The organism is Lysinibacillus sp. NPDC093712 (assembly GCF_050280025.1).
Lineage (GTDB): Bacteria > Bacillota > Bacilli > Bacillales_A > Planococcaceae > Lysinibacillus.
On sequence record NZ_JBNNUU010000005.1, the window covers coordinates 114,540 to 223,007 of the forward strand.

General features: G+C 36.3%; 99 protein-coding genes and 1 pseudogene (1 of these 100 cut by a window edge). 43 read left to right on the forward strand and 57 right to left on the reverse strand.

Annotated features, from left to right (window positions below):
- Positions 1 to 651, forward strand: the 3' portion of a protein-coding gene (locus ACQKNX_RS18515) for an HAAS signaling domain-containing protein (protein WP_427430114.1). Its footprint begins 384 nt before the window's first position; only the last 651 of its 1,035 coding nucleotides appear in the window; its start codon lies off the left edge, out of view; the stop codon is at positions 649 to 651.
- 255 nt (positions 652 to 906) lie between these two features.
- Positions 907 to 2,049: a SpoIIE family protein phosphatase gene (locus tag ACQKNX_RS18520; RefSeq protein ID WP_427430115.1), complete on the forward strand. Its 1,143-nt coding sequence runs from the start codon at positions 907 to 909 to the stop codon at positions 2,047 to 2,049.
- Between the two features lie 108 nt (positions 2,050 to 2,157).
- On the opposite strand, the gene ACQKNX_RS18525 is transcribed toward ACQKNX_RS18520, so the two are convergent.
- Both ACQKNX_RS18525 and ACQKNX_RS18530 read right to left on the reverse strand, forming a co-directional pair.
- The gene (locus tag ACQKNX_RS18525) at positions 2,158 to 3,015 is read right to left on the reverse strand and encodes a CheR family methyltransferase (protein ID WP_427430116.1); all 858 of its coding nucleotides are present in this window, start codon (positions 3,013 to 3,015) and stop codon (positions 2,158 to 2,160) included.
- A 7-nt stretch (positions 3,016 to 3,022) separates the two neighbouring features.
- Positions 3,023 to 5,773 carry an ATP-binding protein gene (locus tag ACQKNX_RS18530; protein WP_427430117.1) on the reverse strand — a complete coding sequence of 917 codons (2,751 nt, stop codon included), beginning with the start codon at positions 5,771 to 5,773 and terminating at the stop codon, positions 3,023 to 3,025.
- Between the two features lie 274 nt (positions 5,774 to 6,047).
- Here ACQKNX_RS18530 and ACQKNX_RS18535 point away from each other — a divergent pair, with 274 nt between their 5' ends.
- From ACQKNX_RS18535 to ACQKNX_RS18565, 7 genes are all read left to right on the forward strand, one after another.
- Positions 6,048 to 7,238, forward strand: coding sequence for a M14 family metallopeptidase (locus ACQKNX_RS18535; protein ID WP_427430118.1), 1,191 nt, complete (start codon positions 6,048 to 6,050; stop codon positions 7,236 to 7,238).
- Between the two features lie 177 nt (positions 7,239 to 7,415).
- Complete coding sequence (locus ACQKNX_RS18540; protein ID WP_427430119.1) at positions 7,416 to 7,745, forward strand: PadR family transcriptional regulator; 330 nt, start codon at positions 7,416 to 7,418, stop codon at positions 7,743 to 7,745.
- The gene (locus ACQKNX_RS18545) at positions 7,742 to 8,152 is read left to right on the forward strand and encodes a permease prefix domain 1-containing protein (RefSeq protein ID WP_427430120.1); all 411 of its coding nucleotides are present in this window, start codon (positions 7,742 to 7,744) and stop codon (positions 8,150 to 8,152) included. The genes ACQKNX_RS18540 and ACQKNX_RS18545 overlap by 4 nt, the downstream gene beginning before the upstream one ends.
- Before the next feature lie 723 nt (positions 8,153 to 8,875).
- Complete coding sequence (locus ACQKNX_RS18550; protein ID WP_427430121.1) at positions 8,876 to 10,360, forward strand: serine hydrolase domain-containing protein; 1,485 nt, start codon at positions 8,876 to 8,878, stop codon at positions 10,358 to 10,360.
- A gap of 81 nt (positions 10,361 to 10,441) precedes the next feature.
- Positions 10,442 to 10,855, forward strand: a complete 414-nt coding sequence (locus tag ACQKNX_RS18555; protein ID WP_427430122.1) for a MarR family winged helix-turn-helix transcriptional regulator — start codon at positions 10,442 to 10,444, stop codon at positions 10,853 to 10,855.
- Between the two features lie 157 nt (positions 10,856 to 11,012).
- Positions 11,013 to 11,681: a hypothetical protein gene (locus tag ACQKNX_RS18560; protein ID WP_427430123.1), complete on the forward strand. Its 669-nt coding sequence runs from the start codon at positions 11,013 to 11,015 to the stop codon at positions 11,679 to 11,681.
- Positions 11,678 to 11,950: a hypothetical protein gene (locus ACQKNX_RS18565; RefSeq protein ID WP_427430124.1), complete on the forward strand. Its 273-nt coding sequence runs from the start codon at positions 11,678 to 11,680 to the stop codon at positions 11,948 to 11,950. The genes ACQKNX_RS18560 and ACQKNX_RS18565 overlap by 4 nt, the downstream gene beginning before the upstream one ends.
- Positions 11,951 to 12,030: 80 nt before the next feature.
- Here ACQKNX_RS18565 and ACQKNX_RS18570 read toward each other — a convergent pair whose 3' ends face one another.
- Positions 12,031 to 13,242, reverse strand: a complete 1,212-nt coding sequence (locus ACQKNX_RS18570) for an MFS transporter (RefSeq protein WP_427430125.1) — start codon at positions 13,240 to 13,242, stop codon at positions 12,031 to 12,033.
- Positions 13,243 to 13,452: 210 nt separating this feature from the next.
- On the opposite strand from ACQKNX_RS18570, the gene ACQKNX_RS18575 reads away from it, so the two are divergent.
- The 5 genes from ACQKNX_RS18575 to ACQKNX_RS18595 all read left to right on the forward strand — a co-directional run bounded on the left by ACQKNX_RS18575 (position 13,453) and on the right by ACQKNX_RS18595 (position 18,593).
- Positions 13,453 to 14,169 carry a cytochrome c biogenesis CcdA family protein gene (locus ACQKNX_RS18575; protein WP_427430126.1) on the forward strand — a complete coding sequence of 239 codons (717 nt, stop codon included), beginning with the start codon at positions 13,453 to 13,455 and terminating at the stop codon, positions 14,167 to 14,169.
- Positions 14,170 to 14,184: 15 nt separating this feature from the next.
- Positions 14,185 to 14,712, forward strand: coding sequence for a redoxin family protein (locus ACQKNX_RS18580; protein ID WP_427430127.1), 528 nt, complete (start codon positions 14,185 to 14,187; stop codon positions 14,710 to 14,712).
- 18 nt (positions 14,713 to 14,730) lie between these two features.
- Positions 14,731 to 15,843 carry a peptide-methionine (R)-S-oxide reductase MsrB gene (gene msrB / locus ACQKNX_RS18585; protein ID WP_427430128.1) on the forward strand — a complete coding sequence of 371 codons (1,113 nt, stop codon included), beginning with the start codon at positions 14,731 to 14,733 and terminating at the stop codon, positions 15,841 to 15,843.
- A gap of 249 nt (positions 15,844 to 16,092) precedes the next feature.
- Positions 16,093 to 16,860 carry a response regulator transcription factor gene (locus ACQKNX_RS18590; protein ID WP_427430129.1) on the forward strand — a complete coding sequence of 256 codons (768 nt, stop codon included), beginning with the start codon at positions 16,093 to 16,095 and terminating at the stop codon, positions 16,858 to 16,860.
- A 2-nt stretch (positions 16,861 to 16,862) separates the two neighbouring features.
- Complete coding sequence (locus ACQKNX_RS18595; RefSeq protein WP_427430130.1) at positions 16,863 to 18,593, forward strand: cache domain-containing sensor histidine kinase; 1,731 nt, start codon at positions 16,863 to 16,865, stop codon at positions 18,591 to 18,593.
- A gap of 208 nt (positions 18,594 to 18,801) precedes the next feature.
- Here ACQKNX_RS18595 and ACQKNX_RS18600 read toward each other — a convergent pair whose 3' ends face one another.
- Complete coding sequence (locus ACQKNX_RS18600; RefSeq protein WP_427430131.1) at positions 18,802 to 19,020, reverse strand: hypothetical protein; 219 nt, start codon at positions 19,018 to 19,020, stop codon at positions 18,802 to 18,804.
- Between the two features lie 129 nt (positions 19,021 to 19,149).
- Positions 19,150 to 19,299: a hypothetical protein gene (locus tag ACQKNX_RS18605; RefSeq protein ID WP_427430132.1), complete on the reverse strand. Its 150-nt coding sequence runs from the start codon at positions 19,297 to 19,299 to the stop codon at positions 19,150 to 19,152.
- Positions 19,300 to 19,524: 225 nt separating this feature from the next.
- On the opposite strand from ACQKNX_RS18605, the gene ACQKNX_RS18610 reads away from it, so the two are divergent.
- Positions 19,525 to 20,016, forward strand: coding sequence for a hypothetical protein (locus tag ACQKNX_RS18610; RefSeq protein WP_427430133.1), 492 nt, complete (start codon positions 19,525 to 19,527; stop codon positions 20,014 to 20,016).
- A 264-nt stretch (positions 20,017 to 20,280) separates the two neighbouring features.
- On the opposite strand, the gene ACQKNX_RS18615 is transcribed toward ACQKNX_RS18610, so the two are convergent.
- Positions 20,281 to 21,693 carry a M20 family metallopeptidase gene (locus ACQKNX_RS18615; RefSeq protein ID WP_427430134.1) on the reverse strand — a complete coding sequence of 471 codons (1,413 nt, stop codon included), beginning with the start codon at positions 21,691 to 21,693 and terminating at the stop codon, positions 20,281 to 20,283.
- Between the two features lie 157 nt (positions 21,694 to 21,850).
- Positions 21,851 to 23,278: a YfcC family protein gene (locus ACQKNX_RS18620; RefSeq protein WP_427430135.1), complete on the reverse strand. Its 1,428-nt coding sequence runs from the start codon at positions 23,276 to 23,278 to the stop codon at positions 21,851 to 21,853.
- A 319-nt stretch (positions 23,279 to 23,597) separates the two neighbouring features.
- Here ACQKNX_RS18620 and ACQKNX_RS18625 point away from each other — a divergent pair, with 319 nt between their 5' ends.
- Positions 23,598 to 24,473, forward strand: a complete 876-nt coding sequence (locus ACQKNX_RS18625) for a LysR family transcriptional regulator (RefSeq protein ID WP_427430136.1) — start codon at positions 23,598 to 23,600, stop codon at positions 24,471 to 24,473.
- Positions 24,474 to 24,535: 62 nt separating this feature from the next.
- On the opposite strand, the gene ACQKNX_RS18630 is transcribed toward ACQKNX_RS18625, so the two are convergent.
- Complete coding sequence (locus tag ACQKNX_RS18630; RefSeq protein WP_427430137.1) at positions 24,536 to 25,420, reverse strand: LysR family transcriptional regulator; 885 nt, start codon at positions 25,418 to 25,420, stop codon at positions 24,536 to 24,538.
- A 122-nt stretch (positions 25,421 to 25,542) separates the two neighbouring features.
- Between ACQKNX_RS18630 and ACQKNX_RS18635 the strand changes: the two genes are divergently transcribed.
- From ACQKNX_RS18635 to ACQKNX_RS18645, 3 genes are all read left to right on the forward strand, one after another.
- Positions 25,543 to 27,546, forward strand: a complete 2,004-nt coding sequence (locus tag ACQKNX_RS18635; RefSeq protein WP_427430138.1) for a YhgE/Pip family protein — start codon at positions 25,543 to 25,545, stop codon at positions 27,544 to 27,546.
- Positions 27,547 to 27,749: 203 nt separating this feature from the next.
- A complete protein-coding gene (locus ACQKNX_RS18640) occupies positions 27,750 to 28,256 on the forward strand; it encodes a sigma-70 family RNA polymerase sigma factor (RefSeq protein ID WP_427430139.1) in 507 nt (168 codons plus the stop codon).
- Positions 28,253 to 29,569 (forward strand): DUF4179 domain-containing protein, encoded by a 1,317-nt coding sequence (locus ACQKNX_RS18645; protein WP_427430140.1) that lies wholly within the window; start codon positions 28,253 to 28,255, stop codon positions 29,567 to 29,569. The genes ACQKNX_RS18640 and ACQKNX_RS18645 overlap by 4 nt, the downstream gene beginning before the upstream one ends.
- A 79-nt stretch (positions 29,570 to 29,648) precedes the next feature.
- Here the strand turns inward: ACQKNX_RS18645 and helD are convergent, their stop codons facing one another.
- Together helD and ACQKNX_RS18655 are read right to left on the reverse strand one after the other, a co-directional pair.
- Positions 29,649 to 31,985 carry an RNA polymerase recycling motor HelD gene (helD, locus tag ACQKNX_RS18650; RefSeq protein ID WP_427430141.1) on the reverse strand — a complete coding sequence of 779 codons (2,337 nt, stop codon included), beginning with the start codon at positions 31,983 to 31,985 and terminating at the stop codon, positions 29,649 to 29,651.
- Positions 31,986 to 32,292: 307 nt separating this feature from the next.
- The gene (locus ACQKNX_RS18655; protein WP_427430142.1) at positions 32,293 to 33,687 is read right to left on the reverse strand and encodes a DHA2 family efflux MFS transporter permease subunit; all 1,395 of its coding nucleotides are present in this window, start codon (positions 33,685 to 33,687) and stop codon (positions 32,293 to 32,295) included.
- A 168-nt stretch (positions 33,688 to 33,855) separates the two neighbouring features.
- Between ACQKNX_RS18655 and ACQKNX_RS18660 the strand changes: the two genes are divergently transcribed.
- The 7 genes and pseudogenes from ACQKNX_RS18660 (at position 33,856) to ACQKNX_RS18690 (ending at position 39,933) form a co-directional block, all read left to right on the forward strand.
- Positions 33,856 to 34,395, forward strand: a complete 540-nt coding sequence (locus ACQKNX_RS18660) for a TetR-like C-terminal domain-containing protein (RefSeq protein WP_427430143.1) — start codon at positions 33,856 to 33,858, stop codon at positions 34,393 to 34,395.
- Positions 34,396 to 34,487: 92 nt separating this feature from the next.
- Positions 34,488 to 35,120 carry a TetR/AcrR family transcriptional regulator gene (locus ACQKNX_RS18665; RefSeq protein WP_427430144.1) on the forward strand — a complete coding sequence of 211 codons (633 nt, stop codon included), beginning with the start codon at positions 34,488 to 34,490 and terminating at the stop codon, positions 35,118 to 35,120.
- A gap of 103 nt (positions 35,121 to 35,223) precedes the next feature.
- Positions 35,224 to 35,958: a glucose 1-dehydrogenase gene (locus tag ACQKNX_RS18670; protein ID WP_427430145.1), complete on the forward strand. Its 735-nt coding sequence runs from the start codon at positions 35,224 to 35,226 to the stop codon at positions 35,956 to 35,958.
- A 260-nt stretch (positions 35,959 to 36,218) separates the two neighbouring features.
- A pseudogene (locus tag ACQKNX_RS18675) lies at positions 36,219 to 38,132 on the forward strand (catalase).
- An 80-nt stretch (positions 38,133 to 38,212) separates the two neighbouring features.
- A complete protein-coding gene (locus tag ACQKNX_RS18680) occupies positions 38,213 to 38,653 on the forward strand; it encodes an amidohydrolase family protein (RefSeq protein WP_427430202.1) in 441 nt (146 codons plus the stop codon).
- Positions 38,654 to 38,693: 40 nt separating this feature from the next.
- Positions 38,694 to 39,461, forward strand: coding sequence for a sulfite exporter TauE/SafE family protein (locus ACQKNX_RS18685; protein WP_427430146.1), 768 nt, complete (start codon positions 38,694 to 38,696; stop codon positions 39,459 to 39,461).
- A gap of 154 nt (positions 39,462 to 39,615) precedes the next feature.
- Positions 39,616 to 39,933, forward strand: a complete 318-nt coding sequence (locus ACQKNX_RS18690; protein WP_427430147.1) for an MGMT family protein — start codon at positions 39,616 to 39,618, stop codon at positions 39,931 to 39,933.
- 24 nt (positions 39,934 to 39,957) lie between these two features.
- On the opposite strand, the gene ACQKNX_RS18695 is transcribed toward ACQKNX_RS18690, so the two are convergent.
- From ACQKNX_RS18695 to ACQKNX_RS18725, 7 genes are all read right to left on the reverse strand, one after another.
- Complete coding sequence (locus tag ACQKNX_RS18695) at positions 39,958 to 41,223, reverse strand: MFS transporter (protein ID WP_427430148.1); 1,266 nt, start codon at positions 41,221 to 41,223, stop codon at positions 39,958 to 39,960.
- 611 nt (positions 41,224 to 41,834) lie between these two features.
- Positions 41,835 to 42,431, reverse strand: coding sequence for an ankyrin repeat domain-containing protein (locus ACQKNX_RS18700; protein ID WP_427430149.1), 597 nt, complete (start codon positions 42,429 to 42,431; stop codon positions 41,835 to 41,837).
- A 106-nt stretch (positions 42,432 to 42,537) separates the two neighbouring features.
- Complete coding sequence (locus ACQKNX_RS18705; protein WP_427430150.1) at positions 42,538 to 43,230, reverse strand: response regulator transcription factor; 693 nt, start codon at positions 43,228 to 43,230, stop codon at positions 42,538 to 42,540.
- An 18-nt stretch (positions 43,231 to 43,248) separates the two neighbouring features.
- The gene (locus tag ACQKNX_RS18710) at positions 43,249 to 44,700 is read right to left on the reverse strand and encodes a sensor histidine kinase (protein WP_427430151.1); all 1,452 of its coding nucleotides are present in this window, start codon (positions 44,698 to 44,700) and stop codon (positions 43,249 to 43,251) included.
- 69 nt (positions 44,701 to 44,769) lie between these two features.
- Positions 44,770 to 45,732, reverse strand: a complete 963-nt coding sequence (locus ACQKNX_RS18715) for a DUF4822 domain-containing protein (protein WP_427430152.1) — start codon at positions 45,730 to 45,732, stop codon at positions 44,770 to 44,772.
- Between the two features lie 167 nt (positions 45,733 to 45,899).
- The gene (locus ACQKNX_RS18720) at positions 45,900 to 46,433 is read right to left on the reverse strand and encodes a dihydrofolate reductase family protein (RefSeq protein WP_427430153.1); all 534 of its coding nucleotides are present in this window, start codon (positions 46,431 to 46,433) and stop codon (positions 45,900 to 45,902) included.
- A 61-nt stretch (positions 46,434 to 46,494) separates the two neighbouring features.
- On the reverse strand, positions 46,495 to 47,055 hold the full coding sequence (locus tag ACQKNX_RS18725) for a TIGR00730 family Rossman fold protein (protein WP_427430154.1): 561 nt from the start codon (positions 47,053 to 47,055) through the stop codon (positions 46,495 to 46,497).
- A gap of 52 nt (positions 47,056 to 47,107) precedes the next feature.
- On the opposite strand from ACQKNX_RS18725, the gene ACQKNX_RS18730 reads away from it, so the two are divergent.
- From ACQKNX_RS18730 to ACQKNX_RS18745, 4 genes are all read left to right on the forward strand, one after another.
- A complete protein-coding gene (locus ACQKNX_RS18730; protein ID WP_427430155.1) occupies positions 47,108 to 47,422 on the forward strand; it encodes a MazG nucleotide pyrophosphohydrolase domain-containing protein in 315 nt (104 codons plus the stop codon).
- A gap of 277 nt (positions 47,423 to 47,699) precedes the next feature.
- Entirely contained in the window at positions 47,700 to 48,062 is a 363-nt protein-coding gene (locus tag ACQKNX_RS18735; RefSeq protein ID WP_427430156.1) for a DUF2085 domain-containing protein, read from the forward strand.
- Positions 48,063 to 48,083: 21 nt separating this feature from the next.
- On the forward strand, positions 48,084 to 48,365 hold the full coding sequence (locus ACQKNX_RS18740; RefSeq protein WP_427430157.1) for a zinc ribbon domain-containing protein: 282 nt from the start codon (positions 48,084 to 48,086) through the stop codon (positions 48,363 to 48,365).
- A gap of 237 nt (positions 48,366 to 48,602) precedes the next feature.
- Positions 48,603 to 48,926 carry a zinc-ribbon domain-containing protein gene (locus ACQKNX_RS18745; RefSeq protein ID WP_427430158.1) on the forward strand — a complete coding sequence of 108 codons (324 nt, stop codon included), beginning with the start codon at positions 48,603 to 48,605 and terminating at the stop codon, positions 48,924 to 48,926.
- A gap of 180 nt (positions 48,927 to 49,106) precedes the next feature.
- Here ACQKNX_RS18745 and ACQKNX_RS18750 read toward each other — a convergent pair whose 3' ends face one another.
- A complete protein-coding gene (locus tag ACQKNX_RS18750; protein ID WP_427430159.1) occupies positions 49,107 to 49,313 on the reverse strand; it encodes an NINE protein in 207 nt (68 codons plus the stop codon).
- A gap of 373 nt (positions 49,314 to 49,686) precedes the next feature.
- On the opposite strand from ACQKNX_RS18750, the gene ACQKNX_RS18755 reads away from it, so the two are divergent.
- The 3 genes from ACQKNX_RS18755 to ACQKNX_RS18765 all read left to right on the forward strand — a co-directional run bounded on the left by ACQKNX_RS18755 (position 49,687) and on the right by ACQKNX_RS18765 (position 56,413).
- Positions 49,687 to 50,607: a multicopper oxidase family protein gene (locus ACQKNX_RS18755; RefSeq protein ID WP_427430160.1), complete on the forward strand. Its 921-nt coding sequence runs from the start codon at positions 49,687 to 49,689 to the stop codon at positions 50,605 to 50,607.
- Positions 50,608 to 50,980: 373 nt separating this feature from the next.
- Entirely contained in the window at positions 50,981 to 55,051 is a 4,071-nt protein-coding gene (locus ACQKNX_RS18760; protein WP_427430161.1) for a S8 family serine peptidase, read from the forward strand.
- 360 nt (positions 55,052 to 55,411) lie between these two features.
- Complete coding sequence (locus ACQKNX_RS18765; RefSeq protein ID WP_427430162.1) at positions 55,412 to 56,413, forward strand: LysM peptidoglycan-binding domain-containing protein; 1,002 nt, start codon at positions 55,412 to 55,414, stop codon at positions 56,411 to 56,413.
- 158 nt (positions 56,414 to 56,571) lie between these two features.
- Here the strand turns inward: ACQKNX_RS18765 and ACQKNX_RS18770 are convergent, their stop codons facing one another.
- The 12 genes from ACQKNX_RS18770 to ACQKNX_RS18825 form a co-directional block, all read right to left on the reverse strand.
- On the reverse strand, positions 56,572 to 57,300 hold the full coding sequence (locus ACQKNX_RS18770) for an amino acid ABC transporter ATP-binding protein (RefSeq protein ID WP_427430203.1): 729 nt from the start codon (positions 57,298 to 57,300) through the stop codon (positions 56,572 to 56,574).
- Positions 57,301 to 57,327: 27 nt separating this feature from the next.
- Positions 57,328 to 57,993 (reverse strand): amino acid ABC transporter permease, encoded by a 666-nt coding sequence (locus tag ACQKNX_RS18775; RefSeq protein ID WP_427430163.1) that lies wholly within the window; start codon positions 57,991 to 57,993, stop codon positions 57,328 to 57,330.
- A 32-nt stretch (positions 57,994 to 58,025) separates the two neighbouring features.
- Positions 58,026 to 58,808 (reverse strand): transporter substrate-binding domain-containing protein, encoded by a 783-nt coding sequence (locus tag ACQKNX_RS18780; RefSeq protein WP_427430164.1) that lies wholly within the window; start codon positions 58,806 to 58,808, stop codon positions 58,026 to 58,028.
- Positions 58,809 to 59,038: 230 nt separating this feature from the next.
- A complete protein-coding gene (gene rlmH / locus ACQKNX_RS18785; RefSeq protein WP_427430165.1) occupies positions 59,039 to 59,518 on the reverse strand; it encodes a 23S rRNA (pseudouridine(1915)-N(3))-methyltransferase RlmH in 480 nt (159 codons plus the stop codon).
- Between the two features lie 90 nt (positions 59,519 to 59,608).
- Positions 59,609 to 59,773: a CxxH/CxxC protein gene (locus tag ACQKNX_RS18790; RefSeq protein WP_427430166.1), complete on the reverse strand. Its 165-nt coding sequence runs from the start codon at positions 59,771 to 59,773 to the stop codon at positions 59,609 to 59,611.
- A 272-nt stretch (positions 59,774 to 60,045) separates the two neighbouring features.
- Entirely contained in the window at positions 60,046 to 61,356 is a 1,311-nt protein-coding gene (locus ACQKNX_RS18795; protein ID WP_427430167.1) for a S1C family serine protease, read from the reverse strand.
- A gap of 245 nt (positions 61,357 to 61,601) precedes the next feature.
- Positions 61,602 to 62,390, reverse strand: a complete 789-nt coding sequence (locus ACQKNX_RS18800; RefSeq protein WP_427430168.1) for an MBL fold metallo-hydrolase — start codon at positions 62,388 to 62,390, stop codon at positions 61,602 to 61,604.
- Positions 62,391 to 62,392: 2 nt separating this feature from the next.
- Entirely contained in the window at positions 62,393 to 63,214 is an 822-nt protein-coding gene (locus ACQKNX_RS18805) for a two-component system regulatory protein YycI (protein WP_427430169.1), read from the reverse strand.
- Entirely contained in the window at positions 63,201 to 64,517 is a 1,317-nt protein-coding gene (locus ACQKNX_RS18810) for a YycH family regulatory protein (RefSeq protein ID WP_427430170.1), read from the reverse strand. The genes ACQKNX_RS18805 and ACQKNX_RS18810 overlap by 14 nt, the downstream gene beginning before the upstream one ends.
- Positions 64,514 to 66,379: a cell wall metabolism sensor histidine kinase WalK gene (gene walK, locus ACQKNX_RS18815; protein WP_427430171.1), complete on the reverse strand. Its 1,866-nt coding sequence runs from the start codon at positions 66,377 to 66,379 to the stop codon at positions 64,514 to 64,516. The genes ACQKNX_RS18810 and walK overlap by 4 nt, the downstream gene beginning before the upstream one ends.
- Positions 66,380 to 66,384: 5 nt before the next feature.
- Positions 66,385 to 67,098, reverse strand: a complete 714-nt coding sequence (gene yycF, locus ACQKNX_RS18820; RefSeq protein ID WP_173479152.1) for a response regulator YycF — start codon at positions 67,096 to 67,098, stop codon at positions 66,385 to 66,387.
- A 388-nt stretch (positions 67,099 to 67,486) separates the two neighbouring features.
- The gene (locus tag ACQKNX_RS18825) at positions 67,487 to 68,950 is read right to left on the reverse strand and encodes a peptidoglycan DD-metalloendopeptidase family protein (protein WP_427430172.1); all 1,464 of its coding nucleotides are present in this window, start codon (positions 68,948 to 68,950) and stop codon (positions 67,487 to 67,489) included.
- A 403-nt stretch (positions 68,951 to 69,353) separates the two neighbouring features.
- Between ACQKNX_RS18825 and ACQKNX_RS18830 the strand changes: the two genes are divergently transcribed.
- Entirely contained in the window at positions 69,354 to 70,166 is an 813-nt protein-coding gene (locus ACQKNX_RS18830; protein WP_340826390.1) for a YitT family protein, read from the forward strand.
- 327 nt (positions 70,167 to 70,493) lie between these two features.
- On the opposite strand, the gene ACQKNX_RS18835 is transcribed toward ACQKNX_RS18830, so the two are convergent.
- The 12 genes from ACQKNX_RS18835 to rpsF all read right to left on the reverse strand — a co-directional run bounded on the left by ACQKNX_RS18835 (position 70,494) and on the right by rpsF (position 81,734).
- Positions 70,494 to 71,783: an adenylosuccinate synthase gene (locus tag ACQKNX_RS18835; protein WP_427430173.1), complete on the reverse strand. Its 1,290-nt coding sequence runs from the start codon at positions 71,781 to 71,783 to the stop codon at positions 70,494 to 70,496.
- A gap of 188 nt (positions 71,784 to 71,971) precedes the next feature.
- Complete coding sequence (dnaB, locus tag ACQKNX_RS18840) at positions 71,972 to 73,333, reverse strand: replicative DNA helicase (RefSeq protein WP_427430174.1); 1,362 nt, start codon at positions 73,331 to 73,333, stop codon at positions 71,972 to 71,974.
- Positions 73,334 to 73,346: 13 nt separating this feature from the next.
- Positions 73,347 to 73,793 (reverse strand): 50S ribosomal protein L9, encoded by a 447-nt coding sequence (rplI, locus tag ACQKNX_RS18845; RefSeq protein ID WP_340821548.1) that lies wholly within the window; start codon positions 73,791 to 73,793, stop codon positions 73,347 to 73,349.
- Positions 73,790 to 75,763, reverse strand: coding sequence for a DHH family phosphoesterase (locus ACQKNX_RS18850; protein WP_427430175.1), 1,974 nt, complete (start codon positions 75,761 to 75,763; stop codon positions 73,790 to 73,792). The genes rplI and ACQKNX_RS18850 overlap by 4 nt, the downstream gene beginning before the upstream one ends.
- Positions 75,764 to 75,775: 12 nt before the next feature.
- Positions 75,776 to 76,717: a YybS family protein gene (locus ACQKNX_RS18855; protein WP_427430176.1), complete on the reverse strand. Its 942-nt coding sequence runs from the start codon at positions 76,715 to 76,717 to the stop codon at positions 75,776 to 75,778.
- A 231-nt stretch (positions 76,718 to 76,948) separates the two neighbouring features.
- On the reverse strand, positions 76,949 to 77,641 hold the full coding sequence (locus tag ACQKNX_RS18860; protein ID WP_427430177.1) for an ABC transporter ATP-binding protein: 693 nt from the start codon (positions 77,639 to 77,641) through the stop codon (positions 76,949 to 76,951).
- Entirely contained in the window at positions 77,634 to 78,917 is a 1,284-nt protein-coding gene (locus ACQKNX_RS18865) for a hypothetical protein (RefSeq protein WP_427430178.1), read from the reverse strand. The genes ACQKNX_RS18860 and ACQKNX_RS18865 overlap by 8 nt, the downstream gene beginning before the upstream one ends.
- A complete protein-coding gene (locus ACQKNX_RS18870; RefSeq protein ID WP_427430179.1) occupies positions 78,914 to 79,846 on the reverse strand; it encodes a hypothetical protein in 933 nt (310 codons plus the stop codon). Before ACQKNX_RS18870 ends, ACQKNX_RS18865 begins: the two co-directional genes overlap by 4 nt.
- A gap of 57 nt (positions 79,847 to 79,903) precedes the next feature.
- Complete coding sequence (locus ACQKNX_RS18875; protein WP_427430180.1) at positions 79,904 to 80,323, reverse strand: hypothetical protein; 420 nt, start codon at positions 80,321 to 80,323, stop codon at positions 79,904 to 79,906.
- A 229-nt stretch (positions 80,324 to 80,552) separates the two neighbouring features.
- On the reverse strand, positions 80,553 to 80,789 hold the full coding sequence (gene rpsR, locus ACQKNX_RS18880) for a 30S ribosomal protein S18 (RefSeq protein WP_024364646.1): 237 nt from the start codon (positions 80,787 to 80,789) through the stop codon (positions 80,553 to 80,555).
- A 46-nt stretch (positions 80,790 to 80,835) separates the two neighbouring features.
- Positions 80,836 to 81,408 (reverse strand): single-stranded DNA-binding protein, encoded by a 573-nt coding sequence (gene ssb / locus ACQKNX_RS18885; RefSeq protein ID WP_173479143.1) that lies wholly within the window; start codon positions 81,406 to 81,408, stop codon positions 80,836 to 80,838.
- 35 nt (positions 81,409 to 81,443) lie between these two features.
- Positions 81,444 to 81,734: a 30S ribosomal protein S6 gene (rpsF, locus tag ACQKNX_RS18890; protein WP_024364644.1), complete on the reverse strand. Its 291-nt coding sequence runs from the start codon at positions 81,732 to 81,734 to the stop codon at positions 81,444 to 81,446.
- 179 nt (positions 81,735 to 81,913) lie between these two features.
- On the opposite strand from rpsF, the gene ACQKNX_RS18895 reads away from it, so the two are divergent.
- Complete coding sequence (locus ACQKNX_RS18895) at positions 81,914 to 82,486, forward strand: DUF3267 domain-containing protein (protein WP_427430181.1); 573 nt, start codon at positions 81,914 to 81,916, stop codon at positions 82,484 to 82,486.
- 15 nt (positions 82,487 to 82,501) lie between these two features.
- Here the strand turns inward: ACQKNX_RS18895 and ACQKNX_RS18900 are convergent, their stop codons facing one another.
- The 4 genes from ACQKNX_RS18900 to ACQKNX_RS18915 form a co-directional block, all read right to left on the reverse strand.
- Positions 82,502 to 83,542, reverse strand: coding sequence for an acyl-CoA dehydrogenase (locus tag ACQKNX_RS18900; protein ID WP_427430182.1), 1,041 nt, complete (start codon positions 83,540 to 83,542; stop codon positions 82,502 to 82,504).
- A 220-nt stretch (positions 83,543 to 83,762) separates the two neighbouring features.
- Positions 83,763 to 84,863: a redox-regulated ATPase YchF gene (gene ychF / locus ACQKNX_RS18905; RefSeq protein WP_427430183.1), complete on the reverse strand. Its 1,101-nt coding sequence runs from the start codon at positions 84,861 to 84,863 to the stop codon at positions 83,763 to 83,765.
- A 458-nt stretch (positions 84,864 to 85,321) separates the two neighbouring features.
- Positions 85,322 to 85,522, reverse strand: a complete 201-nt coding sequence (locus ACQKNX_RS18910; RefSeq protein WP_340821535.1) for a DUF951 domain-containing protein — start codon at positions 85,520 to 85,522, stop codon at positions 85,322 to 85,324.
- A gap of 1 nt (position 85,523) precedes the next feature.
- The gene (locus ACQKNX_RS18915) at positions 85,524 to 86,405 is read right to left on the reverse strand and encodes a mechanosensitive ion channel family protein (protein ID WP_427430184.1); all 882 of its coding nucleotides are present in this window, start codon (positions 86,403 to 86,405) and stop codon (positions 85,524 to 85,526) included.
- 93 nt (positions 86,406 to 86,498) lie between these two features.
- Here ACQKNX_RS18915 and yyaC point away from each other — a divergent pair, with 93 nt between their 5' ends.
- A complete protein-coding gene (gene yyaC, locus ACQKNX_RS18920; RefSeq protein WP_427430185.1) occupies positions 86,499 to 87,131 on the forward strand; it encodes a spore protease YyaC in 633 nt (210 codons plus the stop codon).
- Here yyaC and ACQKNX_RS18925 read toward each other — a convergent pair.
- The 11 genes from ACQKNX_RS18925 to rpmH form a co-directional block, all read right to left on the reverse strand.
- Positions 87,048 to 87,764, reverse strand: a complete 717-nt coding sequence (locus tag ACQKNX_RS18925; RefSeq protein ID WP_427430186.1) for a DUF554 domain-containing protein — start codon at positions 87,762 to 87,764, stop codon at positions 87,048 to 87,050. The two genes, yyaC and ACQKNX_RS18925, sit on opposite strands and share 84 nt — an antisense overlap.
- Before the next feature lie 74 nt (positions 87,765 to 87,838).
- Positions 87,839 to 88,690, reverse strand: coding sequence for a ParB/RepB/Spo0J family partition protein (locus ACQKNX_RS18930; RefSeq protein WP_427430187.1), 852 nt, complete (start codon positions 88,688 to 88,690; stop codon positions 87,839 to 87,841).
- A complete protein-coding gene (locus ACQKNX_RS18935; RefSeq protein ID WP_173479136.1) occupies positions 88,683 to 89,444 on the reverse strand; it encodes a ParA family protein in 762 nt (253 codons plus the stop codon). Before ACQKNX_RS18935 ends, ACQKNX_RS18930 begins: the two co-directional genes overlap by 8 nt.
- Positions 89,445 to 89,677: 233 nt before the next feature.
- Complete coding sequence (gene noc / locus ACQKNX_RS18940) at positions 89,678 to 90,577, reverse strand: nucleoid occlusion protein (protein WP_427430188.1); 900 nt, start codon at positions 90,575 to 90,577, stop codon at positions 89,678 to 89,680.
- 180 nt (positions 90,578 to 90,757) lie between these two features.
- Positions 90,758 to 91,474 carry a 16S rRNA (guanine(527)-N(7))-methyltransferase RsmG gene (rsmG, locus tag ACQKNX_RS18945; RefSeq protein ID WP_427430189.1) on the reverse strand — a complete coding sequence of 239 codons (717 nt, stop codon included), beginning with the start codon at positions 91,472 to 91,474 and terminating at the stop codon, positions 90,758 to 90,760.
- 152 nt (positions 91,475 to 91,626) lie between these two features.
- A complete protein-coding gene (gene mnmG, locus ACQKNX_RS18950; RefSeq protein ID WP_427430190.1) occupies positions 91,627 to 93,522 on the reverse strand; it encodes a tRNA uridine-5-carboxymethylaminomethyl(34) synthesis enzyme MnmG in 1,896 nt (631 codons plus the stop codon).
- A 27-nt stretch (positions 93,523 to 93,549) separates the two neighbouring features.
- Positions 93,550 to 94,935 (reverse strand): tRNA uridine-5-carboxymethylaminomethyl(34) synthesis GTPase MnmE, encoded by a 1,386-nt coding sequence (gene mnmE / locus ACQKNX_RS18955; RefSeq protein WP_427430191.1) that lies wholly within the window; start codon positions 94,933 to 94,935, stop codon positions 93,550 to 93,552.
- A 304-nt stretch (positions 94,936 to 95,239) separates the two neighbouring features.
- Positions 95,240 to 96,061, reverse strand: a complete 822-nt coding sequence (jag, locus tag ACQKNX_RS18960) for an RNA-binding cell elongation regulator Jag/EloR (protein ID WP_427430192.1) — start codon at positions 96,059 to 96,061, stop codon at positions 95,240 to 95,242.
- The gene (gene yidC / locus ACQKNX_RS18965) at positions 96,058 to 96,828 is read right to left on the reverse strand and encodes a membrane protein insertase YidC (protein WP_427430193.1); all 771 of its coding nucleotides are present in this window, start codon (positions 96,826 to 96,828) and stop codon (positions 96,058 to 96,060) included. The genes jag and yidC overlap by 4 nt, the downstream gene beginning before the upstream one ends.
- 238 nt (positions 96,829 to 97,066) lie before the next feature.
- On the reverse strand, positions 97,067 to 97,411 hold the full coding sequence (gene rnpA / locus ACQKNX_RS18970; RefSeq protein ID WP_340821516.1) for a ribonuclease P protein component: 345 nt from the start codon (positions 97,409 to 97,411) through the stop codon (positions 97,067 to 97,069).
- Between the two features lie 94 nt (positions 97,412 to 97,505).
- Positions 97,506 to 97,640, reverse strand: a complete 135-nt coding sequence (gene rpmH / locus ACQKNX_RS18975) for a 50S ribosomal protein L34 (protein ID WP_004233310.1) — start codon at positions 97,638 to 97,640, stop codon at positions 97,506 to 97,508.
- 555 nt (positions 97,641 to 98,195) lie between these two features.
- Between rpmH and dnaA the strand changes: the two genes are divergently transcribed.
- The 7 genes from dnaA to ACQKNX_RS19010 all read left to right on the forward strand — a co-directional run bounded on the left by dnaA (position 98,196) and on the right by ACQKNX_RS19010 (position 108,129).
- Entirely contained in the window at positions 98,196 to 99,545 is a 1,350-nt protein-coding gene (gene dnaA, locus ACQKNX_RS18980; protein ID WP_340821514.1) for a chromosomal replication initiator protein DnaA, read from the forward strand.
- 169 nt (positions 99,546 to 99,714) lie between these two features.
- A complete protein-coding gene (dnaN, locus tag ACQKNX_RS18985) occupies positions 99,715 to 100,851 on the forward strand; it encodes a DNA polymerase III subunit beta (protein ID WP_427430194.1) in 1,137 nt (378 codons plus the stop codon).
- A gap of 172 nt (positions 100,852 to 101,023) precedes the next feature.
- Positions 101,024 to 101,248, forward strand: a complete 225-nt coding sequence (gene yaaA / locus ACQKNX_RS18990; RefSeq protein ID WP_427430195.1) for a S4 domain-containing protein YaaA — start codon at positions 101,024 to 101,026, stop codon at positions 101,246 to 101,248.
- 3 nt (positions 101,249 to 101,251) lie between these two features.
- Entirely contained in the window at positions 101,252 to 102,367 is a 1,116-nt protein-coding gene (gene recF / locus ACQKNX_RS18995) for a DNA replication/repair protein RecF (protein ID WP_427430196.1), read from the forward strand.
- Between the two features lie 91 nt (positions 102,368 to 102,458).
- Positions 102,459 to 104,393, forward strand: a complete 1,935-nt coding sequence (gene gyrB / locus ACQKNX_RS19000; protein WP_427430197.1) for a DNA topoisomerase (ATP-hydrolyzing) subunit B — start codon at positions 102,459 to 102,461, stop codon at positions 104,391 to 104,393.
- Between the two features lie 25 nt (positions 104,394 to 104,418).
- Entirely contained in the window at positions 104,419 to 106,893 is a 2,475-nt protein-coding gene (gyrA, locus tag ACQKNX_RS19005) for a DNA gyrase subunit A (protein WP_427430198.1), read from the forward strand.
- Positions 106,894 to 107,040: 147 nt separating this feature from the next.
- Complete coding sequence (locus ACQKNX_RS19010; protein ID WP_427430199.1) at positions 107,041 to 108,129, forward strand: HD-GYP domain-containing protein; 1,089 nt, start codon at positions 107,041 to 107,043, stop codon at positions 108,127 to 108,129.
- Positions 108,130 to 108,468 lie beyond the last annotated feature (339 nt).

Genomic DNA, 108,468 nt, shown 5'->3' on the forward strand with positions numbered 1-108,468 from the left:
GTTTTACAAGTACTTTTTTGGGTTACCATTGCCTTTATTATAGCAGAGCGCTATAGTACCACTAATATTCAAATTCCTTTTATTACGGGGAGCAATGAATGGACACCTGAAGATTTAAACAAAATTATAGTAAACTCCAAAAGCAATAGCATACCACTAAGTGATATTATATTTAGCTTTTTAGGTATAGCCTTTTTTTCTTTCATTTATTTTAACGCTTCTCGTCTTATCGGAATTTACTCATCTGATGACAGAATCGGCTTAAAATTTGTCATGCCCATTTTTAATCAAGATACCCTTTTGTCCTTTAAACCCATTATTATATGTTGGATTGTATTAAGTTTTGCCTTAACTCTATATAGATGGAAGGTTCGGCAATGGACCATGCCAATTGCCATCACAAGTGCCCTCCTTCAATGCTTCGGCACCATTGTTTTTATAGTCATGGCAAAACAGCCTGATCTTATTCATAGTGCTGCTATTCCATATATGGCAGCTATTATGGAAACCACATCTACAAAGATTATGGTAACATTAGACCGTATACTGTTCGTTTGTATTGTTATTACCATTCTAGCAAGTGCGTTTGATATTTATAGTGGTTTTAAGAAGGCTAAATTAAATAAAGATGAAATTTCTTTTAAAAAATAGGTTAGAGAATCGATTATATAGGGTATTAATTTAGTTGTTATTATTTCTCTTTCATTGACGACTTTCACCTGTAAAAAACATAGTCCCCTCTATAATATAATAACGCAAACTTAATACCTAGTAATATATACCTTAATTTCATTAAAATACCGTTATTCTCTAATGTTTTGTATAATAATGATATTAAGAGTATTTTTAATACAATTTATAATCTGCACTTCATCAACGTTCAAGCAGAATAAGGGGAAATAAACTATGACAATTCTTCTTGTAGATGACAATCAAGTCAATCTATTTGTAATTGAAAAAATTTTAAAAAATGCAGGTTATGATAACTGTGTATCTCTTTCATCAGCTTATGAGCTTTTTGACTATCTTCAGTTAGATGCTAAAAATCCGGCGGGTAGTTCAGTAGAGTTAATACTATTAGATATTATGATGCCTGAGGTGGATGGTATTGAAGCTTGTAAACGAATTAAACAAAATGAAAAATTCAACGACATTCAAATTATTTTCGTTACAGCATTAGAAGATAAAAACAAACTCGCAGAAGCACTCGATATTGGAGGGGCCGATTATATTACAAAACCCATTAATAAGACGGAACTTCTTGCAAGAATTCGTGTTGCCCTACGATTAAAGGCGGAATTAGATTGGCATACAAAACAAGAAGCAAAAATCAAATATGAATTAGATTTGGCTACACATGTACAACGCAGTTTATTAAGTGCACCTTTACATGAAGATAATATTCAAATCGAGGTTTCCTACCTCCCATCCTTTAATTTAGCAGGCGATATGTATTATTGGTATAAAATAAACGATAATCGCTACGCAGTCATCTTGCTTGATATGATGGGTCACGGTATTTCAGCTGCACTTGTTTGTATGTTTATCTCGTCCGTCCTAAGAGAAGCTGTTAAACAGCTCGTGGAACCCGAGTTGGTCATAAAGGAATTGAATCGTTATATGACGCTTTTACAGAATGCTAAGGAAGAAAATATTCATTACTTTACAGCTATTTACATAGTGATTGATACTGAACAAAAAACGATTGAATACGTAAACGCCGGTCACCCTTCTGGATACGCCCTTGTTGACGAAGAAACATTAGTTCCTTTAAATCAAGGAAGTTGTGCTGTCGGTTTCTTTGAAGAAATAAAGGTAGAAAAACAACTTATCAAATATGAAAAAGATGTCCAAATTGTTTTATATACAGATGGTGTGTTAGAGGCGATGGGCCCATGTGAAATAGAGTCTGAAAAACATTTGCAAACGCTAACATCTAGTAAATGGAATTATACTCAATGTCTGATCGATAACTTGCTTCCTAAAGAAAAGCAAACAAACCAACCTGATGATATGTGTGTATTGATGATTCAAGCACAGGCAAATTAAATTAGACAGCGACAAAAACAAAAATCCGCATACACTTCTGCTAATGGCATGCATGAAAGCAATGTCTAAGCAGAACGTATAGCGGATTTTTATAATTGCTATCGCTTATTAATCTAATTTTTGATAAATTTTCTCAACGCCCACGGTTTCTTTATATTTCGAAATAATTGCTTCACAGCGAAGCGTTTCCTTATCTCCTAAGCATAAAAAGCCATTTGGACTTAGGCTTTCGTAAAATAAATGATGTACTTGACTTTGTAATACTGGTGAAAAGTAAATTAATACATTTCGGCATATAATTACATGGAATTCATTAAACGATTGATCTGTCACTAAATTATGCTGTGCAAAAATAATATTTTTCAATAGTTCAGGATGGAAATAGGCATATTGATAGTCAGTTTTATAGTATTCTGAAAAAGCATGGCTTCCGCCTGCAAGCATATAATTCGTTGTATATGCTTGCATTTTTTTGATTGAGAAAGCGCCCTTTTTTGCCTTCTCTAGCACATGCTCATTCATATCCGTTGCGTAAATCACCGCTCTATCTATTAGTCCCTCTTCCTGTAGTAAAATCGCCATTGAATATACTTCTTCACCTGTTGCACAACCTGCATGCCATATTCGAATCTCGGGGTACTGTTTTAAATAAGGAATGACTTCTTTACGGAAAGCTTTAAAAAAGCTAGGGTTTCGAAACATTTCCGTGACATTAATTGAAAAATCATTTAAAAGCTGCTCTAAAAAATCTTCTTCATGTATAACTTTTTCCAATACACGAGAAATCGTTGGAATATTATTAACCCTCATTCGATTGTATATTCTACGAGAAATAGAAGATTGATTATATTGTCGAAAATCAAAACCTGATAAACGATAGACTGCTTCGAGTAGTAACTCAATTTCCATATTCGAATGCTTATTCAATTGTTGCTTTAGCTCAAAATTCTGGAATTGATTATCCATACTTATTTTAACTCCCTTTAGAAACTAGCCATACGCGTAACACCGATACTAATTGATCTAAATTTAATGGCTTACTAATATAATCTGAAGCACCAGCCTCTAAAGATTTATCACGATCTGTTTTCATCGCTTTAGCAGTCAAGGCGATAATTGGCAAATCTGTAAGCTTCATTTTTGATCGAATAATAGACATCGTCTCGTATCCATCCATATTCGGCATCATGATATCCATAAGAATAAGATCTATTTTGTTATTCGTCTCCATAATCTTTAAACATTCTAATCCATCTTTTGCAACGAGAATATTCATGCCTCTATTTTCAAGGGCTGCTTTCAATGCATAAATATTTCGATAATCATCATCTACGATTAATATGTTTTTCCCTTGGAACACTTCTACTTCCTGTATAGAGACAATGTCGCTTTCATTACCTTGCTCCTGCACCTCTTCAATTATCTCAGGAGCTTTAAGAGTAGCCACTACTTCAACAACAGCAGAATCGATGGTCGTCCCCTCATTTAAGCCATTAGGTAAACTTGGAATAGTAAGAGCGAAGCTACTGCCCTTTCCTTCTTCACTTTGTAACGAAACCCAGCCACCAAGTAATTTTGCAAATTCTCTACAAATGGATAAACCTAACCCTGTTCCACCATATTTTCTTACAGTAGCACCATCTGCTTGCTGGAATGATTCAAAGATTAGCTGGTGTTTGTCCTTTGGAATACCTATTCCTGTGTCAGTCACTGTAATTTCAAGCCATTCTGAGCTTATATCGTGCATATTGTTTGTTAACTGTTCAAGGTCAAGCTGTTTGATATCTACACGCACATAGCCTTGTTCCGTAAATTTTAATGCATTTGATAATAAATTTTTTAAAACTTGCTGGAATCTCTTCTCATCTGTATAGAAAATATCAGCAACATTTTCTGCCTTCGATATTTGCAATTCTAGATTTTTTTTCTTTGCTACTGGAGCAAAGATTTGCTCTATTTGTATCGGCATTTCACTCATGTTCACTTCATCGAAAATTATTTCAATTTTCCCAGCCTCAACCTTTGATATATCTAGAATATCATTAATTAATACGAGTAAGTCTTCACCAGATGAATGAATGACTCTTGCAAATTCCATCTCTTCTTCAGTTAAATTATTGTTGCCATTCTCCGATAACATTTCAGATAAAATTAAAATGCTATTTAACGGTGTTCGTAATTCATGAGACATATTAGCTAAAAATTGAGATTTATAATTGGAATGTAATACGAGTTGCTCAGCACTGTCTTCCAATTCTTTTTTAGCTTTTTCTAATTCTTGTGTTTTAATTTCAGCATCTTTTGTTCTTTCCTCTAGCTGTTCATTAATCATTGTTAGTTCTTCTGTTTGCATTTGCAATTCTTCAGATTGCGTTTGCAGCTCTTCAGATTGAACTTGTAATTCCTCTGTCATAGCTCTAGATTCGTTTAGTAAACGTACAATTTCCATTCGACCTAAAATACTATTAACCGTTAACCCAAATGTTTCAATTATTTGATTCACTAATTCTTTCTGTAGCGCAGTGTAGCTAGTCATTGTTGCTAATTCAACGACAGCTATCACATCATCCTCGAATATGATTGGGAAGATGAAAATGCTTTTCGGTGGCGCCCCACCTAAGCCTGTTCCTATTAAACGATAATCTTGCGAAATATCATCGTTAATGAAAACTCGTTTCTCCTGCGCACATTGGCCAATTATACCTTGTCCAATTTTAAATTTTTCAATCCCAACATTATCTCCAGCATCTGCAAATGCAGCTTTCTTTACAAAATAGACATCGCTATTATGCATTTCCCGAACATAAAAAGCTCCGAATGAAGACCCTGTCTTATGCGACATTTCTGAAAGGAAAGTTTCAGCCAATTTCGTAATAGCTGAAATCCCTTGATATTTAGTGACAATTTCAGCGATATTAGCTTGCAACCATTCTCTTCGCTCAAATGCATCTAACAAATCATTTGTAGCAACTGCAAGATCATTTATTTCGTCGTTTGTTTTGACATGAATTCTTGTTCGATAGTTACCCTTTGAAGCCGCCATTTCTTTAATTGTTTGTGTGACTTCTTTCATTGTTTTAACAATTGACCGCGAAATCCCACTAGCAATGGCGATTGAGATGAGAGATACGAGCACTAGAATGCCGAACAAGCCTGATGTTAAATTACTATTTTTTCTATCCAATTGCTTTGCCTTATTTTGTGTGAACACATTCTCATCTGAACGGAAAGCATCAAACTGATTTCGCATCGTTTCCATATCTTTACGGCCAATGTCTACTTTGAAAAATTCATTTAATGCTTCCGTATTATTTTCTTTTTTAAATCTTATTGTCGGTTCACCAGAAGTTGCAATCCAATGCTCAATCGTTACTTTAATAGCATCTAACTTCTCTTGTTGGTTCCCCCTATTTTCTAATAGCTGATACAATTCATTAAAATCCAGCTTCCAATTTTCTTCGGCATTATTATAAGGTTCTAAGTAGCTCGAATCACCGGTAATTATATAGCCTCGTTGGCTCGATTCCATATCTAATATATATTTTTCAATACGATTGGTAAGTGTTTGCACTTGAGCATCATATTTAATAATGTAATTTCTCTCCTGTTGTAGGGAAGTAATTTGATTGTTTAATATAATCACTGATGCAAGTAAACAAAGAATTATAACTACATAGCCGAGGATAATCTTTGTACGTATACCCATTTTTATCTTTTTATACATTTAATCCCCCTACTTTTTACTGTCCTATAGTTATTTTAACAGTATACCAGTTGAATTGATATTAACAGGTTAACTTTACTATGTTCTACTCTAGTTAATTTCCCTAGTTCAACCATAGATAAAACCCCACAGTGAAGGGAATTCATTAAATCTCCTTTATTTAAAATTTTTCTACAGCGTTCAAATTCAGAATTGTTTCAGTGCCTGGCACTTATATTATATAATCTCATATACTTCTTATAGCGAATGATTTTGAAATAAGGGGAGAAAAACTGTGGACATATTTGTAAGACCCGGTGATTCACTGTGGTATTTCAGCGAGTTATATAAGATACCTCTTCAACTAATTATAGACTCCAACCAAAACATCAACCCTCAACGACTTCAAGTTGGACAACGCGTTCAAATTCCTGGATTTGTTACAACTAATTATTCAATCAAACAAGGAGACTCTTTGTGGCAAATTGCTCAAAGTCAAAATGTGCAGCTCAATGCCATTTTGCTTGCCAATCCCGATGTTCATCCAAATCGACTGTACATTGGCCAAACAATTCAAGTCCCCCAAAGGCTCACTTGGCGCCTCGTAAACGGTAAACAAAATTACGACTACAACATGATGATAAATGATATTAAAAAGCTACAAGCTGCCTATCCATTTCTTCAAAACACCTCCATTGGCAACTCCGTTTTACAGCGCCAAATACCCGAGATTCTTATTGGTAAAGGCTCAAAGCGCATTCATTATAACGGTTCATTTCATGCCAATGAATGGATTACTACGCCGATCATCATGACATTTCTAAACGACTACCTACTCTCACTAACAAATCAAACGACTATTCGAGGTCTCTCCACATTGCCTCTTTACGAGCAAACAACACTTTCTATCGTACCGATGGTTAACCCTGATGGTGTTAATTTAGTTCTCCATGGTCCACCAGATAATGAAGCATTAAAAAATAAGCTAATTACTTGGAACAATGATAGTATCGATTTTTCTGGATGGAAGGCGAATATCAACGGTGTCGATTTAAACGACCAATTCCCTGCAAAATGGGACTTAGAAAGTGCTCGCAACCCTCAATCACCAGGACCGCGAGATTATGGAGGAGAAGCACCGTTGACTCAACCTGAAGCTATCGCCATGGCCGATTTAACAAGGAGAAGCAATTTTGCTTGGGTTCTAGCGTTCCATACACAAGGCAAAGTAATCTATTGGGGATTTGAAAATCTTGAGCCACCTGAATCACAAACGATGGTGGAGGAATTTAGCCGTGTAAGTGGTTATGAGCCTGTTAAATCAGCAAATAGCTATGCTGGCTATAAAGATTGGTTCATACAAGACTGGCGCAGACCAGGGTTCACCGTGGAGCTAGGTAGCGGTACGAACCCGCTCCCAATCAGTCAGTTTGATGACATTTACCAAGAAGCTTTAGGGATTTTCTTAGCAGGATTATATTTGTAACAATCCATACTTCTAAAAAACCGATAATGCAGGCAACTCGTCCTGCATTATCGGTTTTTATAGTTAAATTACGAAATAATTTTTTCTATAAAGTTCCAAATATTACTTTGACAGATAGAGTAATCTTTGTTAATATTACTCCATCAGATAGAGCAATAAAGGTTAAGTAGGTGACTTATGGTTCGAAGTGACATTATCCGCGGACATTTGGATTCAATTATTTTACGGCTAATTTTAGAGAAGGATCGTTATGGGTATGAAATTTCCCAAGAAATAAGCGTCCGTACAAATAATCGTTTTCAAATTAAAGAAGCAACATTATACGCAGTATTTCAACGTTTAGAAAAAAAGGAAGTAATTGAAGCCTATTATGGTGATGTATCACATGGGGGCAAAAGGAAGTATTACCGCATTACCCCATTAGGCAAAGCTTATTTAAGCGAGCTTGTTAAAGAGTGGGCCGAAGTGAAGGAAATTATCGACTTATTTATGGAGGGCTTAGAATGAAAAAAATCAAACAGCATATTGATGAGCTATTTAAAGACATGCCACGCAATAATGAAACAGAGATGGTGAAACAGGAAATCATCGAAAATCTTGAAGAAAAGGTATTTTATTTGATGGGGCAAGGAAAAGAAGAAGAGGATGCAATCAATAAAGCAATCGTTGAATTTGGAGATATTGACGATCTAAAAAAAGAATTAGGCGTAAAAGCGCCGCCAGAAAAGAAAAGTATGGCGAAGTTAAATTTAGAATTTTCCTTATGGGGAAGTGGCTTAATAACAGCCTTCTTTATTTTTATCAATCTATACTACACACCAAATACAATTTGGGCTATCTATCCGATTTTCGCCATACTATGGTGGCCGCTTTCAATGTATTTCGTATGGTCACGTAAGAAATGGAGTGAGTAAAATGAAGCATTACATTAGTTTTTCTGTTGTCGGCAGTTTGATGACTATGCTGTTTTTAGGAATTGTCAATTATTCAACAACGCCAAACACGATATGGTTTATTTATCCTTGCTTATTGTTGTTGCTATGGCCTATCACTTTATATTTCATGTCAAAAAAACTATATAAACAGTACGCTGTTATTTGCAGTGCAATGGTCATTGCTTTCCTTATCATTGAAAATCTCTTGTATTCACCGCAGCATTTATGGTTCATATACGCCATATATCCGATTATCTGGTGGCCTTTTCTTATGTTTTTAGAGGAAAAAGCTAAATCCATGAACATAGCACTTATTGGCTGTGCAAGTACAATCATTTATTATTCAATAACAAATTTCATTATGTCACCCCAATATCTTTGGGCAATCTACCCTGCATTTTTAGTTATATGGTGGCCCTTATCTTTATATCATGCTCAGAAAAAATCATTTGTTGCCTTCTCGGTGTATGCTAGCATACACATCAGTATCTTTTTTATTATCGTCAACATCGTTTCCTCACCAAGCATAATTTGGGCTATCTATCCAATATTCTTAGTTCTTTGGTGGCCACTAAGTATGTATTTTTATGTTTATAAAAGAAGACTGTATAAAAGCTCTACTATGTAAGGCATCGTGCAAGTGCTCACATAAGCCAGCCCCCATTCAAGGAAGGCAAAATACGTTTAAAGGGAATATACGTTATGTATAAAAAACAATTAGCCATTCTAAAAATTTCCGCCATGACCTTGCTCATGCTATTCACGACTGTTAACGGTGTTGTCTTTGCAAACGGTAGTGTTACAGATAAAACTCTAGATATTGCTGCTATTAATGCGTTTATGGCAAAAGAAATCGATAGGCTGAACATTCCAGGTGCTTCACTTGCTATCGTTAAAGAAAATAATATTGAATATTTGCAAGGGTATGGTGTCTCTAGCCCAGATGGCACAAAAATGACACCACAAACACCTATTGTTATTGGATCAGTTAGTAAATCATTTACAGCTCTTGCCATTATGCAGCTTGTAGAACAAGGGAAAATTCATTTAGATGATTTAGTATACAATGTGCTACCAGGATTCCAACTTGCAGATAAAGAGCAATCTAAAAAAATAACCATTCAACACTTACTAAACCAAACGAGCGGTCTTTCTACATATGATGGTCAAGTAGCGATATCGCAAGGAGATAAAACATTAAAAGAACATGTACAAAGCTTAGCAAATATAAATTTGTCATCACCAGTTGGTAAACACTACGAATATTCGAATTTAAATTATAGCATTTTAGGTGCAGTCATAGAGGAAGTTACAAATACCCCCTACAAAGAGTATATAGATGAATTTATATTTAAACCGCTTGAAATGAACAATAGCTATGCTGATCCAAAAGATGATATCAACAATACTATCGCACACGGCTATCAAACTGTATTCGGCATGAAGGTGCCAACGGAGCAATTAATCCATGATGGCACCGTTCCTTCTGGTTATATTATTTCTAGCGCAGAGGATATGGCTAATTACATGATGGCACATTTGAATGAAGGCCACTTTAATGGAAAAAGCATCTTGTCAGCAAATGCAATGAATACTTTGCACCAACCATCCTCGTTCATTTCGCATGATACTTATTATGCCATGGGCTGGGAAGTAAATAATGACGTCATCTCCCATAATGGATGGACGGAAAACACTTATTCAAAAGTGTTGTTAGATGGGAATTACGGTATTAGTCTTCAAATCAATGCTATGGATTATTTTAATTTAAATGAATATGATGCCATAGTTAGTGGCCTTAACAAACTTGTCCATCACGAACAACCTACTATATCTAATACTAACCCTTTTATGAAATATATAATATTCGATTTGATATTCGTAATAATCATTATGCTAATTGCTCGCTCAGTCTATAGAAAATTCAAACGTAACAAACAGAAAATATCAACCTTCCGTACAGTTCTTAATTGGTTCTCTCTAATTATATTTAATATTCTAATCCCTTTATTTATTTTAATTGGATTCCCCAAATTATTCGGGCCACTTTCTACGGTAACAATATTTGCTCCAGGCATTGGACATTTGTTATTCCTAATACCTATACTGCTTTTAATGGTAGGTGTCCTTATATTAGGAAAACTACTGTTAAAGAAACCTAATGTAAGTGCAAAAACATCACTTTGAAATTGAGAGTTATTCACTTAACATAAATCCTATACTTGCTATATAATTTAATTAGTAAATATTTTAATAGGCTGTGATCCAATGTTAAATAATAACCCAATGCAAAACGTAGAAGTAATAATGCGAGAAATGCTTGAAATACAACAAAAATCGATGATGTTTGTTAACCTGCTATCAGAAGGTGAATCATTATCACAAAACCAGCTAATTCTACTTCTTCAGCTAAAAATTAATGGCGGTATGAAAGCAACTGAGATTGCCGATTTCTTTAGCGTAACCCCTGGTGCTGTTACGTCCATGTGCGATAAACTAGAAAAATTAAATTTATTACAACGAGTAAGAGAAAATGGGGATCGACGCGTCGTAAACATGATATTAACAAATGATGGAGAGACAAAAGTACATGAAATATTTTTGAAGTTTCCACAAGAAAAACTAGCCGATATGGCAAAAGTGTTAATTGAAGTGAATAAATTAATGCAAAAGATTTTTTAGGATTTCAATAAATTTGAAATCCTTTTTTTATTGCCCTCGTTATTTACATGCACAATAGGCAATTTTTATTCTTGACAAAGTAAAGTAAAATATACTTTAATTGATATATGTTTTAATAATTAAAATATATATTAATTAAATAAAAGAGGTGATTACTATGTCAAATGAAGGGATAAGGAGGCAACGTAGTATTACGCTTACGAGTGGCACTATTAATGATTTAGCACCTGACTGTGAACAATTAAAGATTCGCGGTGCTGTTGCTTTTCATCAAGACGTTCGCTTAAAAACAATCTCCACCCATGGTCATAGCTCGTTCCATTCATGTGTAATGGCGCATGTTTTAAAAAATACAGGGTCTTGTGTTATAAAGGATTATTGTGAAATTACGGAAGTGACGAATGCGGGTAATTTAAAGATACGCAATGGACAAATAGGCACTGTTAATAGCTCAGGGAAATTAACAATTGAGCAAAATTTACAAGCACAACAGTTTCATGCGATTGGCTTTGTTAAGGCACAACAAATACATGCAGCACATTTTCACTTAAAATTATCAGGAGCAAGTGAGATTGACCGGCTAATTGCCGAAGATATAACAATAGAGAAAGATAAATTATCAATTTCAATTGTTAGAAAAAAACTTCATTGTAAGTCGATAACAGGAAAACATTTGCATCTCTCCAATACAAATGCGGAGGTCGTTGAAGGAGATGTTGTTGTAGTGGGCAGTCATTGTACAATACAAACGCTTTATTACACAAAAAGCTATACTATTTCTCCCAATGCGAAAGTGCAACAAATTATACGGAGGGAGCAACTATGAAAATGATACGTGGATTTTTTTGCTCGTTAGCACTAGTTGTCCTAACTGTCCTATATGTGGGGCTTGTTGTAAGTGCCTTAATAGCAATACTTGCTGGTATTTTACGAACTGTAGGCATTGACCAAATAAAAATGAGTATTTGGCAAGGCGTAGATCTCCCGGTCGTTTTCAGTATACCTTTAGCACTTGTTGTTTCTGGCATATTGTTCTATTGTTCACTTTATGTAAAACGTTCCATTACATTTTGTTTTTCGAAGCTAAAAATCTAGAGCAATGCATGTTAAAGAGGTTCAAATCTTCCATACTTTTGCTCGAACCTCTTCTTCCGCTATACTCACACTTTTAAATACTAATTATTATTTTCTTTAATTTGCAGTGCTTGTTTATTTGTTGCTATATAGATAGACATAAAGAGTGCAAATATAAGGCCGACTGCACCAAAAATGACTGCTACGAACTGTAGTGAAAACCAGTCTGCCAATATACCTAAACTAAACGTAAGTATAATTTGTATAACACTTTGAACAAGGCTAACAGAACTACCGAATCGTCCCATTAAATTTGGCGGGATATTTTTTTGATAGATAGTATCGTATCCAGTATTGCTGAATGCCATAAAAATTCCTAACGTGATAAAACAACACGTAGCAAACCAAATATTGCTTGATGCATAGAAGGCGGTATAGGAAACCATCGTACACGTAAGTCCTACCCCTACATAGGTAGCAATTGAAAATTTATGTACTAAAATCATTGCCAACAAACCACCAACAATAGCCCCAACGCCAGCAATACTTACTAGCACACCGTAAAGACTGTCCGAAGCAGATAAAACTTTCTTTATAAAAGTCATTTCTTGTGAATCTAATGCAAAAGCAACCATTAGCGCAATTTGATAGGACATAAAAAATTTCAAGAAATTCCGTTGCTGCTGTATAAAAGTCCAAACCACTTTAAAATCACTTATTATTACGCTCATTGTAAGTACTACACGCTTCTCTTCTACTTTCTCTTCTATATTCGGTAAACGCGAAATGACCCACGCACAAACAAAAAATGTCACGCTATTAATCCATATGGCGATACTTATATTAAAAACAGCAATAAGGACACCTGCGATGGCAGGACCTAACATAAAAGAACCTGAATTTAATGTGCCTAATAATGCGTTAAAACGTTGCTTATCTTCATCGCGTACGTATTTCGCAATATAATATGTACTACTTGGACCGAAAAAACTACTCGCTATATTCGCTAAAAATAACAAGCTATAGATGAGCCAGATAGACGTTATAAATGGCATAAGGAAAACAATGATGCCACGTATAACATCCATTGCGATCATTATCTTTCTTTTGTTCGACCGATCAATAATTGAGCCTGCCACAAAATTGGTTAGTATACGTGCAATCGGACCAACGATAAAGATACCTGCAACTGCTGTCGCAGAATAAGTTAAATGCCAAACCATTAAATTTAAAGCGACAAGATAAATCCAATTGCCAAGATATGAAAAGCCAAATCCCCCTAATAACACCCCATATTTTCGAATCATCGCCATAGCAATCCCTCCTTTTAAACATTTTACCATTTAATACTAGCTTAGTATGAAGTAGATTAAATTGCATTTTTTTATCTTTGCAAAATTGCTCTCTTACGCACGTGAAATTCATTACAAGATCATATCTAAGAGTTTCATAAAATCATTCTATGTTGCTTTTCATTCACTTCTCTTACTATAAAACTATACAAGAAAGGTGGTGCTTCAATCGTGGGCGAACAGCTTTTATTCAGTACGGTTTTTATTGCAGGGATACTATCCTTCCTTTCCCCCTGTATAGTTCCTTTACTACCTGTTTACTTTTCAGTACTTTCAACCAATGAGAGTGGTGTCGCTATACAACACAGCTGGACTTTAGGTAAATGGCAAGTCAACCCACATTTAATTTTCAAGACCCTTCTTTTTGTTTTTGGTCTCTCTACAAGCTTTGTCATCTTAGGATTTGGCGCCGGTTTTCTTGGTGCGTTTATTAATAAAGACTGGTTTATCGCCGTATGTGGTGTAGTAGTCGTGTTTCTCGGCCTACATCAAATAGGTATTTTGAAGTTAGCAGTGCTCCATAAAGAAACAAAAGTACAACTGAAAAGAAGCGATAAACGGGATTTACTTGGTACCTATTTATTGGGCCTTACGTTTAGTATGGGCTGGACGCCTTGTATCGGACCTATTTTAGGGGCGGTATTAGGAATATCAGCTAGCGAGGGACAGGCCACTTACGGGGCACTTATGATGTTTTTCTATGCGCTCGGGCTATTAATCCCCTTTTTACTTCTTGCTATTTTCTCTGATTTACTATTACGACATGTTAAAAAAATGAATAAGCATATGGGGAAAATCAAAATTGCCGGTGGGATTATCATTATTTTTATGGGAATTGTCTTAATGACAAATAATTTAAATCTGTTACTTACGTTCATTCCACAATAAGAAAGGAGACTTAACATGTACAATTTTAAACTGCTCCTTGTCATATTAGCAGCAGTGTTTCTTTTAGGGGCATGCACGGGGGATTCCACAACCTCAACGAAAGCAGCAGCTAAAAATGAAGGGACTATCGCTCCAACCTTTGAATTAGTTGATACCAAGGGCGATACCTACAACCTTGCTGACTATAAAGGCAAAAAAGTGTATGTGAAATTTTGGGCCTCTTGGTGCTCAATTTGCTTAGCAGGCTTAGAAGAATTAAATACACTAGCTGGGGAAGAGCAGGATTTTGTTGTCTTAAGCATCGTATCACCCAATTTCAATAATGAAAAAAAGAGTGATGCATTTATTAAATGGTTTAACGGTGTAGAAGGTACATCCAATATTAAAGTGCTATTAGATGAAGACGGTGCAATTGCGAAACAATACAATATACGAGCCTATCCAACATCGTCCTATATTGGCTCAGATGGTCAACTCATTCAAACGCTACCTGGCCATGTAAGTAATCCACAAATTATTGAGAAATTTAAAAGTATCCAATAATAAAGGGAGGTATATCTAATGAATATAAAACTATTTGGTGTATTATTTAGTGTTTTATTATTTTTATCAGCATGCTCAGTCGATACTTCTTTGTTAACTAGTAGTGCAAGTACAGCCCAAGCAGAATCTAAATATCCACCCAACCCAAACGTCAACTTAAATTTTGATACAAATAATTTAAAAGATATTTGGCTTGCAGGTGGTTGTTTCTGGGGTGTAGAAGCATATATGGCACGTGTTTATGGTGTTTATGATGCAGAGTCAGGTTACGCCAATGGCAATACAGAAAATCCAACTTATGAAGATGTTATTTGGAGAAATACAGGGCATGCGGAAACTGTTCATGTTCGCTATGATCCCGAACGAGTTAATTTAGAAAAGCTATTAACACATTTCTTCCAAATTATTGATCCTACCTTATTAAATCAGCAAGGTAATGACCGTGGCACACAATATCGTACGGGTATTTACTATACAGATGAAGCAGATAAACGAATCATTGATCAGGTAGTGGCGAAAGAACAAGAACGCTATGATGACCCAATTGTTACTGAAGTGGAACCACTTAAAAACTTTACACTTGCAGAAGAATACCACCAAGATTATCTTGAAAAAAATCCAAATGGCTATTGTCATGTAGAGTTTGATTCATTGAAAAATCAAGAAATGCCATCCCTTATTGACCCAGCGCTATATCCAAAGCCAAGTGATGAGGAAATTAAAAAAATGCTAACAAAAGAGCAATATCGAGTAACACAAGGGAATGGCACAGAAATGGCTTATTCAAATGAATACTGGGACAACTATGATCCTGGTATTTACGTTGATATTGTAACAGGTGAGCCACTATTTTCATCAGCCGACAAATATGATTCTAGATGTGGTTGGCCAAGCTTTACTAAACCAATTGATCCAGCCGTAGTGCGTGAGTTCGTAGATACTAGCTTTAATATGATCAGAATCGAAGTGAGAAGCCGTACTGGTGATAGTCACTTAGGACATGTGTTTAACGATGGACCTATCGATCGTGGCGGTTTGCGTTACTGTATAAATAGTGCTGCGATTAATTTTATTCCACAAGCTGAAATGGAATCAGCTGGTTATGGTTACTTAGTACCGCTAACTAAATAATAGTACGACCCTGAATTCAGTGCCAGTCACCAAAACAATTTGGAATCCTCCTAGCACTGCAAGTAGTCATATTTATTACTAGCTGAGTAAAAATCCATGTAGACTCCTGCGGGAACGCACAAAAAGTAAGCCGCAACAGGCGGCGCGACAGCGACGGTTGCGGCTTACCTTGTGCCCGCCGGAAAGCGCAGTGGATTTTTACGTGATAGGATAACCCCTTTATATATTTGTTCTCAAAGAGGTGATGTGATGTACAAATTATTAGTGGTCGATGACGAAGCAATCATCATAAAAGGAATTCGCTCATTTGTTAACTTTGAGGAACTTTCCATTTCTGAAGTATTTGAAGCATCAAATGGAGAGACCGCACTTGAAATCTTTAAAAACAATAGTCCTGACCTCGTTTTAGCTGACATCAATATGCCGAAAATGAACGGCCTCGATTTTGCCATTACAGCAAAAACAATTAAACCTAATGTAAAAATCGCTATTATTACAGGCTATGACTATTTTGATTATGCCGTAACTGCATTAAAGGCAGGCATTGATGATTACGTCTTAAAACCCGTTTCTAAAAATGATATTCAAGAGACGTTAAAAAGTCTGATAGCAAAAATTCAAGCAACACAAAGTCAACATGAGATATCTCGGCTTGTGGAAGGCATTTTGAGTGAAACAAAGATAAATAATGACACAGGCTATAAAGCGAGAATACAAAAAGAAATAGACCGTAACATTGCAAATGTCGATTTTTCTTTAAGCTATTTAGCAAAACAAATGGCACTCAGTAATTCCTATTTAAGTAGCTTGTTTAAGAGCCTATATGGTAAAAACTTTCAAGATTATATGCTATCAATCCGCTTAGATAGAGCGAAAATTTTTTTGCTCAGCACAGATATGAAAGTGTACGAAATTGCAGCTGCTGTAGGCTTTGATGATCCCAATTATTTCAGCGCTACATTCAAACGAAAATTTGATATTTCTCCAAATCAATTTAGAGAAAAAATGAGAGAATAGCAATGAAAAAATCAACTATATTGAAAACTTTACGCATGCAAATTGCCCTTCATTATTTAAAAGCGAGTGGTCTTATTTTATTATTAATGTGCGTTATTTTGTATTACAGTATTGCTTCTGTGGTGTTAAGTGAAGCAACATCTAGCACGAAAACGGCAGTTGAAAAAAGCGGTATGTATATTGATCTCTATATCGATCGTCTCAAAGCAGTATCAGGTTTACTCGCTGAAAACTCCCAGCTCGTAACCTATTTTTCGAGTCCAGAGCGAGACCCTACTATAAAGCATAGTTTACTGTCTATGATTGAAACAACGATGGCAACGGATCGATTTATTCAATCGGTTGTAATTGTTAGTAAAGACGGACAAGTACTGTCCAATGAAAAGGGACTAGTTATGAGTATGTCGAGCAATATGATGAAGGAACAATGGTATGTGGCAGCTGTTAATAATGGTAGCAAGCCTGTACTGACATCTGCTCGCATGCAGCACTTTTCAATGGATAAAGATAACTGGGTAATCTCAATTAGCCGCGAAATAAAAAATGCCGAAGGTCAAAATATCGGTGTATTGCTTATCGATATCCAATATAAAGTTATCGAAGACTTTTTGGCTAACTTGGATTTAGGAAAGGATGGCTTTTCTTTCATTATAAATGACAACGGAGAAGTCGTTTATCATAAGGATACCGCGTATTTCGAAAATTACCTAAAACAACAACAATTACAGCAAATTATCGCCAATCAAGCGGGCTATGATAAAGAAAAAAATACGCTAACGCATACCTATAAGCTAAATAATGCCGATTGGACATTTGTTGGAGTCTCCTCACAAGACGGACTTTTAATGATTAAAAGGCAACTGCTCGAAATCTTCTTATTAGTAGGCATGATTCTTTTTATTATAGCTGCGGTTAGTGTTGCTTTATTTGCTGGACGAATCACGATACCATTCCAACGTTTAGAAAAAGCGATGCAAAATATCGAACATGGCTTAAAAGAAATACCTATTGATGAAAAAGGATGCTTTGAGGCACAAAGTTTAGCAAAATATTTCAATCGTATGATTGTGCAAATTAAAAAACTAATGCAGGAAATTACTGAAAAGGAAAAACACTTACGAGCAACCGAAATTAGTGCGCTCCACAGTCAAATTAATCCTCATTTCTTATACAATACATTAGATACAATTGTGTGGATGGCGGAGTTTAATGACAGTGAGAAAGTAATTGAAATAACAAAAGCACTTGCTCAATTTTTCCGCTTATCGCTTAGTGGTGGGAATGAAATGACAACCGTAGAAAATGAATTGGATCATGTTCGTCAATATTTGTTTATTCAAAAAGAACGTTACGGTGATAAATTAAATTACAAGATTGTCTGCAATCAATCGATACGAAATGTACGAATGCCAAAAATCCTTCTACAACCAATTGTTGAAAATGCTCTATATCACGGTATTCGAAGTGTCCCCCGCAATGGTCATATTCATATTAGTGCAATACCTAGTGGAGATGATGTGGAGCTTATTGTTCGAGACAACGGACAGGGCTTTGACGTCAAACAACTAAATAGAGAATCTACAGAGAAGCGAACGAAGCTTGGTGGCGTTGGCATTAAAAATGTAGATCAACGCATTAAATTATACTACGGCCCTAACTATGGAATTACAATCAATTCAAGCTTATCAATTGGGACGACTGTCACAATTAAAATTCCACAAGAAATGAATTAAAGAAAAACATTATAAATGAATCGTGTAATTCTACAACAAAGACCGAATTGTTATTAATAGGCATCAACAAGCTTGATGCCTATTATCAGTCGACCACTCCTGCAGGAAATCTCAAGCAGCAGTTATCTTTATTCATATTAAATAAAAAAGAACTAAGGCTTACACCTTAGTCCTTAACTCAATGAATTGAATAGTTGTCAAATAAAAACTAGTGCCATGCAGTCCGCTCACTTACCGGTTGCTGGGTATTTTTTTGCCCTTGTGCTTCAGTAAAGTTACTTGCTTGAGCTGAAGCTGCATCAAAATCGAAATCAGAGCCAAACTCCTCTTTATAGAGCTTTTTGCCATTTTGATTTACTTCTCGTTTTTTCGCACTATGCTTGTCCCTAACTTTTGCATCGTTACAATTTGTGTTTATATTTGACATAGCCATCCCCCATTGATTTTATTGAAAAGTAATAAAACAGATAATCTGTTCAACTGCTTTTCATTTTAAAGTTTGGCCAAGCTAATGAGTTTTTATTTATAAAAAGATTTCATATAAGCTGAAACGTTTTTAAAACATGTTAGCTAAATAAGATTGCAAAGATTTAGGTAACATGTGAAAGAATAGTCCCTCATATTTAATATCGAGCAGACCCGCAATAATTATGATAATAACGATGAATGCTAAAAAGGGTTTCTTATTTTTAGAAATCCAATTCAAAAGGCTCCCCTCCTTAGAAAAATTACGTTTTAGTCCAAGTTAAGTATATAGTGATTTGTGAAAAAAATATATTATTCCTTTTTAATAAAAATTAAGCGAAACAATCCCTTGTCACCCATAAATGGCTTGTGACATAGATTAAAATGACATGTATTAAAAGATGGTGAATTTCGTACTTGTAGACAGGAAATAGTTGATTAAACTTTTTTTAAGAGAGGAATGACTATGGTCAATTTTAATTTTTTTCAAGGTACCGTTACACAGATAAATGATTTTGCAGTCGGGCAAAATGGCGAAAGTGAAGGATGTTATACGTTAATGACGGTAGAAAATGGGGCAGGCGGCATTGTTAATTTTGTTATTTCTCCTTCTACTTATTTTGTAAATCACGAAGTTGTAAGCCGTGGTGATCGCATTGTTGGCTATTATGATGGGAATGCACCTGTACCTTTAATCTACCCTCCTCAATATCAAGCACTTATTATGGTTAAAGAAAACAGCTATCAAAATGTAAAAGTAGACTTTTTTAATTCTCAATTGTTGAGTAGTGATGGTCAATTACAATTAAATCTTGCACCATACACGCCGATTTTGCTTAGAAATGGGCAGCCTTTTTCAAAAAGTCCTGCAAATCGCACTCTCATTGTTGTGTATGGACCTACGACAAGAAGCATTCCCGCACAAACTACGCCTCATGAAGTCATTGTGTGGTGTTAAGCACCTAAAGGGGTGTTCCTTCCTAATCGCTCCTCAACAGTAAAAATCCACTTCGCTTTCCGCGGGCACATTGTAAGCCGCAACCCTCACTTGCGCGCGGTTTGTTTTGTGCGTTTCCACAGGAGTCTTTGTGGACTTTTACTTGGTAAACCTTACTGGCAATGGCGTATGACTTCTAAATTGTTTGAGTGCCTGACACTTAAATCAACACCTAAATCACAAAATCCACTGCGCTGTATAGAAGCACAGTGGATTTTAGCTATTTTAAACAGTTTGAAGTTTATACTTTTTCACTTCAGGAGGAATCGGACATACATATTCCTCACCATTTCGTTGTTCAACTAATTCTAGCTTCGCTTTTTCAAGAACTTCAGGGTTTTGTAGCACTTCAATAGCAGTTGCCGCCATCACTTTACCAGCATGTAGCATACCTTTATGTGCAATTGAAGTTTTTCCTGTTGAAACGACTTGCCAAGTATGAAGAGGTGTTCCAATTGGTTCACATGCTACCATGCATTGTACGGTTGGGACGACCCAGCTCACATCGCCAACATCGCTCGTACCTGGCAATATTCCGTTTGATGGGATAAATGGATCGATAATATGCGCTAAATCTTTGCCTTCTAGTTCTTTATTAGCCTTAATATCTTCTTTTTTATCAGCCTCAGATAAAGTTGCACGAATGTCCTTCGCGAATTGTTGTTCCTTTTCATCATACTGTGGAACACCTAAAGCAACAAAGTTATCATGCATTACTTTCTCTAATGTGTTATTCGGCAATATATCGGAAGCAGCGGAAGCAAAATCAATTTCCACTTGTGTACCAGTCATAAGAGCCGCTCCTCTTGCAACGTCACAGATGCGTTGATAAATTTCTTCTGCTTGAGCTACGCGTGGTGCGCGAATAAAATACAATACATCTGCCTTTTCTTGTACAACATTTGGTGAAACACCACCAGTATTTGTTACAGCGTAATGAACCCTTGCTTCAGGAATAATATGTTCTCGTAAATAGTTAACGCCGACATTCATTAGTTCAACTGCATCGAGTGCACTTCTACCAAGATGAGGCGTGCTAGCAGCATGCGAGCTTTTTCCTTTGAATCTAAATGAAACTTCATAACAAGCAAGAGATGACATGGACCAAACAGAATTGCGAGACCAAGGATGCCAGCATACTGCAAAGTCTACATCATCAAATAGCCCATCTCTTACCATAAAGGTTTTACCACTACCGATTTCCTCTCCAGGGCATCCATAGTAACGAACAGTGCCTTCAAGATTGTTTTCTTTTAAATATGAACGAATTGCGATGGCAGCAGCTAATGCTCCTGTACCAAGTAAATTATGGCCACAGCCATGTCCGTTGCCATTCGTTACTTCAGGATTATACTGAATATCTCCACCAACTTGACTTAAGCCAGTTAGTGCATCAAATTCACCTAAAACAGCAATAATCGGCTTTCCTGTCCCATAACTACCAATAAAGGCAGTATCAATATTGCCTACTCCCTTTTCTACAGTAAAGCCTTCTTCTTCTAAAGTGTTGCATAATAATTCTGCTGATTGGAACTCTTCAAATCCTGTTTCTGCATAACCCCAAATTTGATCACTTACAGAAATTAATTTTTGTCGTTTTTCTTCAATAACCTTTGATAATGTATTACGATAATCCATTTCATTCACCCCGTTAGAATAATATTTTTGCTAAAAAAATTATTTATGCCAAAATCCTAGCAAATGCAATAAACTTCCCTATTAATTCGCCATCTCACCTCAGTAAAATGGCGAATATAGAAAAGAGTCAATGCTACACACCGATCTATCTTTGCTATTAAAACGGTCCATAATTAATTGCCTGGGCAATAATTAAAAAGATCACAACAATAACAATTTGAATAGCAACATAAGGGAATACCCATTTAGCCCATTTTGAATAAGGAATGCCCATCATACCTAGAGCTGCTAACAATAGTCCACCAGTCGGAATGATTAAACTAGAGACACCGCCACCCATTACAGTAGCAAACGCAGCTGTTTGTCTTGTTACTCCCACTAGGTCTGCTAACGGTGCCATAATTGGCATTACTAATGATGCATGTCCACTTCCAGACGGCACTAAGAAATGAATAAAGAAATTGACAACTGCCATCCCTACCGCTGTTACGCTTGGTGATAAGCCATCAAGCAAACCAGAAGTAACATGTAATATCGTATCTAATAAGTTTCCTGAAGTAAGTACGACAAGGATTGTATTAGCAATCCCAATAATCATCGCACCTGAAATCATTTCAGAACATCCTTTTAAAAATGCATCCGTCATTTCATTGCCAGAAAGTCTTCCGATAAGACCCATAATAATTGCACCTAATAAGAAAATCCCTACAATTTCACTGATATACCAGCCAAGACTAATAACGCCATAAATCAGCGCGATAAAGCAGCCTAAAAACACTAAAAGAGAAATTGCATGTCTTTTACTTAACTTGAAATCGTCATCAAACGTAATTCTTTCATTCGGGTTAAACTTCCCGTATTCAGCTAGTTCAGGATTTTTCTCGATTTTATTTACGTGTCGTAAAATAAAAGCAACCGATAAAATGTAGAAGATTACGTAAATAGCGATACGTAAGCCCATACCCGAGTACATTGGAAGTTCAGCAACTGTTTGAGCAACACCAATTGTAAAAGGATTCGTAATACCAGCAGTAAATCCAGCACCTATCATGCCGAGAAATACTATCGCGACACCTGTTAATGCATCAAAGCCTAAGGCAATCGTCATTGGAGCAACGATTGTAATATAGACTAACGAATCTTCAGCTGCGCCAATAAGGGTACCTAGTAACGAGAACAGAAGTACCATCACTGGAATAATTAATTTTTTTCGTTTACCAAACTTTTGTGCAGTAAATCGAATTAACGCATCAATAGATCCTGTAGCTTGCATAATTCCAAGAGCACCACCAATTAGTAGTACAAATAATATAATTGGTGCACCTTTGACCATCCCTTGGTGAAATGCATTAAACATGTCTAGCAAGCCTACAGGCGTATTTGTGATGTATTCAAATTTTGTAGGGTCAATAATCGTTCTACCATTTTCCTCATATCTAGCGTATTGACCAGCAGGTATAACATAGGTTAAGAGCGTAAGAACAACAATGATTAAAAACATTAGAACATAAGCATTCAAGCCGCCCTTTTTCTTCTTCCTCTTTTCAGTACCTTCTTCTATCTTTATTGGTTTGGCAGTACTCAAACATAACACCCCTTTGTGATTTGTGTAAAAAGCAATCTGTCATACTATGAATTAACTCAAAAAACAGTCGAGTTTTAATCATCCTCTCGGCTAAAAAATAAGATTAGAAAAATTTAGAAAATACCCAATATTGCTAACGCTTTCATAGGTTTCATTTTATAATGCATTACAGGTCATTGATATTCTAATAGTGAATATTCAATATTACTATTTTAAATATTTAGCGTTATAATTATATTTCAAAAATTAAATCAGCATTATATAATCATTTTTATTTACTTTATAGCTTCAGAAATTAACAGGAAAGGTTGTTATGTAATTGGAAATTAGACACCTTCAGACTTTTCAAATCGTAGCAGAAGAAAAAAGACTAATTCAAGCAGCAATGCGCCTTAATTATTCACAACCTACTGTTACAAAGCATTTACAGCACTTAGAAGATGAGATTGGCTTACCTCTCTTTGAAAAAGTGGACAATAAAAGGAAGCTCACTAAAGCTGGAGAAATTCTTTATGAGCATGCAAAAAATATCTTAAATGAGATGTTTACGATGCAAAGGAGAATCGAAGAATTTCAAGGAGAAAAGCAAGTTATTCGTGTTTGTGCATTAGATGAACATTGTGACCGTTTTTTTCTACCACATATAGTAAATTTCCAGAAAAGGAACCAAGATATTTTAATAGAAGTTTATTCTGTAGATAGTAGCGATGAGGCTTTAAAAAAGATAATACAAAATGAGATGGACTTTGCTATTGTAAATGGTAGAACTTTAAACTCTGACATTTCCAATCAATGCATTGACTATGAAAGTTTAGTGCTGTTCGCTTCAAGTAAAGTTGCTAATGACACTTCTCAAATGGAGAGCAAATTAGCAAAATACCCTGTATTGGTTGACCTTAGAGCTCCCTTTATAAAATTTGAAATTTTAAACAGAGGAATTCACTTTCCAAATACGATTCACTGCAATAGTGATGAGAGCATAAAAAATGCCGTCCTCAATCACCCGTATCTCGGAGTAATTGGGACAAGCAGAATAAGAAAGGAAATCGAGGATGGGTCGGCTACTATTTTAGAAACTTATACTTCAAACATTCCGGTCAAACTCATTGCCTTAACAAAAAATTTAAGTAATCCGATTTTACAAGACTTTTATAGCTCAATGAGTAAAATGTATCGTCCGCTAAGTAATAACTAGGAATCCTAATATTAGATGACCCTATAGCTGGGTCATCTTTTATACAAATGCGTAAATTAACTCTATTTAGCAATAGTTAAAAAGTATTCGAAAACAAATTGACGAAATTGGTTAGCCATAGGCGTGAAATAGCGTTTTTCTGACCACGCTAGCCCAATTGTGCGTTGACAAGATGGTTCAACAATTCGCAGTTTATGAGGAAACTCCTCTGATTTCGGAACCCAAGATAATTCAGAAACGAAGGCGACACCTAGTCCTTGTCTAACTAAATCAGAAATAACGGAAGGCTCATCCCCCTCAAAGGCAATATTTTGGACAAACCCAGCCTCCCGGCAAAATTGATCTGTTAAGCTTCGGAAGCCAAATCCTGTATTCATACTAATAAACGCTTCATCCTTCACCTCTGCAAGTTGAATACTCTCCCTGTCGACTAACCAATGATTAGGTGGCACGATTAAAAATATTTCTTCAGTAATAAGTGGTTCCCATCTAATACCCTCGCCTTCAATAGGAACTGAGGAAATACAATAATCCAACTCCCCTTCCATCAACAATTTTTTCATAGATGTAACAGACTTTAGAAATTGTTGAAAACGGGCATCTGGATATTTCGATAAAAATGAACCTAATAAAGCAGGCAATACTCTTGGAATCGTTACTGCCAATGTAATACTCTTTTGATCTTGCTCAGTAAATTGAGCTAGCTCCCTTTGTCCCTCATTCAATTCCGCAAAAGCCCTTTCCACACGATTTAAAAAAATTCTGCCAGCTTCATTTAAGCTAATTTTCCGATGTTCTCGGTCAAACAACACCACGCCCAAATCTTCCTCCAAGCGGGAAATCGTTTTACTAAGCGATGGCTGTGCAATTTGGAGCTGCTCTGCTGCCTTCGTCATATGTTCGAGACGGGCAACTGTTTGAAAATACTTTAACTGCAAAAGTTCCATATTGGTCCCCCTCTTATATAGATTTAAATCTATTATGTAATAACGATTTATGTATTATACAACATTAATATAATAGATTATTATGAAATAATCTTTTGAAAATAGGAAGGTAGGATTATTTCATGAAAGGATTTCAATTAATATTGCAAGACTTAGTAGCTATTTGGAAACATAAGCATGGGCGAACGGCCTTTATATTTCTTATTCTTGTTCCTTTAATTTACGTTGGGTTCTTTTTAGCAGGATATTGGGATCCATACGGACAATTGGATAAACTTCCCGTAGCTGTCGTTAATCTCGACGAGGGAGCTAATATAGATAATGAACCTTTGCATGTTGGCGATGACTTTATTACCGAACTAAAAGAAGGCAAAGAATTAAACTTCCATTTCGTCTCTGACAAGACCGCACAAAAAGGGCTTAAAGCAGGCGACTATTATATGGTCATCACAATTCCAAAGGATTTCTCTAAAAACGTAACGACTTTAATGGAAGAAACTCCAAAAACAGCTAAACTTTCGTACGAGATTAATCCAGGGAAAAACTTTGTAGCTTCACAAATTACTACAACAGCCGTGGAAAAAATGAAAACAAAAATTAACGCCAGCATAACGAAGTTTTACTCTGAATCTATTCTCACTAAATTCCAGGATGCTTCGACTGGTTTTGCAACAGCGGGCGCTGGGGCGAAAAAGCTTTCTAAGGGAGCGACTGATATACAGAGCGGAACCGACAAGCTAGCGGATGGCATTCAAAGTTTAGATGAAGGAGCTCGCAAGCTTCAAACAGGAAGTTCAAGCCTCTCAGCAGGGCAGGAAAGCTTATCAAATGGCGCTCAAGGACTCATAAACGGTTCTGACTCTCTATATAGTGGACTACAGCAACTAACTGGAGCTGAACAAGCCCTTCAATCTGGAATGGGGCAAATGAGCGAAAGTATGACAGACTGGTCCTCTAAAAATACAGAGCTAGTTCAAGGTCAACAACAAGCGGCTAAAGCAGCAAGTGATTTGAGCGGGCAATTAGCTCAATATATAAAAGATCATCCCGAAGCGAAGCAAGATTCGGAATTTCAACAACTGATTGCTTTAGCAGAGACATTATCTGCAACTGAAACTACTTTAACAAATGGTCAACAACAAGTAGGCGCAGCTGCTAAAAAAATAGCGGCAGGTCAAGCTACACTTGAAACTAGCATGATAACGTTTGGAACAAAGATGACTCAGGCTACTGCGGGAGCAAAACAACTTCAACAAGGAGTGACTGAATTTGCAAGTGGTTTTGCTAAATGGACAACAGGCTTTACTACGCTTAATACTGGGATTACAGCGCTATCTAGTGGAATTAATGAAGTATCAGGCGGATTTCCAAAACTGCAAAATGGGCTTTCCTCTTTAGTAGTGGGATCAAATGAATTAGCATCAAAACTAAATAGCGCGGCAGCAAAAACATCTAATCTTCAATTTGACGATGCAACGACATCGATGTTTGCCCAACCAATCGAATTGGTAGAATCCGATTTATCTGACGTTCCGAACTATGGTGTCGGTATCGCACCTTATTTCTTGTCACTCGCTTTATTTGTAGGAGGCATTATGGCATCTAATATTCTGCCACTAGGACGCAGAGAACTTCTAAAAGTGACTGGCACCGTTCATTTTATTAATAAATTAGGTTTAGTTTATGTAGTTGGTTTAATTCAATCAATTATTGTAGATATCGTTATATTGTTAGGATTTAAATTAGAAGTAGCAAGTGTACCTCTCTTTTTCCTTTCAAGCATGATCGTGTCACTTACTTTTATGACCCTCATCCTAATGCTCATCATTCTATTAGGCAATGTCGGTAAATTTATAGCTGTTACGTTATTAGTATTTCAATTAGCAACCTGTGGCGGAACATTCCCTGGTGAGCTTGGAAACCCTATACTAGCTAAAATTGGCGGATTTTTGCCGATGGCGCATTCACTAAAAGGTTTCCAAGAAGTGATTACCCTTGGTGGCTGGTCAAACTTAGTTACACAAGGATCACTTTTACTCATCTATCTTTTACTCGCTTTCATCATCGCTTGGATTTCAAGCCACATACAGCATAAAGAACAACCTACTGTTGAAATCGCCAACTAAAGCTGTACTTTACTTTAGAAAATAAAAGGAGCCTCTCCATTGAGAAAGGCTCCTTTATTTATTTGGCATACTTATGATACGGTTTTCCATATAACCAAACAAAGTTAAGCATCCCCTACATGCAAAATTGCTTTTAAAATTTTATCAAATAAAATGAACGAATGTTTTATTTGGTGCATCTAATCATTAAAGGAGGCATGGAGATGGACGAAATCGAACTTGCCAAACAAGCGATTAATGGAGATGAAGCGGCACAGCTACTGCTTTTACAAATATATAAAGAAGCTATGTATCGTGTTGCCTATAGCTATATGCAAAATGAACATGATGCAAATGATGCACTACAAGAAATGACGTATCAATGCTTAAAAAATATTCATAAAGTGCAGACGCCTCAGTATTTTAAAACGTGGCTCGTACGCATTGTTATCAATACATGTTTAATGATGAAACGACAGCAAAAACGTATTGTCGTCACAGATGATATAGTGGATCAGCCCGAGCAAATGGCGGAACTATTTGAACTCAATGATGTCATAACAAAGTTACCAATTGAGCAACAGGAGCTCATTCATTTGAAGTACTTTAAAGATTTAAAAAACAGCGAAATTGCCACGTTACAAAAAATACCTGAAGGCACAGTTAAATCAAGATTACATAAAACATTAAAGAAGCTTCGTCATTTATTAGGAGAGGGGGGCATTTCATGAGTCAATTGGACAATGACCAACAACAAAGATATATAGAATTACTTAAATTAGTGCCTATGGAAACATTGCAGTCAAATAAACAGTTCATGGCATACAAGCAATTAAAAAAGAGAACTCGCCATAAACGCCTTTTACAATTAGCGGTTACTGCTGCTATTATCATGATTGCCCTTATTAGTTCCATTAGGGTATCGCCTGCTCTAGCTTATACGATGGCACAATTTCCAATATTAAAACCACTTGTTGAAATGATTGCGTTAGATAAAGGCATTAAAGATATTATTAACAATGAATACTACGAGCCTATTAATGTGAGTCAAACGATTGATGGGAAAACCCTTACGATTACAAGTGTTGTGGCAGATGAATCAGGAATGATCATTTCTTATAAGTTTCAATCAGACGAAGACTTAGCGAATATCACTGGCGTCTCTACAGAAGTCAAACAGCAAGGTGAACAAATCTATGCATCTGTAGGGAGTAGTTGGTCAGCACTGCCAGAAGGAACATTTGAAGTTGAAAATACAATTGAAGTGGCCGCAAGCCAAGGTATGAACTATTCATCGAAAGATTTTGAAATTACATTATCGCTTACAGATCATCCAGAAACAGTCTTTGAAATGCCATTTACATTAAAAAATGACATTAAAGCATCGAAAAAATACGCTATTAATAAACAAATAACTGTCGATGGGCAAGACTTTACCATTCATGAGCTTATTATTTCTCCGATTAGATCTGAATTGAAAATGTCGATTGATTCATCGAATTCAAAGAAAATATTAAGCTTTGGAGATATTCGCATCTACGATGAACATCAAGAGGAATGGGGCAAAATTCGGAACGGTATAGTTGGATTTGGTAATTACGAAGATAAGCAATTTAGTATTATGCTAGAGAGCAATTACTTCCGTATCCCAAAAAGTATTACGATTGAATTTCGAGACACTGAGGCTATTGATAAAGCTGATGAATCGGTAGTAATTGATTTTGAAAAAAGGGAAATTATTACTCAGCCTAAGAATATTAATACCGAGCTTGAAATAAAAGATTACTTTGAAATTCAATATAAAATATTATCCTCCAATAAAAATGAACTTAGAAGCATGTTTAATCATTTAATTGACGCTAATGGTGAAACTTACTATTCAAATAGTGCAACGTTTTCTGAGCACGACAACTATCTATTAATTACACAAAAATTTGATATGGAGAATGTTAAAAACCTCCCAGTTAATCCTGTGAAGCTTGAAATTGCACGTTATGACCAATATTTAAACGGTGTTGGACGTATCCAAGTGGAACTTAAATAAATTGTCATCCTAAAGAAAAGCCGATTCTAATAATGCCTAGAATCGGCTCTTCACATTATTCTCGTTCATTACTCGTCATTTAAACTTTAATTTCATTTTCCTGTAAGGCAATGCGCAGAAGTGGACTTGGTTCACCTACGCTGTAAAGCTGTAAATTATGCATTGCTCTCGTACAGGCAGTGTAGAAAACTCGGCGTAAACTCTCATCGCCATATATTTGCTCCGAAGCATCATAGATAATGACAGCTTCAAATTCAATTCCTTTAGATAAATAAGAAGGTATGATGACAACCCCTTGCTCGTACTCGGGGGAGCCATTTTTTATAAGCTTAATACCCTCAATAGTAGACAAAGCTTCATATGCACGCTTGCTCTCCTCTGCGGATTTACATATGATGGCGATACTGTTATAGCCATCACTTCGCAACGCTTCGACTTTAGTCGTAATACAGTGATGCAAAGCTGTGCGATCAGCTAATTGTGTCAGCGCAGGTTGCTCGCCATCGCGTTCAAACGGGATAATCCGTTCGCCATTAGGTACTAGTTTGCGGGTAAACTGGACAATCTGTTTTGTAGAGCGATAGCTACGAGTCATATTGATAACTTCTGTTTCATCCGGTCCATATAAGCTACTAAGAATATTAAAATCAATCATTTCACTTGCGTGCGCGAAAATCGCCTGATTAAAATCACCTAATACTGTCATTTTCGCAAAAGGAAACAATCGCTTTAAAAACTCGAATTGGAATGGAGAATAGTCCTGTGCTTCGTCAACGAGTATGTGCTTAATCGAGCTATTTGTTTGAAAACCTTGAATTAACTCTTTTATAAATAAAAACGGAGTAGCGTCTTCGTAAAATAGTTTATCTTCGTCTAGCATTTCCAGCGTCGCTTGGCAAATAGCCTCCCACTCCACTGGTGTTTCTCCCTCAATCCACTGTTTAATTTGCATAGGATCTATAAACAACTGTTTGTAAATTTCCTTAATGTCGATAAACTGCAACGCCCGAATTCGTTTCCGCAATGTCTTCAATTTCTTGGATACAATCAATCGCGCAAGTTTAGCAGTCTCCATCTCATAATCGGCTACTGCCTCTCTTGCAAAGCCCTTTCTTTTAGCTAAATAAACACGTGCCTTATGGTATTCCTCGTTGCTAAGCAGCTCAATTTCTTCTTGTACCCAGTCCTTCTTCCATTCGACTTTTTCTATTTCTTTTATTTCCTTCAGAATCCATTCCTTTAACTTTTCCAATCGATTCTGGAACTTAAGTGAAGCGTCGCTATTATAAAATTGTTCAGCGATTTGTTGCGCGGTAATAATCGGATGCCCTCTGAAGTTAATGCCCTTAAATATCATGCCTGAGTACTCCAGCGACTTTCTGTATGCTTTAATCACTTCAAAAAAACGAGTAGATGCTTTGAATCGGATGCTCGCCACTCTTGATTTATATGCTGGACTATTGGCTGCAGTTAAAACATATTCCAATTGCTCGTAAGGATTTTCAACATAAAACTCCTTACTTAATCGGTGATGCAAGTACTCCTGAAATGTAACTTGTTGCATATTTTCTTCACCAAGTTCAGGTAGCACGTTGGACACATAGCTATTGAACATTGCATTAGGTGAAAATAGAATAATTTGATCCGCATTTAATCTATCCCGATATTTATAAAGCAAATAAGCTATTCGCTGTAAAGCTGCTGATGTCTTGCCACTACCGGCGGCACCATGAACGATTAGCAATCTCCCATGATCATGACGAATAATTCGGTTTTGCTCCTGTTGAATCGTCGCAACTATACTATGCATATGTTTATTTGTACCTTGCCCCAGAACTTGCTGTAAAATCTCATCTCCGATAGTGAGACTTGTATCAAACATCGATTGAAGAACACCATCGCGGATTAGATATTGCCACTTTTTCTCCAACTCCCCTTGGATAATGCCTTCAGGTGTCGTGTACTGGGCTGGACCAGGCGAGTAATCGTAGTAAACACTTGAGATGGGAGATCGCCAGTCATAGATAAGGAAATCTTCCCCACTCTTATCCATAAGGGAAGAGATACCTATATAGACCTGTTCCTGAGCTGACATACCTTCCTCTAAGAAATCAATTCGGCCAAAATAAGGAACCTTCTGCATACGGCGCAACGTAGACAATCTTTTAGACGCATGTTTGTGGGTACTTTGGCTAACGGATAGTGCTTGCGTTTCTTGTCTTAAACCGATAATCGTCTCAAGATAATCGTCGAAAGTATCCATATTGACCTTTATTTCATCCCAAAAATGTTTGCGAATATTTACAACTTCGTTCTTACGCTGTAAAGTTTCTTTCTCCAACCTATTCAGTTGCTCTGAAATAGTCTCCATTACATTGTCTAATCGTTTTTGCTCCTGCTGAAACTCCGATTTCATCGCATTCACTCCTTAAAAATGTAAGTATAGGGGTTGACTTATAAAAAACAATGCTTTATAATTAAGATAGGGATAATATACCCTATCAATAATAAAGTGCCTATCTATATAAATTTAACACATGTTCATGTTTTTATCAATGGATTAACCATGATATCTATTTCTGTATAATTACAAATTTAAAATAGCGTAATAACACTTCGAAATCAGTATTTAGGAGTGTTTTTTTATTTGCAAAAAAAGCACCGATCTACAATCTAGAACGGCGCTTTTCCTTATTGTATCGCTCACTGCAAGCAATCAATGTTTAGTTATTTACTTTTTTAGTTTTTGGCACAAACCAAACAACAATAAATGCAATAATAGCTACGATAAGCATTGTGCAATACGTCGTATTAGCTGCGGTAGAATAACCTTCACTTGTGCCACTTGAAACCTTTGTTAATTGTATTGTATAAATAGTCACAATAACTGCTGTGCCAATTGCTCCTGCTAATTGACGAATCGTATTATTAACCGCTGAGCCATGTGAAGCTAACTCTTTTGGAAGTGCATTTAAGGCAGCTGTATTTAAAGGCATTGTAATAAAAGCTAGCCCAATCCGTAATATAATTGTGCGGACAAGTAAATACATATATGAAGTAGAAGCAGATAAATCAATCACTGCCCACATCGACAAAACGATTAAACTCATGCCCACTATAAATAATGGCTTTGCACCATATTTGTCATACATTTTCCCAGTTACCGGAGATAAACATGCATTTATTAATGCCCCTGGTAACAATAAAAGTCCAGCTTCAAAAGCAGTAAAACCACGACCATCTTGTAAATAAATTGGTAGTAAAATTAAATCCGCATACATTAATATGGTAATGGCTATATTAACAAGCGTTGTCATTGAAAACATTTTATATTTAAATACCGTCAAATTTAATAATGGTTCAGCTGAAGACATTTGACGCTGACAAAATAAAAACGTCACAATGATCCCTAAAAGAAGTGATGTAATAACAAGCCAATCAGCCCAACCTCTACTTCCTGCAATACTGAACCCAAAAAGTAAAAATCCAAACCCGATTGTTGAATACCCCACACTTAATCCATCTAATTTTACTTTTGTCCCCTCAACAACATTAAATAAATATTTATAGGCAAACAAAATAATTAGCAAAACAAATGGAATTAAACCAATAAATAGCCATCTCCAAGACAAATATTCAACAAAAAAGCCTGAAACAGTTGGTGCAATTGCTGGAGCGAATATAATGGCGAATCCAACTTTCCCCATAACAGCCCCACGCTCTTCCATTGGATATAAAAAAACAATGACTGTCATCATTAATGGAATAATGATTCCTGCCCCAACGGCCTGAATCATACGACCTGTTAGTAACATTCCAAAGTTCATTGCACTTGCTGCAACAATAGAACCTATTAATAAAAAAAGCATAGAACTGATAAACAACTGGCGAGTTGAATATCGTTTCATTAAAAAGGCAGTGATTGGGACTAGCACGCCATTCACTAACATAAAGCCTGTCGCTAGCCACTGAATGGTTGTAGGGGTTACATCAAAAATAACCATTAAATCACTAAGCGCCACATTTAGTAATGTTTGATTTAATGTAGAAAAGAAGCAACCTGCAATCATTACAAAAAGCAAAAGCTTTTTCGTTCGAGCAGATATTTCATTTTGCATAATAGAACTCCTAACGCTATTATAATTTTATCGACACATTGTCTAAAAAATATCTTAACAAGAAATTTGCTAAGTTGACCATGAACAATATAGGATTCACTGTCGACTACTAGACAATTTGAAACACACTGTATATAAAATCTACTATGATAGACAGGAATGAGAAAAATGACTAAAAAAGAGGATCCACGTGCCATAAGAACACAGGAAATGCTTAAAAGCGCTGCCTTAACCCTCTTAAATGATGGACTATCCATTAATCAATTATCTGTGCAAAAAGTGACACAAAAGGCGTTGTTAAATCGAACAACATTTTATTTACATTATCAAGATATCGATGGCCTAATTACACAATTAACACAGGAAATTTTACAGGAACTAACTGAAAAAATTGAAGCACTTATTCAAGTTCAGGACATCGACGAAAAAAAACAATTGATTCAATTACTAGATTATCTTTATACACAAAGACATCATCTACTCATTCTTTTTCAACTCGAACAATTTGAAAATCATCTATTTCAATTAATAAAAAAGTTAATCGAAATTCGCAGAAAAAAAAATACAAAAACAACTAAAAAAGTCTATGTCGATTCTCAAATTAAAACAGCTTCGATAGTTGGCGTTATCATGTGGTGGTTAAAAAATGGGCTACATTTAAGTTCTGATTATATTGCAGAACAAATTCATCTTATGTATAAATCTTAATAAATATCGAAAATAGCAATAAAAATGAATACAAGTTGGTATGTGTTAAGCATGCTACAATTAATGTATGAAGAACAGTTGGAGTGACGAAAATGAGTAAACGAGAACAACAAAAACAACAACGCCGTCAAAATATTATCCAAATTGCAAAGGATTTATTTTTGGAACATGGCGTTCAAAACATACAAATGCAGGATGTCGCAGACGCTTCTGGTGTTGGGATTGCGACAATTTTTCGTTATTTCCCTAAAAAAGAGTATTTAGTGATTGCAGCCTCAAATACTATTACTAATGATATGGCGACGCATATAGAGCAGATTGTTGAGCAGACAATACCTGCGTATGAAAAAATCAAACAAATTTTGGATTATTATATAAGTGGAACAAAGGACCCTAAGCTTCGTCTAGCAAAGTTTTTCGAGTCCTTTGATTTACATGAAAAAATTGCTACAGAATCGTCTGAGCAATATGCAGAATATTTTTTTGCACGAAGCAAATTGGCAGGTATTTTATTGACATTGGCTGACCAGGGAAAACAAGACAGCTCATTAAGACATGATGTTGATTTAGATTTATTTATTATGACGATGGTGCAAAATTTTAGTTTATTTACATTTAAATCAAGCCTAACAACCCACGATCCAAACCTCTCCGAGTTGTTATCTACGGACAAGCAATTGGAGTTGATGAAAGATGTATTTTTATCTTTTATTCGTCCACAATAAATGACGAACGTTTTGAATTGACATTCGATCGTGAAAGTTGTTAACTAGGAAGTAGAAAAGTGATAGTTAACTATCAAATTTTAATTTTTAGGGGGCTTTCTAAATGAGTCGTTTAGCAGGTAAAGTAGCAATAATTACAGGTGCTGCACAAGGTATGGGTGCTGCACACGCAAAATTATTCGTAGAAAACGGAGCAAAAGTTATTTTAACAGATTTAAATGAGGAAAAAGGAAATGCATTTGCAGCTGAATTAGGCGAAAATGCTATTTTCGTTAAACAAAATGTTACTTCTGAAGAAGATTGGGCTACAGTAATAGCGAAAGCAGAAGAAGCTTTCGGTCCAGTAAATGTATTAGTAAACAATGCTGGTATTACTATGGCGAAAAATATGCTAGAAGTGACATTAGAAGAATACCGACGCATTGTAGACATTAACCAAGTGTCTGTATTTTTAGGTATGAAAACTGTAGCAGGTTCAATGGCGAAAACTGGTGGCGGTTCAATCGTCAACATTTCTTCAATGAACGGCTTAGTGGCTGGCGCTATTGGTTATACAGATACTAAATTTGCTGTTCGTGGTATGACTAAGGCAGCGGCAATTAATCTAGCACCAATGGGTATTCGCGTAAACTCTGTACACCCAGGCGTCATCGCAACACCAATGGTTGTACAAGCAGATACAAAAGCAGCAGTAGAAGAATTCTCTAAACATATTCCATTAAAACGTGTAGCTCAACCAGAAGAAGTATCTAATATGGTATTATTCCTAGCTTCTGATGATTCTAGCTACTCAACAGGTTCAGAATTCGTGATCGATGGCGGCTTAACTGCACAATAATACTTGAAAATAAGAAGTCCGATTTTCTATTAAAGAAAATTGGGCTTTTTTTTATGAGCGTGCTGTATATCTCCCATTTCCCCCTCATTTAATTTCTTTGGCATAACACCATATGTTTTTTATTCCAATTAAAAGGGAATGCATTAATTAAGATGACTTTGAGGAGGATTCAAATGGAAAATAAAAAAACCGAACAATTAAAGAAACATATTATTGATAACTAAGGAAAACATGCCTTAACGACGAATCATGGATTAAAAATGGCAGAGGATGAATTTTCTTTAAAAGCAGGTTTAAGGGGTCCTACCCTTATGGAGGACTTTCATTTCCGTGAGAAAATGACTCATTTCGACCATGAACGTATTCCTGAACGTATTGTTCACGCACGCGGTGTTGGCGCACATGGTATTTTTCAAGTTTATGAATCGTTAGACGCTTATACGAAGGCAGATTTCCTTACAAATCCCTCTAAAATCACACCTTTCTTTGTACGCTTTTCGACCGTACAGGGATCTAGAGGATCGAATGACACAGTGAGGGATGTGCGCGGCTTTTCCACTAAATTTTATACAGATGAAGGTAATTATGATTTAGTCGGCAACAATATGCCTGTTTTCTTTATTCAAGATGCCATTAAGTTCCCTGATTTCGTCCATGCGGTTAAACCAGAGCCACACAACGAAATACCACAAGGCGCTAGTGCGCATGATACTTTTTGGGATTTCATCGGACAAAATCCTGAAACGGCTCATATGATTATGTGGCATATGAGTGATCGTGCCATTCCTCGTAGCTTACGAATGATGGAAGGTTTCGGCGTTCATACATTCCGACTTATTAATGCTAAAGGACAAGCCCATTTTGTAAAGTTCCACTGGAAGCCTACTCTAGGTGTACATTCATTAGTTTGGGATGAGGCTCAAACAATTGCAGGGAAAAACCCTGATTTCCATCGACTAGATTTGTATGAAGCAATTGAAAAAGGAGACTTTCCAGAATGGGAACTCGGTTTACAGGTAATTCCGGAAGAAGATGAGCATGCATTTGATTTTGATATATTAGATCCAACTAAATTATGGCCAGAGGAAGAAGTTCCTGTAAAAATAGTCGGCAAAATGACTCTAAATCGAAATGTAGATAATTTCTTTTCTGAAACGGAACAAGTTGCTTTCCATCCTGGGCATGTTGTACCTGGTATCGATTTCTCAAATGACCCTCTTTTACAAGGACGATTATTCTCTTATACCGATACACAACTTTCTCGCTTAGGAGGACCCAACTTCCATCAAATACCAATTAATCAACCAGTCTGCCCTTATCAAAACAATCAACGTGACGGTATGCACCAAATGGCAATTTATCGAGGTCAAACGAGTTATCATCGCAACGGTTTAAATGACAATCAACCAGCTCCTGTTCCCGCTGAAGAAGGTGGCTACGAACATTATCAAGAAAAAATTGATGGCAATAAGATTAGAGGTCGTAGCGCAAGCTTTTTAGACTTTTATTCGCAAGCAAAGCTTTTCTATAATAGTATGGCTCCTTATGAGAAACAACATATTAAAAAAGCATTCAGTTTCGAGCTTGGCAAATGTAAATAGAATGCTGTGAAAACAAAGGCAATCGACCTTATCAATCATATAGACCATGAATTAGCACAAGAAGTAGCCAACAATATTGGCGTAGCATTGCCTAAAACAAATCTTGAAATACAATCAAATAAAAAATCGCCCGCACTCAGCATGGCGAATACTATTTCTAAACCAGACACAAAAAATGTTGCGATTGTATTGAATGGAAAACCTAATACAACACTTCTAACAAAATGGCTTCAAACTTTCGCTAAACAACATGTAAATTATAGTATTATCGATAAAAAGGTATCTCAAATCGATGATTCCCTTAAAGTAACCGATACTTATGACACAACAGACCCAAGCCTTTTTGATGCTGTTTTAGTAATCAGTAGTGAATCTCCTATTCAAACACCTGTGCTAGAGTTTATGGAAACAACCTTTAAACATAATAAACCTTTAGCCTTTGACATTAATGATCCTCAAGCATTAGATTCTTGCAAGATAAAACTTGAGGGATTGGGAGTCTACAATTTAAAAGACTCTTCAATTGAATCCTTTATTGAAGGCATAGCCCAAGGTCGATTCTGGGATCGATAAACGAAAAACAAAAGAAGTCCTATCCAAAACTCAGTTGTTTGGATAGGCTTTATTCATTAGGTTACTAGTTACATAAAGGAATTGGTGTTGGCTTAGGCACAGATGGAGCAGGTCATTCGGGATTAAGCTTATTTGATCAGATGAAAGTGTTTAAAACATTAATACGTGCATTTTCTAGCGTCCCAATTTTTGATCCGGTTGTTATGCCTTCAAAAAGCATTTTAGAAATGGAAATATTAGGTGGAGCAAAAGCAATGATGCAAGTAAAACAGCTAGGAACATTGGAAGTTGGCAAAAAGGCGGACATGATCTTGATTAACTTTAATAAGCCCCATATTGCTCCTTCACATAATTTAATAAATACCCTGATTGAATCGGTTAACAGCAACGATGTAACAGATTCGATTGTTAATGGTAAAATATTAATGAAAAACAGAGAAGTTTTAACGTTGGATGAAGAGAAAATAAAATACGAAAGTAAGCTCGCAATGAAGGAACTTGCTATTCGCGCAAACATTTAACCCTTTATTTAGAGGGTTAACAATAATTGAGGTCTAAAATATGTTAACAAACACACTTCTATTAAGTATTGTTTTATGTTCCAATTTAGTGATTGGCATTCTATTAGGGATGTCCGGAATTGCGGGTTTTCTTCTCCCGTTAATTTATGTAGGTTTTTTAGAAATACCTGTCCATGATGCACTTGCATTGAGCTTTTTAGCTTTTGCTGTTTCAGGTATACTTGGCGCTTATTCCTATTGGAAATCTAAAAACATGGATTTAAAATTAGCGCTATTTTTAAGCATCGGTAGCCTTCCTGGCGCATTTTTAGGTGTTCAAATCAATGTGCTAATTTCGGATTTTCTGGCAAAACTGCTTCTGTACTTATTTATTCTGGTAGCTGGATTGTCGATTATTTTTAAGAAAAACAATGAGATTGCAATTATGAAGAAATCGAAAGTATTGAATCACCCATTAATTGTGGTGATTATCGGTTTTTTAACTGCAACTATTTGTGCGTTAACAGGTGCTGGTGGCCCCATTTTATTAGTACCATTACTAGTTAACCTTGGTGTCAATATTCGTGTGGCTGTAGGCGTTAGTCTTTTAAATTCCGTATTTATCGCTATACCATCTATATTTGGATACTTTGCATACGCCAATGTAGAAAGTATTTATAGTTTAGTAATTGCTAGTTTAATCGGCGTAACGATTGGAATTCTCACGGGTACTCGCCTTGCCAATAAAGTACCTATGCACTTGTTAAAAATAATGATTGGTGTTATTACTATACTGTCTTCACTTTATATGCTCTTAACGTTAAAGTAGGCGCTTATTTCCCGGAAAATTTAAAACAGAGCCTTACTACATGAAAATGTAGTAGGCTCTTTTTATGTTGAGGATATTCAACAGTTAGCTCATAATGATTACAATGTTATCCCAGCTATATTAAAATATCCATTTTCAAAAGGAGCCGAATCATATGCAACCATTTACTAAAAATGTGATAACTGTAATAAAAAATATACCAACTGGTAAAGTAATGACCTATAGCCAAGTTGCAGCATGTGCGGGCAGTCCTAGAGGAGCCAGACAGGTTGTAAGAATACTTCATACAATGACAGAAAAATATAATCTTCCTTGGCATCGTATTGTCAATATCAAGGGAGAAATCACTATTAAAAATGCAGCGCACCAAAAAGCATTATTAGAAGGTGAAGGGGTTATTGTCACACAAGTCCTTACACTCAGCTTAGAGGAGTATCAATATAAAATAGACCCTATGGATTTTGATTTCTGAACTAACCCTAGCTTGATTCAATTATTAATTCCAATACCCTGCTTTTTCTAATTTCTTTTTACCTTTAAATGCTAATATAATAGCTCCCACATTTAAGAGCAACATGATAAAAATAGTATAAAGAACATAAGTATAACTACCTGTAAATTCAAAGATAAAGCCATAAATAGGTAAAGCAACAATACCTGCAACTGCTAATCCTGTTATAGCAAGTCCATAAATTTGACTGAACTCTTTATTACCAAATAGAGCTGTTGTTAAAAGAGGCCCTAGTGTTCCAAGAGATGCAACAACGAATCCATATAGACCAGTAGCTAATTTAAATATCATCGGATTTTCTGGTACTAATAGAAGCATTCCTACTGGCAATAACCCTAAAAACATAGCGGTAATTGCTGTATTTTTTACGCCTATTTTATCACTGAGGAAGCCGAAAAATAACGCTCCAATAACAACACCTACAGACCACGAGCCCATAGCATTACCTGCAAACTTAACATCATAGCCCAATCCCATTGCGAATGGTGCAACATGTTGGTTAAAAGCAGCTATTGATGTTTCACAAAAAAAGAAAAATACTAAAAAATAAAAGGCACTCGATTTTTTAGCTATAGTAGCAGCGACACCACTATTTGTTGCCGTTTGAGCATTAACCGTTGAATCTTCCTTCGCTTCATCCATACCATATGGCTGTAACCCTATTTGTTGTGGAGCTTTTCTAATCGTTAATAACACAATAGGAATAACAATCGCCATTACGCCGACACCTAAGAAAATATACGTATTTCTCCAACCTGCACTTGCAATTAAATTACCCGCTACCGGTTGAAGGAAAGCACCTATTAAACCACCAGCTCCAACCATAATACCTAAGGCTAAGCCCTTGTGCTTTTTAAACCAATTGTTAATAAGCACAGGCCCTGCTAATTGTGTTACGATTACAGATCCCATTGCCATTGGAATAGCAAACAGATACCAACCCCATACAGAGTTCATGAATCCAAACATTGCATAGGCTCCTGCCTCCAACGTAACAGCTACCACTAAAAGAATTCTAATATTATATTTGGCTATCATCTTACCTGCAACTGGTAAAGATAGCATTGTGACAATTGATGCTATGCTAAAGTACAATGTTAAACTTCCCATTCCAATACCTAAATCTTCTGTAACTGGAGTTAAAAATAGACCACCTGTAGTCGCAATGCCTCCTTTTGCAGCTCCGACCATTACAACTAAACCTAATAATACCCACCAAGCGTAGTGGATTTTTTTCTTTGACTGACTCATAATGTTCCCCGATTCGCATGTTGATTTTATTTTTTATATAAAATATCATTCCATTTTTAATAAACAGTTTGAGAAAAAAGTAACTATTAATATGCTATTAATTAAACAGAATTTATTATATCGATATATTAAAAATGTTTTCAATGAATACTGCTATTTCGATTTCCAATTGCCTCCTAGTTCTTTAGATACGTAATTTAGTTTAATAATAAACAACCTTCGCAATAGTAACTCGTTATTTATTATGTGTCAAATATATGAACTTTGTTATTTTACTCCAAAAATAAACCCATTATTGGTTGAACTTATGTATACACCATGCTACAAGCCCGTTTACACTGGTTCCCGTGTAACTTATGGGCTATCAAAGTACAAGCTTTTTATCCTTATATTTTTTAAATATTACTTTTCAAAAAAACCACCTAAAGCGTTGTCTTTGCCCAACGTTTTAGGTGGTTCTATTTTTTACAATACTTACAAAAGCTAAAATTAGTTGTAGAAAAGTGTGCCAGTCACTCAAACAATTTTCGCACAATTAAAAACACCTAAAACATTGTCATATCAACAACGCTCTAGGTGCTCCTTTTTAACACATTATATTCATCTTCCTACTAGTCTTCTAACATTTCTATCATTTTTGAATAGCCCATCTCTTTAGCATAATCAAGCGCTGTCTTACCCGAATTGTCACGAAGCTCTTTATTGGCATTGTAAGCTAATAATTCTTCTACAATTTGCTGATACACCACTGAACCGTCCGTTAATGCTACCGCTTCAATTAATGCCGTATAGCCAAATTTATTTTGATGATTGATATCTACTTTACCATCTTTTAATAGTAGCTTCACATTGTTTAAATGCCCTTTTTCAGCTGCAGGTATTAAAGCATTGCCACCATAGCGATTCACAATTTTTTGATTTGGTTCCGCATGCTCCATCATATACTTTAAAATCTCTGTTTTTCCTTGGGCGCCTGCATATAAATAGGCGCTATCCTGAATATGATCTTGTTGATTAATATCAGCACCCGCATCAATTAATCGCTTCGCAACTTCAATATAATTTTCATGTGTAGCAATTAATAAAGGTGTTTCCCCTTTATCATTTGTTTCATCAATTGGATATGATGAATCCTGTATAATTTCTAGCACCTTTTCTACATCATTTTTTTCAACTGCTTGAATAAGATCACCTGATTTTGGCTTCATAAGCTTTTCCTCCCCCTTGTCATTACACCCTGTGAATATGAATAATGCGCTTACTACAATGCTTATAAAAAATTTCATGTAAAACCTTCCTTTCACAAGGAGATTTTCAGCTATTAAAGCGATATCCACTGCCCCAAATTGTCTCGATTGGTAGCTCTGATAGTTTTCCTTTTTTTAATTTATCTCGAATGCGACCTACATGAACAACAACTGTAAAAACATCACCATCTAAGTCGTCCATATACCATAATTGACGGAAAAGCTGTTCCTTTGTCCAAACACGATTTGGATGCTCCATAAAAAACACGAGCAGGTCAAATTCCTTTGTTGTAAAAATAACTTCCTGACCTAAAACAAATACTTTGCGTGCGGCTTTATCAACAATAATATTATTCATCTCTAAATAATCCTGTGCTTGTTCAGTACCTGTCAGCTGCTTGTAACGTTTACTATGCGCTTGTACACGAGCGACGAACTCACTCGGACTAAATGGCTTTGTTATATAATCATCCGCACCTAAGCCAAGTCCTCTTATCTTATCAATATCCTCTTTTTTTGCAGAAACAATTATAAGCGGTATATTTTTCTTTTCACGAATGCGTCGACAAATTTCAAAACCGTTCATTGAAGGAAGCATTAAATCAACGACAATTAAATCAAAAGGCTCATTTAATGCTCGACTCAATCCTTCAGAACCGTCCGTTATGATTTCTGCCTCTATATCATGAATTTCTAAATAATCTCTTTGTAATTCTGCAATACTAATATCATCTTCAATGATTAATATTCGTGATGGCATCAGTCATTGACACTTCCTTTAAGCCTTTTCCAAGATTATTGTCACCGTTGTACCAAAATGTAGCTTACTTTGAATTTTTACTTGTCCATTATGCTTTTCAACGATTTGCTTCACAATTGCAAGCCCCAAGCCGCTACCACCTGTCGTCGACGTACGCGCTTCCTCACCACGATAAAAATGATCGAATACATATGGAAGTTGGAGCTCTGAAATTCCTTGTCCGTTATCCTTTATGACAATTTCAACAAACTGCTCAACTACTACTACTTCTAAAATCATACATAAAGGTTCATTTGGCTTTTTAAACTTCATACTATTTTCAATTAAATTAGAGATTGCCCGATTCATCTGCATACGATCAATATGAACATAGACATCCTCCACTACATTCAATACCAGCTGTACATCTCGATTGTATAATTGAAACTCCTCCACTATATGTGTAAGGAACTTGCCGATCTGTATACGCTCAAAATGAAGCTGAACTGCCTCTGCATCAAACTTAGAGTAAAGAAAAAGTTCTTCAATTAATCTGTTTAATGCAAGTGATTTAGAGTGGATGGTCTTCAAATACTTTTCCCGCTTTTCAGGCGTTTCAGCAACGCCCTCCTGTAAACCTTCCACATACCCAATAATTGTTGTAATTGGTGTTTTTAAATCATGAGAAATACTTGCGATTAGGTCTTTACGATTTTTTTCAAGGTTTCGTTGCTCCTGAATAGAATCTAACAGTGCTGATCGCATACTCTCAAAATTAGCTGTCAGCTCTTGTACTTCCCTTGCTGTATTAGCAGATAATGCCGGTGCCTCTATCATTAAATCGCCCTCTCGTATTTCAGACATGGTCTGTCCTAAATTTTCTAGAGGTTTAATAATTGTCTTGTGTAAAAGTTGATTTAAAAATAGCATTGCGGCAAACGATACTAGAAGGATAATGAAAATAATAATAATTCCCCATTTAGTAAGGAAATCTAAAAAGCTGTTTTCTTTTTTCAGCACTAAGACGCTACCCTTCGACTTGTCACTATAATAAAAGTCGAACTTAATATAACGGTACAGTCCCCCTGCATTATCTATTGTGCCCTTCGTTTCAATATTATTCGTATTGAAAGTTGGAAAATGCACGACAAGTGATCGTTCTACTAACCCCTGCGAATAATAAACAATGTCCTCTTCATGACGAATGACAACTCCAAGTGACCTTTTCTCAATCTGTTGAAAACTTTTTTGCATATCTTGCACTAAAAGCCTGTCTGGATCCTCCTTGGCAATATTACGTAGCTTTACATAAGCAAGCTCCTCTTCCGGGCTCAAAGAGCGTTGCTTTGTAAAAGTTTGATACAATGTTTTAGGTGTCGGAACAGACCCGGTTGTCACATAAAAAACAATGCATAAAATTGATAGAATAGAGACACTTGCAATCACAATACCACCGATATAAGAAGTTAAAAATCTATTCTTAATTGTCATATTGATCTCCTTTCCTCAATTTATAAAGGAGATTCCTTACTTTTTCAAGTAATGGACTTTGTGGTAATTTTAAAAACTAAATGTTGGTTTTAAATCTCCCTTATATGGCTCATGCTCTACAAAGATTGTGATATCATTGCCATCTGCGTCCTTACCTACACGTTTATAAGTAAACTTGTCATCGTTTAATTCCGTAAGTTCCAATGCTGCACCATATTTATTATCGCCTATTGATACATGTGCGCGTATTTTATTGTCATGAATGACATCAAAGAAACCGTAATCTCCGCGACTTTCTCCTGTCTCTCTATTAAAGAATTCATATTTATTTGTGTCCTCTTCAAACTTTGCAACACTTAAAAAATTCCCATTAAACTCTGTGACATCATTACCTTTTTCATCAAGCACCTTTGTTCCGTGCCATAATGTTTTACCAAGGATTTCATCTCCATCTACACTAGTATTAATATTTCCTGTAGAAGTAGTTAACGCTTTGTCTTCGTTAGTGAAGGCTAAATCATTTTCGTATGGTATATGCTCCACAAACACTTCAATGTCATTACCATTCGCATCTTTCCCCATACGTTTGTAAGTGAAAATTCCTTCATCTAATACAGTTATTTCAACCACTGCTTGATATTTCATCGTATTGGAAATTAAGATACGCTTCGTACCATCATTCGTCATAAAGAATGTACCCTCATCGCCACGAGTCTTCCCTGTTTTTGCGTCAAAAAATTCATATCGACCTGTTTCAGCATCGTATTTTGCTAAACCGATAAATCCAGCATTCTCTTCAGTTAAATCATTGTTATCTTTGTCGTAAACACGCGTACCTTGCCACTTTGTACTGCTTAAAATATTCGCTAATGTTTGGCCCTTTGTCAGTTGCTGCTCCACTTTATTAGCATCCGCCTGTTCATTTTGCACGACTGAATTGTCTGCCTCGGTTTTCCCTGAATCTGTGCATGCCGTTAATATTGTGACCGAACTAAAAATAGCGAGCGTTGCGAATTTTAATTTATTGTTCATATAATTTTCTCTCCCTTTTCATTTGCTTATACTTAATTATGAAGTCCAGTTCTAAACTGCATATATCGCAAATATAAACAAAATATAAATTCGAGAAAAAAAGCTTATTCGTTGTAAGGTGCTTATAAAAAAGTAAAACTCGCCACAGTACACGGCGAGTTTGTTTATTATTTATTTAATTTTTTATAATGAAGCATAGCGAGTTGACCCAACTTTTCAACTTTTATTAAACTATATTTTTGGGTAATATCATCTCCGTTATAAAGCGAGATTCCCTTCCCTAAAATAATAGGGGCAATGGCTAGTTGGAATTCATCAATTAGATTTTCTTTAAAAAATTCACGTGCTAATTTTCCCCCACCAATTAACCATATATCTTTACCGGGCTGTTGTGTTAGATTGTTAATGAAAGCTTCGACATCTTCATTAATAAATGAAGCATATTCATCTGAACCGCTGACAGATTTAGTAAACACATAGTTTTTATAATCATTATAAGGATAGTCCATGTCAAATCCGCGAATGGTGTCATATGTTCCCTTACCCATCACAACAGTATCAATTCTATTTAGAAGAGAATTGTAACCCGAATCGCCTTCTACTTCCGTAGACTCCAACCACTCTAATGTACCATCATCATTTGCAATATAACCATCAATAGAAGTACCTATATACAAAATAACGTTACGTCTTTTTCCCATATAAATCCCCATTCCTGTTTCACAAGATAACATTAAGTATATCAGTAACTGTTATCTAAAATTAATATGTTCGTACCAATGGTGGTGTATGGTTTGCAATAAATTGTTCGATTTCGATAAATGAGTTAGAAAATAACATTGCCTTTTTATCTGCTTCGGTTAAAAAACCATGTGTTACCATATCATCATAAAATTCTTTTAATTTATCATAATAGCCACCTACATTGAATAAAATACATGGATTTTGGTGTTGTCCAATTCTTGCCCAAGAAATTACCTCTGAAATTTCTTCTAATGTTCCAGGTCCCCCAGGCAGTGCAATATAGCAGTTCCCTAATTCAATCATCTTATTTTTTCGTTCAGACATGGACTGCACAACTTCTAAACGAGTTAAATTAGGATGACTTAGCTCTCGTTCTACTAAAAATGTCGGAATAATGCCAATTACTTCACCGTTATGTAATAAAACTTCATCTGCAATGACACCCATTAGACCAGCTTTTCCTCCGCCATATACTAACGTATGACCATTTTCGGCAATCCATTTACCAAGTGCTTTCGCTGCTTCTTCGTATAAATCATTGTTACCTAGACTTGCACCGCAATAAACTGAAATATTCAAATTCAATTCCTCCTTTATGCTATCATTATAGAAGTATAAGGAGTGATTTTCATTGAATATTTTTGAATACCAAAAGTGGATAACGGAATTTTACAAAGAACGAGGATGGTATGAATTAAACCCCTTTATTCGTGTCAATTTTTTAACGGAAGAGGTTGGTGAAGTTTCAAAAGCCATTCGAACAATTGAAATCGGGCGTGATCGTCCAGATGAAAAAACCCTACCAAAAGAACAACAAATTGAGAATTTAAAAGAAGAACTTGGCGATGTTCTTGATAATTTATTTATTTTAGCTGATAAGTATGAAATTGATTTAACTGAAATTATGATAAGCCATAAAGATAAACTAATAAAACGATATCAATAATATTAAAAGTCCTAAACATAACATCCCCCTAATTCGTTGTCATATCAACGTCTTAGGGTTTTTTTCTCATAATCCGCAGTTATTCCGTAACAAGTTACACGGGACCCAATAAGCCCCCTATTGTATGCACTTTTTGCACATTATTCAAAAGCAGCTAAAATCTCATACTATCTCTATTCGTAAATTTTTATATTAAAATCTAAATTATGAAGTATATTCCAAAAATTTTATTTATGTTATATACTATACGCTAGAATAATAAAGGGAGTTTACAAATTTGGCAAATACTTTTAATTTCGTATTGCGAGTTTTTTTCTTTTGCCATCAAAGACCAGACCGTTCATTCCATTATAAAGGAAAGAAATTCCCTCTATGTGCAAGATGCACTGGTATGGCAGTAGGTTATCTTTTATCCATCCTATTAGTCATACTTTTAGGTATATTTGATTTATGGATTATAGCTTTATTAATTTTACCAATGGCTATAGACGGTACAGGTCAATTATTTGGTAAATGGACAAGTAATAATAATAGACGGTTCCTTACTGGATTAACTGGTGGAATCGGTATTATTTATATTTTCTACATCATTGGTTACCAATTTTTTTTATTTGGTCAATATGTTGGAAGAAATCTATAACAAAATATTGGAGGTACTATTATGTATTGTAAAAACTGTGGCGAACATATACCTGAACATGCAGAGATTTGTATCCACTGTGGTGTCCGCGTAAAAAATGCAGGGGGTGAAGACAAACCAAACTGGGGCATTAACATAATTACACTTTGCTGTGTGCCACTTGTTGGATTAATTATGTTCTTTGTTTGGAAAAACGAAAAGCCAGTTGCGGCTAAATCAGCTTTAATGTTCTTCTTTATTAACATAGGAATTATTGTATTATTCTATATTGCAATGTTCATTATTGGATTATCAAGTTACTAAAACGAAGGATTACATATGTAGTGTGTATTGAATAGAACATATTTCTGATTTAGCAAAAATTCGCCCTGAATGTGGCGTACGTCCTTACGTCATAAATCTTCTGTCACATGTGGTTCTAGTATAAATAGTAATCCAGCAATAATTTAACTACAGACGCTTTTACTAATTGCTAAGAGCAAACAGCGCGGTGAACAAGATGATAAAAGGGATTTTTCTTAGTATGTAGGGGGTTTTAATATGTATTGTCCTAATTGTGGTTCTACCATTAACGAGAATGCCGAAATTTGTATACATTGTGGTGTCAACGTATTAAAATTTAACAACCAAATAACTGTAGCTAAAAATGATAAACCAAATATTTGGGTTAATGTACTCAGCTTATGCTGTTTCCCTCTGCTTGGCATTATTATCTATTTTGTATGGAAAGACACTCAACCAAAAGCTGCAAAGTCTGCTTTAATATTTGCTTTGTTTGGTTTAGCTATCTCAATTATTTTCGCAATTATTTCATTTGTAATAGGGTTTGCAATAGAAATGATGGATGATAGCTATTATTACTAATCAATATGACTACAGTGTTTTGGTCTCCATTCACTCCATCATAAACAATAAAGAAGGGTAGACATTTAGAAAAGTCCCCCTTCTTTTTATCGTATTGCTATAAATAAAAGCAACAAGCTTAAAAAATATATGTATGAGCCTATCGTTTTTTTATTTTAATAATTTGTTTATAAAGATCAATTAAGATTTTATTAAATGACCATCTTTATCAGTAAATTTACCAACAATAATCATAACTAAATCAACTATTGTCCAAATTCCGAACCCACCTAATGTGAAAAACATTAAAATACCTGTACCGATTTTACCAACATAAAAACGGTGAATTCCTAGACCTCCTAAAAAGAAACAAAGTAATAATGTTGCTACGAAATTTTTGTCTGACATGTAAATACCTCCTATAAATTTATAAATACTTTATTAGACCACTCAATCATTATATATTACAAATAAAGTATTTTACAACATTTATTTCCTTTTATATAATGCTATATTATTGATGTTTTACAGCCTTTAAAACGGATATTCGATTAAAGATAAATTATCAAAACCACCTAAATCCTATTGTCCCTTTTTAGAAATAAAGAAAGAAGCATCAAGGACATTTAGTTTCCTTAATACTTCTTTAATAATATAGACTTTGTGTTTCTATTAATTAATACCTCATAATCGCTCTCATTATAGAACGACGTTACCAAAGAATAAGTACCCCTTCGAAACATATATTTTTTTAAGAAGTGAATTTATAGGGGGTATTATCATGGTTATCACACCGGGTATTGAGGATTTACCTTACGTACTTCAAAAAAATGGGGTAAAGTTTTTTACTTTAGTTGCTGAGGAAATAACGTGGGAATTGGTAGATGGTATCTTTATCAAAGCATGGGGATACAACGGCTCTACACCAGGACCGACAATTCGAGTTTTTCCTGGAGATAGAGTATGTATTAGGGTCATTAATCAATTACCTGTCCATACAAGCGTACATTGGCATGGATTAATCGTACCCAATTCTATGGATGGTGTTCCCCCAATTGAGCCCTCGCCATTTATAGAGCCTGGATATTATTTTGATTATCATTTTACAATAGTCAATCCCCCAGGCACGTATATGTATCATTCCCATGTTGATGTTTCTATACAAGACAATGCGGGGTTATTAGGTGGCTTTATTGTTGAAAATCCATCAGAGGAGAACATACCAAACCATAAAGATTATCTATGTTTACTTCAAGAATGGGCAATAAATGCTTTACCATGGGGCGATCTAACAAAAGGTACGTATGATTTATCATTTATTAAACCTGATTTTAATTTTTTTACAATCAACGGCCGTTGCTACCCGTTAACTAAACCTTTACTAGTAAAATATGGAGATACGGTTAAAGTACGCTTTGGTAATATTCAAATGAACCACCACCCCATCCATTTACATGGACATCAGTTTAAAGTAGTTGGTGCTGATGGTTTTCCAATTGTCCCTCATACACAAATTTATAAAAACACTATACTCGTCGCATCTGGTGAAACTTGGGATATTAGCTTCCAAGCCAATAACCCAGGTATTTGGCCAATGCACTGCCACATGCCTCATCACGTTACAAACAACGGTGTAGTTGGCTTAGGCGGTATGTTTACTACAGTTAAATATGAAGAAATGAATAATTCACCTTCTTTTTAGTGTGAAATTCATGGAAAATAAGTATTTTTATAAAAATCAATTGTTTGGACATTGTGTTTCCACTATATAAGATAGCTGGCGTTATTTTCAAATAAACGCCAGCTATTTTTATTTTCCACTGATGTATCTACAACTACTGTCTTGATAAGGTGCATTGAAAAAATTAATGACTTATAGTATGTCATTTCACACTCGAAAGTCCTACTTTTTCATTAAATTACCAGGAAGATAGATTTAATTCGCAATTAATAAACTAATACTAATTATCAATATTTTAATATTCAGATATTCGAATTACTCCCTTTATGATAAATTGGAAATATCACACTAAACTGAAAAGTGTGACAATTAAAGCTGAAGGGGGAAATGTGATTTGAAAAAGTTTAAGTTTACGAAGTTCCTAAGTAGTATTCTTGCTTTCGTTATGGTGCTTTCTCTATTGGTTCCATTATCGAGTGCTCGTGCTGAAGAGTCGAAACCATTCAAGCAAAATAGCCAAAGTGAAAGTATTATTCAACTAAAGGCGGCTATCGCTGAACAGCAAAGCTTGTCTAAAGATGGTCCAACTCTTCACGAAAGCTTACAAAATGTATCAGGCAATCAAGATGTTGCGGTCATTATTCATTTATCAGAATTGCCTGTAGCACTAGAGCAAGGAATGAGCCAAGTCAAAGGCCTAAGATTCTCAAATACTCAGGCAAATGAAGTTCGTTCAACTGTAAAAGCACAACAAACAAAAGTAAAAAAAGAGTTAGCTATTAAAAAAGTACAGATGACTCAAGGATACACTTTTGATACTGTTTTAAACGGTTTTGCGGCAACTGTGAAAGCAAATGATCTTCCGAAACTGCTTACAGTAGAAGGAATTACATTAATCGAACCTGATGCAATTGTTTATGCATCCGAAGATAGTTCGATGAAATCATCGGAACTTACTAAGGAAGATCAATTAGAAGCACAAATGAATACAAGTAATTCTTTCCTTGGCATTGAACAGCTTTGGCAGGAAGGTTTAGAAGGACAAGGAATAAAAGTAGCAGTATTAGATACTGGTATTGATGCAGATCACCCTGAGTTTGCTGGTGTTTACAAAGGCGGTAAAAATTTCATTCCAAATTCATCAACTTACACGAAACCTCGTGCAGATGACGATGCATCGGAAACATTGCCTTCGGAGCGTCCAGCCGGGACACCTGAATTTAATGAAAAGGGAAGCTCGTTCTATACTTCCCACGGTACACATGTTGCAGGAACAATTGCGGCAATCGGTGCTAACGAATTCGGTATTAAGGGGATTGCTCCAAAAGTAGACCTTTATGCTTATCGTGTTCTTGGAGCATACGGAAGTGGCGCTACATCCGGTATTGTTAAAGCAATTGAAACTGCTGTAATAGAAAAAATGGACATTATCAACCTTTCACTTGGCGGTGGAGCTAACTCTGAAACGGATGCTGGTTCATTCGCTATCAATAATGCAATGATGGCTGGAACAATTGGCGTAATTGCAACAGGGAACTCTGGGCCAAATCGCGGAACAATGGGCACACCTGCAACCGCTCGCTTAGGAATTGCTGTTGGTAACACATCATATCCTGAAACAATGTATAACGGGGAAGTGAATGTTGCAGTTGGCGACTACAACTTAACAAAACAGCTTCCATTAATGGGGACGACTTTTGGAAATAATTTATCAACCCAACTTCAAGGACAGTTTGACTTAGTTGCTGTTCCTGGAAACGGGGAAATAAAGGATTTTGAAGGAATTAATGTAGAGGGTAAAGTGGCATTGATTGCTCGTGGCGGTATCGCATTCGTTGATAAAATTGCGAATGCAAAGACAAATGGAGCAATCGCAACAATTATTCATAACTTCGCTGGTGGAACGAATGCACCGAACATTTCAGGCACATTCCTTGGTGATTCATTTGAGTTTCTGCCGACATTTGATATGTCCCAAACAGATGGCGATGCAATTCGCGCTGCATTAGCAGGCGGAACTGGAAAAGTAAGCTTTAGTAAATTTGCTTCCACAAAGACACTGGGGGATGATGTAAACACTTCAAGTTCACGTGGACCATCTACACCAAACTTTGATATTAAACCAGATGTAAGTGCACCTGGAACAAACATTATGTCATCGATTCCAATGTATAAAAAAGATTTCCCTGATGCTGATTATGCGGAAGCATATGCTCGTAAAACAGGAACTTCTATGGCAACACCGCATATTGCGGGTATTGTTGCATTAGTTAAACAAGCAAATCCTGATTGGAACGCGTTCGATGTAAAAGTGGCAATTTCTAATACAGCACAAGTTTTAGATACAACAAAATACGATGTGTTTTCTCAGGGGGCAGGGCGTGTAAATGCTTATGCAGCAGCTCATCCTGAAATCCTTGCCTATGCACTTGATAGCGCAATTATAGATGGAACTGGTGCAGTTGCAGAAAACTTGAAAGGTACAGTCACATTCGGTCCACAATCACTTAAAGATCGGGATATCTCTGTAACAAAACAAGTTTTAGTAAAAGATATTAAAGGAAACGGCGGCAATTATAATGTATCTGTTGATGTGACAAAAACATTTGGTGATGCAACTGTTACAGTAGATCAACCGACATTTAATCTAGTTGGTGAGCAAGTTTTAAATATTACATTGACCGCTTCACAAGCTACAGCACCAAACGGCTCTGAAATACTAGGGTATATTTACATCAGTGATGGAGCTACAGAAATTTCTTTGCCATTCGCAGCTGACTTTAGCGGCGCGGCAGTAACTGAAATTAAAGATTATAAGATTACAGAAACAGACCTATCCTTTAATGGAGATGGCGTGAAAGACTCGGCTGTACTTTCATTCACATTAACTGGAGATGTAACAACTAACTATATCGAGCTTTGGGATATTATGAACCCTGAAGGTGGAGAATACGGAGACGGCTACATTGGTTATCTGCATGCAGGGACTGCGCTAGGAAAAGGCTCCTATACTCTGAACGTTGGCGGGCAGTACAAACCATGGGGATCAGCACCTGCAACAACGATTCCTGACGGTCTGTATACAATTGACTTCACTGGTCTCGCAGCATCAGGGGTAGTTTCCGATTATGTTGGACCAATTATCGTGAAAACGACTAAACCCGAAATTACTGGTTCAGTAGCTGAAGGTGTCGCTACAGGACAGGTAACAGATAAGTATATCGACTACAATGAAGAGTTATATTTATACGGTTTAAATTATAATTTAAATGATAAATTAAAAGCTTCCTATATTTCGACGATAAATGGCGAAGTACAAGCGCCAGTTGCTTTTGAATTAAATCAAGACGGTAGCTTTACATTCCCAGTAACAGCTGAAACGAATGCTGTGTCAGTAAAAATTACTGATGCTGCTGGCAATATTGGTGAAGAAAAGATATATGAAAAAGCAGTTGTAGAACCAGTAGTAACACTTTCGGTAAATCCAACTGAGTTAAACCTAGCAGCTGGAGAATCTGCACAACTTACGGTAACCGAAACGGCAACACCTGCAGAAGGTGATGCTACAGAGGAAGACGTAACTTCAAAAGCTACTTATGTTGTTGGAGATGAAAATGTTGCAACAATCGTAAATGGATTAGTAACGGCTGTAGGTGCAGGCACGACTACTATTACTATTTCATATGGTGATAATAAGGTTACTATAAATATTACAGTTAAAGCACCTGTTATAGAAGAACCAATAGTAACACTAGAAATCGACCAAGCTCAAGTTGAAACTGGAATAGGTAAAGAAGTTACAGTTAAGATTACTGAAGTAACAACGTTTGATGGTAAAACAACAGAAAAAGATGTTACAAGACTTGCAACCTACGAAGTAGCAAATGATAAAATAGCTACTGTAAAAGCAGGGGTTGTAAAAGGAAAAGGTCAAGGTAATACGACAATTACGGTAACGTATGGTGAGCACACACTAACATTTGACGTGGTGGTTGTAAAGCCTGGTAATGGCAATGGCAACGGTAATGGCAATGGTAACGGCAATGGCAATGGCAATGGCAATGGCAATGGCAATGGCAATGGTAATGGTAACGGCAATGGTAATGGTAACGGCAATGGTAACGGCAATGGTAATGGTAATGGTAATGGTAACGGCAATGGTAACGGCAATGGTAATGGTAACGGCAATGGTAATGGTAACGGCAATGGTAATGGTAACGGCAATGGTAACGGCAATGGTAACGGCAATGGTAACGGCAATGGTAACGGCAATGGTAATGGTAACGGCAATGGTAACGGTAATGGTAACGGTAATGGTAACGGTAATGGTAACGGTAATGGTAACGGTAATGGTAACGGTAATGGTAACGGTAATGGTAACGGTAATGGTAATGGTAATGGTAACGGTAATGGTAACGGTAATGGCAATAAAAATAATAATGAAGTTACCGAGGTACAGTTATAATATTTTAGTTCAAGCAAAAAGAGAAATTGCACAGCGCAATTTCTCTTTTTACTATTTATTATAAAGTAATGACTTGCAATTAAGCTCTTACTATAACGCCAAAATGTATAATTCCTCGTTAATCTCACTAGACACGATATATACAAATAAAGGAACTCAAAACAGAAAATTTTTAAATTCTCCTGCTTATTTTTACATTAAATTTCCAAGGAGGTGGCATCGTTTAATATTAGAAATATTATTGCAATATAAATGCCATGTACGTAAACAAATTAACACCTCCTTGTTCTTTTTCTCAGAAAAAACTATGTTACGATTATTTTATATTGACAACCAAGAACGAACATGGAGGATACATGAATGCTTAAAAAAATTATAGCAATTGTACCAGTTGCAATGCTCTCTGCAACATTAGGTGCTAATGCTCAAGCTGCAACGATTACCGTACAAAAAGGTGATACCCTTTGGGATTTATCACGTGCAAATAATACATCTGTAGAAAATATCCAAAAGTTAAATCATATTAATACTAACCTTATTCACCCTGGGGATGTTCTAACCATTGCACAGCAAAAACAATATATGGTTAAGCAAGGTGATACATTATGGGACATAGCCCTAAATCATCAAGTAACCGTTTCGCAAATTAAAGAATGGAACCAATTACAAACTGATCTCATTCATCCCGGTTTAAATCTATCTATCTTTGTTGGTTTGGAAACTAACACGGCTGTAACTGAAAAACCAATAATGCCTGCAACTCATGAAGCAAAGGAAACGACAACTTCAGTAACCGCTCCATCAAGTAATTCGACTTCAACGGAGAATAAACCTGAATCGACTGTTCCATCAACAAGTAATGAAGCTACAGGGGAAAGTACGCCTAAAGCATCCGCTCCATCAACAAGTAATTCTACTTCATTGGAGAGTACACCTGAAGCAACTGCTCCATCAACAAGTAATTCTACTTCAGTGGAGAGTACACCTGAAGCAACTGCCCCATCAACAAGTAATTCTACTTCAGTGGAAACTACACCTGAAGCAAACGCTCCATCAACAAGTAATTCTACTTCAAAAGAAATTATAGTGGAAGCTTCGGCTTATACGGCTTCATGTGATGGATGTTCTGGTATTACCTCTACTGGAATTAACCTTAAAACAAACCCAAATGCAAAGGTCATCTCAGTTGACCCAACTGTTATTCCGCTTGGTAGTAAAGTTTATGTAGAAGGCTATGGTGAAGCAATCGCTGGAGATACTGGAGGAGCCATTAAAGGAAAACGAATCGATGTTTTCTTTCCTTCTCAACAGGATGCAATCGATTTTGGCGTAAAACAACTAAAGGTAACAATATTAAATTAACAATCCCCATCCTATATTTAGGATTTAATATATATGAACAATAAGGGACTTGAATCCTTATTTTAAGCAAAAAAGAACCAGAATAGGTTCTTTTTTTGCTTATTTCCCCAGCCCATCTAAAGAGGTCCTGCCTTACATATAGGCAGGACCTCTTAGTTTTATTTAAGCATTGTCGCAGTTAAAAATTCCCGAGTTCTCTCCTCTTTCGGATAGTTGAAAAATTGATCAGGTGTGCCGCGTTCAATAATGGTTCCATCGTGCATATACACAATCCAATCAGCTACTTCTCTGGCGAATCCCATTTCATGGGTTACAACAACCATTGTCATTCCTTCTTCAGCCAAGTCTTTCATGGTTGTTAATACCTCTCCCACAAGCTCGGGATCGAGTGCCGATGTTGGCTCATCAAAAAGCATAATGTCTGGTTCCATCGCAAGTGCTCTAGCAATCGCTACCCGTTGCTTTTGTCCCCCAGATAGTTTACTAGGATAGACATCCGCCTTATCTTCTAAACCTACTTTTTTCAGTAATTCTTCTGCTTTGTTAATGGCCTTTTTTTTGTCTACACCCTTTACCATGATAGGCGCTTCAATAATATTTTCCAAAACCGTTTTGTGTGGGAATAAGTTGAAATTTTGAAACACCATACCTACCTTTTCTCTAATCTTATTAAGGTCATCTGTCCGTGGATTGACTTCATTTCCCTCAATTATAATATTGCCGTTATCCTTTCTTTCTAAAAAGTTCAAACAGCGCAGGAGGGTACTTTTCCCTGACCCACTCGATCCTATTAGACAAACAACATCGCTCTCGTAAACTGTCATGTCAATATTTTTTAATACATGTAAATCTCCAAACGATTTATTCAATTGATTTATTTTAATCATTTCCTTAGTGTCCAATCTTTTCAGCTCCTATCTGTCGCTTATTGCTAATTTCAGTTCAGTTCGGTTCACTACAAATGTCATCAACGCTACCAGCAATAAATAGTAGACTGCTACGATGAGTAAATAGGTCATTTCGTCAAAATTATTCGATCCAAGCGTTGTCGCCACATTAAACAGCTCATTCATGGAGATAAATGCTGCCAATGAAGAATCTTTTAAACTGATGATAAATTGATTGCCTAAAGGCGGCAACGCTCGACGGAATGCCTGTGGAAGAATAATTCTTCTTAATGTCAGTGTCTTTGTCATTCCCAAAGAGCGTCCTGCCTCAACCTGACCTTTATCGACTGACTGAATTGCTCCTCGAAGGATTTCAGAAATATAAGCTCCATTATGTAACGCTAGAGCAAGTGAGGCAGCCCAAAAATCAGGAATAAGGAAAATCCCGCTAATTCCGAAATAGAGGATAAATATTTGAACGATCAGCGGTGTTCCGCGGACCAAATAGACATATATATCTGAAATAAGTTTTAAAATTTTGATATTAGAAATTTTTAATAAGGCAAAGACAAGTCCGATGACGATTCCTAGTAAGATAGAAACCACCGTCAGCTCTAATGTTAAGAGCATAGCTTTAAAAAATATACCTTTTGTTTCGATTAGTATGTTAAAAAAATGCGAAAAACTTGGCAAAGTACTACTTCCTTTCTTTCTATAGCATTGAATTATTCTGTTTTTTTGGTAATGTCCTCACCAAAATATTTGATACTGATCTGAGTCAGTGTCCCATTTTCCCGGAGTTGTTCCAAAGATTCATTTACTCGCTTCAATAGTTTTGGATTATCCTGGGGCAGCACAATCGCTTGTTCACTGCGATTAATTAATTGCTGTCCTTTAATCTTAAACCCTTCCTTTTCAGCAGTTTTTCCTGTAACAAAATCTGTAATGACCGCATCATGACGTCCAGTACTCAACGCCTTTAAAGCTGTAATATCGCTGTCATATGTTTTTATATTGTCTGTATACTCGGAAGCTGTATCGGCATATGTCGATCCTTTTGCAACAGCTACTTCCTTTCCCTTTAAATCTTCGACAGTCTTAATTTTACTATCCGGTCTGGTGAAAATTTTCGGTCCAGAATAATAATACGGGGTAGAGAAAGAAACATGTTTACTTCGCTGCGGGTTAATCGTGTGGCTTGCAACCGCTGCATCCGCTCGGCCTGTTTTTACCCCTTCTACAATCCCTTTGAACTTGATTCGTTTCTGAACCGGCTCAAGGCCCATTTCCTTTGCAATCGCTTCCCCAACCTCAATATCAAAGCCCGACATTGTGAGATCGTCATTCATATAACTAAATGGCTTAAATTCACCAGAAGTAGCAAAAACAAATTGGTTTTTATTTATCAGTTCAGAACCATCCTCAAGCTTCTTCTTCTCTGTACAACCAGACAAAAAGCAGACTACGATTATACTAAAGACCAATATTAACTTTTTATTCAACAACATGTTGGCTATGACTCCTTTTCCCTTTCGATTATTCCTACAATGCCTGTTACTATGTAACTTGCTTATGATAGTTAATACCCTGTCCACTCCCGACAAAACAAAAAAATGCCAGGCACTATTAATAGTACCTGGCACATTTTTAAAAACATTTACATTATATATATTTTTCAAGTCTTCTCTTTTCTCTATAATTGCTGCTTTTTGGATGTGTAAAACTTAGAAAAACGCACCTATTTATGATACGGTTCACCCTTCATAATCCTGAAGCTTCGGTAAATTTGTTCAATCAATACGAGCTTCATCAACTGGTGTGGCAATGTCATCTTGCCAAATGATTGTTTTTCGTCAGCACGTTTGAGGACATCGTCGTGCAGGCCGAGGGAACCGCCTATAACAAAGGCAATTTTACTTTTCCCATAGGTCATTAAAGACTCGATATCTAATGCCATTTCTTCAGAAGATTTCATTTTGCCGTTAATGGCAAGGGCGATAACGTATGTATCTGGGCTAAGTTTGGAAAGGATGCGTTCGCCTTCTTTCTTCTTCACAATTTCCATTTCTGCATCACTTAGCTGCTCTGGTGCTTTTTCATCAGGTACTTCAATTACGTCCATTTTTGCGTAGCCACCTAAGCGTTTTACGTATTCGTCGATCCCCATTTTTAAGTACTTTTCTTTTAGTTTTCCGACTGATACAATTGTTATATTCACACGTTATCCACCTTTACATTTCATTTACAAACAAATTATCCACAAAAGTTATCAACATATCCACAAGCGTTTTCTATATATTGTGTAAAGTTATTTACTTGATACAATATATTCTGCTCGCTGTTCACAGTAACTACATTTTGTGGATAACTTTTTCGCCTCTTCTACTTTATCCATTATTGGGAATACTTTTTGCTCCGCGACGAACATGTCTAAAGCGTGATCTATATGCTTTTCACAGCTGTATTTTTCCATTTTATAGTCTCTCCTTATTTTCCGAAATTTCCACAAACTTATTCACAATTCGGTCTATGTTATCCACAACCTATTGTAACAAAGGAATCGCGAGTAGGGAAGGAAGGCTTTGTGCCGCTACTTGCTGTGTAAAGTTGTTATTCACAAATTTCTAGTTATCCACACCTGTATTTAAGTTATTTCCTAACCATATCTTATCGTTAGGGAACTTTTTATCCTGATTTATTTAAAAAAATCGGTAGTAGATTATACATCTACTACCGATACTGTCATTACAATGAATCGCTATTTGTTAATGTTAATGTTACTTCAACTAATTTACCTTGGCGATAAACTTTCATTGTTAATTGATCTCCGATTTTTTTGTCGTTATACAAGTGTTTACGTAAATCAATTGATGTTTCGATTTTTTCTCCATCCATTTCAACAATAATATCGTATTGTTGCACGCCCGCTTTTGAAGCTGGTGAGTTGCCCATAACATCTGTAATGACAACGCCTGTTGTGATGTCTTTAGGCAGTTTTAATGTTTGCTGTTGATAGAATGCTGGTACGTCTGTTAAATCAACTAATGTAATACCCATTGTTGGACGTTTCATTTCTCCGTTGCGTTCTAGTTCCTCAATAATTGGTATTGCTGAGTTAATTGGAATCGAGAAGCCTAAACCTTCAACAGATGATTCAGCAATTTTCATGGAGTTAATGCCTACTAATTCACCAGCTAGGTTCACTAGTGCACCACCACTATTACCAGGGTTAATAGCTGCATCTGTTTGTAATACTTCTTGTTGCCAATCTGCTACTTTGTCGCCATTTAAATCAACTGGTACAGAACGATCTTTACCTGAAACAACCCCTGTTGTAACAGAGCCATAAAATTCTAATCCTAGTGGATTGCCGATAGCAATGACTGTTTCGCCTTGTTTTAGTACATCTGAGTTACCAAATGTCGCAACTGTTTTAACATTTTTCGAACTGATTGAAATAACTGCTAAGTCTGTCCATACATCGCTACCGACTAATTGTGCCTCTTCTTTTGAGCCATCTTGCATTGTTACTTCTAATTGTTTTGCCCCTTCAATTACGTGGTTATTTGTTACGATAAAGGCTTTATCGCCCTCTATCTTATAAATAACACCTGAGCCACTTCCTGTTTCTGTATCTTGTGTCGTTTGCTGATTCCAAAAACCGCCGCTTGCGACTTCTTGAATATTGGTAATCCCTACGACAGCACCTGATGCTTTATCAACCGCACTTATAACGTCGGTCTTTACTTCTGTAGCTACTTGGTTGATGGTTGTATCATTTTTGCCAGTACTACTTGTTGTTGTCCCCGGCATTTGATTGACAAGTCCAGGAAGCATTAGCCAAACGAGTAAAGCACCGATGATTACACCAACTAAGCCACTAAAGAAATAGCCCCCTTTACCGCCACCACTTCCGTTGCCTCCACCTTTCTTTTTCGAACGCTTCTCTTGCATTTCTTTTTCCTCACGTTCAAGTCTCTCTTGTAGAGGTGATTTCTGGATTTCATCATTATTTAGAAAATCACTGTTTTTATCATCTTCATTAAAATAACTCATGTTCCTCATCCTTTCGTGCGACTGCTCTATCTATTAATTCTTGCCTTTATCATACGATTCAAACATTAAAATTACATGAAAAATAAATAAAATGGGTATAAAAAATAGCTGTTCAATGCATTAATAATAAAATGCAATTGAACAGCTTATTTTTTTAACTATATAGACTCTATTTATTATGCAGATAAACAGGCAAGATCTCTCATAGCCTTTATGCCAAGTCGATAATCACTCTTGTCCTATTTTTAAACCGTTACTAGCTTTGTCGGCTCCTCAGCATCCGTATCTAATAAACGAACATACTCACCTGCAATAATCCCACAAGATTGCAACGTTTGTGAAACGCTCATGCGCGCAAGCTCTTTCATATTATTATCTTTACTTAAATGTGATAAGTAAATATTAGTTGGCTTTTCAAACACAACCTCGCTCATCGCAATAGCTGCATCTTCATTTGATACATGTCCTACATCACTCAAAATACGACGCTTTATGGACCAAGGATAACGTCCCATTTGTAGCATATTGACATCATGATTACTTTCGAACACAAAGGAATCTGCACCGCGAATAATACCCTTCATACGGTCGCTAACATAGCCTGTATCGGTAATAATCACAAGTTTACGACCATTCTCATGAAATGTATAAAACATCGGATCTGCTGCATCGTGGGAAACGGCAAAGGATTCAATTGCTAGTGTGCCAAAATGCTTCACCGTCTCCATTTCAAACTCAAAACGTTGCTCTACAGGAATATCCCCTACGAGTCCATCCATTGCCTGCCACGTTTTTGCATTTGCATATATCGGTACATTATATTTACGTGCTAATACGCCAATTCCTTTAATATGATCACTATGTTCGTGAGTAACTAAAATGCCACTTAGCTGTTTCATATTGCGGTCAATTTTTGCAAAGAGCTGCTCCATCTTTTTTCCACTAAAGCCAGCATCGACAATAAATGCATGATTATCGTTCTCTACATAAATCGAATTGCCTGTACTGCCACTTGCTAAAACACTAAATCGCATGATCAAACTCCCCAGTCTTCTTCTTCAACCTCTTGCTTTTCCTCTTGTATTTCAATAATCTTACCTTCCACAGCATCGACAAAATACTCTTCAATTTCACCGTCTGATAATTTTACTCGTACTTCCCATGTTGGCAATAATACTTGTGTCTGCGTCAAATAAACAAGTGTTGAATAGCCCAGCTGCATATGCTCAATACGTGAATCTGGCTTTAAAAGCCCCTTTGCATATAACGCCTGAATAACCTGAATCGGCGGAAGCGCACTTTCTTGTTGCTCTACTTCCTCAATATTATCAAGCATCGTTTGCTCATAAATGGTTACTTCATTGTCCACATTCCACTGTATTTTTAACAGGCCACTCTTATTGTAATAGAGCATTCGATTATTTGTTTTTTGAAAGAAGATAGCTACACGTTCATCACGGTTGACCTTCCATAATCCGTAGGAACCACCTTCTTTAATATTTGCCTGCACAAACTCTGTGAAGCTTGCATCATCATTGACATTTCTCAATTTTACAGGACTTAGTAAAATTACCCGCGCCTCTTTTGGATCGGTAATATTTGCTTGATGATTTGGATCGGTAAAATCAGCAGCCGTAAAAGTATGGACTTTGCCTGAAATATACGTAGCTGATTCAACGCTATTCGGAAGTACACCATACGTTATATTATCCTCTTTTAAACGAGCATCAATCGTTTTCTCACCTGCTACCTCAACACTTTGCGCCTCATTGTAACGGTTCACATACAATGAGTATAGGAAAATATTTAATATTAAAAAGACGACAATAAAAATGGATTTTGTTCTATTCCAATCCATTTTTTACACCCCCTAGCATTTCAGGTGTCAGTAAAATCCATGAACCATTACGGATAATAAACCAGCTCGGTTCTAAAGTAAATAATTTTAGATTTTCATCTTGTGTTAAATAATACCCAACGGCAATTTCATCGATATCTGATAATACAATATTGTTTAGCTTATGGATTTTTTCAACTATTTCCGCCCCAGATGGCAATTCTTTAATCTCTTTTTCCGAAATGTCTAAAGAAAAATAAGGACGTTTATAACGGAAAATGCGGTTATCTCCCCATACCGTTGAAATACGAGTTGTTGCTTGATCACTATAGACAGGGAACCCTTGTAAATAAAGCTGATAATCTATTTGATTTTTACTCGGATTGCTTGATACATATCGGTAATCCGCTGTGAAGCCACCATGCTCATTGATAAACTCAAAACTATCCTTGAAGAGCTTTGATGGCTCTACTCGTTCACTACTTTCTGCGGCTGGATATACATAAATTAATGATTTAAATCTAGTATCGACCGTCATAAGAGACAATCCATCTGTATATTTTTCGAATGTCGCACTTTCAACATTACGCTGGACGACGTTTGGCTCTGAGAATAAAACATTTTTGAATAGTGCTGGTGATAGTTCATTCATATAATACGTATATTTTACAGATTCAATTTTATCGCTGGCAACGTAAAGTGAAGTATAGCCATCACGCTCTACTTCTTTATACGCACTGTGCAGTTTTGACGGTTCAATAATATCTTTGGCAAATTGATTGGCATTTGTAATACTTACATGTGAGCGTAATAATGATTTGTTAGAGCTACTCACGAAATACATCTGTACTTCTTTATTTGTGTAATTCGTCCAATCTATAATAATACGATTGAACGTTGTCTCTGGTAACTCTTTTTCATCAAAGTTAAAAATTGAGTTAAGCTCTGAGAAAGGAATTTCTCCAGCAAAGAATACAGTCATACGATTATTAGCACGTATCATCTCATTAATATAGGTTGGTGAAATATTATTATTTACTCGAACTAGGTCAAGAATGTTCCAGCCATCGAAGGCATTCATCATATCTTTCATTGCGCTATTTGATACTGTACCTGTAAATTTATCGTCACTGCTATAAATGGCTTTATACGGCTTAATAACATCTTCCACTTTCTTTTGTGTTCCAATTAAAATTTCTTTACCTTCTGTTTGCTCAATTACTTTGTAATCTGGGGTATATGTCCAAATAATGAAGGTTAGCACAACACTTAGCATGACGAGTAGAAATAAAACAATGGATTTTACCGGTTCTATATATTTCATCCCCACTCACCTGCCTCATCAAAATCATCTAATTCAAATGGTAGTGTAAAGAAGACTGTTGTACCATATCCCTCTTCACTCTTAGCCCAAATCTTCCCACCATGCGCTTCAATCATTTCCCGTGCAATGGCTAATCCAAGGCCTGTACCACCCATAGAACGTGCTCTCGCGCGATCAACTCGATAAAAACGATCAAAAATACGACCTACATTTTCTTTTGGAATACCCATTCCATCATCTGAAATCATTACCTTGAGCATATTTCCTTGTACAGTAAAACCAAAACGTACATTACCGCCATCTGGAGAATATTTAATGGCATTCGAAATAACATTATCAATTACTTGCGTCACCTTATCCGTATCAATCTCAACGTAATACGATGTCTCCGGAAGTAATCGTTTAAATGTTACATTTTCTGATTTAGACATTTCAAAGCGATCGATAATTCGATTAAAGAATGAATTAAATAACACAATATCCTTATTCAATTTATAATTACTACTATCCATTCGTGATAATTGAAGTAGGTCATTCACTAAACGAATCATACGCTCGGTCTCCGTTTGGGTAACGTTTAAAAATGTTGGTGCAATATTGTCATCTTTCCATGCACCATCCATTAATGCCTCCAAATAGCTATGCATCGTTGTTAATGGTGTACGAAGCTCATGTGATACATTCGATACAAATTCTCTACGCTCCATTTCAATCTTTTCTTGCTCCGTAATATCATGAAGGACCGTAATTAAACCATTAATAAACCCTGTTTCTTTTTGAATGACCGAAAAATTAGCACGTAAAATATACGGCGCCTCTGTTGTGCTAAAATCCAAGTTGATTGCATCATTCATATGGATTAAATCCTCGAAACTGTATTCCTGATCGATTCCCAAAACGGATGCGATGGGACGTCCTAACGTAATATCTCTTGAAATATGCAATAACTCTAACGCTGGATCATTAATAAGGATAATACGTCCTTTGCGATCAGTTGCAATTACGCCATCGGTCATATTACTAAGAACGGAATCGAGTTTACGCCGTTCCGCCTCTGTAGTCGATTGAGACTCTTGCAATCGATTGGTTAGATGGTTAAAGGTTGTGGCCAGCTGCCCAATCTCATCTGTTCCATAAACCCGTACTTTGCGTGAAAAGTTCCCTTTTGCCATTGCTTGTGCTTGTTTACGCATATCAGCAATAGGTTGCGTAATAGTACGTGCTACTAAAATGCCTAAGAAAATAGTGACCACTAACGATACAGCAGTACCACCTAGGAAAATACGGTTAATATCATTCATCTGTTCAAATACAGATTCAATATTTGCTTCAATATAAAGTACCCCGATAATTTCATCATCAGGGCCAGCCCCATCACGGATTGGCGTTGCTAACACCCATACTCGATTTCTTGTTTTATTATCGAGTTTTATAATATCAAATAATGTTTCTGCTGATATTGCTCGACGGACAAGGTCTGTATTTGAACGCTGTCCAATTAAACTTTGATTATCTTCTTCTGAAGTTGCAAGTATACGCTGTCTATTATCAATTACGCGAATTTCTAAAATATCACCTGTCGAGACATCCTTCAATCCTGTTGAAAATTCCTTTACGATGGATTTCAGACTTTCCTCAATTGAAGGCATACTTTCATCGCGTTCTTTCAAAATTTCTTCACGAATGCTATATTGCATCAAATCTACACGTTGAAAAATAGACTCTTGAAAATTACTTTTCAAATTTTCCTCTAATTGCTTTGCGAAATATATGCCTATAATTTGTAATGCTAACAAGATCAACAAAATATAAATTAGTACAAGCTTGACATGAATTGATTTAAAGAAGCTTACTTTCTGCATTTCCTTTACTCCTGTTCAGGATTTCGTAAATAATACCCTACGCCACGTCGAGTGACAATCCACGCTGGGTGACTTGGATTATCCTCTATTTTTTCACGAAGTCGACGAATCGTTACATCGACTGTACGTACGTCACCGAAATAATCGTAGCCCCATACTGTTTGTAAAAGATGCTCACGAGTCATCACTTGACCAATATGTTTACCTAAATAATGTAGCAATTCAAACTCACGATGTGTCAGCTCAATTGCTTCATCACGCTTCATCACCTGATAAGCGTCAGGCTGAATAACAAGAGATCCTACTACAATTTCATTTGATGCTTCTTCTTCTTCCTCAGCTGCAGGAGCCACTACTTGAAGGCGGCGCATATTAGCCTTTACACGTGCAATAAGTTCACGCGTACTAAATGGCTTCGTTACATAATCATCTGCGCCCATTTCTAAGCCTAACACCTTATCAATCTCTGAACCTTTAGCTGTTAGCATAATAATAGGGAAATCATATTTTTTTCGAATTTCTCTACAAACTTCCATACCATCTCTTTTTGGTAGCATTATATCTAATAGCATTAAATCTGGTTGCTCTTCCTCAACCTTTTCTAATGCTTCATCTCCATCATAAGCACAAATTACTTTGTAGCCCTCTTTAATTAAATTAAACTGTAAAATATCTGCGATTGGTTTCTCATCGTCAACAACTAAAATTGTTTTGCTCATACATTCTCTCCCTTTCGCTATTCATCTATTCTAAACAATGTGTATTTGTAAAGTTACTACTCTTAACTCTAACATGCTTTTAGCTTCCATGCATTATTCATGTCCAGTTTCCCTATTTCGACAATTATTTCTCGGGAAATAACTTAACTTTTATGCTTACTATACAAAAAGGCAGCCCACTATTTGGACTGCCATTTACAAAAGATCAATTACGCCTCAGCGTATTTGTATCCAGATTTGAGCTACTTAAAAAGCTCCTCATAAAAATCTGTGACATCCGCTAGGGCCTTTAACTTGATACAGCTTGGGGTTGAATCCCTTCTGAATTCAATGCATCTCTGGCATCCTCTACTTATAGAAGTAAAGGATGTTTGCAGAAGCAATTTAATTACTGACCTACATATGATAATGGATTGACAAGCTCTCCATTTTTCTCAACTTCAAAGTGTAAATGTGTACCTGTTGAATTTCCTGTAGAACCCATAATCCCAATAACCGAACCTTTTTCAACTACTTGTCCAACGCTAACTTTTATAGAAGATAAATGTCCATAAAGCGTCGTATAGCCATTTTTATGATTAATAACAATGCGATTACCATAGCTACCAGAAACACCAGCTGCTACAACTACACCATTATCTGAAGCTAGTATATTGTAGTTACTAGGACGAGCAATATCAATCCCACGATGGTTGGCACCCCAACGTTGCCCCATTCCACTTGAAATATAGCCCCCTACTGTTGGCCAAGAAAACTCTCCCGTTCCACGAGACGAGATAACTTTTGTTCCTACAACTTCAATTTGATCTACTGGCTGTTGTAGTACTTTTTCTTCTAAAGCTACTTTTGACGTTCTTGTTCCATTTTCAGCAGTGATTAAGTAAGAAGTTTCTTTTTTACCATTAACACCTTGCTGTTTTACAACTGTTTCACCTTTGTACATCGTAGGATCTTCTTCAGTTATTTTTTTAAATGGAATTGTATCTGTAATTTTCTTTTCTTGTTTTACTTCTATCGCTACAAATGGTTTTGCAACTGTAACATTTAATGCTTGTCCAATTTGTAATACTGTATCAACGGTAAGACCAGGATTTAATGCAATTAATTCAGCCGTTGTTAAGTCATGTTTTTTAGCAACTGCTCCTAATACATCACCTGATTGAATTTGATATTCCTCTTGCTTAAGGGAGCCTGTCATTAAATACTTGACTGCCTCTTCAGGTGATACAACAGCATCTGGAGCTACCTTTTGTGTTACCCCAGAAATGCCTTGTTTAAACGTAATATTTAAAAGGCGTGATTCACCAGACTGTAAAGCTGGTAAATTATTTATAGATTGCTGGTTAGCAAGCGAGTCTAACTCTTGTTGTGAAACATATTGTAGCTTTAACATACGAATTGTTTCTTCGTAGGCATCCGCATCTTTTAAATAGGCGATTGGCTTATTATCTACTAATAATGCAAAGGCAGGCGATTGAGCTACTAATGATTGCTCAAGCTTCGCTAAAGTTTCTGCGTCCTTTGTTTCATTACTAAATACTTGCTCTGGTATTATTTTCACCGCTAAGTTAGCATCAATTAATAAGTCTTTGTACTGATTACTTGCTTGTTGTTCTTTTGAAACAATAATTTCATGAACAGCTTTGTCATCAGATACAGCACCCATATATTCATTATCTACATAGACATGATAGATTTTATTTAATGCTTCTTTATGATTATTTTCTTTTGTAAAGCCCACGTTTATTGCGAAACTTGCCATTAAAACTGCAATAATTGATACTTTTTTAAAAGAAGAAAAATTGTAGGTGAATCGATTGCTTCCTTCTTTTTTATTCCAAGACGAACTCATTCAATAAAGCCCCTTCCAACTTTAACCTAACATAGGTTTAATTACCCACAAAGAATTTTGCACCACTATAATGTACCATAAAGAAAATGTTGTTTGAATAATTTATCCTTTTTGTAATGAAAATGTATTATTTCTCTACTAATTGTTACATAATTCCTATCATTTACAGCACTAATTCCAACTCCTCTTTTTTTAAAAAATTAAGAAATATTATCCTTATTTTTTTATTTCAAAACAGATTTAGAACTTATTACTTTTTAGTTTTTAAATATTTCGATAAAATAGAGTAAGAGACTAGTTGATTGGAGCGATTGAATTGAGTGATTCACAGACCTCATTGAAGGTAGCGAAAGCAAAACAACAAAAAAAGAATACATTGCGGAAAATTACCACCAGAACGATTATGGTTGCAATAGGTGCTATCATTATGGCAGTAGGACTTGAGCTATTTTTAGTACCCAACCATATTATGGATGGTGGCATCGTTGGTGTTTCCATTATCGCCTCACATTTATTAAGCTTACCCCTAGGTATATTCATCTTCGTTTTAAACTTACCTTTTATCTTTTTAGGATATAAACAGATAGGTAAAACATTTGCACTTTCTACAGGGCTCGGCATTACAGTGCTCTCTGGAACAACAATCTTCTTACATAATCTTCAGCCATTTACAACAGACACATTACTCGCCACAGTATTTGGTGGTATTATTTTGGGCATTGGTGTTGGTATCGTTATACGTTATGGTGGTTCTTTAGACGGTACTGAAATTTTAGCCATTTTATTTAACCGAAAATCCCCCTTCTCGGTCGGAGAAATTATTATGTTCTTTAACCTTCTTATTTTTACAATTGCAGGTTTTGTTTTTACGTGGGAGCAGGCAATGTACTCTATCATGGCCTATTATATTGCCTACAAAATGATAGATATTGTGATACAAGGGATGGAAGAATCAAAATCTGTTTATATTATTAGCGATGAAATTGATGAAATTGGGCAAACAATTATGGATCGGCTTGGTCGTGGGGTTACTTTTCTACATGGTGAAGGGGCCTATACTGGGAACGACAAAAAAGTTATTTTTACAGTCATTACGCGATTAGAAGAATCAAAATTAAAATCGATTGTCGCTGAAATTGACGACCATGCATTCCTTGCAATAGGGAATATTGCAGAAGTAAAAGGTGGTCGTTTCAAGAAGAAGGACATTCACTAAAAAAGAGTAGCTCGGACAAAAGAGAAAAAGGTGTTAGATTGATTACAATCAATCTAACACCTTTTTGCTTTGCCGTTGATGTTCGCTACGGCGGTTGCTTTCCGCGGGCACATCGTAAGCCGCAACCGTCGCTGTCGCGCCGTCTGTTACGTCTTACGTATTGTGCTGTTCCCGCAGGAGTCACCGCCTCCGCTACCATCAACTAGTGCTCTCTTCTAATTTTTCATTTATTACAATAGCAAGTATAACTAAGGTTTCATACATTTTAAATTGTGGGGAATTACGAACACCTTTGTCCCTCTTTTAAAATTTGTACCTGCCTCTTTTTTATACTTCCCAAATATCTACTAACACATTTGTTTGTTCACGACCAGGGCCGACAGAGAAAGTAGCAATTTGAATGCCAGTTAATTCACTTACACGTTCAACGTAACGGCGTGCGTTCTCTGGTAGCTCTTCTAATGTACGGCAGCCTGTAATATCTTCTGACCAGCCTGGAAGCTCTTCATAGATAGGTTCACATTGTTCAATTATATGAAGATTCGCTGGGTACTCCGTAATTGTTTCATCTTTATATTTATAAGCTGTACAGATTTTCACTGTCTCTAAGCCAGATAAAACATCAATTGAATTAAGAGATAGATGTGTAATACCACTAACACGACGTGAATGGCGAACTACAACCGTATCAAACCAACCTACACGACGAGGGCGTCCAGTCGTTGTACCGTATTCGCGACCAACTTCACGAATTTGTTGACCAACATCATCAAATAATTCAGTTGGGAACGGGCCATCTCCTACACGTGAAGTATAGGCTTTACATACGCCAATAACACTTGATACTTTAGATGGGCCAATACCTGCACCAATTGCTACACCGCCAGCAACAGGGTTTGAAGAAGTAACAAATGGATATGTCCCTTGATCGACATCAAGTAAAATACCTTGTGCGCCTTCAAATAATACTTTGCCACCCTCATCTAATACATCATTTAAAATTTTTGAAGTATCGGCAACATATTTTGCGATTTCTTGTCCATAACCATAAAATTCTTCGAAAATTTCTTCGAATGTTACACCTTCAACTTCATAAAACTTCTCAAACAATTTATTTTTAATTGCTAAATTATGACGTAGTTTTTCTTCAAATACTTCTTTATCTAATAAATCAGCCATGCGAATACCGATACGTGCCACTTTATCTTGATAGCAAGGACCAATTCCTTTACATGTTGTACCGATTTTATTATCGCCACGGCTTTCTTCATCTGCGATATCTTGTTTAATATGATATGGCAAAATGACATGGGCACGATTTGAAATACGAAGATTATCCGTATTAATGCCTCGCTCTTGAAGTCCTTTTAGCTCTGTTACAAGCGACTTCGGATTAATAACCATCCCATTTCCCATTACAGAAGTTTTTTCTTTGTAGAAAATACCTGATGGGATTAAATGAAGTTTATATGTTTCACCATCAATTTTAATGGTATGTCCTGCATTATCGCCACCTGCAAAGCGAGCGATTGCATCTGCCTTTTGTGAAAGAAAATCTGTAATTTTACCTTTTCCTTCGTCTCCCCACTGTGTTCCTACAACTACAACTGATGTCATAATCAGCACCTCCGTTAGATACGTATTGTATCTCATTAATCAAGCCGTAAATTATTGTAACAATGATAGAAACGACTCGTCAACAAAAAACAGTTAAAAACACGAACATAAAATCAATTACTATGATTTAACGTTCGTGTTTAATGACGGAATGGTATGAATATTATCTCTATTTTAGATAAATATTACTAATCGCGTGGTGGTGGTGGTGGCATTTGTGACCAATCCACGTTTATAAATTTATTGAATTCCTTTTTAAAAGCAAGTGTAACTGTTCCAGTTGGACCGTTACGTTGTTTAGCAATTATAATTTCAATCATATTTTTACTCTCGGACTCTTTATCGTAATAATCATCACGATATAAGAAGGCAACAATATCGGCATCCTGCTCAATACTTCCTGATTCACGTAAGTCACTCATCATTGGTCGCTTATCCTGACGTTGTTCCACGCCACGTGAAAGCTGTGATAATGCAATAACAGGTACCTTTAGCTCACGCGCTAATTGTTTTAACGAACGTGAGATTTCTGATACTTCCTGTTGACGGTTTTCACCGGGCTTACCACTACCTTGAATTAGCTGTAAGTAATCAATTAGAATCATTCCAAGTCCATGCTCTTGTGCTAAACGTCTACACTTTGCTCGAATTTCATTGATACGTACACCTGGTGTGTCATCAATAAAAATACCCGAATTCGATAAACTTCCCATTGCCATCGTTAGTTTACCCCAATCTTCGGTTGTTAAAGCACCTGTACGTAAAACTTGTGCATCAATATTTCCTTCCGCACATAGCATACGCATAATTAGTTGCTCTGCACCCATCTCTAATGAGAAGATGGCAACATTTTCACGTGCTTGTACAGCAACACTCTGTGCAACATTTAGCGCAAAAGCTGTTTTCCCTACAGAAGGTCGTGCCGCGACTATAATTAAGTCATTGCGTTGGAAGCCAGCTGTAATATGGTCTAAATCACGGAATCCTGTTGGAATACCCGTTACATCACCTTTACGTGATTGAAGCTGTTCAATATTATCGAATGTCTCTACTAAAACGTCTTTTACATGTTTAAAGTCGCCAGCATTTTTGCGGTTGGCGACCTCCATCATTTTCTTCTCTGCCTCGCCAAGTAATGCCTCTACCTCATCCTCACGTGTGTAGCCATCTTCTACAATTTTTGTAGCTACACGGATTAAACGACGTAAGAGCGCTTTTTCCTCAACGATTTTCGCATAGTGAGCAACGTTTGCTGCCGTAGGGACAGCATTGGCGAGCTCTAGTAAATACGATAGCCCGCCAACATCCTCAATCTCTTTTTTTGCTGATAATTCCTCAGTAACTGTTACAACATCTATCGCTTTTCCTTGATCACTTAAACGCAGCATCGTTTCAAAAATCTTCTTATGTGCGTTTTGGTAAAAATCATCGGCTAGCAATATTTCTGATGCCGTGATGAGTGCCTGTGGTTCTAGAAAAATCGCACCGATAACCGATTGCTCCGCTTCCCGGTTATGCGGTGGAACGCGGTCTATCATCGGTTCGTTCATGGATAGTCGCCCCTTATTCTTCCGTTACTTGTACTTTTAATGTTGCTGATACCTCGTGATGTAGTTTTACAGGTACATTTGTAAAGCCTAGTGCACGGATTCCTTCAGGTAAAGTCATTTTACGTTTATCTATTTTAATGCCATGTACTTTTTGAAGTGCTTCAGCAATTTGTTTTGTAGAAACTGAACCAAATAGGCGACCACCATCACCTGATTTTGCTTTTAGCTCCACTGTTAATGCTTCTAGCTTTTCTTTTAAAGCTTTTGCTTCTGCTAATTCTGCTGCTGCATTTTTTTGTTCTAATTTCTTTTGACCTTCTAATTGACTCATTGCTTGGGCATTCGCTTCTGCAGCATAGCCGTTTTTAATTAGGAAGTTTTGTGCATAGCCATCTGCTACATTTTTTATTTCCCCTTTTTTCCCTTTACCTTTAACATCTTTTAAAAATACTACTTTCATAATTCAGAACTCCCTTCGAGAACCTCAAATATGGCCTCTTCTAAATATTTTTTTACTTCATCAATGGAAAGTGCTTCTATTTGGCAAGCTGCATTAGTTAAATGCCCGCCACCGCCAAGCCTTTCCATGATAAGCTGTACATTTATTTCCCCTAGCGACCTTGCACTAATACCGATTTTACCGTCAGCACGATGCGCAATGACGAAGGATGCGTTAACGTCTTTCATCGTAAGTAAAATATCAGCCGTTTGTGCGATTAATACGGAATCATAAATTTTCGATTCTTCACCTACAGCTACTGCTATGCCAGGCTTCACGAATTTTACCGTTTGCACAATTCTTGAACGTTCGATATACGTAATGATGTCTTCCTTTAATAACCGCTGCACTAATACTGTATCGGCACCATTTGTTCGTAAATAGGATGCAGCCTCAAAAGTACGTGCACCTGTACGAAGTGTAAAACTTTTTGTATCAACAATTATTCCCGCTAATAATGCTGTCGCCTCTATCATATTAATTTTTGCTCGCTTTGGTTGATACTCTAGCAATTCAGTTACAAGCTCTGCTGTGGACGAAGCATACGGCTCCATATAAACGAGTGTCGGATTTTCAATAAAGTCTTCGCTACGACGGTGATGGTCGATAACTACTACCTTTTCCGCAAGCTTTAATAAGTATGGATCGATTACTAAATTAGGCTTATGTGTATCCACAATAATCAGTAAGGATTTTTCAGTCATTTTCGCTGCAACTTCTTCTGGCGTTAAGAAATGCTCATAGAAGTCGGATTTACTTTCAATTTCATGCATTAAACGTGTTACGCTACCGTTTAATTCATCAAAATTAATAACTACATAGCCCTTTACATCATTCATTTGTGCCATTTTGCGGACCCCGACAGATGCCCCTATAGAGTCCATATCAGGGTTTTTATGTCCCATTACAAATACTTGGTCACTGTCTTGTATTAAGTCACGTAATGCATGTGAGATAACACGCGCTCTTACACGAGTACGTTTTTCTACAGGGTTGGTTTTACCACCGTAAAATTTAAGCTTTCCAGTAGGCTGCTTGATGGCTACCTGATCCCCACCTCGACCTAATACAAGGTCTAAGCTTGATTGGGCCAACTCACCAAGTTCCACTAATGAAGAAGAGCCTGCTCCAACGCCAATACTAAGCGTTAAGGAAAGATTTTTTTGTGCTGTCTTTTCACGGATTGTATCTAAAATAGCAAATTTCTTCTTTTCTAGTTCCGTTAAAATGGACTCATTTAAAACCGCTAAAAAACGGTCCGATGAAATTCGTTTTACAAAAATACCATGCTCCGCTGCCCATTCGTTGACAATAGATGTTACCATCGTATTTGTTAAGCTACGCGGCTGATCGTCCATTGCTTGCGTAATTTCATCATAGTTATCAACAAATAAAATTGCAATGACTGTACGATCTGCAAAATATTGCTTTTCAATAGCGATTTGTTCAGTAATATCGAAGAAATATAGTAACCGCTCTTCTTCTTTGTAAAAGACACGATATTTCCGATCACGAAGCGTAATCGTAGCTTCTTTTGTCTCCTCGGTCTTCATCAGTACATAGATGTCGTCGGATATATTAACAATTCCCTCACCCACTAATGCCTCATTGTCTAAAATATTTTGCATATATGGATTGGACCATTCTATTTCATATTCCTCATTCACCAACAAAATCCCAATTGGCATTTCTAGTAATGCCTCTTCTCCAACCTTTTTCATACGGAAGGAGATGGATTCAATATGCTTTTCAGTCTCTTCAAAAGTAGCTTTTTCAATTTTCCATGTATAGGCCATTAATATAGCAAAACCTAATCCATAGCCAATACCAATCCCAATATTCCATATACATAGAAGCATGAACGTCACAATGCCAAAAATGGAAAGAACAAAAAGCGGATAGCGGATCGGTCGTTTTCTAAAAGTCCCCATTACATCAGCCCCTTATTCCTTAGTCTTCCCTTTCACAAGTGAACGCACGTCGAAACCTAAATCGATAATACCGAGTAAAATAATGAATGATGCTAGTGGAATGGCTAAAATGGTAGCTATCCATTTTACAACACTCGGCATTGCTTTAGCCGTAATGAAATAATGTATAAATGATATCCCTTGAAGGATTAATAAAAGCCACAATATATAAGACACATTTAATACGATAACATCTAGCATAGAGCCTGCTTCTGGACGTATAAATAGATTAATACACAATATAATCATGTAGTACCATAACACAGAGCGTGGTAATCGCATATTTTCAAACGGTGAGAATTTAGGAACATTTAAACCTAATCGTCTTAAAATTGGTAAATTCAGTGTAATGACAATAAAAGCTATTGAAAATGCTAAGATTGTTACTGTCGAAGGTATTGTTAGCTCAATAGTTTTAAGTAGAACCTCCATTTGTTCAGGTTGAATTGCAACTTGACCCGTTACACTTTTAGCAAGCTCATTGGATTGCTCATAACTGTCCCGAGCAAGATCTAAACTCATTTCAATCACGTTAATTCCCGCTAATTGCACATATGCTAAATACACAAGTGCTGACGATAAAAGTACCGCGATACCTGATGACATGAGTAAATAAAGTTTGCTCTTCTTCAATTGAATCCCATTACCTATGACTACTCCAAGCAACGCCATAATAAAGGCAAATGGCAGCATAAATAGTCCACTCGTTAAAACTGTTAAAATACAGCCAACAACTGCAACGAGTATTGATGAAGAACGCTTGTAACTTGCGCTATACCAAGCAATCGGTAATGGAGTAAATAATAAGGCTACCATAGAAATGATTGGTACATACGCTGAAGCAATCATTAAGATTGTAAAAATTGCAACCATCATCGAGCCTTGTACAAGCGCCTTTGTTTGATTATTCGGCATTGAAAACCTTCCTTTTTGTCAGTCAAACTTACTAAACTTTATTGTACCATTTTTTCACCTTATTGAACAAAAAACGCTAAGAACGTCTGTATGCTTTATGATAAATTGATGTCAAACGTAAAGTTTCTTAATAAAAAAAGATAAATCGTATCATATATTACGGTTTTGAACAGTAAAAAGAACATAGATAAAGGCAAAATTAAAAATGAGTCCGGTTCACTACCGAACTCATTATACTCGCGGCACAGTTTGGGAAATTAAAAAAATACCCTCTGAACTCATAACATACTCTTTATCAGCAAACTGAGAGCTTAAGTGACTATGAGTAGCCATGATGATAGTCGTTTCATTTTCACATAGCCTTTTAAAAAGGTTTAACACTAACATCGTCGTATCGTCATCCAATGATCCAGTAGGCTCATCTGCTATTAACAATTTAGGCTTTTTAATTAATGCTCGGATGACCCCTACCCGTTGTCTTTCTCCGCCAGATAACTTTTCAATTTTCTTATTAAGTAAATGATTAATTTTTAAATAGGCACTCAGCTCATCGCTATACGCCATGGTTTGCTTTTTATCATATTTACCTAATAATAATGGTGCTACTATATTTTCCCGAACTGTCAAGTTACGAATCATTGGATTATATTGTGAAATGTATCCGATTTGACTGCCTCTTATATTCGAAAGTTCGTTAAGATTTTGCTCATGCATTTCTATACTATCCATAACATACATACCACTATCTGCTTTTTCAAGTCCAGCCAATATATTTAGAAGTGTGCTTTTACCGACACCACTTGGTCCTTTTATTGAGATGAATTGATTGTCGGCAACTTCTAAATGAATGTTGTTTAATACCGTTTTTTCTTTATACGCTTTTACTATGTTAACTAATGAGATAAAGTTTATAATTTTAATCACCCTTTAACTTTTCAATGACATTCGTTGTTGCTAATAAGTTATTCACTAACATGTAAACAACGACATTGAATAACAACCAAACTATGAACCCGGCAATTATTAAAATAGATGTAATCGAAATGTCTTGCATAAATAGAACGGTGCACAACAATGCTAATCCTATACTCATGCCATTGAGGATTGAAAATTCAAGTTGGATATTTTTTTTGATTTTATGATTTGTAACACCACTCATAATGAACACTAAATACGTATCGAATTGTCTTTTTATAAAGCTTTTCACGAACAAATAGAAAGCACACAAAATAAAAATAAATACAACGCCCGATATTGTAAAAATAAGTGTTTGATTGGTATCAATCATTTTATATAAGAGATCAACTGATAGCGAATTCGCGCCAATAATTTGATAATCAGTAAAATTCGTCGCTTTTTCTATCTTTCCAATTTCCTTTCTTACTTCAAGCGCGTTTAAGTTGGTCATTAAATAACCACCCATTTTACTTAAAAGAAGTGCCCTAAAGAATACTTCATCTACCTCCGTTTTTCGTAACAATTCAGAAGGCTGTTCAGAAAGCGACATGGAAGGTAATAAAATATAACGATTGAGTACTTGCTGCGGTTCATTATTAGTGAAAATAAATGAATTTTCCTTTGCAAAGCCTACTACTCGCCCAATAAATTTTTCAAAATAATAATGAATCTCTAATTGGTCATGCAACTTATAGTATGGACGATATTCAGAGCCGAGAATTACAGGTATTTCCTTTCTTCCTGCTACATAGACATAAGCGGAATCCTCAAATGGCTGTCCTTCCATCAGTTCAACGATATTATAATCAAATACAGATTTAGTCACTTGCATCGATTTAGTGATTTGATAAAACGCACCTTCGTGCTCGTATATATTATTAAAGCCACTTTCATAATAGGCGGAGAACTTCTCATCAGGGGGGTATTGTTTTAGGCCTATTGGCTGCGATACGGCATTATAAAAGACCACTTTACTATTTTTAAATACCCCATTATTAAAATCATTGAGTATATCGTAGTTTTTTACATCTTTGAAAAATTCAATTTCTCTTTCACCTATTAAATCATCCGAAATCTGATAGATGTTGTAGTTATGAAATTTACTTGCTGAACGTATTTCTATTTTGGAAATATTTATATTTACTAACAGAACAAATAAAACGAGAGAAAATATAAATGAAAGTAGCACAGTTAACAACGTAAACAATTTTTTATTTTTCAATAAAAGTCTAGTTGTATTCAAAACGATCTTACTCCTTTTTTAATCAAGGACTTTGTTACAAGTAGACAGGCGAAAAAATATCCTATAAATGTTATGAACATATAGAAAACCGATACGTAGTACCAATGATTCCCCCAAATCGGAGTGAAGTGGTTAACCGCTATTAATAATATAGATTCCAATAACATTATCACGAATAGCGCCATTAATTCTGATTTAAAAACTTTAACAAATATGATTTGCCATTTCCCGCCTGCTAAATACAATATTTGAACAATTGATTTTTTCCTTTGAATTGAATAATGGACTGTAACAGCTTGAGCAATAATGACAAACAGTAAAGAAATTAGTAAGAACCCTTTTAAAAGAACATTTGACTTCAATATGGCAGTTCCTCTATCCTCAGTTTCAAGTAGCTGATAACTCGTATTAGGAAACATTTTTTGCATCAATTTATGTGGATTTCCACTTTCCACATTGAGAATAAACTTTGTTCCATTTTGCAAGTTGATTTGTTGAGACTCTGATATATACCAAGCCTCCCTATTCAAATAAGAGCCAGGTGTGTCAAATTGGCCAATAATGAGGCTTTTCAAATTTTTTGAAAGTGAACCTTCTGGAAAAACGGTACCTGTAATGATATAGTCTGTTGCTAGTGGTTGTTTGTTATAGTTTATAGGTGGCAACTTTACCAATTTGTTAATATAGATATATTTTAATTTCGGATCGTCTAGTTTATATTGCATTAACAAATAGGGCTCTTCTAAGTCGATATCTAGAGAAGAGTCTTCAGTATTGATAATGAATTCAACAGCATTTTTATTGATATAGCCATTGTTAATCATATTGGTATAGCTAACAGAGTCCATACTATAAAGCAAGGCAGCGGCGCTAGCAAACAATAGTGAAGTTAGTAGCACAAATTTGCTGGATACTAAATATTTTTTCATCACGTTATACCTTTATTGCAAGAAAGAGATAATCAATTGATTATCTCTTCATATATGTTATTTTCCATAGTACGTTTTCGCAACCCAGCCTAAGTCGCCAGGGTGCCAACCGCTAATTGCTTGTGTTGTACCGAAACCCCATACACGGCCGCTATCTGCTTCTGCACGACCCGAAATAGCCGATTCGTAACGAGCTCTCGAATAATGGTATACACCTGGCCAAGTCGTGTTTGCAATGACCCGCTCATAAACTGCTGAACCTCTTCTAGTATAATCTTTCGTTGCGCTATGTATCGGGTTACCAGTAGCAAATGAAGAAATATCACTATCTTGTCGTAAAGTAAAATAGCCCGTATCTTCACTCCAACCGCCATAAATCGTTGGGTCATCTAGTATTACTGCATTTGCTGAAGATAAAATTGTGCCGCTTAAACTTAATGTAAGTGCACCTACCAACATCCATTTTGTAGTTTTCAATTTAAACACCCCTTGATTTACAAAATAAATTTGATAATTTTCAACATTATAATAAATCGACATTTATTTATTTGTCAATATTCAAAATTAAAAAATTCAATAGTTTTACACTAAGATTTTTGTTCAAGCATTTATGTAAATCCGCTACCGCTTCTCGAATTGTAACCTCTATTTTCAAACAAAATAAAAAAGCACAACAAAGTATTAAACCTTGTTGTGCTTAGCAATCTTATTTGTCTTCAGATACGAATGGAAGTAATCCCATAATACGAGAAACTTTGATAGCTGAAGTTAATTTACGTTGGTACTTAGCGCTAGTGCCAGTTACGCGACGTGGTAAGATTTTACCGCGCTCAGAGATGAATTTTTTAAGTAAATCCACATCTTTATAGTCGATATGTGTAATGTTGTTAGATGTAAAATAGCAAACTTTACGGCGTTTGCGGCCTCCGCGACGTGGTGCCATAGTGATGTCTCCTCCTTATAAGTTTATAGTTTTTGTAGATTGAAGATTAGAATGGAAGATCGTCTTCAGATACTTCAATTGGTCCCTTACTGTTAGCAAATGGATCTTCATCTACTCGTGTATAGTTCGGCTGATTCATTGGTGGTTGATTTTGCTGATAAGAATTACCGCCGCCAAATGAACCTTGCTGAGGCATCGCGCCACCATACTGTTGCTGTGGTTGACCACCGCCATATGACGGTTGGCTGTTTGCGTAAGATTGTCCACCGTATTGGTTTGATGCAGGAGCACCTCCACCACTACGAGGCTCTAAAAACTGTACGCTATCTGCCACAACATCAGTTGTATATACACGCTTACCATCTTGTCCTTCAAAGCTACCTGTTTGGATACGACCTTCTACTCCAATCAAACTTCCTTTTTTCATGAAGTTCGCTAAGTTTTCAGCCTGTTTACGCCAAGCAACGCAGCTAATGAAATCTGCTTCTTTTTCACCTTGCTGGTTTGAAAATGTACGATTTACAGCTACTGTAAACCGAGTAGACGCAATACCATTCGGTGTGTAGCGCAGCTCAGGGTCTTTTGTTAGTCTTCCAACTAATACGACACGATTTATCATCAGAATGCAACCTCCTTTTCAGCATTTTGTTATAATTATTTTGCTTCTTCGCGTACCGCAATGTGACGAATGATATCTTCGCTGATGTTAGCAAGACGTGTGTATTCGTTGATTGCTTCTGAAGGAGCGTTTACTTTTACGATTTGGTAGTAACCTTCGCGGAAGTCTTGAATCTCGTAAGCTAAGCGGCGTTTGCCCCACTCTTTTGCTTCGATGACTTCAGCACCGTTAGAAGTTAAGATTTCGTTGAAACGTTCAACTAAAGCTTTCTTCGCTTCGTCTTCAATGTTTGGACGTACAATGTACATTAATTCGTATTTTCTCATCTGTTTACACCTCCTTATGGACTCAGGCTCTCCTGTTTACAGGGAGCAAGGAGTAAGCAATAAATATTACTCACATCAATGAATTGTAACACATTGGCATCTGTCTTTCAAGTCGCAATCAAATAATTCATTCGATATAATAAAGACAATTATTAATTTTATAAAGGAGGGCTATTTCTATGCTACCAGATCAAGAACCTAATGTAATTGAATTAGATATAAAAAAACTAATGATGGATAGTGCCGTTATCACTAGTGGCCTCTCTATATTATTTATTGCCATACAATATATTTGCCTAAAAGATTTTCAATTTTCGTTATGGAGTATGTTAAGCGGATTTGTCCTTTTTGTCATACTTTATATTGTGCTTATCGTCCTACATGAAGCTTTTCATTTAATAGGCTTTATGATTTTCGGAGGTGTGCCCTACAAATCGTTAAAGTACGGTGTTAATTTAGAGCTTGGTATTGCCTATGCAACGACTGACCAGCTACTCCCTAATCACGCAATGAAAAAAGCGTTGCTATTACCATTTTGGACAACTGGAATTATACCAACGATTGCTGGCTTTTATTTTAACAGTACTGTTTTATTACTTGCTGGCGCCTTTTTAATAGCGGGAGCAGTAGGAGATTTCGCCATGTATAAGGCATTACGCAAATATCCAAAAAACGCCCTTGTACAAGACGATCCTCAGTTACCAAAGCTCTATGTTTATTCTCCACAGAAAAAGAAACTATCTCAAAAGTAAACGAATCTTCTATCCTTATGGTGTTAAAAATCCATGTTGTGCAGCTGTACATAAATTTCTCCAAATTCGATTAATAGTGGCTGTTTCAATAATAGCGTCCATTCCAAGACTACGAATGATATTATTTGCAATATCCACACATACAGCTGCACTTTCCTTGCTCATTTGCGTAAATTGTTGTAATTCTTGCTCTGTCAATTCAACCCCAAGTTTATGTTTTTGCCAATAGTCTGTTAGCATAGCGTAAAATTGTTCTTCAACTTGTAAAAAACGCTTTTTTTGCTGCATAAATAAAAATTGCAGTGCGCCAATACGTTCACTATAAGAGGATTTCTTATTTTTTTGCTCCATTAGGGAAAAAGCTTCATCTAAAAAATTCTCTGTAATTCCGAGACAGACACTTAAAAAAGAAGCTTCTGCAAAAGTAGCAAACGGAAAACTATGGACTACATTATGATATCTATTTTTACTAATGCCTAATTGGAATGTTTTATCGAACGGTATCCATACATCATGAACACGAATTGTATGGCTTGCTGTAGCCTTTAAACCCATCGCTTGCCAGTCATTTAGGATTTCCACTTGCTCACGACTTACCGCACAACTAATGATTTTATCTGTCATAATACCATCTTCTTTAATAAAGCAATTCATTGTAAAGGTTGTTGCATAGTCAGCACCACTACAAAACTTCCATTGCCCTGTTACAGTATAGCCACCATCCTTTTTTACGGCCGTGCCGTTAGGATAGCCACTTCCCGCTATTACAGCATCACTTGGTGAAAAAATCTTTTCTCCTATTTCTTGATTTAACGTAGGAATAAATAGATTACCACCTGTTCCAATGGTCACAAGCCATCCAAAGTTGCCATCAATAGCAGACATACGCTGAAACACTTTTATCCCTTCTAATAAATCTAAATCTTTGCCACCTAAATCCTTTGCTATAAACAATTTAAACAATTGTTGCTCGTAAATAACCTCTAATATATCTTGTGGCAACTTTCCTAACTGTTCGATTTCTAAAGCACGTTCTTTTATTTCTAATATGTTCATAATATCCCCCTGTGGAAATTGAAAATTCTGATATTATATAACCGAAAATAGGCTTTTCCAAACGTCCAAATACTACGCTAGGAGAAGCCTACTTTGTTTGTATAACTTTTAGTAAAATCGCATAGAATCCCACAGGAAAGACAAATGTACATTGTACGACAGAAAGCACTCGTTAACGATGTAACTAACATCTCATCTATGGCAGCGGTTTGTATTTTATTTAGACGTTAAAGCGGAATAACATGATATCGCCGTCTTGGACAATATATTCTTTACCTTCAAGACGCACTTTACCTGCTTCTTTAGCAGCAGCTTGAGAGCCTGCCTCTACTAAATCATCGAAAGCGACAGTTTCTGCACGAATAAAGCCACGCTCAAAGTCAGTATGAATGACACCTGCGCATTGTGGTGCTTTCATGCCTTTACGGAATGTCCATGCACGTACTTCTTGTACTCCAGCAGTGAAGTAAGTAGCAAGCCCTAGTAAATCATAAGAAGTACGGATTAGTTGATCTAGTCCTGATTCTTTAATGCCTAATTCCTCTAGGAACATGGCTTTTTCTTCATCATCAAGCTCAGATATTTCTTCTTCGATTTTTGCACAAATTGTAATTACTTGAGCACCTTCAGCCGCTGCATATTCACGTACCTTTTGAACATATTCATTATTATCAGCATCTGCAACTTCGTCCTCTGAAACATTTGCAACGTATAGCATTGGTTTAATAGTTAATAGGTGAAGACCTTTAATGACTTTTAACTCGTCTTCTGAAAGCTCTGCTGCACGAGCAGGGCGACCATTTTCTAATTCAGCTTTGATTTTAAGAAGAATTGGTTCTTCAACCATCGCTTCTTTATCTTTTTGCTTAGCCATTTTGCTCACGCGTTGTATACGTTTATCAACTGATTCTAAATCAGCTAGTGCAAGCTCTAAATTAATAACTTCAATATCATCAATTGGATCTACTGCGCCAGATACGTGTGTAATATTTTCGTCTACAAAACAACGTACTACTTGACAAATTGCATCAACTTCACGGATATGAGCAAGGAATTTGTTTCCTAGCCCTTCTCCTTTAGAAGCGCCTTTTACGATACCAGCAATATCCGTAAATTCAAATGCTGTTGGAACTGTCTTTTTCGGTACTACTAATTCTGTAAGTTTATCTAAACGTGCATCTGGTACTTCTACGATACCTACGTTAGGATCGATTGTTGCGAATGGATAGTTTGCAGCCAAAGCGCCCGCTTTTGTAATTGCGTTAAATAGTGTTGATTTACCAACGTTAGGTAAACCAACGATTCCAGCTGTTAATGCCATAAATGGACACAACCTTTCTATGATCAGTTCAATTTTGTTGTTTTTATCCTGTATTATAGGGTGCTAAAATTCTTACTTCAAACAGCATGTCTGCGTAAGCCGTCTAAGCAGTACTGTTCAGTCCAACATTCGTTCTTTACTTCTTCTTAGCCGATGTGACGCTCTTAGTCCATGTTCCGTCCATAAATCGGTAAGATTGAAGTAAACCACACACAATCAATTACGTCCCCGCGTAATTGCATCCAGATTTCTTTGCAAATCTGCTCGAAAATCTTTATTGAAAATCTGTGACATTCGCAGGGGTATTGAATTTGATTCAACTGAGGTTAGAATGCTCAATGAATTTAAGTGCATAGTTGCTATTCAACCCTTTGAGGACTTGTGAAGCAAGTTAGAGATTTCTGTATAACCCTATCTATTATATTGATTCACCCATAAAAAGTCTAATACGCAAAAAGCTAGGCTTCACTTGCATGCTTAAGGACCTTTTTCATTTTTTTCTCAAATTCTCGACGTGGAATCATCACACTGTGCTGACACCCTTCACATTTAATGCGCACATCCGCACCCATACGAATAATTTTCCACTCATTTGTGCCACAAGGATGCTGTTTTTTCATTTCGACAATATCATTTAGTTCAAACTTTTTCGCTTCCATATTATTCACTACTCCCATCTTCTTTTCCATTTCCACCATATAACATCATATTAGGATACGCCATAGGAATATTATGTTCCTCAAACAGTTTTGTTACATCACGACGAATTGTTCGTGCCACGCCATATTGTTGCTGTGGTAATGTCTCTGCGGCAATACGAATGGTTACTTCGGTCCCTTTTACATTTTGCACACCTAAAAAGATAGGTGCTGCTACAAGCTCTTTATGAATTTTTGGAAGCGAATCTAAATACAGTTTAATAAGCGCTTCCGCTTTTTCAAAGTCTGCATCTGTAGTCATTTGTAAATCTATAAAAATTTTCGAGTTATTGATAGAGTAATTAATCACTTCTCCAATAGCGCCGTTTGGAATAATAAATTGCTCACCAGTAGAACCTTTAATTTTTGTTGTACGTAATCCTATTTCTACAACCGTTCCTTCTGCTGCGTTTATTTTAATATAATCCCCTACACCGAATTGGTCTTCAAAAATAATAAAGAACCCTGTAATGACATCCTTCACTAAACTTTGTGCACCAAAACCGATAGCTAAACCGACAATTCCTGCTCCTGCAAGTAAACCAGCGACTTTAATGTTTAGCGAAGAAAGGATAGCTATAATGGCTGAAAAATAGACTACATACGAAATAACACTTTGTAATAATCTCGAAATTGTTCGTTGGCGACGCTCTGAGTGATTTAATGGTGAGCGCATTCTTATTAAAAATGCTTTTTTAATAAATTTTTTACCTAATCGCACCGCTAACCACGATGCAATAAGGATAACTGTAATCTCAAATGTTGCCTCAATTACATTGTCCCAAAATTTTTCGGACGTCAGTATATCCCATTTCTTCTGTATCAACCTAGCGTTAAAATCCATTGTTACCACCTCTTGAATAACTTGTTAAAAATTTGCGTATACTGCATAAAAATTGAGCACTTCCAACAAATAAAAATGAAAGTGAGTTTTTTTATGAATACTATACCTAATTTAGTACTACCCTATTCTCTTCATCATGAAAGTAAAAATGCCGTGTGGCAATTGAGTACATTATTTTTAGAGTATATCCCTTTCCATCATGAACGTCTTGTTTTTTGCTGTATCGGAAGTGATCGTTGTACTGGCGATACACTCGGTCCATTAACAGGTAGCTTTTTGAAAAAGTCTGTTAGCTTTCCATATGAAGTTGTAGGAACTTTGGAAGATCCATTGCATGCCCTCAACTTAGATACTACAATACAACAGTTACACCATCATACTACGAAACCATTTATCATTGCGATTGATGCATGTCTAGGTAGTGAACAAAATGTTGGTCATATTGCCGTGCAGGATGGACCAATATTGCCTGGGAAAGCTGTAAAAAAAGAATTGCCCCCAATCGGTGACATTTCCGTTAAAGGAATAGTCAATATTGGAGGCTTTATGGAAATGCTTGTTTTACAAAATACTAGGTTGCACATATCTTACGCAATGGCTGAAAAGCTTTCTAGAGCTTTACTGCTTGCTGCACATCGTTACTCACTGAAAAGGATAGATGATAGCAACCATAATACCGACAACGACGATACCCGGCAACAAGTTGGCAGCCTTGATCTTTGTTAAGCCAGCAATATTTAAACCTATTGCTAAAATCATAACACCCCCTACAGAAGTCATTTCTGTAATGAACATCTGTAGTGCATCATCTGGGATATACGCACTGATAACACCTGCAAAAATTGCAATAATACTTTGATAAACAAATACTGGAACGGCTGATAATAGTACGCCAATACCTAAAGTAGACGCTAAAATAATAGATGTAAATCCATCAATAATACCTTTTGTTATGAGGACGTTATGGTCATGACGAAGACCGCTATCGAGTGCACCTATTATCGCCATTGATCCAACAACAAATATTAATGAAGCAGTTACAAAGCCTTCTGCGATATTAATTTGATTGTCGCTATTACGCCTTTTACTAAAAAGCGATTCAACCCACTGACCAAGTCGATTCATTTGCTTATCTAAATCTAACCATTCTCCTATTACAGTTCCTACTACTAAACTTACCACTAAAATAATAAAATTATTACTCTCGAAGCCCATTTTTATTCCTAATAGTGCGACAGATAAGCCAATAATCGATAATACAGAAGCTTTCATCGACTCAGGAATATTTTTGAAAATGCGCCCCACCAATGCGCCTACTACTATTAGTAGTGCATTAATTAATGCTCCTAAAATTACCACAAAAAGGCCTTCTTTCTCTCTAAAAAATAGAGAGCGCCTAGTATGTCGGCGCTCTAATTTACATTGATGGTCCCTTAATCATCTTCTTGAATGTTTAATATTTCCAAAATGCGTTCTAAGTCATCTTCTGAGTAAAATTCGATTTCAATTTTACCTTTATTATTTGCTTTTTTAATTTGGACATTTGTACCAAAATAATCTCTCAACTGAGATTCCTTCGCTACAACAAAAATATCCTTCTTCTTCGGCTGCGATGTTTCACGTGAAACTTCTTCATTTAAATTTTGCACTAAAATTTCAACTTGGCGCACGTTTAAACCTTGTTTTATAATCTTGAGTGCAATTTCTGAAATTCTTCTTTTATTTTTCAATCCTAGTAATGCACGGCCTTGCCCCATTGATAATGTACCGTCATTCATTAATGCACGAACATCTTCTGGCAAAGCTAATAATCGAACGTGATTGGCAATGTGTGGTCTACTCTTACCTAATCGCTTGGATAGTTCTTCTTGTGTTAAGTGTAAGTTTTCCATTAAACTTTGATACGCTTCTGCCTCTTCAATAACCGTTAAATCTTCACGCTGAAGGTTTTCTAATATTGCAAGTTCCATCATTTGTGTGTCAGTTAGCTCTTTAACAATCGCTGGTATTATGTCTAACCCAGCAATTTGTGCTGCTCTAAAACGACGTTCGCCCGCTACTATTTCGTATTTTCGTGCCTTTTTTCGTACAGCAATCGGCTGTAAAATACCATGCTCTTGAATTGAATCTGCTAATTCTTGCAATGCTTCTTCATCAAATATTTTACGAGGCTGAAATGGATTTGCGACTATTAGCTGTAGTTGTATATCTTCTACTTGTCCGCTTTGTTCTAACGATTCTCCTGGAAATAGAGCACCGATACCTTTTCCTAAACCTTTAGCCATTTTTAATCACTTCCCTCGCCATCTCTAAATAAACTTCAGCTCCTCTTGATTTTGCATCATAAATGATAATAGGCTGTCCATGACTCGGAGCCTCACTTAATCGCACATTACGAGGAATGATTGTTTTATATACTTTATCTTGAAAATATTTTTTTACTTCATCAATTACTTGCAAACCTAAATTGGTTCTTGCATCAAGCATTGTCAATAATACACCATCAATATAAAGCTGTTGATTTAAATGCTTCTGCACTAAACGTACAGTGGACAATAATTGGCTTAAACCCTCTAATGCATAATATTCGCATTGCACAGGAATAATCAACGCGTCTGACGCAGTTAAAGCATTAATCGTTAAAAGCCCTAGTGACGGTGGACAATCAATAATAATATAGTCGTAGTCTTCTTTCACATCTTGAAGTGCGTGCTTTAAACGTACTTCCCGAGAAATAGTTGAAACTAATTCAATCTCTGCTCCCGCTAGTGAAATGGTTGCAGGAACGATTGATAAATTTTCTACATTTGTTTGTTGAACGACATTTTCAACATTTTCATCATCGATTAGGACATCATAAATACAACTTTGTATTTCACCTTTATTAATGCCAAGTCCACTTGTTGTATTGCCCTGTGGATCTGTATCGATTAATAGCACTTTTTTCCCCAAGTATGCCAGACAAGCGCTCAAATTGACCGATGTCGTTGTTTTACCTACGCCACCCTTTTGATTGGCGATTGCTATAATTCTACCCATTTAAAAGCACCTGCTTTCATCTATCAAAGTTTGCTTTGACAAATCCATTTGTAAAATCATTGTTCAATACCGCTATCTTAATTATCATTCTATCAAAAAAAACGAATAGAGTTGTATAAAATATTAAGAATATATACAAAAAAGGAGGCATCTTAGAAATAATTCTAAGATCCTCCTCTGTACAGAAGATATAATACAGCACAAATTACTTTTTTAGTATAATTAAATATTCTTTAAGATTTCTTCTTTTTAGGTATTTTCACTGTAATTTGATAATATTCTTCCGTATCTTCTTCCTCTGTTTTAACCGTTATTCCACTTTTCGTCACCATTGATAGTGATTGCTTAATCGTATTCAAGGCGATACGGACATCTTTACTTATCGCTTTCCTTTTCGGCTTCACCTTTTTAGGAATATCTTCTTCTTGATCCACCACTTCAGGATGTAGCAATTTATGAATGTGCTCTTCTAGTTGACGCACATTCCAATCATTTTCAATGGCTCCTTGCAAAATTTCTAATTGCAAAGGTTGGTCTTTAATTGCAATTAGTGCACGTGCATGTCTTTCGGAAATTTGACGCTTTAAAATAGCTTGCTGTACTTCTTCAGGAAGCTTTAATAGACGTAATTTATTGGCTACCGTGGATTGTCCTTTTCCTAAACGCTGAGCCAGTGCTTCTTGTGTTAGTTCATGAAGCTCTAATAATTTTTGGTAGGCAACCGCTTCTTCAATAGCCGTTAACTCTTCACGCTGAAGGTTTTCAATTAATGCAATTGATGCGGTTTCCTTATCCGTTAAATTTCGTACAATCGCAGGAACTTCCGTCCATTGTAGCTTTTTCATTGCTCGGTAACGACGCTCACCAGCAATGATTTCATATTGATTGTTTGCTGTGCTACGTACAACAATTGGTTGAATTACACCATGAGTATGAATGGTTCTTGATAATTCTTCAATTTTTTCGTCATCAAAAATAGTACGTGGCTGAAAACGGTTTGGTACAATTTGATCGATTGGAAGCTTAATAACCTCTTCTGTTGCACGAACCGCCTCTGCTTGTTCTACTTCATTTTCCACAATAGGCTCTGCTTTATTTCCGCCTCCAAAAAAACGTGAAAAAGGACTTTTCATCCAATTGGCACCACCTTTAAGTAACTATCTTGCTCTGTCTCATTCTATTATTATTTATTATATTTCCTAAAATGTATATAGTTCATAGATGTCATTTGCGTGAACCATCCATAACTAGTATGTATGCTCAAACTAGAGAAAATATTTTTCCAGTTTGAGAAGTTTCACATGAAACACTAATTATTGAATAGGTGTTTTATTTGGTACACCAGGTTTACGCGGGTATTTTTTTGGTGTTCCTTTTATTTTATCAAAAACATATAAAGTACGTTCACTTTCTTCAACAGGTAAAGAGAAAGAATATTCTTCTTTTAGTGAAACACCTAAAGTGCTCAATGCTTTTTTTGCATCTTTTAATTCTTCAGGGCCTGCCGAAGCCTTTAAAGCAACAAAATAACCACCCTGTTTTGCCAATGGCACACATAATTCTGATAGTACAGACAAGCGAGCTACTGCACGGGCTGTCACAACATCAAATTGCTCACGATATTTTACATTTTGACCGAATTCCTCTGCGCGTGCATGAACAAAATGCATATGGTCTAACTGTAATTCATCACTTAAATGATTTAAAAATGTAATTCGTTTATTTAAAGAGTCTACAATTGTTACTTGTAAATGGGGGAAGCAGATTTTAATTGGAATACTTGGGAAACCAGCTCCTGCTCCTACATCACAAACTGTTGTTACCTTTGTAAAATCAAAATAAAACGAGGCACTAATTGAATCATAGAAATGTTTTAAATAGACCCCTTCAAAATCTGTGATAGCAGTTAGGTTCATCTTTTCATTCCACTCGACAAGCAGTTCGAAATACTTTTTGAACTGTGCAATTTGCTTTTCAGAAAGCTCGATGCCCTTGTCCTTCAATGCCTCAATAAATTGTTGTTCGTTCATGTAAGGTCTCCTTTTAAAAATTGGCTCAGTATAGTCTATTGCTGATTGTCATGCCTAGTAGGAAGCAATCAACCTTGAGGCATAATATAGCCTAAAAATAGGAAGCGGGCACAATGGTATGCCCGCCTCTTATTCACTTTGCTGTTCCTCTATTATTCGCCACTTACACGCGCGATTTTTCCTTGTTCGATATAAACAAGTAAAATCGAAATGTCTGCAGGGTTTACACCAGAAATTCGAGACGCCTGTGCAATAGAAAGTGGCGTTACTTGTTTTAATTTTTGTCGTGCTTCTGTTGCAAGACCTGAAATGGCGTCATAATCAATGTTTTCTGGAATTTTTTTATTTTCCATTCTATGAAGCTTTTCAACTTGTTGCAATGCCTTTTCAATATAACCTTCATATTTTAGCTGAATTTCGATTTGCTCTTTTATTTCATCCGTTAATTCAATATCAGTTGGTATTAATGAAGAGACTAAATCATAGTGCATTTCCGTACGTTTTAATAAATCTGCTCCACGGATTCCATCTTTCAGTTCACTACCACCTACAGAGCGAATGGCAGATTGCGTTGCTTCATTCGGTTTAATAATGACTTCACGAAGCCGTGCAATTTCATTTTCAATTAACGTTTTTTTCTCCATGAACTTGTCGTAACGTTGCGCTGATAACATCCCCATTTTATAACCATGTTCTACTAAGCGTAAATCTGCATTATCATGACGTAGTAGTAAACGATACTCAGCACGAGATGTTAGGAGACGATAAGGCTCATTCGTACCTTTCGTTACTAAATCATCGATTAAGACACCAATATAAGCTTCTGAACGGCTTAAAATCAGTTCTTCTTTCCCAAGGACGTTGGCAGCAGCATTCATCCCTGCCATTAAGCCTTGAGCAGCAGCTTCTTCATAGCCCGATGTTCCGTTAATTTGGCCTGCTGTATATAAACCTTTAATGCGTTTTGTTTCTAAAGTTGGCCATAATTGCGTTGGAACAATGGCATCGTATTCAATAGCATAGCCTGCACGCATCATTTCAGCTTGTTCTAAACCTGGAATTGATTTTAGCAAACGCTGTTGTACATGCTCAGGTAAGCTTGTTGATAAACCTTGTACATAGACTTCTCGTGTATTGCGTCCTTCTGGCTCTAAAAAGATTTGGTGGCGCGGCTTATCATTAAATCGCACTACTTTATCTTCGATTGAAGGACAATAGCGCGGGCCAGTTCCTTTAATCATACCTGAGTACATTGGTGAAAGATGTAAATTAGCCTCAATAATTTCATGTGTTTGAGGGCTTGTATATGTTAACCAACAAGGAAGTTGATCCATAATGAATTCAGTTGTTTCAAAACTAAATGCACGTGGGACATCATCACCTGGTTGTATTTCTGTTTTTGAATAATCAATTGTACGGCTATTTACACGAGGCGGTGTACCTGTTTTAAAGCGTACAAGGTCAAAACCTAATTCTTTTAAATTATCGGCTAAGCGAATTGAAGGCTGTTGGTTGTTTGGCCCACTTGAATATTTCATGTCACCAATAATAATTTCACCACGTAGGAATGTACCTGTTGTAACTATTACTGCGTTGGCACGATAAATAGCACCAATTTGTGTAATAACACCTTTTACTTCGCCTTCTTCTATAATAAGCTCTTCCACCATAGCTTGGTGAATAGTTAAGTTTTCGTTTTCTTCTAACACGCGTTTCATTTCGTGTTGATATAATACTTTGTCCGCTTGGGCACGTAAAGCACGTACAGCTGGACCTTTCCCTGTATTTAACATACGCATTTGTATATGCGTTTTATCAATAACTTTCCCCATGACTCCACCTAGTGCGTCAATTTCACGTACGACAATCCCTTTTGCAGGGCCACCAATGGATGGGTTGCATGGCATAAATGCAATCATATCTAAGTTGATTGTTAACATGAGCGTGTTAGCGCCCATTTTAGCAGCAGCATAAGCAGCTTCTGCGCCTGCATGACCTGCTCCAATAACAATCACATCAAACGTGCCTGCCTCATATTGTGTTGGCATGCTCGTATCTTCCCTTCTCTAGTAGAATTATTTTCCTAAACAGAACTGTGAAAACAGCTGATTTATTAGGCTTTCTTGCACCGTATCCCCTATAATTTCACCAAGTATTTCCCAAGTTCTTGTTACATCTATTTGCACCATATCAACCGGTACTCCAGCCTGTGCTCCAGCTAATGCGTCCTCTACGGTCGCTTGCGCTTGGTGGAGTAATGCAATATGACGTGCATTTGATACATATGTTAAATCGCCCGCTTCAATTTGACCCTCGAAGAATAATGCTGCAATTGCTTCCTCTAATTCTGTTATTCCTTCTTCTTGTAAAAGAGACGTTGTCACAATACGATGACCACCTGCTAATTCTTTTACACGGTCTAAATCGATTTTTTGCGGTAAATCTGTTTTATTGACAATGACGATATAATCCATCGCCTCAATTGTTTCGAAAAGACGCTCATCCTCAATCGTTAATTCATCCGCATAGTTTAATACGAATAAAATTAAATCAGCGCTTTGTAACGCCTCACGAGAACGTTCAACTCCAATTCGCTCTACAATATCTTCTGTTTCACGAATGCCGGCCGTATCGACTAAACGAAGAGGTACGCCACGTACATTTACGTACTCTTCTATAATATCACGAGTTGTACCTGCTATATCTGTCACAATCGCTTTATTTTCTTGCACTAAACTATTTAAAAGTGAAGATTTCCCTACGTTCGGTCGTCCTAAAATAACAGTCGATAAGCCTTCACGTAAAATTTTTCCCTGAGACGAAGTTTGTAAAAGTTTAATAATTTCATTACGCACCCATGTACATTTTTCAAGCAATACGGGCACTGTCATTTCTTCTACATCATCATACTCTGGATAATCTATATTAACCTCTACTTGCGCTAATGTCTCTAGCAATGCTTGGCGTAAATCACCTATGAGTCGAGATAATTTCCCATCCATTTGACCAAGTGCTACATTCATCGCACGATCTGTCTTCGCTCGAATTAAATCCATCACCGCTTCAGCCTGCGATAAATCAATACGTCCATTTAAAAATGCACGTTTTGTAAATTCACCTGGCTCTGCAAGTCTTGCACCATTCGTTAATACTAATTTTAATACTCGATTAACTGACACAAGTCCTCCGTGACAATTGATCTCTATTACATCCTCACGCGTGAACGTTTTCGGTCCTCGCATTAACGATAGCATGACTTCTTCTACTACCTCATTTGTTTTAGAATCTACTAAATGCCCATAATGAATTGTATGTGAAGCCTGCTGCGTTAAACTTTTCCCACCAGGCGATTTAAATATTTTATCTGCAATGGCTACTGCTTCATCTCCACTTAAGCGAACTATAGCAATAGCACCTTCACCCATAGGTGTGGATATCGCAGCAATTGTATCGAACTCCATTTTATTACCTCCTCAACGTTATCCACATGTGGATAATTAAAACCGATCAACACTTTCTAACATCTTAGACTAACATATTTTCGATAAAATCTAAAGTAAGGATAACTTCCAATTGTGGATAAGCTGAAATTTTTAATCCCTCATCAATTCCGCTTTGAAACTTGCAATATCCGACATATTCCGACTTGTTGTATTGTTACACATAATCACTGGCTTATAAGACAGTAAAAAACGGCCACTTTATCATAGATAAAATGACCGTTTTTTTATAGCATATGTCTGTATGCCTTTTCGTAAAGAGAGCCTAGGCGTTCTTTACTGGTTCAATAACTAAATAGCGATTCGGTTCTGTTCCTTCTGAATATGTTTCAATATCAAGGCGATTCGCTAATTGATTATGAATAATTTTTCTTTCGTATGATTGCATCGGCTCAAATGCCACACGTTGATTTAAACGAAGTGCCTTATCAGCCATACGATCCGCCAGTTGCTCTAAAGCTACTTGGCGACGTTCTCGGTAGTTTTCAACGTCTAATTTAACCATTAGGAACTGTTTAGCCGTTTTATTTAATACAAGTTGTGTTAATTGCTGTAAGGAATTTAACGTTTGACCGCGTTTCCCTATAAGCAGCGCTGCCTTCTCACTATTCAATTGAAACATCACATATTTACCTTCGCGCTTTGTTTCAATTTCAAGATCTTGAATGTCCAATTGCTTAGCTATACTAACTAGGTAAGCTTTTGCTTCTTCAATTGGATTTATAGAGTGATCTTCTTCCTCTTTTCTCTCTTCTTTAACTACTTGTTGAATAGCTTCAATATCCATTGGTTGTTCTGAAACTTGTGAACTTAATTTTTCAACGTCATCCACTACCTTTTGTTCGTTCAATTGCTCAGTAGCCATATCGCCTTGCTCAGCTACTATTTCTGTTTCTGTAGTTGGACGAACTTGTACTTCCTTTACAGTCACACGCACTTCTGCAGAACGTGCTCCAAAACCTAAAAATCCTTTTTTGCCTTTTTGTAAAACTTCAACATCTACTTGTTCACGGGTTTTGCCAAGTTTCTGTAACGCCAATGAGATCGCTTCTTGTGTTGTTGCGCCTATTTGCGTAAGTTGTTTCACTTTTTAGCCCCTCCATTTTGAGCAGGTTGTGTTTTATTTTTTTGCCAAGGTTTATAAATATACAGGTTTTGAAGAATCGAGATAATATTCCCGATTACCCAATATAGTGATAATGCAGCTGGTAACGCCATACCAAAACCGATAATCATGAATGGCATAATATACATCATTATTTTCATTTGAGGGTTATCCATTGCTGGACCCGTACGTAAAACGAAAAATTGCATGATACCAGCAATTATTGCCAAAGCAGGCGCAGATTCTGCTAATGGGAAGATAAAGAAATTTCCTAAATCAAAAGCAGGTGTAGCATTCATTCGACTAATCGCATGATAGAAACCAATTAAAATTGGCATTTGAATGACTACTGGTAAACATCCAGCAACTGGGTTTACACCGGACTCACTCATCAGCTTCATCATTTCTTGCTGATATTGTTTCTGTGTTTGTGCATCCTTAGAAGCATACTTCTTCTGCAATTCCTTCAATTTCGGCTGAATTTCTTGCATTTTTTTAGAGCTCTTCGTTTGTTTAATCATCAATGGAAGAATTGCTAAACGAATAATAATTGTTACCGCAATAATCCCCCATGCATACGTACCAAGTACATCAGCAAAATATTTAATTGCTGATACTAGCGGCCAAACAATGAATTCATTCCAGAAGCCTTGGCTTTCTTTGGATATTGGTTCATTAAATTCTGTACATCCAGATAGTAGTAATGCTACTGATACTAGCGACAAAATCACCCAAAGTTGTTTCTTCAACCGTCTTCCCCCTACAATTACTATTCACTTTTCTTAAATCTATATGCGTTGTCTTTATTCAATTTTATAATTATGACTGAATAAAGTTATCAGTTATTTTATCATGCAAATTAGCTTTCACTCTACTAAATATGCCAATTATTATAGGCTCATGCAGTAAAGTGTTTACTAAATTTACATAAGTTATCGTGGAATCTTTTATAAGTGTACTTTATCGCCACTTTGGTTGCCGTATGTATTACGATTTCTTCAATACTCTAGCAATTCGTAGTACATGCTGCAAACTTTGTTTCACTTCATGAAAATCCATAGTGGCCGCCGGATGTCTGGCGATAATAACATAGTCCATATTCGGTTTTAGTTCATCTTTTAATTCATGAATACTTTGTCGAATATAACGTTTAATTTGGTTGCGTGTTACCGCATTACCAAGTTTTTTACTAACTGATAAACCTACACGAAATTCTGTTTGTCCCTCTTTTGGGAAAAAATAAACGACAAACTGTCGATTCGCGAAAGATTTACCCTTTTTAAACACCTTTTGAAAATCCTCATTCTTTTTCACTCGTTGGCGTTTTTTCATTACTTTCACCTGCTACTAAATTATACTTTTGATCCTTATCGGCTTCAAAAAATAAAGAAAAAAAAGACCACTGATGTGGCTCAGTGGACTTATTTTATGCTGATAAAACTTTTCTTCCTTTACGACGACGAGCAGCAAGAACTTTGCGACCGTTTTTCGTGCTCATACGTGCGCGGAAACCGTGAACTTTGCTGTGCTTACGTTTCTTTGGTTGGTAAGTACGTTTCATTGTATATAGACACCTCCTGAATGAAAGTTGAATTTTTCAACATACAGACCTGCATATTATATAAAGTAAACAGCTATTTTGTCAATGAATTTTAAAAAATTCTTTTAATCCGTCTAATCTATGTTTTTAATTTCCCTCTTTTAAATTATCCACAGAATACTTGTTTTTTTTACACAGACTTGTGTATAGTATTTTTTGCATTATTTTTTATCCACAACGGTTATCTACAGCTTTTTCACATAAGCAGTGCTTGTGGACAACTCAATAGTGAGTAAATCAAGGTTGTGTGGATAAGTTTCATAAACTATTGAAATAGCTTTGTTTTTCTGATACGATTACTGTGCTTCACTTTGTTGAAAACTAAAACGAACTATTCTTTTATCCACAACTGTTGATATGCTGTGGATAATTTTTATCACAGCCTTTGGTTAAGTATTATCCACAGCTTGTGATTTTGTGGATTAGTCGTAAAATGAACGTATTTACTTATCACATAAATGCACTATATTTTTTTTATTGCTGTATATGTATTGAACTGTAAAGGAGAATAGCAGCTTGGAACATTTAGAAGAATTATGGAATAATGTCCTGGCTCAAGTTGAACAAAAAATTTCTAAACCAAGCTTTGAAACGTGGCTAAAGTCTACAAAATTACTTTCTTACAATGGAAGTGGTTCGACAGTGACAATTGCTGCGCCAAATTCGTTTGCTCGAGACTGGCTTGAAAATCATTATATTCATTTGATTACAGGTATATTAACGGAGCTAACAGGCGAAGACTTGCTTATTAAATTTGTTGTTCAAAAAAACCAGGATTCGGACGATTTTGACTTACCAGCGCCGATTATCCAAGCTAAAAATAACGACCATCATGATATTTCACCAGGAATGTTAAACCCGAAATATACATTTGATACGTTCGTTATTGGCTCTGGAAACCGCTTTGCTCATGCTGCATCATTAGCTGTCGCTGAAGCCCCTGCAAAGGCTTATAACCCTTTCTTTATATATGGGGGAGTAGGGCTTGGCAAAACCCATTTAATGCACGCTATTGGCCATTATGTGTTAGAACATAATCCAAATGCAAAAGTCGTGTACTTATCATCAGAAAAATTTACGAATGAGTTTATTAACTCTATTCGTGATAATAAAGCACTCGATTTTCGCAATAAATATCGTAATGTAGATGTTCTGCTAATTGATGATATTCAATTCCTTGCGGGAAAAGAATCTACTCAAGAAGAATTTTTCCATACTTTTAACACATTACACGAGGAATCAAAACAAATTGTCATTTCTAGTGACCGTCCACCAAAGGAAATCCCTACTTTAGAGGATCGCTTACGTTCTCGATTTGAATGGGGGCTTATTACAGATATAGCGCCACCAGATTTAGAAACACGTATTGCGATTCTACGAAAAAAAGCTAAAGCGGACGGTTTGGATGTACCAAACGAGGTAATGCTCTATATCGCGAACCAGATTGACTCCAATATCCGGGAGCTTGAAGGTGCGCTTATTCGTGTCGTAGCATACTCATCGCTAGTTAACAAAGATATTAATGCTACATTAGCCGCTGAAGCGTTAAAAGATATTATTCCTAATACGAAGCCAAGAACTGTAACTATTTTAGACATTCAAAATGCCGTTGGGGAGCACTTTAATATTCGTTTAGAAGACTTTACAGCTAAAAAACGAACAAAACTAATCGCCTTTCCTCGACAAATTGCGATGTTTTTATCGCGCGAATTAACAGATTTCTCATTGCCGAAAATTGGCGAAGAATTTGGTGGTCGTGATCATACTACAGTTATTCATGCTCATGAAAAAATATCTTCGTTGTTGAAAAATGACACACAGTTGCAACAAGATATTAAACAAATTCGTAGCATGCTAGGGAAATAATCTTGTGGACAACTCAAATATTTAAACACAAACTTATACACAGTCTATCTACATGTGGATAGACTGATTTTATTCACATAGAAGCACTTATCCACAAATCCACAGGGCCTATTACTATATCTTTTATATTTAATATAAATAAATAATATAAATATGTGAGGGAAAAGAAATGAAATTTGATATTTTACGTGACCGTTTACTAGAAGGTTTAAATGATGTCATGAAAGCAGTAAGTTCAAAAACAACTATTCCAATATTAACGGGAATTAAAATTGATGTGACAAACGAAGGAATTAGTTTAACTGGTAGTGATGCTGATATTACAATTCAAACATTTATCCCAGTAGAAGAAGATGGACAACAAATTATTCACATTACAGAAACAGGTTCAATTGTTGTACAAGCGCGTATGTTCAATGAAATCGTACGTAAATTACCAACAAATGAGGTAGAACTTCAAGTTACAAGTGGTTTCCAAACGCATATTCGCTCAGGTAAATCTGAATTCCATTTAATTGGCTCAGATGCAGCTGAATATCCTTTATTACCCGAATTAACCGAAGATCAAAAATTTACTATACCTGCAGACCTACTAAAATCAATTATCCGTGAAACAGTATTTGCTGTTGCTACTTCAGAAAGCAGACCGGTGTTGACAGGTGTAAACTGGCAGATAAAAAATGAGGCATTAATCTGTGTTGCAACAGATAGCCATCGTTTAGCAAGACGTAAAGTACAACTAGAAGACTTACCAGAAGTTGAACATAGCGTTGTCATTCCTGGTAAAAGTTTAAATGAGTTAAACAAAGTGTTAGAAGACTCTACAAACCTTGTCCAAATTGTTATTACAAGTCAGCAAGTTTTATTTAAAACAGGAGATGTATTATTCTTCTCTCGCTTGCTTGAAGGTAACTATCCAGATACAACACGTTTAATTCCAGAAGAATATCAAACAAATGTAACGATTAACGGTAAAGCATTGTTACAAGCAATCGATCGTGCATCACTTGTGGCGCGAGGTGATCGTAATAATGTCGTGCGTTTTGAAATTTTAGACAGTCAAGCGGTTGAAGTTTCATCGAATTCTCCGGAGATTGGTAAAGTACAAGAAGAAATACTTGTTGAAGCATTAGAAGGGGAAAACTTAAAAATTTCCTTTAGCGCGAAATACATGATGGAAGCATTGAAAGCAATTGATGGCCAAGATGTAGTGATTCAATTTACAGGCGCTATGAGACCGTTTATTTTACGTTCTGTGCATGATGATGCAATTCTACAATTAATTTTACCAGTACGAACATATTGATCCTCTAATTTTTATTAGTTGAGCAATACTGAGAAAAGATATTTGTGTTACGTTTACTTTATTTGGATAAACTTTGGGATAGTCGCTAGTTGCGGCTATCTTTTTTTACTTATGATGTATTTTTAGGTATGATAGAGAGATAGACATTCTGTATTTGGAGGGTAACACAGCTATGAAAGACATTGAAATCGACGTAGAGTTTGTCACATTAGGGCAACTTTTAAAAATGACCGATGCTATTAGCTCAGGTGGAATGGCAAAATGGTTTTTACACGAAAATGATGTTTACGTAAATGGCGAGGTAGACGATCGCCGTGGTCGCAAATTACGTAACGGAGATGTTGTAAATATCCCTGGATCTGGCCGGTTCCAAATTGTTGGGCCAATTGGACAATAAATTATGCATATAGAGCAGTTAAAACTTACAAATTACCGTAATTATGACGCATTGGCGTTAAATTTCTCACCGAAAATAAATGTATTTATTGGTGAAAATGCCCAAGGGAAAACAAATGTCATGGAATCTATCTACGTATTAGCGATGGCTAAATCGCATCGTACGACGAACGATAAAGAATTGATACGTTGGGATTCAGACTATGGTAAAATAGAAGGGGCCGTTCAAAAAAGGCATGGTATTTTACCGATAGAACTTACCATTACGAAAAAGGGCAAAAAAGGCAAGATTAATCATATTGAACAAAGTCGCCTAAGCCATTATATTGGTCAAATGAACGTAGTGATGTTTGCTCCAGAAGATTTGAATGTTGTAAAGGGAAGTCCACAAATACGACGACGTTTTATCGATATGGAGATTGGCCAAATTTCGCCAGTCTACTTACATGATTTACTAACCTTTCAAAAGATTTTAAAACAACGTAATCACTATTTGAAGATGAATCAGGGCAAGGTAATGACTAACGACGTGATGTATGATGTTTATAATGAGCAGTATATTCACGCAGCTACCCAAATTATTCGAAAAAGATTTCAATTTATGGATTTGTTACAGGAGTGGGCAGAACCAATTCATGCAGGAATTTCACAAGGTAAGGAAACTTTAGTTATTAAATACCGCACCGTAGCAGGTATTGATAAAGGACAGACGACTGGTGAAATTGAAGATCTTTTGCTTAAAAAGCTAATAGAGGTTAAGAACCGTGAATTTGATCGTGGCGTCACTATGGTTGGTCCACATCGAGATGATTTGCAATTTTTGGTGAACGACTATGATGTGCAAACATATGGTTCCCAAGGGCAGCAACGTACAACTGCTTTATCATTAAAGCTTGCCGAAATTGAGTTAATTAAACAAGAAACAAATGAAACACCCATTCTACTTTTAGACGATGTATTGTCGGAACTCGACGATTATCGTCAATCGCATTTATTAAATACCATTCAGGGTGAAGTCCAAACCTTTGTAACGACTACAAGTGTTGATGGAATTCATCATGAGACGATGGAACATGCACAGCTGTTCCACGTGAAACAAGGTGCGATTGAAGAAAGTTAGCCAGGGAGTTTTTTAGATTATAAAAGAATGGTAATAGTCAGCTCGGTTGACTGTTCATTCATTTACACACAATGATGTTATGAAGGAGTAGATGGAAGCCGTGGCTATAGAAAACGAAGGTTTACAAGATCAAGCGTATGAAGCCGATCAGATACAGGTATTAGAAGGTTTAGAAGCGGTTCGTAAAAGACCAGGAATGTATATCGGTTCAACAAGCTCTAAAGGACTTCACCATTTGGTGTGGGAAATTGTTGATAATAGTATTGATGAAGCACTTGCAGGATTTTGTACTGACATCTCAGTTACGATTGAAAAAGATAACTGGATTCGTGTAGAAGATAATGGGCGAGGAATTCCTGTTAGTATTCAAGAAAAAATGGGTAAACCAGCTGTCGAAGTAATTATGACAGTGCTCCATGCCGGAGGTAAATTCGGCGGTGGAGGTTACAAAGTATCTGGTGGTCTTCATGGTGTAGGGGCGTCGGTTGTAAATGCTTTATCAATCGAGACAATTGTCCAAGTTCACCGTGAAGGACATATTCATGAAATAAAATTCGAACGTGGCCAAACTAAACAGGAATTGACTGTTATTGGCGAAACAGATCATAACGGAACAACTACTCGTTTCAAAGCAGACCCAGAAATTTTCAAAGAAACAACCGCTTATGAATTCGATATTTTAGCACACCGTATTCGCGAACTAGCGTACTTGAATCGCGGTATCCGAATTACAATTGCAGATGAGCGTGAAGATGAGATACGTTCTACTACATATCATTATGAGGGTGGTATTCGTTCTTATGTAGAGCACTTAAATAAATCTAAAGAGCCTATTCATGAACCAATCGATGTTCTTGGTGAAAAAGATGGAATTTCTATTGAAATTGCAATGCAATATAATGCAGGCTTTTCTTCGAATATTTTCTCATTCGCTAATAACATCAATACGTACGAGGGTGGTACACATGAGTCTGGCTTTAAAACAGCACTTACTCGTGTTATCAATGATTACGCACGTAAAAATGGTTTATTAAAAGAAGCTGATGCCAACCTTACAGGTGAAGATGTTCGAGAAGGGTTAACAGCTATTGTATCTATTAAGCATCCTGATCCACAATTTGAAGGACAAACAAAAACGAAGCTTGGTAACTCAGAAGTAAGCCAAATTACGAATGCATTATTCTCAGATGGTTTTGAACGTTTTATGTTAGAAAATCCAACTGTTGCACGTAAAATTATTGATAAAGGCTTAATGGCTGCTCGCGCACGTGTCGCAGCGAAAAAGGCTCGTGAATTTACACGCCGTAAATCAGCGCTTGAAGTATCAAGTTTGCCTGGTAAACTTGCGGACTGTTCTTCTACAAATCCTGCAGAATGTGAAATTTACATTGTAGAGGGTGACTCTGCCGGTGGTTCAGCAAAATCTGGACGTGACCGTCATTTCCAAGCGATTTTACCTTTGCGTGGTAAAATTTTGAACGTTGAAAAGGCACGATTAGATAAAATTTTATCGAATGCAGAAATTCGAGCAATGATTACAGCATTCGGTACTGGTATTGGTGAGGAATTTAATTTAGAAAAAGCCCGTTATCATAAAATCATTATTATGACGGATGCCGACGTAGATGGTGCGCATATCCGTACGCTACTATTAACATTCTTCTTCCGTTTCCTAAGACCGCTAGTAGATGCTGGCTATATTTATATTGCACAGCCACCACTATATCAAGTGAAGCAAGGTAAGCATGTTGAATATTGCTATGATGATACTACGCTACAAGAGATTTTAGGAAGATTATCAAGTATGCCTAAGCCAGTTGTTCAACGCTATAAAGGTCTTGGGGAAATGAACGCTGAGCAGCTGTGGGATACAACGATGGATCCAGAGCATCGCACATTGTTACAAGTAGAATTAGATGATGCAATTAAAGCAAATGAAGCTTTCGAACGCTTAATGGGCGATGAAGTAGAACCTCGTCGTCAATTCATTGAAGAAAATGCAGTATACGCTAATTTAGATATTTAATTTTTCTTGAGGGGAGGTCTACACTTTGTCAGAACAAGAACGCTCCGGAGTAAAAGGAGTTAATATAACAGAAGAAATAGAAACATCTTTCCTCGATTATGCTATGAGTGTAATCGTTTCGCGTGCATTACCAGATGTGCGGGATGGATTAAAACCAGTTCATCGTCGTATTTTATACGGTATGCAAGAGTTAGGTAATACAGCAGATAAAGCGTATAAAAAATCAGCACGTATCGTTGGGGATGTAATGGGTAAGTACCATCCACATGGTGACTCCTCTATTTATGATGCAATGGTACGTATGGCGCAAGATTTTAGTTATCGTTACATGCTAGTTGATGGTCACGGGAACTTTGGTTCTGTCGATGGCGACGGAGCTGCGGCGATGCGTTATACAGAATCACGTATGTCCCGCATTGCGATGGAAATGCTTCGTGACATTAATAAAAATACAATTGACTATACGGATAACTATGATGGCTCTGAAAAAGAGCCAGTTGTTTTACCAAGTCGCTATCCAAACTTATTAGTAAATGGTGCGGCAGGGATTGCCGTTGGTATGGCAACAAACATTCCACCACATAATCTTGGAGAAACGATTGATGGGGTATTAGCACTATCTGAAAATCCTGCGATTACAACCGAAGAATTGATGGAAATCATTCCAGGTCCGGATTTCCCAACGGGTGGAATAATTTTAGGACGTAGTGGTATTCGCCGTGCTTACGAAAGCGGCCGTGGCTCAATTATTATTCGAGCTAAAGTAGAAATCGAACAAAAATCAAATGGTAAGGAAACAATTCTAATTCATGAATTACCTTACCAAGTAAATAAAGCAAAACTAATCGAAAAGATTGCTGAGCTCGTACGCGATAAAAAAATCGATGGCATTACAAATTTACGTGATGAATCTGACCGCCGTGGTATGCGAGTAGTTATTGAAATACGAAAAGATGCAAATGCGAATGTAGTCTTAAATAATCTATATAAACAAACAGCGATGCAATCAAGCTTTGGTGTTAATATGCTGTCGTTAGTAAATGGTCAACCAAAAGTAATGGGCATAAAAGAGATGCTGTATCATTATTTAGAGCATCAAAAAGTCATTATTCGACGCCGTACTGAATTTGACTTAAAGAAAGCGGAAGATCGTGCACACATTTTAGAGGGCTTACGTATTGCACTTGACCATATCGACGAAATTATTGCGATTATTCGTGGTTCTCGTAGCGGTGAAGAAGCAAAGCCTCAATTAATGGAACGATTTAATTTATCTGAACGTCAGGCGCAAGCAATTTTGGATATGCGCTTAGTTCGTTTGAGTGGATTAGAACGAGAAAAAATTGAAGCAGAATATCAAGAGTTACAAGTGCTAATTGCGGAATTAAAAGCAATCCTAGCTGACGAAGCTAAAATTGTTGAGATTATTCGTACTGAAATATTAGAACTTAAAGAGCGCTTCAATGATGCCCGTCGTACAGAAATTACATCTGGCGGTATGGAAATGATTGAAGACGAGGATTTAATTCCTGTAGAAAATTCAGTTGTTACTTTAACGCATAATGGTTATATTAAGCGCTTAGCTGCCAATACATACCGCAGTCAAAAGCGTGGTGGTCGTGGTGTGCAAGGAATGGGTACAAACGATGATGACTTCGTAGAACACCTTATGAATACATCTACGCATGATACTATTTTATTCTTCACATCTAAGGGGAAAGTATTCCGTGCAAAAGGTTACGAAATTCCTGAGTATGGACGTACAGCAAAAGGTTTACCTATCGTTAACTTACTCAACATCGATAAAGGTGAAAAAGTCACTGCAATGATTCGTGTTGATTCATTTGATAAGGATGCTTATTTTATCTTTACGACGAAAACAGGTATTACGAAGCGTACACCAGTATCGCAATTTGCTAATATTCGTACAAATGGCTTAATTGCTATTAGTTTACGTGAAGATGATGATTTAATTGCTGTTCGTTTAACGGATGGTATAAAGCAAGTTATTATAGGTACACGTGACGGCATGCTTGTTCGTTTCCAAGAAGATGATATTCGATCAATGGGTCGTACAGCAGGCGGTGTCCGCGGTATTAAACTACGTGACGGTGATGAAGTAGTTGGAATGGAAATCGTTGAACCGGGACAAGAAATTTTAGTTGTTACCGCAAAAGGTTATGGTAAACGTACAACCGAAGAGGAGTATCGTTTACAGAGTCGCGGTGGCGTTGGTTTAAAAACAATTCAAATTACCGACAAAAATGGCCCTATGGTAGCTGTTAAAACTGTCGATGGTTCTGAAGATTTAATGCTTATTACAATCAACGGAATGCTTATACGTATGGATGTAAATGATATTTCATTAATCGGTCGTAGTACTCAAGGAGTTCGTTTAATTCGTTTAGGAGATGACGAACTGGTTGCTACTGTAGCAAAAGTGGAAAAAGAAGACGAAGATGCGTCCGACGAAGATGAAAATGAACAAATAGAAGAATAAAAAAATGGCCGATGACGACAGCGTTTGTTGCTGCTCATCGGTTTTTATTATATATCATGAAAAATAAGTAATAATTTTGAAATTCGTGATAATATATTAATAGACCTTAGTTTAAGTAAGTGAAATAGTAAAGAGGTGTTTAATTTCGTGGAAACGGTACATGTCCCAATTTCAGAATTACGTTTAGGAAAAGTTATTTCTGAAGATATTTTTGCTAATACACAATATCCTATTATCTTTAAAGATACAGTAGTATCCCATGAACATTTACAAGTTTTTAGTGCATTTAATATTTCAAGAGCGCCTGTATATAAAGATAATGTAAAGGATGTTTTAGTAGAAACCGAAAAAGAAATAGATGTAGCTATACAACCGGAAGCTATCCCAACCTTTAAAAGAGTATACGACAATTCTGTGGAACAATTTAAAAGGGAGTTCAAAAATTGGGAGGCTGGTGCAAAGGTAGATATTACAAAAGCTCGTACAATTATTTTGCCTTTACTGGATATGGTATTAGAAGATCGTACTATAATTTTTAACTTAAACGAGTATTCTAACCCTAAAGATTATTTATATCATCATTGTGTAGGTACAGCTTTGATATCTTCCGTTATTGCTCAAAAATTAGGTTATGATAAAGGGTTAACGATTCAAATTGCAATTGGCGGTTTATTAGCAGATTGCGGAATGGCTAAAATTCATCCGCGTATTCGAGATAAAAAAACGACTTTAACCGAACAAGAATTTTCAGAGATTTATAAACATCCTATATATAGCTACAACATGATAAAGGATTTAACAATCTTAAAAGATACAATAAAAGAAGCTATTTTCCAGCATCATGAGCGCTTAAACGGAAGCGGCTATCCTAAAGGTGAGAAAATCGCTAATATATCTATCTTCGCACAAATTATTGCTGTTGCGGATGTTTTTCATGCTATGACATGTGAGCGTATCTATCGATCTAAACAATCTTCGTTTAAAGTTATAGAAATGATTAACGAGTCGGAGTTTGGAAAGTTTGATATTAAAGTAGTAAGAGCACTGATTGATTTAGTGGCAGACCTACCTATTGGTACAATTATTGAGCTTTCAAATTTAGAGCGCGGGGAAGTAATGTTTGTTAACAAATATGCTCCAACTCGCCCAATAGTTAAATTAAGTATTACTGGTGAGATTTTTGATTTAGGTAAAAATCGTACTTTTTATATTTCACGAATAATTACAAATGAATAGCGTGAACAAAGTATTAATAAGGCAGTCATTAAGGTTCTGATTGCCTTATTAACTTGCTATAAAATAAGAGTGAATTAATGTTATTAAAAACTATTTTAATTTTTTTAGAGAAACTGTTGACATAGATTATGAAACTTGATATTATTAATGAGTCGCCAAGAGGTGACACACAAAACGCAACAAAATGAACCTTGAAAACTGAACAAGCAAAACGTAATCAATATAGTTTTTATTAGCTAACTTCGTTAGTGAACGAAACAAAATTTTGGACATCAAAATTGATGCCAGCAAAACAATTTGAGCTAATCAAATTTCTTTTATGGAGAGTTTGATCCTGGC

Bases quoted from the DNA above. Each gene is read 5' to 3' on its own strand.
- ACQKNX_RS18520 (WP_427430115.1), top strand. From the start codon at position 907: ATGACAATTCTTCTTGTAGATGACAATCAAGTCAATCTATTTGTAATT.
- ACQKNX_RS18525 (WP_427430116.1), bottom strand. From the start codon at position 3,015: ATGGATAATCAATTCCAGAATTTTGAGCTAAAGCAACAATTGAATAAG.
- ACQKNX_RS18530 (WP_427430117.1), bottom strand. From the start codon at position 5,773: ATGTATAAAAAGATAAAAATGGGTATACGTACAAAGATTATCCTCGGC.
- ACQKNX_RS18540 (WP_427430119.1), top strand. From the start codon at position 7,416: ATGGTTCGAAGTGACATTATCCGCGGACATTTGGATTCAATTATTTTA.
- ACQKNX_RS18545 (WP_427430120.1), top strand. From the start codon at position 7,742: ATGAAAAAAATCAAACAGCATATTGATGAGCTATTTAAAGACATGCCA.
- ACQKNX_RS18550 (WP_427430121.1), top strand. From the start codon at position 8,876: ATGTATAAAAAACAATTAGCCATTCTAAAAATTTCCGCCATGACCTTG.
- ACQKNX_RS18555 (WP_427430122.1), top strand. From the start codon at position 10,442: ATGTTAAATAATAACCCAATGCAAAACGTAGAAGTAATAATGCGAGAA.
- ACQKNX_RS18560 (WP_427430123.1), top strand. From the start codon at position 11,013: ATGTCAAATGAAGGGATAAGGAGGCAACGTAGTATTACGCTTACGAGT.
- ACQKNX_RS18565 (WP_427430124.1), top strand. From the start codon at position 11,678: ATGAAAATGATACGTGGATTTTTTTGCTCGTTAGCACTAGTTGTCCTA.
- ACQKNX_RS18570 (WP_427430125.1), bottom strand. From the start codon at position 13,242: ATGGCGATGATTCGAAAATATGGGGTGTTATTAGGGGGATTTGGCTTT.
- ACQKNX_RS18580 (WP_427430127.1), top strand. From the start codon at position 14,185: ATGTACAATTTTAAACTGCTCCTTGTCATATTAGCAGCAGTGTTTCTT.
- msrB (WP_427430128.1), top strand. From the start codon at position 14,731: ATGAATATAAAACTATTTGGTGTATTATTTAGTGTTTTATTATTTTTA.
- ACQKNX_RS18590 (WP_427430129.1), top strand. From the start codon at position 16,093: ATGTACAAATTATTAGTGGTCGATGACGAAGCAATCATCATAAAAGGA.
- ACQKNX_RS18595 (WP_427430130.1), top strand. From the start codon at position 16,863: ATGAAAAAATCAACTATATTGAAAACTTTACGCATGCAAATTGCCCTT.
- ACQKNX_RS18600 (WP_427430131.1), bottom strand. From the start codon at position 19,020: ATGTCAAATATAAACACAAATTGTAACGATGCAAAAGTTAGGGACAAG.
- ACQKNX_RS18610 (WP_427430133.1), top strand. From the start codon at position 19,525: ATGGTCAATTTTAATTTTTTTCAAGGTACCGTTACACAGATAAATGAT.
- ACQKNX_RS18615 (WP_427430134.1), bottom strand. From the start codon at position 21,693: ATGGATTATCGTAATACATTATCAAAGGTTATTGAAGAAAAACGACAA.
- ACQKNX_RS18630 (WP_427430137.1), bottom strand. From the start codon at position 25,420: ATGGAACTTTTGCAGTTAAAGTATTTTCAAACAGTTGCCCGTCTCGAA.
- ACQKNX_RS18635 (WP_427430138.1), top strand. From the start codon at position 25,543: ATGAAAGGATTTCAATTAATATTGCAAGACTTAGTAGCTATTTGGAAA.
- ACQKNX_RS18640 (WP_427430139.1), top strand. From the start codon at position 27,750: ATGGACGAAATCGAACTTGCCAAACAAGCGATTAATGGAGATGAAGCG.
- ACQKNX_RS18645 (WP_427430140.1), top strand. From the start codon at position 28,253: ATGAGTCAATTGGACAATGACCAACAACAAAGATATATAGAATTACTT.
- helD (WP_427430141.1), bottom strand. From the start codon at position 31,985: ATGAAATCGGAGTTTCAGCAGGAGCAAAAACGATTAGACAATGTAATG.
- ACQKNX_RS18655 (WP_427430142.1), bottom strand. From the start codon at position 33,687: ATGCAAAATGAAATATCTGCTCGAACGAAAAAGCTTTTGCTTTTTGTA.
- ACQKNX_RS18660 (WP_427430143.1), top strand. From the start codon at position 33,856: ATGACTAAAAAAGAGGATCCACGTGCCATAAGAACACAGGAAATGCTT.
- ACQKNX_RS18665 (WP_427430144.1), top strand. From the start codon at position 34,488: ATGAGTAAACGAGAACAACAAAAACAACAACGCCGTCAAAATATTATC.
- ACQKNX_RS18670 (WP_427430145.1), top strand. From the start codon at position 35,224: ATGAGTCGTTTAGCAGGTAAAGTAGCAATAATTACAGGTGCTGCACAA.
- ACQKNX_RS18685 (WP_427430146.1), top strand. From the start codon at position 38,694: ATGTTAACAAACACACTTCTATTAAGTATTGTTTTATGTTCCAATTTA.
- ACQKNX_RS18690 (WP_427430147.1), top strand. From the start codon at position 39,616: ATGCAACCATTTACTAAAAATGTGATAACTGTAATAAAAAATATACCA.
- ACQKNX_RS18695 (WP_427430148.1), bottom strand. From the start codon at position 41,223: ATGAGTCAGTCAAAGAAAAAAATCCACTACGCTTGGTGGGTATTATTA.
- ACQKNX_RS18700 (WP_427430149.1), bottom strand. From the start codon at position 42,431: ATGAAGCCAAAATCAGGTGATCTTATTCAAGCAGTTGAAAAAAATGAT.
- ACQKNX_RS18705 (WP_427430150.1), bottom strand. From the start codon at position 43,230: ATGCCATCACGAATATTAATCATTGAAGATGATATTAGTATTGCAGAA.
- ACQKNX_RS18710 (WP_427430151.1), bottom strand. From the start codon at position 44,700: ATGACAATTAAGAATAGATTTTTAACTTCTTATATCGGTGGTATTGTG.
- ACQKNX_RS18715 (WP_427430152.1), bottom strand. From the start codon at position 45,732: ATGAACAATAAATTAAAATTCGCAACGCTCGCTATTTTTAGTTCGGTC.
- ACQKNX_RS18720 (WP_427430153.1), bottom strand. From the start codon at position 46,433: ATGGGAAAAAGACGTAACGTTATTTTGTATATAGGTACTTCTATTGAT.
- ACQKNX_RS18740 (WP_427430157.1), top strand. From the start codon at position 48,084: ATGTATTGTAAAAACTGTGGCGAACATATACCTGAACATGCAGAGATT.
- ACQKNX_RS18745 (WP_427430158.1), top strand. From the start codon at position 48,603: ATGTATTGTCCTAATTGTGGTTCTACCATTAACGAGAATGCCGAAATT.
- ACQKNX_RS18750 (WP_427430159.1), bottom strand. From the start codon at position 49,313: ATGTCAGACAAAAATTTCGTAGCAACATTATTACTTTGTTTCTTTTTA.
- ACQKNX_RS18755 (WP_427430160.1), top strand. From the start codon at position 49,687: ATGGTTATCACACCGGGTATTGAGGATTTACCTTACGTACTTCAAAAA.
- ACQKNX_RS18765 (WP_427430162.1), top strand. From the start codon at position 55,412: ATGCTTAAAAAAATTATAGCAATTGTACCAGTTGCAATGCTCTCTGCA.
- ACQKNX_RS18770 (WP_427430203.1), bottom strand. From the start codon at position 57,300: ATGATTAAAATAAATCAATTGAATAAATCGTTTGGAGATTTACATGTA.
- ACQKNX_RS18780 (WP_427430164.1), bottom strand. From the start codon at position 58,808: ATGTTGTTGAATAAAAAGTTAATATTGGTCTTTAGTATAATCGTAGTC.
- ACQKNX_RS18790 (WP_427430166.1), bottom strand. From the start codon at position 59,773: ATGGAAAAATACAGCTGTGAAAAGCATATAGATCACGCTTTAGACATG.
- ACQKNX_RS18795 (WP_427430167.1), bottom strand. From the start codon at position 61,356: ATGAGTTATTTTAATGAAGATGATAAAAACAGTGATTTTCTAAATAAT.
- ACQKNX_RS18800 (WP_427430168.1), bottom strand. From the start codon at position 62,390: ATGCGATTTAGTGTTTTAGCAAGTGGCAGTACAGGCAATTCGATTTAT.
- ACQKNX_RS18805 (WP_427430169.1), bottom strand. From the start codon at position 63,214: ATGGATTGGAATAGAACAAAATCCATTTTTATTGTCGTCTTTTTAATA.
- ACQKNX_RS18810 (WP_427430170.1), bottom strand. From the start codon at position 64,517: ATGAAATATATAGAACCGGTAAAATCCATTGTTTTATTTCTACTCGTC.
- walK (WP_427430171.1), bottom strand. From the start codon at position 66,379: ATGCAGAAAGTAAGCTTCTTTAAATCAATTCATGTCAAGCTTGTACTA.
- yycF (WP_173479152.1), bottom strand. From the start codon at position 67,098: ATGAGCAAAACAATTTTAGTTGTTGACGATGAGAAACCAATCGCAGAT.
- ACQKNX_RS18825 (WP_427430172.1), bottom strand. From the start codon at position 68,950: ATGAGTTCGTCTTGGAATAAAAAAGAAGGAAGCAATCGATTCACCTAC.
- ACQKNX_RS18830 (WP_340826390.1), top strand. From the start codon at position 69,354: ATGGTTGCAATAGGTGCTATCATTATGGCAGTAGGACTTGAGCTATTT.
- ACQKNX_RS18835 (WP_427430173.1), bottom strand. From the start codon at position 71,783: ATGACATCAGTTGTAGTTGTAGGAACACAGTGGGGAGACGAAGGAAAA.
- dnaB (WP_427430174.1), bottom strand. From the start codon at position 73,333: ATGAACGAACCGATGATAGACCGCGTTCCACCGCATAACCGGGAAGCG.
- rplI (WP_340821548.1), bottom strand. From the start codon at position 73,793: ATGAAAGTAGTATTTTTAAAAGATGTTAAAGGTAAAGGGAAAAAAGGG.
- ACQKNX_RS18850 (WP_427430175.1), bottom strand. From the start codon at position 75,763: ATGGGGACTTTTAGAAAACGACCGATCCGCTATCCGCTTTTTGTTCTT.
- ACQKNX_RS18855 (WP_427430176.1), bottom strand. From the start codon at position 76,717: ATGCCGAATAATCAAACAAAGGCGCTTGTACAAGGCTCGATGATGGTT.
- ACQKNX_RS18870 (WP_427430179.1), bottom strand. From the start codon at position 79,846: ATGAAAAAATATTTAGTATCCAGCAAATTTGTGCTACTAACTTCACTA.
- rpsR (WP_024364646.1), bottom strand. From the start codon at position 80,789: ATGGCACCACGTCGCGGAGGCCGCAAACGCCGTAAAGTTTGCTATTTT.
- ssb (WP_173479143.1), bottom strand. From the start codon at position 81,408: ATGATAAATCGTGTCGTATTAGTTGGAAGACTAACAAAAGACCCTGAG.
- rpsF (WP_024364644.1), bottom strand. From the start codon at position 81,734: ATGAGAAAATACGAATTAATGTACATTGTACGTCCAAACATTGAAGAC.
- ACQKNX_RS18895 (WP_427430181.1), top strand. From the start codon at position 81,914: ATGCTACCAGATCAAGAACCTAATGTAATTGAATTAGATATAAAAAAA.
- ACQKNX_RS18900 (WP_427430182.1), bottom strand. From the start codon at position 83,542: ATGAACATATTAGAAATAAAAGAACGTGCTTTAGAAATCGAACAGTTA.
- ychF (WP_427430183.1), bottom strand. From the start codon at position 84,863: ATGGCATTAACAGCTGGAATCGTTGGTTTACCTAACGTTGGTAAATCA.
- ACQKNX_RS18910 (WP_340821535.1), bottom strand. From the start codon at position 85,522: ATGGAAGCGAAAAAGTTTGAACTAAATGATATTGTCGAAATGAAAAAA.
- ACQKNX_RS18915 (WP_427430184.1), bottom strand. From the start codon at position 86,405: ATGGATTTTAACGCTAGGTTGATACAGAAGAAATGGGATATACTGACG.
- yyaC (WP_427430185.1), top strand. From the start codon at position 86,499: ATGAATACTATACCTAATTTAGTACTACCCTATTCTCTTCATCATGAA.
- ACQKNX_RS18930 (WP_427430187.1), bottom strand. From the start codon at position 88,690: ATGGCTAAAGGTTTAGGAAAAGGTATCGGTGCTCTATTTCCAGGAGAA.
- ACQKNX_RS18935 (WP_173479136.1), bottom strand. From the start codon at position 89,444: ATGGGTAGAATTATAGCAATCGCCAATCAAAAGGGTGGCGTAGGTAAA.
- noc (WP_427430188.1), bottom strand. From the start codon at position 90,577: ATGAAAAGTCCTTTTTCACGTTTTTTTGGAGGCGGAAATAAAGCAGAG.
- rsmG (WP_427430189.1), bottom strand. From the start codon at position 91,474: ATGAACGAACAACAATTTATTGAGGCATTGAAGGACAAGGGCATCGAG.
- mnmG (WP_427430190.1), bottom strand. From the start codon at position 93,522: ATGCCAACACAATATGAGGCAGGCACGTTTGATGTGATTGTTATTGGA.
- mnmE (WP_427430191.1), bottom strand. From the start codon at position 94,935: ATGGAGTTCGATACAATTGCTGCGATATCCACACCTATGGGTGAAGGT.
- rnpA (WP_340821516.1), bottom strand. From the start codon at position 97,411: ATGAAAAAACGCCAACGAGTGAAAAAGAATGAGGATTTTCAAAAGGTG.
- rpmH (WP_004233310.1), bottom strand. From the start codon at position 97,640: ATGAAACGTACTTACCAACCAAAGAAACGTAAGCACAGCAAAGTTCAC.
- dnaN (WP_427430194.1), top strand. From the start codon at position 99,715: ATGAAATTTGATATTTTACGTGACCGTTTACTAGAAGGTTTAAATGAT.
- yaaA (WP_427430195.1), top strand. From the start codon at position 101,024: ATGAAAGACATTGAAATCGACGTAGAGTTTGTCACATTAGGGCAACTT.
- recF (WP_427430196.1), top strand. From the start codon at position 101,252: ATGCATATAGAGCAGTTAAAACTTACAAATTACCGTAATTATGACGCA.
- gyrB (WP_427430197.1), top strand. From the start codon at position 102,459: ATGGAAGCCGTGGCTATAGAAAACGAAGGTTTACAAGATCAAGCGTAT.